The 111,990-nt window shown below is 67.1% G+C and carries 108 protein-coding genes and 1 riboswitch (1 of these 109 cut by a window edge); of the genes, 51 read left to right on the forward strand and 57 right to left on the reverse strand.

What is annotated here, in order from left to right:
- The 6 genes in view from BPET_RS23830 to rsmB are tightly spaced (at most 58 nt apart) and all read right to left on the reverse strand, a layout consistent with a single transcriptional unit that may run on beyond the window.
- Window positions 1-1,103, reverse strand: the 5' portion of a protein-coding gene (locus BPET_RS23830) for a TrkH family potassium uptake protein (RefSeq protein WP_012251532.1). The gene continues 367 nt to the left of window position 1, outside the view; 1,103 of the gene's 1,470 nt are visible here — the first part of the coding sequence; the start codon lies at window positions 1,101-1,103; the stop codon falls past the left edge of the window.
- A gap of 58 nt (window positions 1,104-1,161) precedes the next feature.
- Entirely contained in the window at window positions 1,162-2,541 is a 1,380-nt protein-coding gene (gene trkA / locus BPET_RS23835) for a Trk system potassium transporter TrkA (protein WP_012251533.1), read from the reverse strand.
- Window positions 2,538-3,239: a response regulator gene (locus BPET_RS23840; protein ID WP_012251534.1), complete on the reverse strand. Its 702-nt coding sequence runs from the start codon at window positions 3,237-3,239 to the stop codon at window positions 2,538-2,540. The genes trkA and BPET_RS23840 overlap by 4 nt, the downstream gene beginning before the upstream one ends.
- 11 nt (window positions 3,240-3,250) lie before the next feature.
- On the reverse strand, window positions 3,251-5,572 hold the full coding sequence (locus tag BPET_RS23845; RefSeq protein ID WP_012251535.1) for a sensor histidine kinase: 2,322 nt from the start codon (window positions 5,570-5,572) through the stop codon (window positions 3,251-3,253).
- The gene (locus tag BPET_RS23850; protein WP_012251536.1) at window positions 5,569-6,156 is read right to left on the reverse strand and encodes a DUF4390 domain-containing protein; all 588 of its coding nucleotides are present in this window, start codon (window positions 6,154-6,156) and stop codon (window positions 5,569-5,571) included. The genes BPET_RS23845 and BPET_RS23850 overlap by 4 nt, the downstream gene beginning before the upstream one ends.
- Before the next feature lie 37 nt (window positions 6,157-6,193).
- Window positions 6,194-7,552 (reverse strand): 16S rRNA (cytosine(967)-C(5))-methyltransferase RsmB, encoded by a 1,359-nt coding sequence (gene rsmB / locus BPET_RS23855; RefSeq protein WP_012251537.1) that lies wholly within the window; start codon window positions 7,550-7,552, stop codon window positions 6,194-6,196.
- Window positions 7,553-7,718: 166 nt separating this feature from the next.
- Between rsmB and BPET_RS23860 the strand changes: the two genes are divergently transcribed.
- The 4 genes from BPET_RS23860 (at window position 7,719) to BPET_RS23875 (ending at window position 12,143) form a co-directional block, all read left to right on the forward strand.
- Window positions 7,719-8,345, forward strand: coding sequence for a LysE family translocator (locus BPET_RS23860; protein ID WP_041864419.1), 627 nt, complete (start codon window positions 7,719-7,721; stop codon window positions 8,343-8,345).
- A gap of 75 nt (window positions 8,346-8,420) precedes the next feature.
- Entirely contained in the window at window positions 8,421-9,320 is a 900-nt protein-coding gene (locus BPET_RS23865) for a LysR family transcriptional regulator (RefSeq protein WP_012251539.1), read from the forward strand.
- Between the two features lie 158 nt (window positions 9,321-9,478).
- Window positions 9,479-10,090 (forward strand): glutathione S-transferase family protein, encoded by a 612-nt coding sequence (locus tag BPET_RS23870; protein ID WP_012251540.1) that lies wholly within the window; start codon window positions 9,479-9,481, stop codon window positions 10,088-10,090.
- Between the two features lie 4 nt (window positions 10,091-10,094).
- Window positions 10,095-12,143, forward strand: coding sequence for a 2Fe-2S iron-sulfur cluster-binding protein (locus BPET_RS23875; RefSeq protein ID WP_012251541.1), 2,049 nt, complete (start codon window positions 10,095-10,097; stop codon window positions 12,141-12,143).
- Between the two features lie 35 nt (window positions 12,144-12,178).
- Here BPET_RS23875 and BPET_RS23880 read toward each other — a convergent pair whose 3' ends face one another.
- The 4 genes from BPET_RS23880 to BPET_RS23895 form a co-directional block, all read right to left on the reverse strand.
- On the reverse strand, window positions 12,179-13,513 hold the full coding sequence (locus tag BPET_RS23880; protein ID WP_012251542.1) for an MmgE/PrpD family protein: 1,335 nt from the start codon (window positions 13,511-13,513) through the stop codon (window positions 12,179-12,181).
- Between the two features lie 69 nt (window positions 13,514-13,582).
- A complete protein-coding gene (locus BPET_RS23885; protein WP_012251543.1) occupies window positions 13,583-14,575 on the reverse strand; it encodes a Bug family tripartite tricarboxylate transporter substrate binding protein in 993 nt (330 codons plus the stop codon).
- Window positions 14,576-14,678: 103 nt separating this feature from the next.
- Window positions 14,679-16,784 (reverse strand): acetate--CoA ligase family protein, encoded by a 2,106-nt coding sequence (locus BPET_RS23890; RefSeq protein ID WP_012251544.1) that lies wholly within the window; start codon window positions 16,782-16,784, stop codon window positions 14,679-14,681.
- Window positions 16,781-17,587, reverse strand: coding sequence for an enoyl-CoA hydratase/isomerase family protein (locus tag BPET_RS23895; RefSeq protein ID WP_012251545.1), 807 nt, complete (start codon window positions 17,585-17,587; stop codon window positions 16,781-16,783). Before BPET_RS23895 ends, BPET_RS23890 begins: the two co-directional genes overlap by 4 nt.
- A 126-nt stretch (window positions 17,588-17,713) precedes the next feature.
- On the opposite strand from BPET_RS23895, the gene BPET_RS23900 reads away from it, so the two are divergent.
- Together BPET_RS23900 and rimO are read left to right on the forward strand one after the other, a co-directional pair.
- The gene (locus tag BPET_RS23900) at window positions 17,714-18,532 is read left to right on the forward strand and encodes an IclR family transcriptional regulator (protein ID WP_012251546.1); all 819 of its coding nucleotides are present in this window, start codon (window positions 17,714-17,716) and stop codon (window positions 18,530-18,532) included.
- Window positions 18,533-18,610: 78 nt separating this feature from the next.
- Entirely contained in the window at window positions 18,611-19,936 is a 1,326-nt protein-coding gene (rimO, locus tag BPET_RS23905) for a 30S ribosomal protein S12 methylthiotransferase RimO (protein ID WP_012251547.1), read from the forward strand.
- A gap of 323 nt (window positions 19,937-20,259) precedes the next feature.
- Here rimO and BPET_RS23910 read toward each other — a convergent pair whose 3' ends face one another.
- Window positions 20,260-20,817 carry a ferritin-like domain-containing protein gene (locus tag BPET_RS23910; RefSeq protein ID WP_012251548.1) on the reverse strand — a complete coding sequence of 186 codons (558 nt, stop codon included), beginning with the start codon at window positions 20,815-20,817 and terminating at the stop codon, window positions 20,260-20,262.
- A 208-nt stretch (window positions 20,818-21,025) separates the two neighbouring features.
- Here BPET_RS23910 and BPET_RS23915 point away from each other — a divergent pair, with 208 nt between their 5' ends.
- Genes BPET_RS23915 through BPET_RS23925 form a run of 3 tightly spaced genes read left to right on the forward strand, consistent with a single transcriptional unit; the run spans window position 21,026 to window position 22,863 of the window.
- Entirely contained in the window at window positions 21,026-21,613 is a 588-nt protein-coding gene (locus tag BPET_RS23915; RefSeq protein ID WP_012251549.1) for an LOG family protein, read from the forward strand.
- A gap of 30 nt (window positions 21,614-21,643) precedes the next feature.
- Entirely contained in the window at window positions 21,644-22,234 is a 591-nt protein-coding gene (locus BPET_RS23920) for a hypothetical protein (protein WP_012251550.1), read from the forward strand.
- The gene (locus tag BPET_RS23925; RefSeq protein WP_012251551.1) at window positions 22,231-22,863 is read left to right on the forward strand and encodes an HAD-IA family hydrolase; all 633 of its coding nucleotides are present in this window, start codon (window positions 22,231-22,233) and stop codon (window positions 22,861-22,863) included. The genes BPET_RS23920 and BPET_RS23925 overlap by 4 nt, the downstream gene beginning before the upstream one ends.
- On the opposite strand, the gene fmt is transcribed toward BPET_RS23925, so the two are convergent.
- Window positions 22,850-23,812: a methionyl-tRNA formyltransferase gene (gene fmt, locus BPET_RS23930; RefSeq protein ID WP_012251552.1), complete on the reverse strand. Its 963-nt coding sequence runs from the start codon at window positions 23,810-23,812 to the stop codon at window positions 22,850-22,852. The genes BPET_RS23925 and fmt overlap by 14 nt on opposite strands.
- 5 nt (window positions 23,813-23,817) lie before the next feature.
- The gene (gene def / locus BPET_RS23935; protein WP_012251553.1) at window positions 23,818-24,330 is read right to left on the reverse strand and encodes a peptide deformylase; all 513 of its coding nucleotides are present in this window, start codon (window positions 24,328-24,330) and stop codon (window positions 23,818-23,820) included.
- Window positions 24,331-24,517: 187 nt separating this feature from the next.
- On the opposite strand from def, the gene dprA reads away from it, so the two are divergent.
- From dprA to BPET_RS23950, 3 genes are all read left to right on the forward strand, one after another.
- Window positions 24,518-25,633, forward strand: a complete 1,116-nt coding sequence (dprA, locus tag BPET_RS23940) for a DNA-processing protein DprA (protein ID WP_012251554.1) — start codon at window positions 24,518-24,520, stop codon at window positions 25,631-25,633.
- A 115-nt stretch (window positions 25,634-25,748) separates the two neighbouring features.
- On the forward strand, window positions 25,749-26,657 hold the full coding sequence (locus tag BPET_RS23945) for a hydroxymethylglutaryl-CoA lyase (protein WP_012251555.1): 909 nt from the start codon (window positions 25,749-25,751) through the stop codon (window positions 26,655-26,657).
- Window positions 26,658-26,738: 81 nt separating this feature from the next.
- Window positions 26,739-27,215, forward strand: a complete 477-nt coding sequence (locus BPET_RS23950) for a membrane protein (protein ID WP_012251556.1) — start codon at window positions 26,739-26,741, stop codon at window positions 27,213-27,215.
- A gap of 43 nt (window positions 27,216-27,258) precedes the next feature.
- Here the strand turns inward: BPET_RS23950 and BPET_RS23955 are convergent, their stop codons facing one another.
- On the reverse strand, window positions 27,259-28,500 hold the full coding sequence (locus tag BPET_RS23955) for an aminotransferase-like domain-containing protein (RefSeq protein WP_041864420.1): 1,242 nt from the start codon (window positions 28,498-28,500) through the stop codon (window positions 27,259-27,261).
- Window positions 28,501-28,713: 213 nt separating this feature from the next.
- Here BPET_RS23955 and BPET_RS23960 point away from each other — a divergent pair, with 213 nt between their 5' ends.
- Window positions 28,714-29,436: a YggS family pyridoxal phosphate-dependent enzyme gene (locus BPET_RS23960; protein WP_041863245.1), complete on the forward strand. Its 723-nt coding sequence runs from the start codon at window positions 28,714-28,716 to the stop codon at window positions 29,434-29,436.
- Between the two features lie 73 nt (window positions 29,437-29,509).
- On the opposite strand, the gene BPET_RS23965 is transcribed toward BPET_RS23960, so the two are convergent.
- On the reverse strand, window positions 29,510-30,010 hold the full coding sequence (locus tag BPET_RS23965) for a copper chaperone PCu(A)C (RefSeq protein ID WP_012251559.1): 501 nt from the start codon (window positions 30,008-30,010) through the stop codon (window positions 29,510-29,512).
- Between the two features lie 44 nt (window positions 30,011-30,054).
- Window positions 30,055-30,954, reverse strand: a complete 900-nt coding sequence (locus BPET_RS23970) for a LysR family transcriptional regulator ArgP (RefSeq protein WP_012251560.1) — start codon at window positions 30,952-30,954, stop codon at window positions 30,055-30,057.
- Between the two features lie 119 nt (window positions 30,955-31,073).
- On the opposite strand from BPET_RS23970, the gene BPET_RS23975 reads away from it, so the two are divergent.
- Window positions 31,074-31,709: a LysE/ArgO family amino acid transporter gene (locus BPET_RS23975; protein ID WP_012251561.1), complete on the forward strand. Its 636-nt coding sequence runs from the start codon at window positions 31,074-31,076 to the stop codon at window positions 31,707-31,709.
- A gap of 420 nt (window positions 31,710-32,129) precedes the next feature.
- On the forward strand, window positions 32,130-33,113 hold the full coding sequence (locus BPET_RS23980; RefSeq protein WP_012247065.1) for an IS110 family RNA-guided transposase: 984 nt from the start codon (window positions 32,130-32,132) through the stop codon (window positions 33,111-33,113).
- 520 nt (window positions 33,114-33,633) lie between these two features.
- Here the strand turns inward: BPET_RS23980 and BPET_RS23985 are convergent.
- The 7 genes from BPET_RS23985 to BPET_RS24015 form a co-directional block, all read right to left on the reverse strand.
- Window positions 33,634-34,899 (reverse strand): phenylacetate--CoA ligase family protein, encoded by a 1,266-nt coding sequence (locus BPET_RS23985; protein WP_012251562.1) that lies wholly within the window; start codon window positions 34,897-34,899, stop codon window positions 33,634-33,636.
- A gap of 50 nt (window positions 34,900-34,949) precedes the next feature.
- Entirely contained in the window at window positions 34,950-35,780 is an 831-nt protein-coding gene (locus tag BPET_RS23990) for an ABC transporter ATP-binding protein (RefSeq protein ID WP_012251563.1), read from the reverse strand.
- 55 nt (window positions 35,781-35,835) lie between these two features.
- Window positions 35,836-37,173 carry an ABC transporter substrate-binding protein gene (locus BPET_RS23995; RefSeq protein WP_085970232.1) on the reverse strand — a complete coding sequence of 446 codons (1,338 nt, stop codon included), beginning with the start codon at window positions 37,171-37,173 and terminating at the stop codon, window positions 35,836-35,838.
- Between the two features lie 101 nt (window positions 37,174-37,274).
- Window positions 37,275-38,339: a branched-chain amino acid ABC transporter permease gene (locus BPET_RS24000; RefSeq protein WP_012251565.1), complete on the reverse strand. Its 1,065-nt coding sequence runs from the start codon at window positions 38,337-38,339 to the stop codon at window positions 37,275-37,277.
- A 12-nt stretch (window positions 38,340-38,351) separates the two neighbouring features.
- Window positions 38,352-39,281 carry a branched-chain amino acid ABC transporter permease gene (locus tag BPET_RS24005; protein ID WP_012251566.1) on the reverse strand — a complete coding sequence of 310 codons (930 nt, stop codon included), beginning with the start codon at window positions 39,279-39,281 and terminating at the stop codon, window positions 38,352-38,354.
- Window positions 39,282-39,296: 15 nt separating this feature from the next.
- Entirely contained in the window at window positions 39,297-40,094 is a 798-nt protein-coding gene (locus BPET_RS24010) for an ABC transporter ATP-binding protein (protein WP_012251567.1), read from the reverse strand.
- Window positions 40,095-40,097: 3 nt separating this feature from the next.
- Complete coding sequence (locus BPET_RS24015; RefSeq protein WP_085970233.1) at window positions 40,098-42,116, reverse strand: AMP-dependent synthetase/ligase; 2,019 nt, start codon at window positions 42,114-42,116, stop codon at window positions 40,098-40,100.
- 129 nt (window positions 42,117-42,245) lie between these two features.
- Between BPET_RS24015 and BPET_RS24020 the strand changes: the two genes are divergently transcribed.
- From BPET_RS24020 to BPET_RS24035, 4 genes are all read left to right on the forward strand, one after another.
- Window positions 42,246-42,935 carry a Crp/Fnr family transcriptional regulator gene (locus tag BPET_RS24020; protein ID WP_012251569.1) on the forward strand — a complete coding sequence of 230 codons (690 nt, stop codon included), beginning with the start codon at window positions 42,246-42,248 and terminating at the stop codon, window positions 42,933-42,935.
- A 119-nt stretch (window positions 42,936-43,054) separates the two neighbouring features.
- Window positions 43,055-44,524 (forward strand): polyphosphate:AMP phosphotransferase, encoded by a 1,470-nt coding sequence (gene pap, locus BPET_RS24025; protein WP_012251570.1) that lies wholly within the window; start codon window positions 43,055-43,057, stop codon window positions 44,522-44,524.
- Window positions 44,525-44,542: 18 nt separating this feature from the next.
- Window positions 44,543-45,004 carry a GNAT family N-acetyltransferase gene (locus BPET_RS24030; RefSeq protein WP_012251571.1) on the forward strand — a complete coding sequence of 154 codons (462 nt, stop codon included), beginning with the start codon at window positions 44,543-44,545 and terminating at the stop codon, window positions 45,002-45,004.
- On the forward strand, window positions 45,001-45,465 hold the full coding sequence (locus tag BPET_RS24035; RefSeq protein ID WP_012251572.1) for an HIT family protein: 465 nt from the start codon (window positions 45,001-45,003) through the stop codon (window positions 45,463-45,465). The genes BPET_RS24030 and BPET_RS24035 overlap by 4 nt, the downstream gene beginning before the upstream one ends.
- Window positions 45,466-45,580: 115 nt before the next feature.
- Here the strand turns inward: BPET_RS24035 and BPET_RS24040 are convergent, their stop codons facing one another.
- On the reverse strand, window positions 45,581-46,801 hold the full coding sequence (locus tag BPET_RS24040) for an NnrS family protein (protein ID WP_012251573.1): 1,221 nt from the start codon (window positions 46,799-46,801) through the stop codon (window positions 45,581-45,583).
- Between the two features lie 255 nt (window positions 46,802-47,056).
- On the opposite strand from BPET_RS24040, the gene BPET_RS24045 reads away from it, so the two are divergent.
- Entirely contained in the window at window positions 47,057-48,073 is a 1,017-nt protein-coding gene (locus tag BPET_RS24045) for an amino acid ABC transporter substrate-binding protein (RefSeq protein WP_012251574.1), read from the forward strand.
- Window positions 48,074-48,099: 26 nt separating this feature from the next.
- Here BPET_RS24045 and BPET_RS24050 read toward each other — a convergent pair whose 3' ends face one another.
- Window positions 48,100-48,618: a hypothetical protein gene (locus BPET_RS24050; RefSeq protein WP_012251575.1), complete on the reverse strand. Its 519-nt coding sequence runs from the start codon at window positions 48,616-48,618 to the stop codon at window positions 48,100-48,102.
- 236 nt (window positions 48,619-48,854) lie between these two features.
- Between BPET_RS24050 and BPET_RS24055 the strand changes: the two genes are divergently transcribed.
- The 3 genes from BPET_RS24055 to BPET_RS24065 all read left to right on the forward strand — a co-directional run bounded on the left by BPET_RS24055 (window position 48,855) and on the right by BPET_RS24065 (window position 52,878).
- The gene (locus BPET_RS24055; RefSeq protein ID WP_012251576.1) at window positions 48,855-49,619 is read left to right on the forward strand and encodes a uracil-DNA glycosylase; all 765 of its coding nucleotides are present in this window, start codon (window positions 48,855-48,857) and stop codon (window positions 49,617-49,619) included.
- Between the two features lie 272 nt (window positions 49,620-49,891).
- Entirely contained in the window at window positions 49,892-51,646 is a 1,755-nt protein-coding gene (locus tag BPET_RS24060) for a DEAD/DEAH box helicase (RefSeq protein WP_012251577.1), read from the forward strand.
- Between the two features lie 35 nt (window positions 51,647-51,681).
- The gene (locus BPET_RS24065; RefSeq protein WP_012251578.1) at window positions 51,682-52,878 is read left to right on the forward strand and encodes a class I SAM-dependent methyltransferase; all 1,197 of its coding nucleotides are present in this window, start codon (window positions 51,682-51,684) and stop codon (window positions 52,876-52,878) included.
- 202 nt (window positions 52,879-53,080) lie between these two features.
- Here the strand turns inward: BPET_RS24065 and BPET_RS24070 are convergent, their stop codons facing one another.
- Both BPET_RS24070 and BPET_RS24075 read right to left on the reverse strand, forming a co-directional pair.
- Entirely contained in the window at window positions 53,081-54,187 is a 1,107-nt protein-coding gene (locus BPET_RS24070) for a CCA tRNA nucleotidyltransferase (protein ID WP_012251579.1), read from the reverse strand.
- A complete protein-coding gene (locus BPET_RS24075) occupies window positions 54,184-56,274 on the reverse strand; it encodes a lytic transglycosylase domain-containing protein (protein ID WP_012251580.1) in 2,091 nt (696 codons plus the stop codon). The genes BPET_RS24070 and BPET_RS24075 overlap by 4 nt, the downstream gene beginning before the upstream one ends.
- Before the next feature lie 11 nt (window positions 56,275-56,285).
- On the opposite strand from BPET_RS24075, the gene BPET_RS24080 reads away from it, so the two are divergent.
- The 5 genes from BPET_RS24080 to BPET_RS24100 all read left to right on the forward strand — a co-directional run bounded on the left by BPET_RS24080 (window position 56,286) and on the right by BPET_RS24100 (window position 62,208).
- Window positions 56,286-56,966 (forward strand): 5-formyltetrahydrofolate cyclo-ligase, encoded by a 681-nt coding sequence (locus tag BPET_RS24080; protein ID WP_012251581.1) that lies wholly within the window; start codon window positions 56,286-56,288, stop codon window positions 56,964-56,966.
- Between the two features lie 1,103 nt (window positions 56,967-58,069).
- Entirely contained in the window at window positions 58,070-59,503 is a 1,434-nt protein-coding gene (locus tag BPET_RS24085) for a circularly permuted type 2 ATP-grasp protein (protein WP_012251582.1), read from the forward strand.
- Between the two features lie 2 nt (window positions 59,504-59,505).
- A complete protein-coding gene (locus BPET_RS24090) occupies window positions 59,506-60,447 on the forward strand; it encodes an alpha-E domain-containing protein (protein ID WP_012251583.1) in 942 nt (313 codons plus the stop codon).
- Between the two features lie 17 nt (window positions 60,448-60,464).
- Entirely contained in the window at window positions 60,465-61,265 is an 801-nt protein-coding gene (locus BPET_RS24095) for a transglutaminase family protein (protein ID WP_012251584.1), read from the forward strand.
- 82 nt (window positions 61,266-61,347) lie between these two features.
- On the forward strand, window positions 61,348-62,208 hold the full coding sequence (locus BPET_RS24100) for a proteasome-type protease (RefSeq protein WP_012251585.1): 861 nt from the start codon (window positions 61,348-61,350) through the stop codon (window positions 62,206-62,208).
- 56 nt (window positions 62,209-62,264) lie between these two features.
- Here BPET_RS24100 and metF read toward each other — a convergent pair whose 3' ends face one another.
- The 5 genes from metF to BPET_RS24125 form a co-directional block, all read right to left on the reverse strand.
- On the reverse strand, window positions 62,265-63,110 hold the full coding sequence (gene metF, locus BPET_RS24105; RefSeq protein WP_012251586.1) for a methylenetetrahydrofolate reductase [NAD(P)H]: 846 nt from the start codon (window positions 63,108-63,110) through the stop codon (window positions 62,265-62,267).
- A gap of 12 nt (window positions 63,111-63,122) precedes the next feature.
- Window positions 63,123-63,458, reverse strand: a complete 336-nt coding sequence (locus BPET_RS24110) for a phage holin family protein (protein ID WP_012251587.1) — start codon at window positions 63,456-63,458, stop codon at window positions 63,123-63,125.
- Between the two features lie 79 nt (window positions 63,459-63,537).
- Window positions 63,538-64,956, reverse strand: coding sequence for an adenosylhomocysteinase (gene ahcY, locus BPET_RS24115; protein WP_012251588.1), 1,419 nt, complete (start codon window positions 64,954-64,956; stop codon window positions 63,538-63,540).
- A gap of 100 nt (window positions 64,957-65,056) precedes the next feature.
- A riboswitch (S-adenosyl-L-homocysteine riboswitch) is annotated at window positions 65,057-65,181 on the reverse strand.
- Between the two features lie 137 nt (window positions 65,182-65,318).
- Window positions 65,319-65,951, reverse strand: coding sequence for a response regulator transcription factor (locus BPET_RS24120; protein ID WP_012251589.1), 633 nt, complete (start codon window positions 65,949-65,951; stop codon window positions 65,319-65,321).
- Window positions 65,948-67,981, reverse strand: coding sequence for a sensor histidine kinase (locus BPET_RS24125; RefSeq protein WP_231852638.1), 2,034 nt, complete (start codon window positions 67,979-67,981; stop codon window positions 65,948-65,950). The genes BPET_RS24120 and BPET_RS24125 overlap by 4 nt, the downstream gene beginning before the upstream one ends.
- Window positions 67,982-68,044: 63 nt before the next feature.
- Between BPET_RS24125 and BPET_RS24130 the strand changes: the two genes are divergently transcribed.
- The 3 genes from BPET_RS24130 (at window position 68,045) to BPET_RS24140 (ending at window position 71,358) form a co-directional block, all read left to right on the forward strand.
- Window positions 68,045-69,049 (forward strand): TRAP transporter substrate-binding protein, encoded by a 1,005-nt coding sequence (locus BPET_RS24130; RefSeq protein ID WP_012251591.1) that lies wholly within the window; start codon window positions 68,045-68,047, stop codon window positions 69,047-69,049.
- Between the two features lie 120 nt (window positions 69,050-69,169).
- A complete protein-coding gene (locus tag BPET_RS24135) occupies window positions 69,170-69,739 on the forward strand; it encodes a TRAP transporter small permease (RefSeq protein WP_081483077.1) in 570 nt (189 codons plus the stop codon).
- Window positions 69,736-71,358, forward strand: a complete 1,623-nt coding sequence (locus BPET_RS24140; RefSeq protein ID WP_012251593.1) for a TRAP transporter large permease — start codon at window positions 69,736-69,738, stop codon at window positions 71,356-71,358. The genes BPET_RS24135 and BPET_RS24140 overlap by 4 nt, the downstream gene beginning before the upstream one ends.
- Here BPET_RS24140 and BPET_RS24145 read toward each other — a convergent pair.
- From BPET_RS24145 to BPET_RS24170, 7 genes are all read right to left on the reverse strand, one after another.
- Window positions 71,327-72,379: a glycosyltransferase family 4 protein gene (locus tag BPET_RS24145; RefSeq protein ID WP_012251594.1), complete on the reverse strand. Its 1,053-nt coding sequence runs from the start codon at window positions 72,377-72,379 to the stop codon at window positions 71,327-71,329. The two genes, BPET_RS24140 and BPET_RS24145, sit on opposite strands and share 32 nt — an antisense overlap.
- Window positions 72,380-73,050: 671 nt before the next feature.
- The gene (locus BPET_RS26985) at window positions 73,051-73,200 is read right to left on the reverse strand and encodes a hypothetical protein (RefSeq protein WP_158310101.1); all 150 of its coding nucleotides are present in this window, start codon (window positions 73,198-73,200) and stop codon (window positions 73,051-73,053) included.
- 204 nt (window positions 73,201-73,404) lie between these two features.
- Window positions 73,405-73,620: a DUF1289 domain-containing protein gene (locus tag BPET_RS24150; protein WP_041864425.1), complete on the reverse strand. Its 216-nt coding sequence runs from the start codon at window positions 73,618-73,620 to the stop codon at window positions 73,405-73,407.
- A gap of 119 nt (window positions 73,621-73,739) precedes the next feature.
- Entirely contained in the window at window positions 73,740-74,591 is an 852-nt protein-coding gene (locus tag BPET_RS24155; RefSeq protein ID WP_012251597.1) for an alpha/beta hydrolase, read from the reverse strand.
- A gap of 63 nt (window positions 74,592-74,654) precedes the next feature.
- Entirely contained in the window at window positions 74,655-75,305 is a 651-nt protein-coding gene (gene leuD / locus BPET_RS24160; protein WP_012251598.1) for a 3-isopropylmalate dehydratase small subunit, read from the reverse strand.
- A complete protein-coding gene (gene leuC / locus BPET_RS24165; RefSeq protein WP_012251599.1) occupies window positions 75,302-76,723 on the reverse strand; it encodes a 3-isopropylmalate dehydratase large subunit in 1,422 nt (473 codons plus the stop codon). Before leuC ends, leuD begins: the two co-directional genes overlap by 4 nt.
- Before the next feature lie 27 nt (window positions 76,724-76,750).
- Window positions 76,751-77,734, reverse strand: coding sequence for a Bug family tripartite tricarboxylate transporter substrate binding protein (locus BPET_RS24170; protein WP_012251600.1), 984 nt, complete (start codon window positions 77,732-77,734; stop codon window positions 76,751-76,753).
- A 145-nt stretch (window positions 77,735-77,879) separates the two neighbouring features.
- Between BPET_RS24170 and BPET_RS24175 the strand changes: the two genes are divergently transcribed.
- Window positions 77,880-78,803 carry a LysR family transcriptional regulator gene (locus BPET_RS24175; RefSeq protein WP_012251601.1) on the forward strand — a complete coding sequence of 308 codons (924 nt, stop codon included), beginning with the start codon at window positions 77,880-77,882 and terminating at the stop codon, window positions 78,801-78,803.
- A 49-nt stretch (window positions 78,804-78,852) separates the two neighbouring features.
- Here the strand turns inward: BPET_RS24175 and BPET_RS24180 are convergent, their stop codons facing one another.
- Window positions 78,853-80,019, reverse strand: coding sequence for a CaiB/BaiF CoA transferase family protein (locus BPET_RS24180; protein ID WP_012251602.1), 1,167 nt, complete (start codon window positions 80,017-80,019; stop codon window positions 78,853-78,855).
- A gap of 114 nt (window positions 80,020-80,133) precedes the next feature.
- Window positions 80,134-81,033 (reverse strand): LysR family transcriptional regulator, encoded by a 900-nt coding sequence (locus BPET_RS24185; RefSeq protein ID WP_012251603.1) that lies wholly within the window; start codon window positions 81,031-81,033, stop codon window positions 80,134-80,136.
- A 140-nt stretch (window positions 81,034-81,173) separates the two neighbouring features.
- Here BPET_RS24185 and BPET_RS24190 point away from each other — a divergent pair, with 140 nt between their 5' ends.
- Both BPET_RS24190 and BPET_RS24195 read left to right on the forward strand, forming a co-directional pair.
- Entirely contained in the window at window positions 81,174-82,166 is a 993-nt protein-coding gene (locus tag BPET_RS24190; RefSeq protein WP_012251604.1) for a tripartite tricarboxylate transporter substrate binding protein, read from the forward strand.
- Window positions 82,167-82,182: 16 nt separating this feature from the next.
- Complete coding sequence (locus BPET_RS24195) at window positions 82,183-82,665, forward strand: MaoC family dehydratase (RefSeq protein WP_012251605.1); 483 nt, start codon at window positions 82,183-82,185, stop codon at window positions 82,663-82,665.
- A gap of 72 nt (window positions 82,666-82,737) precedes the next feature.
- Here the strand turns inward: BPET_RS24195 and metK are convergent, their stop codons facing one another.
- Window positions 82,738-83,901, reverse strand: a complete 1,164-nt coding sequence (gene metK, locus BPET_RS24200; protein ID WP_012251606.1) for a methionine adenosyltransferase — start codon at window positions 83,899-83,901, stop codon at window positions 82,738-82,740.
- A 274-nt stretch (window positions 83,902-84,175) separates the two neighbouring features.
- Here metK and BPET_RS24205 point away from each other — a divergent pair, with 274 nt between their 5' ends.
- From BPET_RS24205 to xerC, 5 genes are read left to right on the forward strand one after another with little or no spacing between them, the layout of a single operon-like run.
- Complete coding sequence (locus BPET_RS24205; RefSeq protein WP_041863259.1) at window positions 84,176-85,048, forward strand: lysophospholipid acyltransferase family protein; 873 nt, start codon at window positions 84,176-84,178, stop codon at window positions 85,046-85,048.
- Window positions 85,041-85,931 carry a lysophospholipid acyltransferase family protein gene (locus BPET_RS24210; RefSeq protein WP_012251608.1) on the forward strand — a complete coding sequence of 297 codons (891 nt, stop codon included), beginning with the start codon at window positions 85,041-85,043 and terminating at the stop codon, window positions 85,929-85,931. The genes BPET_RS24205 and BPET_RS24210 overlap by 8 nt, the downstream gene beginning before the upstream one ends.
- A gap of 46 nt (window positions 85,932-85,977) precedes the next feature.
- Window positions 85,978-86,892 carry a diaminopimelate epimerase gene (gene dapF / locus BPET_RS24215; RefSeq protein WP_012251609.1) on the forward strand — a complete coding sequence of 305 codons (915 nt, stop codon included), beginning with the start codon at window positions 85,978-85,980 and terminating at the stop codon, window positions 86,890-86,892.
- A gap of 7 nt (window positions 86,893-86,899) precedes the next feature.
- The gene (locus tag BPET_RS24220; protein ID WP_012251610.1) at window positions 86,900-87,577 is read left to right on the forward strand and encodes a DUF484 family protein; all 678 of its coding nucleotides are present in this window, start codon (window positions 86,900-86,902) and stop codon (window positions 87,575-87,577) included.
- 37 nt (window positions 87,578-87,614) lie between these two features.
- Complete coding sequence (gene xerC, locus BPET_RS24225) at window positions 87,615-88,595, forward strand: tyrosine recombinase XerC (protein WP_012251611.1); 981 nt, start codon at window positions 87,615-87,617, stop codon at window positions 88,593-88,595.
- Window positions 88,596-88,602: 7 nt separating this feature from the next.
- Here the strand turns inward: xerC and BPET_RS24230 are convergent, their stop codons facing one another.
- The 7 genes from BPET_RS24230 to BPET_RS27125 all read right to left on the reverse strand — a co-directional run bounded on the left by BPET_RS24230 (window position 88,603) and on the right by BPET_RS27125 (window position 95,283).
- The gene (locus tag BPET_RS24230; RefSeq protein ID WP_012251612.1) at window positions 88,603-90,657 is read right to left on the reverse strand and encodes a TonB-dependent receptor domain-containing protein; all 2,055 of its coding nucleotides are present in this window, start codon (window positions 90,655-90,657) and stop codon (window positions 88,603-88,605) included.
- Between the two features lie 150 nt (window positions 90,658-90,807).
- On the reverse strand, window positions 90,808-91,830 hold the full coding sequence (locus BPET_RS24235; protein ID WP_012251613.1) for a nickel/cobalt transporter: 1,023 nt from the start codon (window positions 91,828-91,830) through the stop codon (window positions 90,808-90,810).
- Window positions 91,827-92,417, reverse strand: coding sequence for a DUF1007 family protein (locus BPET_RS24240; protein ID WP_231852730.1), 591 nt, complete (start codon window positions 92,415-92,417; stop codon window positions 91,827-91,829). Before BPET_RS24240 ends, BPET_RS24235 begins: the two co-directional genes overlap by 4 nt.
- A gap of 41 nt (window positions 92,418-92,458) precedes the next feature.
- Window positions 92,459-93,487 (reverse strand): metal ABC transporter substrate-binding protein, encoded by a 1,029-nt coding sequence (locus BPET_RS24245; RefSeq protein WP_012251615.1) that lies wholly within the window; start codon window positions 93,485-93,487, stop codon window positions 92,459-92,461.
- 52 nt (window positions 93,488-93,539) lie between these two features.
- Window positions 93,540-94,412, reverse strand: a complete 873-nt coding sequence (locus BPET_RS24250; protein WP_012251616.1) for a metal ABC transporter permease — start codon at window positions 94,410-94,412, stop codon at window positions 93,540-93,542.
- Entirely contained in the window at window positions 94,409-95,137 is a 729-nt protein-coding gene (locus tag BPET_RS24255) for a metal ABC transporter ATP-binding protein (protein ID WP_012251617.1), read from the reverse strand. The genes BPET_RS24250 and BPET_RS24255 overlap by 4 nt, the downstream gene beginning before the upstream one ends.
- On the reverse strand, window positions 95,134-95,283 hold the full coding sequence (locus BPET_RS27125; RefSeq protein WP_173376852.1) for a hypothetical protein: 150 nt from the start codon (window positions 95,281-95,283) through the stop codon (window positions 95,134-95,136). The genes BPET_RS24255 and BPET_RS27125 overlap by 4 nt, the downstream gene beginning before the upstream one ends.
- 155 nt (window positions 95,284-95,438) lie before the next feature.
- Between BPET_RS27125 and BPET_RS24260 the strand changes: the two genes are divergently transcribed.
- From BPET_RS24260 to hslU, 5 genes are all read left to right on the forward strand, one after another.
- Window positions 95,439-95,942: a Fur family transcriptional regulator gene (locus tag BPET_RS24260; RefSeq protein WP_012251618.1), complete on the forward strand. Its 504-nt coding sequence runs from the start codon at window positions 95,439-95,441 to the stop codon at window positions 95,940-95,942.
- A 268-nt stretch (window positions 95,943-96,210) separates the two neighbouring features.
- The gene (locus BPET_RS24265) at window positions 96,211-97,317 is read left to right on the forward strand and encodes a CobW family GTP-binding protein (RefSeq protein ID WP_012251619.1); all 1,107 of its coding nucleotides are present in this window, start codon (window positions 96,211-96,213) and stop codon (window positions 97,315-97,317) included.
- Window positions 97,318-97,373: 56 nt separating this feature from the next.
- Window positions 97,374-97,838 carry an RNA polymerase-binding protein DksA gene (dksA, locus tag BPET_RS24270; protein WP_012251620.1) on the forward strand — a complete coding sequence of 155 codons (465 nt, stop codon included), beginning with the start codon at window positions 97,374-97,376 and terminating at the stop codon, window positions 97,836-97,838.
- Window positions 97,839-98,000: 162 nt separating this feature from the next.
- On the forward strand, window positions 98,001-98,540 hold the full coding sequence (gene hslV, locus BPET_RS24275; RefSeq protein ID WP_012251621.1) for an ATP-dependent protease subunit HslV: 540 nt from the start codon (window positions 98,001-98,003) through the stop codon (window positions 98,538-98,540).
- A 36-nt stretch (window positions 98,541-98,576) separates the two neighbouring features.
- On the forward strand, window positions 98,577-99,911 hold the full coding sequence (gene hslU / locus BPET_RS24280; protein ID WP_012251622.1) for an ATP-dependent protease ATPase subunit HslU: 1,335 nt from the start codon (window positions 98,577-98,579) through the stop codon (window positions 99,909-99,911).
- Between the two features lie 39 nt (window positions 99,912-99,950).
- On the opposite strand, the gene BPET_RS24285 is transcribed toward hslU, so the two are convergent.
- Entirely contained in the window at window positions 99,951-100,274 is a 324-nt protein-coding gene (locus BPET_RS24285) for a copper-binding protein (protein ID WP_012251623.1), read from the reverse strand.
- Window positions 100,275-100,416: 142 nt separating this feature from the next.
- Here BPET_RS24285 and BPET_RS24290 point away from each other — a divergent pair, with 142 nt between their 5' ends.
- Genes BPET_RS24290 through rfbC form a run of 4 tightly spaced genes read left to right on the forward strand, consistent with a single transcriptional unit; the run spans window position 100,417 to window position 103,529 of the window.
- Entirely contained in the window at window positions 100,417-100,983 is a 567-nt protein-coding gene (locus tag BPET_RS24290; protein WP_012251624.1) for a cob(I)yrinic acid a,c-diamide adenosyltransferase, read from the forward strand.
- Window positions 100,984-101,017: 34 nt separating this feature from the next.
- Window positions 101,018-102,079, forward strand: coding sequence for a dTDP-glucose 4,6-dehydratase (gene rfbB, locus BPET_RS24295; RefSeq protein ID WP_012251625.1), 1,062 nt, complete (start codon window positions 101,018-101,020; stop codon window positions 102,077-102,079).
- Window positions 102,076-102,987 carry a dTDP-4-dehydrorhamnose reductase gene (rfbD, locus tag BPET_RS24300; RefSeq protein WP_041863263.1) on the forward strand — a complete coding sequence of 304 codons (912 nt, stop codon included), beginning with the start codon at window positions 102,076-102,078 and terminating at the stop codon, window positions 102,985-102,987. Before rfbB ends, rfbD begins: the two co-directional genes overlap by 4 nt.
- Window positions 102,984-103,529: a dTDP-4-dehydrorhamnose 3,5-epimerase gene (rfbC, locus tag BPET_RS24305; protein WP_012251627.1), complete on the forward strand. Its 546-nt coding sequence runs from the start codon at window positions 102,984-102,986 to the stop codon at window positions 103,527-103,529. Before rfbD ends, rfbC begins: the two co-directional genes overlap by 4 nt.
- A gap of 133 nt (window positions 103,530-103,662) precedes the next feature.
- Here the strand turns inward: rfbC and lipA are convergent, their stop codons facing one another.
- The 6 genes from lipA to BPET_RS24335 all read right to left on the reverse strand — a co-directional run bounded on the left by lipA (window position 103,663) and on the right by BPET_RS24335 (window position 108,661).
- Entirely contained in the window at window positions 103,663-104,661 is a 999-nt protein-coding gene (lipA, locus tag BPET_RS24310) for a lipoyl synthase (RefSeq protein ID WP_012251628.1), read from the reverse strand.
- A gap of 64 nt (window positions 104,662-104,725) precedes the next feature.
- Window positions 104,726-105,367 carry a lipoyl(octanoyl) transferase LipB gene (gene lipB / locus BPET_RS24315; RefSeq protein ID WP_012251629.1) on the reverse strand — a complete coding sequence of 214 codons (642 nt, stop codon included), beginning with the start codon at window positions 105,365-105,367 and terminating at the stop codon, window positions 104,726-104,728.
- Window positions 105,368-105,389: 22 nt separating this feature from the next.
- Window positions 105,390-105,665: a YbeD family protein gene (locus tag BPET_RS24320; RefSeq protein ID WP_012251630.1), complete on the reverse strand. Its 276-nt coding sequence runs from the start codon at window positions 105,663-105,665 to the stop codon at window positions 105,390-105,392.
- Between the two features lie 21 nt (window positions 105,666-105,686).
- Entirely contained in the window at window positions 105,687-106,553 is an 867-nt protein-coding gene (locus BPET_RS24325) for a D-amino acid aminotransferase (RefSeq protein ID WP_012251631.1), read from the reverse strand.
- 58 nt (window positions 106,554-106,611) lie between these two features.
- Window positions 106,612-107,856: a D-alanyl-D-alanine carboxypeptidase family protein gene (locus BPET_RS24330; RefSeq protein WP_012251632.1), complete on the reverse strand. Its 1,245-nt coding sequence runs from the start codon at window positions 107,854-107,856 to the stop codon at window positions 106,612-106,614.
- A gap of 151 nt (window positions 107,857-108,007) precedes the next feature.
- Window positions 108,008-108,661 carry an alpha/beta hydrolase gene (locus BPET_RS24335; RefSeq protein WP_012251633.1) on the reverse strand — a complete coding sequence of 218 codons (654 nt, stop codon included), beginning with the start codon at window positions 108,659-108,661 and terminating at the stop codon, window positions 108,008-108,010.
- Between the two features lie 91 nt (window positions 108,662-108,752).
- Here BPET_RS24335 and BPET_RS24340 point away from each other — a divergent pair, with 91 nt between their 5' ends.
- From BPET_RS24340 to BPET_RS27025, 3 genes are read left to right on the forward strand one after another with little or no spacing between them, the layout of a single operon-like run.
- Window positions 108,753-109,613 carry a biotin--[acetyl-CoA-carboxylase] ligase gene (locus BPET_RS24340; protein ID WP_012251634.1) on the forward strand — a complete coding sequence of 287 codons (861 nt, stop codon included), beginning with the start codon at window positions 108,753-108,755 and terminating at the stop codon, window positions 109,611-109,613.
- Window positions 109,610-110,404: a type III pantothenate kinase gene (locus tag BPET_RS24345; RefSeq protein WP_012251635.1), complete on the forward strand. Its 795-nt coding sequence runs from the start codon at window positions 109,610-109,612 to the stop codon at window positions 110,402-110,404. The genes BPET_RS24340 and BPET_RS24345 overlap by 4 nt, the downstream gene beginning before the upstream one ends.
- Before the next feature lie 16 nt (window positions 110,405-110,420).
- Window positions 110,421-110,567 (forward strand): hypothetical protein, encoded by a 147-nt coding sequence (locus tag BPET_RS27025; RefSeq protein ID WP_162098130.1) that lies wholly within the window; start codon window positions 110,421-110,423, stop codon window positions 110,565-110,567.
- Between the two features lie 116 nt (window positions 110,568-110,683).
- On the opposite strand, the gene BPET_RS24350 is transcribed toward BPET_RS27025, so the two are convergent.
- Window positions 110,684-111,985 (reverse strand): 3-deoxy-D-manno-octulosonic acid transferase, encoded by a 1,302-nt coding sequence (locus BPET_RS24350; RefSeq protein WP_012251637.1) that lies wholly within the window; start codon window positions 111,983-111,985, stop codon window positions 110,684-110,686.
- Window positions 111,986-111,990 lie beyond the last annotated feature (5 nt).

Below are 111,990 nucleotides of genomic sequence, written 5' to 3' on the forward strand. Positions count from 1 at the left end.
TTGACCAGCAGCACCGCACGCACCATTTTGATGCCGCCGCCGGTAGAGCCCGCAGAGGTCACGAAGCCCGACAGCAACAGCATACTCAGTGGCGCCACCAGCGGCCAGGCGGCGTAGTCGACGTTGGCGTAACCCGTGGTCGTGGCCACGGAAATGGTATTGAACATGCCAAAGCGCAGGGCCTGCAACGGATCGGCGTAGACCCCGCGCAGGTACAGATAGCCGGAAATGACCAGCCCCGCCCCCAGCATGATGACCAGGTAGGGAATCGTCTGCGGGCACACCAGGTAGGCCCGCAGACGGCCCTGGCGCAGCGCGCTGAAGTGGGTGGCGAAGTTGATGCCGGCAAGCGTCATGAAGATCATGGCCACCACTTCGACCGACACCGAATTGAAATAGGCGAAGCCTTCGTCGCGCGTGGAAAACCCGCCCAGGCCCATGGTGGTGGCCGTGTGGCACCAGGCGTCGAACCAGCTCAGGCCCACCCCGCGGTAGGCCACCAGGCACAGCAGCGACAGGCCGAAATACACCGCGTACAGGGCCTTGGCGGTGCTGGCGATGCGCGGCGTGAGGCGCTCGTCTTTCATGGGGCCGGGGGTTTCGGCGCGCACCACCTGATGACCGCCCACGCCCAGCAGCGGCAAGATGGCCACGGCCAGCACCAGGATGCCCAGGCCGCCTATCCAGACCAGGGTGGCGCGCCACAGGTTGATGGAAGCCGGCAACTGGTCGAGGTGGACAAGTATGGTGGCCCCGGTGGTGGTAAGCCCCGACATGGCCTCGAAGTAGGCATCGGTGAACGACAGCGGAATGCCGGCCCGGTTGAAGTAGATGAGCAGCGGAATGGCCGCCAGCAGCGGCAGGCTGACCCACACCACCGACACCAGCAGGAAGCCGTCGCGCGCGTGCAGCTCGCAACGCCCCCGGCGGGTGGACAGCCACACGGCCGCGCCGCCGCCAAAGGCCAGCAGGAAACCGTCGAGGAAGGCGGTAAACCCGGCGTCGTCGCCCACATACGCCACCAGCAGCGGCAACAGCATGGTGAGCGCGAAGACGACCATGGTCAGGCCGGCCACGTAAAAGGTCGCCAGCAACCGCCTCATGCGTTTCGCTCAGCTTGGTTGGCCGTCTGGCGCATGGTGGATGGACCCGTCTGCAAATTCAGAAGAAAGACGCCGATACCTGGAACAGCTTCTCGACACGCGGCATCATCTGGCGCGACGGCACGAACACGATGACGTGGTCGTCGGTCTGGATGATCGTGTCGTCGTCGGGCATCAGGATTTCATCGCCGCGGGCCAGCGCGCCGATGCTGGCCCCCTTGGGCAGGCGGATGTCGCCCACCGCGCGCCCCACCACCTTGGAAGTGCTGCGGTCGCCGTGCGCCACGGCCTCGATGGCCTCGGCCACGCCCTGGCGCAAACGGTGCACGGCGGCGATGTCGCCACGGCGCACGTGGCGCAGCAGTTCGCTCATGGTGGCCTGCGACGGCGACACGGCGATGTCGATATGGCTGCCCTGCATCAGTTCGCCATAAGCCTGGCGGTTGATCAGGGCGATGACCTTGCGCGCGCCCATGCGCTTGGCCAGCAGCGACGACATGATGTTGTCTTCGTCGTCGCTGGTCAGGGCCAGCCAGGTGTCCATGTCGCCGATGTTCTCGCGGTCGAGCAGTTCTTCGTCGGTGCCACTGCCGTGCAGCACCAGCACGCTGCTGGGCAGCTCGGCCACCAGGTATTCGCAGCGCTTTTCGTTGCGCTCGATGATGCGCACGCTGTAGTTTTCTTCGGCCAGCTGGCGCGCCAGGCGCAGGCCGATGTTGCCGCCCCCGGCGATCATGACGCGGCGCACGGATTTCTCGGCATCGCGCAGTTGCCGCACCGCGCGGCGCGCGTGGCGCGAATCGACCACCAGCACGACTTCGTCGCCTGGCGCAATGACCGTGCCGCGGCTGGCCTGCAAGGGCCGGCCATCGCGCACGACGTCGACCACGCGGGCGGCCACGTCGGGCCAGACTTCGCGCAACTGCGCCACCGGGTGATGCGCCATGGGGCTGCCGTGCCCGACCCGCACTGTAACCACGCTGATGCGGCCGTCGGCGAATTCGACCACCTGCAGGGCTTCGGGGAATTCGATCAGGCTGTGCAGATAGGTAGTAACGCTGCGCTCGGGGCTGATCAGGGCGTCTATACAGAAGCCTTCTTCGCCCATGAGTTCGGGATGCTCGGCGAAATCGGGCATGCGGATGCGGGCGATGCGGCGCGGCACGTTGAACAGCTGCCGCGCGATCTTGCATCCCACCATGTTGGCCGCATCGGAGGCCGAACAGGCGATGAACAGGTCGGCGTCGGCGGCGCCGGCGGCCTCCAGCACGACGACCTGGGTGCCGTCGCCATGCACCACGCGCAGATCGAAGCGATCCTGCAGGTAGCGCAGATGATCGACGTTGGTGTCGATGACCGTGATGTCGTTTTGCTCCGACACCAGGTTTTCGGCCACGCTGGTTCCCACGCGGCCGGCCCCCATGATGAGGATCTTCATGTGCCTCGCTTGCGCGCGGATTCGATGCCCAGCTGCTTGAGCTTGCGGTACAGGTGGGTGCGCTCGAGGCCGGTGCGCTCGGAAACGCGCGTCATGCTGTGGTTTTCGCGCACCAGGTGGTATTCGAAGTAGATGCGCTCGAATTCGTCGCGCGCTTCGCGCAAGGGCTGGTCGAGGGCAATGGAGCCCAACCTGCCGTTGGACAGCGGGGCGGCTTCGGCCGCGGCCGGCATCGCGGCCAGCGCGGCGGCGGGAGGATCGAGCTCGTCTTCGAGCGGCACCGGCGGCGTGGCAGGCGCCAGCGGTGCGATGGCCGGCGCCGGATGCGGGGCGCGCCCGCGCGCCAGGCCGGCGGCGATGGTCTTGAGCAGGCGCTGCAGCGTGATGGGCTTTTCGAGGAAGTCCATGGCGCCGATGCGCGTGGCCTCGACCGCGGTGTCGATGGTGGCGTGGCCGCTCATCATGATGACGGGCATGTCGAGCAGACCTTGCGAGCCCCATTCCTTCAGCAGGCTGACCCCGTCGGTATCAGGCATCCAGATGTCGAGCAGGACCAGGTCGGGGCGCGTGCGCAGGCGCGCGGCGCGCGCCTCTGCCGCGTTTTCGGCCAATTCGACCGTGTGCCCTTCGTCGTAAAGGATCTCTGACAAAAGTTCGCGAATGCCGACTTCGTCGTCAACCACCAGAATTCTGGCCATAAACCATCCACCTATTGCGTAGCCGCATTATCCTTTTCTTGTGCAGCCGCGTCCATAGCAACAGCCCTGGACGCCAGACGGGTCAGCAATATCGAGACCCGCGCCCCACCCTCTTTGCGGTTAGCAAGATCGATCTTGCCACCGTGCTCTTCGATGATTTTGCGCACAATTGCCAATCCTAACCCAGTCCCGTGCGCCTTGGTGGTGACATACGGCTCAAAGGCCCGCTGCATGACCTTCGACGAGAACCCCTGGCCGCTGTCGGCCACGGTGAAGCGCACCGCGGGCTGCGCGTCTTCGCTGCCGGGGCCGCCGGTCAGACGGGTGGTGACGCGCACGCGCCCCTGGTCGCCCTGCTCGGCGATGGCATCGCGTGCATTCGAGAGCAGGTTGTGGATGACCTGGCGCAGCTGGGTCGGATCGCCTTCGATATTGGGCAGGCCGGGCTCGAGCTCGACATCCAGGTTCAGGGCAGGCGCGCCGTGGCGGGTGGCGGCGGTCTTCTCGCCCGGCTCCCAGCCGTATAGCGACAGCACGTCGGCCACCAGGGCGTTGAAATCGATGGACTGCATCACGGCCGGCGGCGTGCGGGCATATTCGCGGAAGTCGTCCACCATCTGCTTCAACGACCCCACCTGGTTCACGATGGTGTTGGTGGAACGCTCGAGCATCTGCCGGTCTGCCGGTTGCAGGCGGTCGGCCAGCTTCATGGCCAGCCGCTCGGCCGACAGCTGGATGGGCGTGAGCGGATTCTTGATTTCGTGCGCCAGCCGGCGCGCCACTTCGCCCCAGGCCACGGTGCGGTTGGCCGAAATGACTTCGGTAATGTCGTCGAACACCACCAGGTAGCCGTTGCCGCGGCCATCAACGCGCAAATGCGTGCCGCGGGCCAGCAGCGTCAGGGGCTGCGGCGCTTCGGTGGAATCGGCGGCCGGCGCCAGCGTGATCTCGAACTGCTGTTGCCAGTGCAGGCGCTCGGACCCCACCGCCGCGTGCTGGGCAAAGGCCTGGCGCACGATCTGGATGAATTCGAGCATGCCGTCCACGGTTTCCAGCGGACGCCCGATGACCGAGCGCAGGTCGGCTTGCAAGATAGACTGCGCGCCCTGGTTGACGGTGGTGACGCGAAAGCCTTCGTCGAACACCAGTACGCCCGACGACAGGTTCGACAGCACGCTTTCCAGGTACACATTCGAGCGTTCAAGCTGGCGACGATTGCTTTCCACCATGTGGCGCGCCTCGTCGAGCTGGCGCGTCATGGCGTTGAACGAGCGGGTCAGTTGGCCTACTTCGTCGCGCTCGGGCGGCTCGGGCAGGGGCCGGTAATCGCCCACGCCCACCGCCTGCGTGCCCGCCGCCAGCCGCAGCAGCGGCCGCACCAGGCGCTTGGACAGCGACAGCGCCACCGCAATGGCGGCAAATACCGCCAACAGTAGCGACAGGGTCAGAGTAATGCCATACAGCTTGCGCAGGCCCAGCCGCGACAGGGCCAGTTCTTGATAGTCGCGAAAGCCTTGCTGCACGCGGTTGGCGTTGTCGGCGATCTGTTCGGGCACGGGTTGCAGCAGCTGCAGCCAGCGCGGCTCGGACTGCAGCGACGTCAGGCTGTCGAAGCGGGCCGGCGAATTCAACGGAATGACCACGCGCAGCATCAGGCGGTCTTTGCCGCCCGCCACTTTGGACTCGTCGGCCTCGGCGGCCGAGTAGCCGCGCCCCAGCCGCAGCTGGTTCAGCACGGTGGCCGGCGGGATCTCGGGCAGCAGCTGGCCATACTGGTCGGTGGAAAACGCCACCAGGCGGCCGCTGCCGGTGAACACCATGACGTCCTGGACGCCGCTGGACTCGCGCAGCCGCGTCAGGGCCAGCGGAATGTCGCGGTCGGCTGTGTTGTTGAGTTCGGCCGCCATGGCGCGCGCCTTGGCGTCCATGTCGGCCAGCAGCGAGTCGAGCGCCGCGCGGCCCAGGTTCAGGCCGGATTCGAGGGCGCTGTCGACCCGCACGTTGAACCAGGACTCGATCGAGCGCGACATGAACTGCACCGACACGGTGTAGATCAGCGCCCCCGGCACCACGCCGATCAGGGCGAACGCCAGCGCGAAACGGGCCGTCAGGCGCGCGCCGAACTGGCGCCGGCGGATCTGCCGCAGCAGCCGGGTGGTCAGCGCCACCACCCAGACGAACAGGGCCAGCGCGAAGACGCCGTTCAGGACCAGCAGGGTGTCGTAGTAGCGGGCGAAGCGCGAGGCGTTGCCGGTGGACCAGGCCAACAGGCCCAGCAATGCCAGGCCGCTGATCGCGCCGATAATCAGCGCCACGCGCAGCAGGATTCTCATGACGGGTTCCGGGGTTCGGCCAACGAGAACGAGAAGTCGGTCCAGGGCGTGGCCAGCGACCACGAACTGCTGTTGAGCGCGTTGACCTGGAACGGCCGCGCCAGTTGCGAGGTGTCGAGCCGCAGGCGCAGCTGGCCGCTATAAGACACGCCGTAGTCCAGCTCGGAAACATCGGTCAGTTGCCAGCCGTGGATATGGCGCACCAGGTCCATGGCCTGGTCCAGCGAGGCGACCGGAAAAGTGAGTTCGCCCGCGCCGGCGCGCCATTGGCGGGTAAGGGCGTTGTAGACCACGCGCCAGGTCAGGGTGGCGTCGACCACGGTGTCGTCGAACCACCACCAGCGCGAGCGGCTGATGACCACATCGGCCGTGAAATACAGGGGCAACCCGCGCTCGGCCGCGTCGCGCAGCTGGTCGTTGAGCTGGAAGTCGACCTCGGCGTCGATTTCCAGCTTGCCATCGCGGATAACGGGCTCAATGCGAGTGAAGCGCGGTTCATCGGCGTGCGCCTGCCCGTCCGCCCCCAGGGGAAGCAGCAGGAATGCCAGCAGTAGCGCACAACATAAGCGAGAGATCATCGACATTGGTAACCCGGCCGCACCAATAGCTATTCTTGGCGATTCATGCCTGCTTGGCAAACAAGGCGTAGAAAAAGCCATCGTGCTGGGCCTGCGGTGTTGCGCCAACCGCAACAGGCAGCAGTTGGCCAGGCGCCTCCAGGCGCTGAGCATCGGCATGGCGGCGCGCGAAGGCCTCCGCCTGCCGGGCCCCTTCGGCCGGGAATACCGAGCAGGTCACGTACAGCAGCCGCCCGCCCGGCGCCACGGTGCGCCACAGCGCATCGGCAATGCGGGCCTGCAGTGCGGCCGTGCGGGCAACGTCAGGGGCGCGGCGCAGCCAGCGGATATCGGGATGACGGCGCACGATGCCCGAAGCCGTGCAGGGCACGTCGGCCAGCACCGCGTCGAACGGCCGGCCATCCCACCAGGCGTCAAGGTCGGCGGCATCGGCGGCGGCCAGGGCCACGCGGTCAGAGCGCAGCCCCAGGCGGTCCAGGTTCTGCTCTACGCGCGCCAGGCGTGCGGCGTCGGCGTCCAGGGCCAGCAGGTCCAGGTTGGCCAGTTCCAGCAAATGGGCGGTCTTGCCGCCCGGCGCGGCGCAGGCGTCAAGCACACGCTGCCCGTCGCGCGGCGCCAGCAACGGCGCCGCCAGCTGCGCGGCCGCATCCTGCACCGACCACCAACCGGCGGCGAAGCCGGGCAGTTGCGCCACCGGGCGGGCCTCGGCCAGCACCAGGCCGGCCGCGCCGACCGGCTCGGAAGCAATGCCGTCTGCCTGCAAAGCCTGGCGCACCTGCTCGACGCTGGCGCGCCGCGTGTTCACGCGCAGGGTCAAGGGAGGCGGCACATTGGCGGCGGCCAAAATGGCTTGCCACTGGTCGGGATAGGCGGCGCCGAGCTGGTCGACCCACCATGCGGGGTGGTTCCAGCGCGCTTCGGGCAGCTTGGCCACGGCCGCTTCCAGCGCCGCGCGCTCTCGCAGAAAGCGGCGCAAGCTGGCGTTGAGCAGGCCTTTGTAGGCCGCCAGGGCACGCTGGCCGGCCGCGGCCGTTACCGCCTGGTTCACCACGGTGTGCGGCGCGTAGACCGGCATGCCGGCGGGCACGGCGGATGCGTCTTCGCCCTGCGGCGCCCGCAACAGCGACAAGGACACCTGCAGCAGCGCGTCGAACAGCGCGCCGGGCGAGCGCTGCACCAGGCGGCGCCCGATGGCGGCGGCCCAGCCCAGCTGGCGCATGGCATGGAACGACACCGCCTGCGTGGCGGGGCGCAAGGCCGGGGCCACGCCGGCCAGGGCGTCGGTAAGCGAGCGCCCGTCGGCCACGGCGCGCAGCGCGCCAGCGGCGGCCAGCAGCACGGCCGACAGCGCCGGCCGGGCAGGCGCGGCGACAGGGTCCGAAGAAGCAGAAGACGGGGACATGGGCAATACACAATGAAGCAACCCCGCTATGGTAGCCGCTCGACTGGACGAATCCGCCGTGGCGGCTCACACTGGCATGCTCGCGCCGGGCTTGCCGCAGGTTTTCTGCGCTTTTTTGCCCGCCGCGACCCGCCCCAACCCTGAACCGGCCGCCCCACTCGCCGCCATGACGCTTACCACGCTGCTGCTGTTCGCCCTGGCCTCGGGCATCACCATCATCACGCCCGGCCCCACCGTGCTGCTGGCCATGAGCAACGGCTCGCGCCACGGTGTGCGCGCGGCCGGCTGGGGCATGGCCGGCGCCGTCATGGCCGACATGATCCTGGTGGCGGTGGTGGCGTCGGGGCTGGGCGTGCTGCTGGCGGCCTCGGAGGCGGCCTTCCAGGCACTGAAGTGGGCCGGCGCGGCCTACCTGGCCTACCTGGGCTGGCGCCTGCTGCGCACGGACGCGGCCCCGCCCCTGCCGGGCGACGACGCTGCCGGCCGGGGAATACGCACCTTGTTCCTGCGCAGCTTCGCGGTGGCCATCACCAATCCCAAGGCGCTGCTGTTCATGTCGGCCTTCCTGCCGCAGTTCATCGACCCCGGCGCTGCGCTGCTGCCCCAGTACCTGGCGCTGGCCGCCGTGCTGGCGGTGCTGAACCTGGCCGCCATGCTGGCCTACGCGCTGCTCGGCGTCCGCATGATGCGCGCGCTGAACCACGGTGGCCTGCGCTGGCTGAACCGCCTGTGCGGCGGCGCCCTGATCGGCATGGCCGCCACCCTGGCGCTGTACCGGCGCGGCGGGCCGTAGCCGGCCGGGCTGCCCGGCCCATTCGTCGGCCGGCCTGGATATACTGCCGGCACCCCCATCATCCGGAGCGCGCGCGTGGATCGGCTGCACGCCATGAAGACCTTCGTCGCCGTGGTCGAGAGCGGCGGCTTTACGGCCGCGGCGCGCAAACTCGACGTTTCGCTGTCGGTGGTAAGCCGCATCGTCACAGAGCTCGAAGCCCATCTGGGCGTGCGCCTGCTGACACGCACGACGCGGGTGGTCCGGCCCACCGACACGGGCGCCGCGTATTTCGAGAACTGCAAGCGCATCCTGGGCGAAATCGAAGAGGCCGACCTGGCGGCCGCCGGCACGCACGCCGCGCCGCGCGGCAGCCTGGTGGTAACCGCGCCCGTGCTGTTCGGCGCGCGCCACGTCACGCCGATCGTGGTGGAGTACTTGCAGCGCTATCCCGAAGTCGACGTCCACTGCGTGCTGGTCGATCGCAATATCAATTTCATCGACGAAGGGGTGGATGTGGGCATCCGGATCGGCGAACTGCCCAGTTCTACGCTGCAGGCCATTCTGGTAGGCCGCGTGCGGCGCGTCGTGTGCGCCGCGCCCGCCTATTTGCAGCGGCACGGCCTCCCCCGCACCCTCGACGATCTGCAGCGGCACACGTTGATCCAGACCACCGGCGTCAACACGCTGCCGGAATGGCGTTTCATGGAACAGGGCGAGCCCAGGCCGCTGCGCATCGCGCCGCGGCTTGCCACCTCGACCAACGACTCGGCCATTTCCGCCGCCGTCGCCGGGCTGGGCCTGGCGCGCGTACTGTCTTACCAGGTGGCGGCCGAGTTGCACGATGGCAGGCTGCGCGTGGTGCTGGCCGAGTACGAGCCGCCGCCAGTGCCGATCCACGTCATCCACCGCGAAGGCCGGCATGCCATGCGGAAGGTGCGCGCCTTCCTGGACCTGGCCATCGACCGCCTGCGCGCGGACCAGTCACTTAATTGACGGCCCGCCGTCAGGCCTGCCATGCGGCAGTCTGCGCCAATTATTGTGAAAATAAGAATAATGTCTTGCGCAACCGGCTGTTTTTCATGCCTGGCGGCCTGCCTATGATTGTTTCAGCACATCATTACGTGCCAAACCTGCAACCATAGGACGCCGCCATGAAGCTCTACTATCACCCGCTCTCGGGCCATGCGCACCGCGCCCGCCTGTTCTTGTCGCTGATCGGCCAGCCCGTCGAGCTGGTCGAGGTGGACCTGCCCAGGCGCGCCCATAAACAGCCCGAGTTCCTGAAGCTCAATGCCTTCGGCCAAGTGCCGGTGCTGGTGGATGGCGATATTGCTGTGGCCGACTCGAACGCCATCCTGGTCTATCTGAGCAAGAAATTCGGCAAGACCGACTGGCTGCCCGAAACGCCCGCGCAGGCCGCGGCCGTGCAGCGCTGGCTTTCGGTAGCGGCTGGAGACATCGCCTTCGGGCCGGCCGCGGCGCGGATGGTGACTGTATTCGGCGCGCCCCTGGACGCCGAGGCGGCGATTGCCCGCGCCCATGTGGTGCTCAAGCGCATGGACGATGCGCTGGCCGCCGGCCCTTGGATCGCTGGCCCCCAGCCCACTATTGCCGACGTGGCGCTGTACAGCTACACGGCGCGCGCGCCGGAAGGTTGCGTCGACTTGCAGGGCTATACCCACGTGCGGCAATGGCTGGCCCGCGTAGAGGCCCTGCCCGGGTTCGTGGAATTCCAGCGCACCCCCGTCGGCCTGGCAGCCTGACGCCATGCAGCCCTCGCCCTGGCACGCCGGCGAACTCGCCCTGCAATCGCAGGCGGGGGCGCTGGCCAAAATGGATGACGTCGGCCGCCGCTACGTGCGCGACTATATGCCCGATCAGCATCGTGGATTTTTCGCGCAGCTGCCTTTCGTGGCCATCGGCGCCGTGGCACCGGATGGCGCGGTGTGGGCCACGCTGCGCGCAGGCAGCCCCGGCTTCCTGGCCAGCCCCGATCCGCGCCGCATGACGCTGGCCCTGGCCCGCGAGGCCGGCGACCCCGCCGATGCCGGCCTGGAAGACGGCAATGCCATCGGGCTGCTGGGCATCGACCTGGCCACGCGCCGCCGCAACCGCATGAATGGCGTGCTGCGCCACGCCTTGGGCCAGATCGCCTACGTCGACGTGGAACAAAGCTTCGGCAATTGCCCGCGCTATATCCAGCAGCGCAGCGTCGCCTTCACGCGCGATCCCGCCGTGCCGGCAGACATACCGCCGCAGGCGCTGGATGCCCTGGATGACCGCGCCAGGACGCTGATCGCCCGTGCAGACTCGTTCTTCGTGGCCTCGTATGCGGACCTTCCCGACACGACCCGCCAGGTAGATGTGTCGCACCGCGGCGGCAGGCCGGGATTCGTGCGCCTGGACAGTGACGGCGGCATGACCATTCCCGATTTCTCGGGCAATCTGTTCTTCAACACGCTGGGCAACTTCATGGTCAACCCCAGGGCCGGGGTGACCTTTGCCGACTTCGACAGCGGCGAGCTGCTGCAGATGAGCGGCCGCGCCGAAGTTATTGTGGATTCTCCCGACATCGCCGCGTTCCAGGGCGCGGAGCGGCTCTGGCGCTTCTTTCCCGACGTCATTGTGCGCCGCGAGCAGGCCCTGCCGCTGCGCTGGACGCGCGACGACGAGGGCGCTTCGCCCGCCTCGCTGCTGACCGGAAACTGGGACGAAGCCGCCGGGCGCCGGCGCGCTACCGACCTGGCCGAGCATTGGCGCCCGTTCCGCGTGGCGCGCATCGTGGACGAAAGCAGCACCGTGCGGTCATTCCACCTCGAACCCGCCGACGGCGCCGGGCGCATCGTGCACCGCGCCGGCCAGTTCCTGCCCGTCCGCCTGGCGATACCCGGCCGCGCAAAGCCCGTGGTGCGTACCTACACCCTGTCGGTGGCGCCGTCCGACCCGGGCTACCGCATCAGCGTCAAGCGCGATGGCGCGGCCTCGCAACACCTGCACGACCAGGTGAAAGTGGGCGACATGATCGAAGCCCGCGCCCCGGCCGGCGCCTTCACCATGGAACCCGCCGCCGGGCGCCCGGCCGTGCTGCTGGCGGCCGGAATCGGCGTGACGCCCATGCTGGCCATGCTGCGCCACATTGTTTATGAAGGCCGGCGCACCCGGCACATGCGGCCCGCCTGGCTGTTCCATGCGGCGCGCACCCTGCGCGAGCGGGCCTTTTCCGAGGAAATCGCGTCGCTGCAGACGCAGGGCGACGGCGCGATCCGCGTCGTGCGCCTGCTCAGCGACCCGGCCGGGGCACAGGCCGGCAGCGACTACGACGAAGCCGGCCGCATCGATATCGCCGTGCTGCGCAGGCACCTGCCGCTGGACGACTACGATTTCTACCTGTGCGGGCCGGCTTCCTTCATGCAATCGCTGTACGACGCGCTGCGCGCGCTGCGCATAGCTGACGACCGGATTCACGCGGAGTCATTCGGCGGGTCGTCGCTGGTACGGCAGCAGCCGCCCGATGCGCAGCCGCAAGCCCCGTCCCCGCCGCCCGCGGTCGAACCGGCGCCGGTATTCTTCCGGCGGTCCGCCCGGCAGGCGCAATGGAACCCGGGCGACGGCTCGCTGCTGGAGCTGGCCGAAGAGCACGGGCTGTCGCCCGAGTTCGGCTGCCGCAACGGCAGCTGCGGCACCTGCCGCACGCGTATCGTGCAAGGCGCGGTGGCCTATTCCAAGCGTCCGGCATACACGGTGCCGCAAGGCCATGCGCTGATCTGCTGCGCGGCCCCGGCGGCCGACGGGCCGCCCTTGCAACTGGAGCTCTGACAACGGGAAACCTCGACCAACAGTTATATGTCCGGCTACGCCATGCCGCGCAAGTCCGCGCGTTCATCCACACGCCACAGATCAGCCAGGCGTGCCGCCGCCGCGTCCGCCCCCAGAAATGGCGTGGCAAGCTCGATAAACTTGGAGTCCAGCTCGGCGTCGCTCAGGGGATCTTCGGGATCGCCTTTGCGGTTGGCCTGAAAGCAGGTCCGCCGCTCGCCAGAGTTGAATTCAAGCTCGACCCGGGCAGACCGGCTCGCCGGAAAGGCCGCGTCGATATCGGGATCCGCGTGCACATCGATACGGTCGATGAGCGCTTCGATTTCGGGATCGAAGACGCGTGCGTCTTCATAGGCGTTCAGACGCACGCTTCCATGTAGAAAGGCGTGCGCCACCACGTAGCGCAGGCTGAAGCGCGCCTCGTTGGCTGTTGCCGGCTTGCCGTAGCACGCGATGTCCAACGCAGGCCGATAGGTGTGCACCCGTATCCGGCGAACATCCCGGATGTCGAAATGCTCGCCCGCGCGCAACGCCAGCGCGGCATCAATGGCCGCGAACGTATGCCCGCAGCCCACATGATTCTTGAATGTCAGCTTGGTAATGTGAAAGTCCTTGCCCAGCGTTTGGCCAATGCTATCCCACGCGGGACCGTCGCTCATGGCCTGGCCCAAGCCCCCTTTACCGTCCAGCATGTCCACGGCGCCCGTCAGCCCTTGCCGCGCCGCCCTTACCGCCAGCACGCCGGCCTCGGCCGCCCGCGCGGCATGCAGCGGCTTGCACATCGAGTCGCTACGAAACGCTTGTTGCAAGCCGGCCGCGAACGTGGCGGCAATGCCCAACGCGTGGGCAAACTGAGACTGATTCAGGCCATAAGCGGAACCCGCCGCCGCGGCCGCGCCGAACGTACCCACCGTGCCAGTGCTATGCCAGTACCGATAGTGCGCGCGGCCCAGCAACACGCCGATCCGGGTAGACACCTCGTAGCCCGTTACGATGGCCTTCAGCAGGCGCGCCCCGCTCAAGCCCTGTTCCTGGCTAGCGGCAAGCGCCGCCGCGATGGTCGCCGCCCCCGGGTGATACATCGCGTCCCGATAGCTGTCATCCAGTTCGGCGGCGTGCGCGGCGGCGCCATTGATCAGGGCGGCGGACCGCGCCGTCGCCCGCCCTGCGCCTACCAGTTCGGCAGCATCCGATGCCGGTTCATCCAGCAATAGCGAACGGAGTATCGTCACCGCGGCGTCGGACGTGCCGGGATAAGCAGCCGCATACCAATCGATGAGGGCACGCTTGGCGTGCCGCACGACCTCGCCGGGCAGGGATTCCTGCTGAATCTGGTCAGCAAACGCGCTCAGGACTTCTATGGCATGCATATGGCCGCTTCCATGTGACGTTCGAGTTTCTGAAGCGCCGCATGGCCGGAGAATGCGGCGGACTCTTGTTCAGGGGTTATCGGTGATCCCTGCGTCCTTGACGATCTTGCCCCAACGAGCCTCTTCCTGCTTCACGAATTCCCCCAGCGCCTCGGGTGTACCCACAGTCGCGACCAGGCCTTCGAGCTCCAGCGCCTTTTGGAAGTCCGGCCGTTTCGACACTTTCTTGATCGCGGCGTTCAATTGATCAATTACCGCCTTCGGGGTGCCTTGCGGCACGAACACGCCGTACCAGCTATCGACGAAATACTCCGGCTCGCCGGATTCAGCCACCGTGGGCACGCCGGGATAGGCAGGCGAGCGATCCTTGGTCGTTACCGCCAGCGCCCGCAATTGGCCACTCTTTATGTGACCGCTGACGCTGGCCGACGTCGAGAAGATCATGTCGATCTGTCCGCCGATCAGGTCGTTGATTCCGGGGCCTGCGCCCTTGTACGGCACGTGCAGGATGTCCACCTTGCCCAGGCTCTTGAACAGTTCGCCCGCCAGATGCGCAGACGTGCCATTGCCATACGACCCAAACGTCAGCTTGCCCGGATGGGCCTTGGCATACGCGAGAATGTCCTGCACGCTCTTGAACTGGGATTTCGGCGACACCACCAGAACATTAGGAGACTTCCCTATCATCGCTACCGGCGCGAACGCCTGATCCGTGTCGTAGGGCAGCTTCTTGTGTATGGCCGGATTCACCGCGTGCGCGAAGGTCGACATCAACATGGTGTAGCCGTCCGGCGCGCTCTTGGCGACGTTTTCGGTGCCGATAATGGTGCTGGCGCCTGGGCGATTCTCGACCACCACCGATTGGCCAAGTTCATCGGTCAGCTCCCTGGCCAGCTGACGGGCAACAGTATCGGTGCCGCCGCCGGGTGTGAACGGCACCACGATCCGCAATGGCCGATCCGGGAAGGCCGCCCATGCCTGCGGCGCCGCCAGCACACCCGCCGTCAACAGTATGGCGCCGAGCGCCTTGATGCGTCGCGTCGCGACCTGGCTAATCTTCATGAATAGTCTCCTGGTATTTACGGCGCCTATCTGAGTGCGGCGCATGAGAAAAGTGTAGGAGCGGCAAACTCGTTTGCCACCCCATCAATTCCATCCACTGGAATTACGTTGACGCGTCCCGCAAGACCGCGATGCCGTCAGCCGCGTATGCGCCCTGCCCCAGCGGTTTGACGAACAGCGGGTTGATCTCGGCTTCCAGCAGCTGATCTTGCAAGGCCTCGGCCATGCGCGAGAACGCCAGCACGGCCTCGACCAGCGCCGGAACGTCCGTACGCTCCCGTCCGCGATAACCGTTCAGCAGGGGCCACGTTTTCAGGCGCCGCAAGGCCGCCTCGACCTGCTCCGCACTCAACGCCGAGCCATCCTCGGGCAACAGCAGCAAAGTGGCATCGCGGACCAGTTCGGCGACCACGCCGCCCATGCCCAACAAAATGGCGGTGCCCAACGGGTCTTTGTGCAAGCCGACAATCACCTCTGCCGCGCCGGAGATCATTTCCTGGACCAGGTACGCGTCGGGTTCGCTGCCGGTATGCCGCCGCACGTCCTGCGCCATCTGCCGCAGCCGCTGGGCGATGTCTTGCGCCGCAATATTGACCGCAACGCCGCCTACGTCGCTCTTGTGCGTTATTTTTCCGGACAAGAGCTTCAGCACCACGCGCGGCCCCAGCTTCCGCGCGGCCTCGATCGCCTCGGCTTCGTTGCGCACGATGATCTCTCGCACGCCTTGAACGCCAAAGCGGGCGAACAAGGCCTTGGCCTGGGCCTCGTCGAGTGAACCGTATTCGTTGCACGCCGCCGGCGTCTGCGCCGCGCGCGGCCGGGATGCCGTTCCCGCATGCATGTCGCGCGCCTGCACTTTCCACATCGCCGACAACGCCGCGCTGACGCTCTCCGGCGCGTAGAAGGCCGGGATATCGAAACGACTGATCATCTCCGCCGCGGCGGGAGCATGCGGACTGATATAGGCCATCAGGGGTTTGTCGCTCAGCGCGAGCGAATCCCTGAGCGCACCGGCCATCAGCTCCGGCTGCGCCACGGCGGATGACCCCACGATGACGACCAGCGCATCGTACTCGTCGCTCTCCAGCACGATGCGGATTGCGCTGCGCAGCAGGTCTGGCTGCAGGCCAGCCAGCGTCACGTCAATCGGATTTCGGTCTAACGCCGCATGGTCGCCCTTTTGCAGCGCTCGCAGCGCTTCGCCCGTGCGTGCATCCGGCGCGGGCAGCGCGAACCCCGCGACACCCAGGCAGTCCGCGACCAGCGTGCCCGCGCCGCCCGTCGATGTCAGGATCGCCACCCGGCGGCCACGGAGCTTGCGTTCGCCAGCCAAGGCGGCCGGAATATCCAGCAGATCCGAGAAGGCCTGCGCGCGAATGATGCCCGCCTCTTCAAACAGGGCGTCATACATGCCGTCCGCACCCGCCAGCGCCCCGGTGTGCGACGCGGCGGCTTGCGCTCCGGACTCCGAGCGTCCGATCTTGAAGGCCACGATCGGCTTTCCTGCGAGCGCGGCCTTGCGAGCGGCCGCGCGGAATGCCCTGGGGTTGCGGATGGTCTCGACGTAGAGCGCGATCACACGGGTCGCCGGGTCGTCCGCCAGCGCGTCGACAAAGTCGGCCAGGTCCAGGTCGACCTCGTTGCTGGTGGAGATCAGTTTCGAAAAGCCGATGCCCCGCGCCACGGCGCGCGACAGCAACGCGCCCAGGATGCCGCCGCTCTGCGACACCAGGCCAATCGCGCCGCTATGCAACTGATCGACCTCCAATGCACCGCTGGCGGACAAGATGATGCGATCGGTCAGATTGACCAGCCCGATCGTGTTCGGCCCCAGAATGCGCATGCTGCCAGCCGCTTCAAGCAGTTCGCGCTGGCGGCGCGCGCCGCCTTCTCCGGTCTCGGAATAGCCGCTGGCCAGCACGATTGCCGCGCCCGTGCCGATAGCCGCCAGATCACGGACAGCCTGTTGCGTACGCTCTGCGCCGAGCAACACAATCGCCACGTCCGGCGCCTCCGGCAGGGACTGCGCGTCGGGATAGCAACGCAGGCCGTCGATGTCGGAAGCCTTGGGGTTGACCGGGTACACCCGGCCCTGGAATCCATGCTTGCGCAAGTAGCCCACCGGCCGGCCCGACGTCTTGGCCGGATCGGCCGAGGCCCCGACCACGGCCACGCTTTGAGGGCGCAGTAACTTCGCGAGCCCGGTCATTTTTTTTCTCCCTTGGCTTGGGCCATCCTGGCCAGAAACGCCGCCACGGAGTCGCGATGCTCGGTGCTCGTGTAGCAGATACCCTGTGCCTGGCTGCCCATCGCGAACACCTGGTCTGCGGTCAGTTCAGAGCTCTGATCCAGAATCGACTTGCTCAGGGCCAGCGCGGTGGGAGATCCTTGCGACAGATCGGCCGCCCACGCCTGCGCCGCCCGCAGTTCGTCGCCAGCCGGGACCAGGCGATCGGCGATGCCCAGCGCGAGCGCCTCGTCGGCCGCCACCTTGCGGCCGGAATAGATCAGATCCTTGGCGCGCGCCAGGCCTACCCGACGAGGCAAGAAATACATGCCGCCCCCATCCGGGATCAGGCCACGCGCGATGTAGCTCCAGGTAAAGGTCGCGTTTTCGGACGCGACGATGAAATCGCAGCTCAGCGCGGTGTCCGCGCCCAGCCCGGCGGCCGCGCCATTTACTGCCGCAATCGTCGGCTTGGGCATGTGGAACAACAGGCCGACCGCATGGTGCACTCGCTGCTGACGGAACCAGCCATTGAAAGCCACCTCGCCCGCGGGCGCATCCATGCGTCGCTGCATGCCCGAAATATCCCCGCCGGCACAGAACCCTTTTCCTGCTCCAGTCAGAACCAGCGCCCTGATGGCGCGATCCTGGGCAACGGATTCCAGGGCATGGATCAGCTCGGCGCGCATCGGGTCGCTGATCGCGTTGCGCTTTTCCGGCCGATTCAACGTCAGCGTCGCCACGCCCTGATCAGATTGAAGTTTGATGAATTCGTAGTCCGCCATCTCTAAGCTCCGTCATATCGAAAGGCCAGTTGCTCCGGTTGCAGGTTTTTTCTTGGCTGGCATTAACGACACAGTAGGCGTTACAGTGGCGGAAAACACGCTCCTATTTCCACAGAATGGAATTACATGGCAGCCTCCGCGAAGCCTGCAGCCCGCCCTGAAGCCCACCGCCGTTTCGATGGCGTCAGCCAGAACCGATCGCTGGAACGCGGCCTGGAGATACTGCGCGCGTTCCGCCCCGGCACCGATTTGTTGGGAAACGGCGAACTGGCGGAACGCACGGGGTTGTCGGCCGCAACGGTCAGCCGGCTGACGCAGACGTTGGTAACCAGCGGTTTCCTTGAGCATGATCGCGCAGCGCGTGCGTACCGGCTGGCCGCGCCCGTGTTAAGCCTGGGACACGCCATGCGCGCCGCCTCGCCCGTGCTCAAGGCGGCCGCGCCGCTGATGCAGGACTTGTCCATCAAGCTCAAGGTCAACGTCGGCCTGGCCGCCCCGGACCGGGCCGAAATGATTTATCTGGAGTCTTTCCGGTACAACCGCAAGGCTACGCTGCGGTCCATCGTCGCGGGCCAACGTGTTCCCATCGAACTGACATCGCTGGGACGCGCTTACCTGGCCACCTTGAACGCGGAGATTCGCGACGCGCTGTTAAGCGCGATCAGGCGCGGCTACCGCAGCGCCGCCTGGGAACCCATCGGCGCCGCTGTCGACAAAGCCATCGCCAAAGTCGCGGCCGACGATTACTGTGCCGCCTCGTGGCAGCCCGGTGTGGTCGCGTTGTCCACGCCCCTGATGCTGCGCGGCGGGCAGGCCTTGGCGCTGAATCTCAGCCTGACTACCGACGAGTCCGCTGCGCCAATCGCCCGGCGACATGCCAAGGACCTGCTGACGCTAAAGGAACGAATTACCCATGAGATCGAGCGCAGGGATGACGACGGCTGATTCCACCCGGCCCTTCGCTACCTAAGTAACTGTAAACTATAGGTTTTATTCTCAACGTTTCAACGGTCGGATTCCCAGATGGCAACGAGTAAGCCCGCAAGCATAGCTATGATTTCCTTGGGCTGTCCCAAGGCCCTGGTCGACTCCGAACGCATCCTCACCCAACTGCGGACCGAAGGCTATCAGGTCACGCCCAGCTACGACGACGCCGACGTGGTGGTCGTCAACACCTGCGGCTTCATCGACAGCGCCAAGGCCGAATCGCTCGAAGCCATTGGCGAAGCCATCGCCGAGAACGGCAAGGTAATCGTCACCGGCTGCATGGGCGTCGAAGAGTCGGTAATCCGCGAAATACACCCCAGCGTGCTGGCCGTGACCGGCCCGCAGCAGTACGAGCAGGTCGTGCTCGAAGTGCACCGGGCCGCGCCGCCGAAGGCCGACCATAACCCCTATGTCGACCTGGTGCCGCCGCAGGGCGTGAAGCTGACGCCGCGCCACTATGCCTACCTGAAGATTTCCGAGGGCTGCAACCACCGCTGCAGCTTCTGCATCATTCCGTCCATGCGCGGCGACCTGGTCAGCCGGCCGGTGGGCGACGTGCTGAGCGAGGCCGAACGGCTGGTCAAGGCAGGCGTGAAAGAACTGCTGGTAATTTCGCAAGACACCAGCGCCTATGGGGTCGACCTGAAATACCGCAGCGGCTTCTGGAACGGACGCCCCATCAAGACGCGCATGACCGAGCTCTGTGCGGCCTTGTCCGAACTGGGCGTCTGGACGCGCCTGCACTACGTGTACCCGTACCCGCACGTCGACGAGGTGATCCCGCTGATGGCGCAGGGCAAGGTGCTGCCCTACCTGGATATCCCCTTCCAGCACGCCAGCCCGCGCATCCTGAAGGCCATGAAGCGCCCGGCCTTCGAAGATAAGACCCTGGCGCGCATCAAGCGCTGGCGCGAAGAATGCCCCGACCTCACCCTGCGCTCCACGTTCATCGTGGGCTTCCCGGGCGAAACCGAGGCCGACTTCCAGTACCTGCTCGACTGGATGAGCGAAGCGCAGCTCGACCGCGTAGGCTGTTTCCAGTATTCGCCGGTAAACGGCGCGCCCGCCAACGAACTGGACGGCGCCGTGCCCGATGAGGTCAAGCAAGAGCGCTGGGACCGCTTCATGGCGCACCAGCAGGCCATCTCGGCCGCCCGCCTGCAAACCCGCGTGGGCCGCGAGATCGACGTGCTGATCGACGAAGTGAACGCCGACGGCGCGGTGGGCCGATCCAGCGCCGACGCGCCCGAAATCGACGGCTGCGTGTATGTCGGCAACGCCGCCACGCTGCGGCCAGGGGACATGGCGCGCGTGCGCATCACCGCCGCCGACGAATACGACCTGCACGGCGACGCAGTCTAGCCCCCCTTTCACGCGCCAGCCGACAGACTGCCCAAACCAGCGCCCCAGCGCCTTTCACCAACCCGAGTCCCGCGCCGTCCGGCCAGGCGGCGCGGGCGCGTTGGGCGGCGGGGCAGCCTGCGCAGCAGGCCGAGGGCGCCTGCATGCGCCCGAGCCCGACGCACGGGCGCCAGCGCCGCCTGGCCGGACGGCGCGGGGCGCCCCAAGAAAGAACGGACGCAACAACGGTAGGCGCAACCAAGACCGGACCGAACCGAACCGAACGCCAAAACCAACCGCCCACTCGTCCGCCCCGGGAGTCGCCCTCCGCTCACGCCCGCACGTCAACTCCTCGCCAGGAAATCCGACAAATCATCGGCGTGCTCTTCCTCCACGGCCAGAATCTCTTCCAGCAGCCGGCGCGTCGTGGGGTCTTTATCGCCCACGTAGTCGACCATCTGGCGATAACTGTCGATGGCGATGCGCTCGGCGATCAGGTTTTCCTTGATCATCTCGGTCAGCGTATTGGCTTCGACATACTCCGAGTGGCTGCGCTCCAGCAGCCCCACCGGAGACAGATTGGGCTCGCCACCCAGTTGCACAATGCGCTCGGCAATGCGGTCGGCGTGGCTGAGCTCCTCGGCGGCGTGCTCGGCGAACTCGGCCGCCACGGGCTCGGCATTCAACCCGCGCGCCATGAAATAGTGGCGCTTGTAGCGCAGCACACAGACCACTTCTGTAGCCAGGGCTTCATTCAGCAGCTTCAGCACGGCCTCGCGGTCGGCCCGGTAGCCCTCGGTGACCGCGCCGGACTCGATATCCTGGCGCGCCCGGGCGCGTATCGCGGCCACGTCCATGTCGAACGACCCCTGGCGGGACTGGGATTCAGATGTTTGCGGCATATTGTTGGCTCCTTCGTTTATGTGGCGCGGGGCAACACAAACAACGCCCCCGGGCGCCTGCCAACCCAGTGTATCGACGCTGCCGTGCCCAGGCTGTGTCTAAACATTGCCTGGTCTATCTGGGGTGCGTCCCCAAGTTGCGTAAACTAGTTACTGAATCCCAGCCAAAATTCGCTGCAACTTTGTAACTGGCTCTTATCTGCCGACCATGAAACTGAAGAACATATGTGTTTATTGCGGCTCCAATGGCGGCCGCATTCCTGCCTACGCCGACGGCGCGCGCGAACTGGCCCGTGAACTGGTGCGCCGCGATATAGGCCTGGTGTACGGCGGGGCCAGCGTGGGCATCATGGGCATCGTGGCCGATGCCGTCATGGCCGAGGGCGGCCGCGTCATCGGCATTATTCCCGAGCCGCTGATGCGCAAAGAACTGGGCCATTCCGGCCTGACCGAACTGCACGTGGTGCAGTCCATGCACGAACGCAAGACCATGATGGCCGAACGCGCCGACGGCTTCGTGGCGCTGCCCGGCGGCGCGGGCACGCTGGAAGAAATTTTCGAGACCTGGACCTGGGCCCAGCTGGGCATGCACGAAAAACCGTGCGGCCTGCTGAACATCGCCGGCTACTACGACCAGCTGGCCGGGTTCCTGGATCATGCCGTGCAGGAGTCGTTCATGCGCGCCGAGCATCGCGCCATGCTGGTCGTGGAAAGCCAGCCCGCCGCGCTGCTGGACCGCTACGCCGCCTACCAGCCGCCCACCGTGTCCAAATGGATCGACCCCGGCGAACATTGAACTGAACCTCGTCTATCGGGTATTTCCGCCATGCCAACAGCTACGGTCACCCCAGCCAGTACGGCGTCCTTGATGCGCGACTACCTGCGCGCCAAGGACGAAAACCGCCCCCTGTATATGGCGCGCGCCTTCGCCGCCGACGCAGTGCTGAAGATGACGCTGCGCACCCAGGCCATCGCCTTCCCGCCCGAAGCGCGCGGCCGCGAGGCCATTACCGACGCCCTGGTGCGCACCTTCGGCCAGACCTACGAAAACGTCTTCACGTTCTACCTGGCCCATCCGGGCGCAGACGCGGTGCTGCCCGATTACACCTGTGACTGGTTCGTGGGCATGACCGAGAAGGCCACCGGCCAGGTGCGCGTGGGCTGCGGCAGCTACGACTGGGAGTTCCAGCCTTCGCCCCACCTGGCGCGCCGGCTGACGATCACCATCGAGACCATGCTCAGCCTGCCGCCCGACACGGCGCCTGCAGTGTTTGCCTGGCTGACCGCGCTGCCCTACCCCTGGACTGACGCACAGCGCCTGGTGAACAGCGCGCCTCCCATCGAGGCGCTGGCCCCGGTCATGCATTGGGTGCGCCGCGCCGATCGCGACGCTTATCCGGTGGACGGCACCGCTTGAAATACGATCTGGCGGCATTCGATTTCGACGGCACGCTGGCCGACACCCTGCCCTGGTTCGAATCCATTCTGGACAGCGTGGCCGACAAGTACGGCTTTCGCAAGGCCGATGCGGCCGAGCGCGCCCGGCTGCGCCATCACAGTGCGCACGACATCCTGAAGATACTGGGCATTCCCATGTGGAAAATGCCGGCCATCATGACGCACGTGCGCCAGCTGATGCGCGAAGTCGACCCGAGCGTGCGGCTGTTCGACGGCATGGCCGAGGCCCTGACCCAGGTGCGCGCCAGCGGCCTGCGGCTGGCCGTGGTGAGCTCGAACTCGGCCGCCAACGTGCGGCGGGTGCTGGGGCCGCAGGCCGCCGAATGGTTCGACGATTTCGAGTGCGGCACCGACATGTTCGGCAAGGCGGCCAAGCTGAAGCGGCTGCTGGCGCGACACCAGGTGGCGCCGCAGCGCTGCGTGCTGGTGGGCGATGAAATGCGCGACATCGACGCCGCGCGCAAAGCCGGCGTGCGCGCGGCCGCCGTGGCGTGGGGCTACAACCATGTGGATGCGTTGCGCACCCACAATCCGGACGACATCATCCTGGCCGTGGCCGACCTGCCGGCCGTCCTTACTCGCTCTTGAGCGGGTGCGCGGGCGGCTGCCAGCCTCGCACGAATACGTCCACGGGCTGGCGCTTGCCGCCGGCCTTCTGCAATTCGAGCAGGCGCAGCACGCCCGATCCCGTGGCGATGTCGATGCCCTCGGGGCCTGCGCGCAACACGCTGCCGGGCGCCTGGGCGGCCGATGCGTCCAACGCCTGCGCGCGCCATACCTTGACCGGTTCATCCAGCCCCGGCAGGCGCAGCGTGGCGCCCGGCACGGGGTTGAACGCGCGCACGCGCCGGGCCAGCAGCGCGGCGGGCTGGGCGCAATCGAGCGCGGCTTGCGCCTTGTCCAGCTTGGCGGCATAGGTAACGCCATCTGCCGGCTGGGGCCGGGCCGGCAGGTTGCCGGCCTGCAAGGCCGCCAGCGCCTGCACAATAGCCTGCCCGCCGGCGGCGGCCAGCGCATCGTGCAATTGCGCGGCGGTATCGGCGGCGCCGATGGGCACGCGGTGTTCGAGCAGCATGTCGCCCGTATCCAGGCCTTCGTCCATCTGCATGATGGTCACCCCGGTCTGGGTGTCGCCGGCTTCAATGGCGCGCTGGATGGGCGCTGCGCCGCGCCAGCGCGGCAGCAGGCTGGCATGAATGTTCAGGCAGCCGCGCGGCGGCAGCGCCAGGGTCCAGGCCGGCAGGATCAAGCCGTAGGCCGCCACCACCATGACTTCGGGCGCGGCCTGGCGCAGTTGCGCCTGGGCCTGCGCGGCGTCATCGGGGTAGCGCCCGTCCAGCCGCAGGCTGCGAGGCTGCGCCACCTCGATGCCGGCCGCCAGGGCAGCCTGCTTGACGGGGCTGGGCGTCAGCTTCAGGCCGCGGCCGGCGGGCCGGTCGGGCTGGGTCAACACCAGGGGAATATCGTGGCCGGCAGCCAGCAGGGCGTCGAGCGCGACGCGGGCGAATTCCGGCGTTCCGGCAAAAACCAGGCGCATGGGGATCAGGCCCGCAGCGCTTCGCGCTCGGCTTTCTTCAGCTTGGTCTTGATGCGGTTCTGCTTCAGGCTGGACAAGTACTCGACGAACACCTTGCCGTCGAGGTGGTCGAGTTCGTGCTGCACGCACACTGCCAGCAAGCCCTCGGCCTCGGCTTCATAGGGATTGCCGTCAGCGTCCAGCGCCCGGTAGCGGATGCGCGCGGCGCGTTCGACCTCATCGTAAATACCGGGCACCGACAGGCAGCCTTCTTCGTAGGTCTGCCGCTCGTCGCTTTTCCAGGTGATTTCGGGGTTGATCAGCACGCGCAGTTCGTTGCCTTCTTCGGAAACGTCGATGACGACCACGCGCTCGTGCACGTCGACCTGCGTAGCGGCCAGGCCGACGCCCGGCGCGTCGTACATGGTGTCGGCCATGTCGCGCACCAGTTTGCGGATGCGGTCATCCACTACCGCGACCGGCTTGGCCTTCTTGTGCAGGCGCGGATCGGGATAGTGCAGGATGGAAAGCAAAGCCATGGCGAGCAAAAAAGTAATCTAGATTGACTTAATCATAATTCATCAGAAGCTTGATTTCTAATAGTTTTCGGCTAATACGGCCATTACCGAGCGGCTCCGCAAGGCGCTTTTTTGGTCGCGCCGCGGCGCGCGGCCGTGCAGCGGCCATGCGAAACTAGCGAACCTTCGCAAGGCCCGCTGTCTCAACATGCCGCTTACGCATTCCCATGCCGAACTGTCCGCCTGGCTGCGCCTGTCGCTAGAGCCGGGCCTGGGCCCGGCCAGCGTCTATCCGCTGCTGTCGGCGCTGGGCCTGCCCGAACAGATCTACGCCCTGGGCGCCCCCGCCCTGGCCCGCCACGTGCCGCAAGACCTGGCGCGCCAACTGGCCGCGCCTGCCGGTTCCGACATGCAGGCGCAGATCGACCAGGCCCTGCAATGGGTCGAGCAGCCCGGCCACCATATATTGACCCTGGCCGACCCGGCCTATCCGCAAAGCCTGCTCACCATCGCCGATCCGCCCATCCTGCTGTATGTGAACGGCGATCCGGCGCGCCTGAACCTGCCGGCGCTGGCGGTGGTAGGCGCGCGCAGCGCCACGCCGGGCGGCTGTGACAACGCGCGCGCGTTCGCGCGCCACCTGGCCGGCCACGGCTGGTGCGTAGTCAGCGGCCTGGCGCTGGGCATCGACGCGGCCGCGCACGAAGGCGCACTGCTGGCCGGCCCCGCGGGCGCGGGCACCATCGCCGTCATGGGCACCGGCATCGACCGCGTCTATCCGGCCAGCCACCGCGAACTCGCCCATCGCATCGCCGCGCACGGCGCCCTGATATCCGAGCTGCCTATGGGCATGGGGGCGCGGCCGCATCATTTTCCGCGCCGCAACCGCCTGGTGGCCGGACTGGCGCGAGGCGTGCTGGTGGTCGAGGCCGCGCGCCAGAGCGGTTCGCTGATCACGGCCCGGCTGGCCGGCGAAAGCGGCCGCGAGGTCTTCGCCATTCCGGGTTCGATTCATTCGCCCCTGTCACGCGGCTGTCATGCCCTGATCCGTCAGGGCGCCAAGCTGGTCGAAACCGCCCAGGACATCACCGACGAACTCGGCGGCGGCGCGCCCGTCGCCAGCCGCGAAACGCCGTCCGCCCGCGCGGCGGCGCAGCCCGATACCCCCCTGCTGCGTGCCCTGGGACACGATCCGCTGCATCTGGACGCCCTGCAGGCGCGCACCGGCCTGGATGTCGCGACGCTGAACGCGCAGTTGCTCGAACTGGAACTGGCCGGGCGCGTGGCCCGGCTGGACGGCGGGCGGTTCCAGCGCCTGAAGTAGCCGCCGGGGCAGTAGCGGCCTGGCGGCGGCGAAGCCGCCGGGCGGGACTACTATTATGATTATCGACATCCGTGCGCGCGCCCCGGCGCGGCGCCCATCAACTACAGGAAGAGACATGCCGCTGCCCTCCCGCGTCAAGATCGTCGAGGTGTCGCCCCGCGACGGCCTTCAAAACGAAAAAGAACTGATATCCACCGATATCAAGGTAGAGCTGGTCGACCGCCTGACCGCCGCCGGCTTTCCCAACATCGAGGCCACCTCGTTCGTGTCGCCCAAATGGGTGCCGCAGATGGCCGATGCCACCGACGTCATGGCGCGCATCCAGCGCAAGCCCGGCGTCATTTATTCGGTGCTGACCCCCAACATGAAGGGCCTGGAGGGCGCGCTGGCGGCCAAGGCCGACGAAGTCGTGATCTTCGGCGCGGCCAGCGAGGCGTTTTCGCAGAAGAACATCAACTGTTCCATCGCCGAATCAATCACCCGCTTCGAGCCCGTAGCCGAGGCGGCGCGCGCCGCGGGCGTGCGGCTGCGCGGCAGCATCAGCTGCGCGCTGGGCTGCCCGTACCAGGGCGAAGTGCCCATCGAGGCGGTGGTAGACGTGGCGCGCCGCTACGTGGCGTTGGGCTGCGACGAGATCGACGTCGCCGACACCATAGGCGTGGGCACGCCGCAGCGCGTGCGCGACGTCATGACCGCCGTGACCCAGGTGGTCGATCCGGGCCGGGTGTCGGGGCACTTCCATGACACCTACGGCCAGGCCCTGGCCAACATCCTGGCCGCGCTGGAAACCGGCATCAGCATCTTCCATACCTCGGTGGCCGGCCTGGGCGGCTGCCCGTACGCCAAAGGCGCCACCGGCAACGTAGCCACCGAAGACGTGCTGTACATGCTGCGCGGCCTGGGCATAAATACCGGCATCGACTTCGACGCCGTGGTCGACATCGGCCAATGGATGTCGGCCCACCTGAATCGCAAGGGCGGCAGCCGGGCAGGCAACGCCGTGGCGGCCAAGCGCGCCGCCTGAGCGCGGAAAGCCACGTAGAATGCGCGCCAGGCAGGACCATCCGGTCTCTGCCCGAGCCGCGCCACCGGGAACCCGTCCGCCATGAATTCGATCTTCAACCCCCCTTCCACGGACGAGCGCGAAGCGTTGCTGCGCGAAATCGGCCCGCTGCCGCTGTCGGGCCAGGCCTGGCCCGACTGGGTGCGCATCCTGGCCTGGATCATCCTGGCCATCATCGGGGTACAGATCGTGTCTTCGGCCATCCGCCTGCCGCCCGGCCAGGTCAGCGGGGTGCTGACCGCCATCGTGGTGCTGTGCTTCCTGGGGCTGGTGCTGGTGTCGTGGCACATGCAGAAATCCATCACCACCATCGACGAAACAGGCCTGCGCCAAACCTGGATCACCCGGCGCGAAGTCGCCTGGCACGAAATCCAGTTCGCCAAGTTCGTGCCGCTGATGTTCTCGAAGCGACTGGTGGTGTTCACGCAGCGCGGCCGCCCGGTGGTGTTCCAGGGCGGCACCCGCGAATTGCAGATCGCCTTCGCAAAAATTTCGCTGCTGTACCGGCGCAAGCGCTAGCGCGCCGAAAGCTCGCCCACCCGCCGGCCAGACCCGGCGGGCGTCAGGCCGCCAACGACACCGACACCGGCGCGTTGGCCTCGCAAGCATCCAGCGCACGGGCCAGGCGCTCGACGCCCTGGGTGATCAGGCCTTCGTTCATGGTGGCGAACGACATGCGCATGGCGTTCAGGTCGGCTTGCTGCGGATCGGCGTAGAACGCCTTGCCGGGCACGTACACAATGCCTTGTTCGATGGCGTAGGGCAGCAGCCGGGTGGCATCGGCCTCGCCGTTCAGGCGCACCCAGAAGAACATGCCGCCTTCAGGCTTGCGGAACGCGACGCGGCCGTCGAGATACTTATGCAGCGCCTGCGCCAACGCATCGCAGCGCGCCCCGTAGGCGGCGCGGATACGCGGCACGTGCTGCTGGTAGCGGCCGTTGGCCAGGTACTGCGCCACCACCTCCTGTATCCAGGCCGACGACGCCATGTCGTCGGCCGCCTTGGCGCCCACGCAGCGGCGGCGCACTTCGGCCGGAGCCACCAGCCAGCCGATGCGCAGCGCGGGCGCCATCGTCTTGGACATGGTCGAGATATACACGGCCCAGTGGCGCGCTTCGCCCTCGGCCAGCGCGGCGATGGGCGGCACCTGTTCGCCGGAGAAGCGCAGTTCGCCGTAGGGATCGTCTTCGACGATCAGGAAGCGGTGCTTGACGGCCAGTTCGAGCAGGCGCAGGCGGCGCTGCCGGCTGATGGTGGCGCCGCACGGGTTCGAGAATGACGCCACCACGCAGACGATCTTGGGCTTGAGCCGCGCAGCCATTTCATCGAGCGCATCGACGTCGATGCCTTCCGGGCCGGACGCCACCGGATGCACCGTGGCTCCGGTATAGCGCAACGCCTGCACCGAATTGGGAAAAGCCGGGCTTTCGATGAAAGCGTGGTCGCCGGGCTGCAGCATGACCCGGCTGATCAGCGCCAGCGCCTGCTGCGAACCGCCCGTGACGGCCAGCTCGGTGTCGGGATCGCGTGCCAGCCCGCGTTCGGCGGTCAGGCGGGCCAGTTCGGCGCGCAGGCTGGCCTGTCCGTCGATGTTGGAATACTGCAGGCAAGCGCCCAGCCGCGCCAGCACCTGGTTCGACGCGGTGGTCAGGCCATCGATGTCGAACAGTTCCTGGGCGGGATAGCCGCCAGCCATGGATATGCTGCCCGGCCGCATGGCGTACGACATAAGGGAACGGATGGGCGAAGCGGCGGGAGTCTGGAAGGGAGTGGCGAACGCGTAGCTGGGTGCGGCGGAAGACATGATGAAAGGCGAGGCCGGCAAGAAGGGAGAGGCGGGAGGGAGCATCGGCGCGGCGCCTGGCCGCGTGATGGCATAGAACCTTGAAATATAAGCAAATGCCAGTTGATTCTATGCTTGCCCCCAGGGGCGGTCAACGCGCGGACGGCCGTTGCGGCCAGCCGTGCCCGCGGCTGGCGATTATGATTGCGTTTTTGTATGGATTCCCCCACAAGCATGAGCTCCGACGACTCCATGGCGGCGCGCGTGGCCCGGGTGCGGCAGCGTATGGACGCGGCCTGCGCGCGGGCCGGCCGCGCCCCGGAAAGCGTGACGCTGCTGCCGGTCAGCAAGACGTTCGGGCCCGAGGCGGTGCGCGAGGCGGCCGCGCTGGGCCTGCGCCGGTTCGGCGAAAACAAGACCCAGGAAATCCGCCAGAAGGCTGGCCCGCTGGCCGACCTGGACATCCAATGGGTCATGATCGGCCACTTGCAGACCAACAAGGCCAAAGACGCCGCGCGCCATGCCGCCGAAGTGCAGTCGCTCGACCGCCTGGACCTGGCTTACGCGCTGCAGCGCCGGCTGCAAGCCGAGGGGCGGGCCATCGACGTGCTGGTGCAGGTAAAGACCTCGCCCGAGCCCAGCAAGCATGGGCTGGACATGCAGGCCGTGTCCAGCTTCCTGCGCATCGTGGCGGGCGACTGCCCGGCGCTGCGGGTGCAGGGGTTGATGACGCTGGCGGTGCAATCCGATGACACCGCAGCCGTGCGGGCGTGCTTTCGCGCGCTGCGTGAACTGCGCGACCGGCTGCGCGACGAAAACATTCCCGATGTGCGGCTGGACCGGTTGTCGATGGGCATGAGCGGCGATTTCGAAATCGCCATTGAAGAAGGCGCCACCGAGGTTCGGGTGGGCAGCGCCATTTTCGGGACGCGAACTTACTTGCAGGCGCCGTTGTAAGTAGCGTTGCAGGTATCGTTGTAAGCGCCCGCCGGATGCCCGGCGAGCGCCAGCGCCTGGGGCAATGCGCCCGTCAGTGCTTCATGTCCATGCCATGCTGCATGCCGTGCTGCATGCCCGGATTGTGGCCAATGGGCTTGACCTTGAACTTCACGGCCACTTCGCCGGCTTTTTCGAACTTCAGCGTGGCCGGCACTTCGGCGCCTTCGGTGAAGGGCTGCTTCAGTTTCAGGAACATCACGTGGTAGCCGCCCGGCGCCAGCTTGACCTCGCCGTCGGCCGGCACGGGAATGCCGTCGGGCAGATGGCGCATGCGCGCCACGCCGTTTTCGGTTTGCACGGTATGCAGCTCGACCCGCTCCGCCGCGCTCGAGGTCACGGACACCAGCCGGTCGGCCGTCTTGGCGTCGTTGTCGATTTCCATGTAGCCGGCGCCGTTGGCCTGGCCGGGCGCCGTGGCGCGGACCCACAGGTCGTCGATCTCGACCTGGCCGGCCTTGTAGTCGTTGGCCCAGGCGGACGTGGCGGCGCACAGGCCCAGGGTAGCTGCCAGCGCCCATTGACGGATTTTCATGAGGACACCTCCGATGCTGCCGGCCCGCAATCGCGCCCGGCGGGTTAACGCCGCCGGACCAGGGCGCCGGCGGCCGCCAGGACCGACTGGGTCAAGGCTTCCATAGCCTGCGAGTTTACTCGCCAGTGCTGCCAGTAAAGCGGCACGTCTTCGGCCGCGCGGGCGCGCAGCGGCACCAGCCGGCCAGAATCGAGCTCCTGCTTGATCAGCGGCAAGGGGTTCATCGTCCAGCCCAGGCCGTCCAGCGTGGCCTGCACAAAAGCGCGCGAGGAAGGCAGCCACCATACCGGCGGCTGCCACGGCGCATCGCCCATGACCTTGCGTGCGAACCGCGCCTGCAACGCGTCTTTGCGGTTGAACACCAGCACCGGCGCGCTGGCCAGCGTGCGCGCGTTGACCCCTTGGGCGAAATGGCGGGCATGGAATTCGGGCGTGCAGCTGGCCACATAACGCATGCTGCCCAGCGCATGAATGCGGCAGCCCTGCACCGGATCGGCCAGCGCCGTCACCGCGCCCAGCACCGAGCCATTGCGCAGCAGCGTGGCCGTATGGTCCTGGTCTTCGGACTGTAAATCCAGGGTGGCGCGGCTGCGCGCGGCGAACAGCCGGGCGGCATCCATGAACCAGGTTTCCAGGCTGTCGTGGTTGACCGCCACCGCCAGGCTGGCATGCGGCAGCGTGTCGCCTTCCAGGCCCAGGCGGTCAAGCGCGTCGTGCTCCAGCAGCGCGGTCTGTTCGGCCAGTTGCACCAGCACCTGGCCATCCGGCGTGGCGGCGGCCGGCACCGTGCGCTGCACCAGCAGCCGGCCCATGCGGGCCTCCAACGTCTTGACCCGCTGCGACACCGCCGACGGCGTTACGTTCAGCGCCGCCGCGGCGCGTTCGAAGCTGCCTTCGCGCACCACCGCCGCCAGCGCCCGCAGGTTGCCATGGTCGATTTTCATGTCTTTAGAATTGCTTAATCAGGTTAAATAAAATTAGCTGTATTTCATTACTCAGGCAAGCCAGAATACGTACCTGGCCGCGGCGATTTGCCGCGGCGCCGTTTTTTCCGGACCCCACGATGTACACGCTTGCCTCGCTTCCCGCCCTGTTCACCGCCTGGGCCAGTGGCACCGCCACGGGCCTGGGGCTGTTCGCCGTCGTCGGCGCGCAAAGCGCGTTCATCCTGCGGCAGGGTTTGATGCGCGCGCACTTGCTAAGCATCCTGGCCCTGTGTGCGGCCATCGACGCGGTGTTCATCTTCGCCAGCGTGTGGGGGCTGCAAGCGGTAGCCAGCTGGTTCCCGTGGCTCACACGCGCCATCCTGTGGTTCGGCGTGGCGTTCCTGAGCTGGTACGCGGTGCAGTCGGCGCGGCGCGCGCTGTGGGCTCGGGGCGGCCTGCAGGCCGCGCAGCACGCCGTCCCATCGCGCCGCGCGGCGCTGCTGGGCGCGGCCGGCTTCACCTTGCTGAACCCGCATTTCTGGCTGGACATCATGGTGGTCGGGTCGCTGGCGCACGGCTTCGACGATGCGCGCCTGGCCTTCGCCGCCGGCGCGGTAACCGCCAGCGTGCTATGGCTGGCCGTGCTGGGCATAGGCTCGCGCCTGTTCGCCCCCCGCTTCGCCGACCCGCGCGCCTGGCGCGTACTGGACGGCACCATCGCCATCGTAATGGCCGCCCTGGCAATCCGCCTGGCCTGCAACGGCCTGGCTTGAAGCAGCAGTCAGGTGGCAGGCCCGGCAAGAGAGACGGCCAGGCGTCAGACTTCCCGAGAAACCACCAGGTGTCGGGCTCCGCAGGTGCCCGACACCGAAGCTGGCAACCGGCGTCTCAATCAAACGGTGCCCGACACCGAAGCGGGCAACCGGCGTCTCAATCGAACGGTGTCTGACACCCTTCGGGAGTCAGACACCTTGTATCTTGAGCGCGGTAGTGATTAGCTATCGCTACTAGCGGATCCGGTGAGTTTGTTCTGACACGGAAAGCCTGGACTTTGTGACGCAGATTAGGCCCCGGATTCGCGCCTCTGAGAGCCGACTGGATGCTGGACGGTAGCCTAGGGCATAGTGACCCTGCATGAACAAGGCAAGTGGGCGCAGTGGGCTTGGGGGCCATTTTACTAGGAGTCCAAGTCGATGTTTTTTCTGGGAATTGACGTCTCAAAGGCCAAGCTCAACTGCGCGCTGGTCGGCGCCGAGGGCGATAAGCGCAAGACCAAGGTGGTGGCTAATACGGTGGCCGGGATTCAGGCGCTGTTAGGCTGGTGCGCCAAGCAAGGCGCGCAGCCCGAGCAGTTGCACGTGGTGCTCGAGCCGACCGGGCCGTACCACGAGCAGGCGGGCACCGCGTTGCATGAGGCGGGGGCCACGGTCTCGATGATCAATCCGGCGCAGGCGCGCGATTTTGCCGGTGCGCTGGCGGTGCGCACCAAGAACGATGAGCTCGACAGCTACGTGCTGGCCCGCTATGGCCAGGCGCTGTGCCCGCCGGCCTGGCAGCCGGCGCCGCTGCACGCGCGGCAACTGCGCGCGCTGCTGGCCCGGCACGAGGCGCTGGCCAAGGATCTGCAGCGTGAGCTCAACCGGCAGGAGAAGGCCCAGTTCGGCCAGTCGCCCGAGCCGGTCACCGGCTCGATCGACAAAAGCGTGGCGTTCCTGACCGAGCAGATCAAGCGTCTGGAGCGCGCGATCAACGACCATATCGACCGCCATCCCGACCTGAAAGAGGACCGGGACCTGCTGACCAGCATCCCGGCGGTCGGCCCACAGACCGGCAACGCGTTGCTGTCGATCATGCATAACCGGCGCATTGAATCGCCGCAGGCGTTGGCGGCCTATCTGGGCCTGGTGCCCGTACAGCGCCAGTCCGGCACCAGCCTGAACGGCCGGCCTCGGCTGTCCAAGACCGGGCCGGCTCGGGTGCGGGCCACCCTGTACATGGCCGCGGTCGTGGCTGTGCGCCATAACCCCCACATACAGGCGCTCTATGCCCGCCTGCTGGCCGCCGGCAAGAGCAAGATGGCTGCTCTCGGCGCCGCCATGCGCAAGCTCGCTCACTTATGCTTCGGCGTGCTTAAAAACCGCACCCCTTATCGCAGCGATTACGCGTTACCCGCTTGACTGCCAAGACGGTATCTTCATACCAAATGACCTTGCCATCGTTGTGGAACAGGAGTCAGACCCACCAAGAAACCACCAGGTGTCGGGCTCCGCAGGTGCCCGACACCGAAGCTGGCAACTGGCGTCTCAATCGAACGGTGTCTGACACCGAACCGGGCAACTGGCGTCTCAATCGAACGGTGTCTGACACCCTTCGGGAGTCAGACACCTGCATACCAAATGATCTTGCCGTCGTTGTGGAACAGGAGTCAGATCCACCAAGAACCCACCAGGTGTCGGGCTCCGCAGGTGCCCGACACCGAAGCGGGCAACCGGCGTCTCAACAGAACGCTGCCTGACACCGAACCGGGCAACTGGCGTCTCAATCGAACGGTGTCTGACACCGAACTTGGCAACCAGCGTCTCAATAGAACGGTACCTGACACCGAACCGGGCAACCGGCGCCCTGATCGAACGGTGTCTGACACCCTTCGGGAGTCAGACACCTGGACGACCCTGAGCCACTCTGGGCGCCGGAAATCTACTCGTACGAGCGCACGTCGTCGATGACTTTGCCGTCGTTGGGCAGGCTGCCTGTGTCGGCCCACTGCACGTCGGCGCGCAGCTTGGTGATGTCGCGCACCGATTCGGCGATGCGCGCGGCCAGGGCGTCGGAATGGTCAGCGGCCTCGACCTGCAATACCATGCGGTCAGTGCCGGTCTGGCCGCTGACCACCAGGCGCGCCCGGCCAATTTCAGGATGCCGCGCCAGCACTTCGGCCACCTGTGAGGGGTGCACGAACATGCCGCGCACCTTGGTGGTCTGGTCGGCGCGGCCCATCCAGCCCTTGATGCGGATATTGGTGCGACCGCATGGCGACGCGCCCGGCATGATGGCCGACAGGTCGCCGGTGCCGAAGCGCACCAGCGGGTAGTCCGGGTTCAGCGTGGTGACCACCACTTCGCCAACCTCGCCATCGGGCACCGGCGTGCCGGTGCCCGGCCGTACGATTTCCACGATGATGTCCTCGCCCACCACCAGGCCCTCGCGCGCATCGGTTTCAAAGGCGATCATGCCCAGGTCGGCGCTGCCGTAGGCCTGGTAGCCATCGATGCCGCGCTCGGCCAGCCAGTCGCGCAGCGAAGGCGGGAACGCCTCGCCCGAGACCAGCGCGCGGCGCAGCGACGGCAGCTGCACGCCGAGTTCATCCGCCTTTTCCAGGATGATCTTCAGGAAGCTGGGCGTGCCCGTATAGCCGCTGGGCGCGAGGTCGGCAATGGCGCGCACCTGCTGCTCGGTCTGCCCGGTGCCGCCCGGGAACACAGTGCAACCCACCGCGTGAGCCGCCGTCTCCATCATGGAGCCCGCCGGCGTGAAATGGTACGAAAAGCAGTTGTAGGCCAACTCGCCGGGCCGGAAACCGGCCGCATACAAGGCACGCGCAAAGCGCCAGTAGTCGGCGCGCGCGCTTTCGGGTTCGTAGATGGGGCCGGGCGAGGCAAACACGCGCAGGGCCTGGCCCCAACCGATGGTCGAGAATCCGCCGAAGGCCTTGGCGGCGCCCGCCGGGCCGGCGCCGGCGCGGCTGCGCTGCTGGCGCTCCAGCAGTTCGTGCTTGCGCAACACCGGCAGGCCGGCCAGCGCCTGGCGTGAGACCACACTGCGCGGATCAACGCCGCGCAACTGCTCGGCGATGGCCGCGGCGCCCGCCATGGCGCGTTCGACGGCGCCGGGCAGCGCCGCCATCAGGTCGCGTTCGCGCTGCTCGGGCGCGCGGGTTTCCAGTGCATCAAAAAACGCAGGCATGAGATCGCACTCTTCGGGATACCGGGTGGGCGGAATAAAGGCCGTGGAAATCAGGCCAGCCAGCGCTTGCGGCGCCGGTAGAACTTGTTGTCGCGAAAGCTCTTGCGTTCGCCGCTGGAAATGCCCAGGTAGAACTCCTTGACGTCTTCGTTGCGCCCCAGGTCGGCCGCCGCGCCGTCCATCATGACGCGGCCGTTTTCCAGGATGTAGCCGTAGTCGGCGTAGCGCAGCGCAATATTGGTGTTCTGCTCGGCCAGCAGGAAGCTGACCCGCTCGCGCTGGTTCAGGTCGCGCACGATCTCGAAAATTTCCTCGACAATCTGCGGCGCCAGCCCCATCGACGGTTCGTCGAGCAGGATCATGTTGGGGTTGGCCATCAGCGCGCGGCCGATGGCGGTCATTTGCTGCTCGCCACCCGACGTATAGCCGGCCTGGCTGGCACGCCGCTGCTTCAGGCGCGGGAAATACTGGTACACGCGCTCAAGCGCCTCGGCCGTGTCGGCGCGGTTCAGATCGCGGGTGTAGGCGCCGGTCAGCAGGTTTTCTTCGATGGTCAGGTGGGCGAAGCAATGGCGGCCTTCCATGACCTGCACCACGCCGCGCCGCACCAGTTCGGCCGGCGACAGCCGCTCGATGCGCTCGCCGCGATACTCGATATAACCCTTGGTGACGTCGCCGCGCTCGCCCTTGAGCAGGTTCGACACCGCGCGCAGCGTAGTCGTCTTGCCGGCCCCGTTGGCGCCCAGCAGCGCCACGATGCGGCCTTCGGGCACTTGCAGCGACACTCCTTTCAGCACCAGGATGACGTGGTTGTAGATGACCTCGATGCCGTTCACGTCGAGCAGCATCTTGTCGGGTTGGACAGCGGTGGCAGCGGTCATGGCGGTTCCTGCACGGATGGCCGCCGGCGCGCGGAGCGCCAGCGGCCGGTTCACATCAGCCTTCGCACTTGCGGGGCGTGATGTTCTTCTCTTTGGCGTACTTGGCCGCGGCTTCTTTCACCAGCGGACGGGTTACCGATTTATCCGACTGGTACCAGTCGGACACCACCTTGAACTCCTTGCCGTCCCACTGGGCAATGCGCGCCCAGTCGTCGCCCATGTGGTTGTCGCACGAGGTCTTGACCGGGCGCATGATGTCGCCAAAGCCCAGCTCGTTCAGGCGTTCTTGCGTGATGTTCAGGTTCTCGAAGCCCCAGCGCACCTGTTCCGGCGTCATGTGCTTGCCTTTGCCGTATTTTTCCTGCGCGGTGCGAATGGCCTCGACCTGCAGCATCGAGATCATCATGCCGCGAGTGTGCGCAATGGTGCCCACCGTGGTGTTGCCCGAGGCGTCGCTGCCCTGGCCCTTGTCGTACACGTACTTCTTCAGATCGTCATAGACCTTGCCGTGCGCCGCGCTGTTGTGAATGGTGATCACGTTGTAGCCCTTGGCGACCGTGCCCAGGTCCTTGACGTCGCCTTCCGAGCCGGCCCACCAGATCGCGTACATCTTGTCCCGCGGGTAGCCGCTGGCCTGGGCCTGGCGGATGGCGGTGGGCGTCATGATGCCGGCGCTCCACAGCAGCACGTAGCTGGGCCGCGACTGGCGGATCTGCAGCCAGGTGGATTTCTGCTCCACGCCGGGCGCGGTCACCGGATACAGCAGCAACTCGAAACCGGCCTGCTCGGCGCGTTTCTGCAGCAGCGGGATCGGCTCCTTGCCATAGGGCGAATCATGGTAGACCAGGGCGATCTTCTTGCCCTTGAGCTTGTCCATGCCGCCTTCTTTTTTGGCGATGTCCTGGATCATCACGTCAGCGGCGGTCCAGTAGGTGCCCAGCAGCGGGAAATTCCACTCGAACACGCTGCCATCCACTGATTGCGACAAGCCATAGCCCATGGTCTCCACCGACACGCCATCGGCCGTGGCCTTGTCGGTAACCGCGAAGGTGATGCCGGTGGACTGCGTATCGAAGCCCGATGCGCCGCCGCCCTTGCCCTTCAGGCGCTCATAGCATTCCACGCCGCGGTCGGTGGCGTAGGCGGTTTCGCATTCCTCGTACGTGATCTTCACGCCGTTGACGCCACCATCGCGCGCGTTGACCAGTTTCAGGTAGTCGAGCTTGCCGTCGGCCCACGGTATGCCCAGCGGCGCGAACGAGCCGGTGCGATACACCAAGAGCGGAACGAATTGCTCTTCGGCCGCCAGCGCCGGCGTGGCGGCCGAGGCCAGGGCGCCGGTGGCGGCCACAATGGCCGCTGCCCACTTCAGGTTAAGACGCTTCATCTCCATTTACCTCCTGCTTGGTGTGATAGACACCGGGATTGGCCCGGTCTGGAGCCGGGTAGACGAAATGGCCGCCGTGCCGCTCGTGCCGGCATGGCGGCCGGAAATCAATGCGGGAAAGGCCAGATGCGCAGTTTCTCTTTGCCGATGCTCCATAGGCGGGCCAGCCCGTGCGGCTCGGCGATCAGGAAGAACACGATCAGCGCCCCGAACACCATGTGCTCGATGTGCGCCGCGGTGTCCACCGACAGCGACAGCCCCAGCCAGTGCGGCACGTTGGTCAGCGCCACCGGCACCAGCACGATGAACGCCGCGCCGAAGAAGCCGCCCATGATGGACCCCAGCCCGCCGATGATCACCATGAACAGCAACTGGAACGAGCGCGCCAGGTCGAAGGCCAGGGGTTCCCAAGAACCCAGGTGGATATAGCCCCACAGCGCGCCGGCCACGCCGACGATGAACGAACTGACCGCGAACGCGGTGAGCTTGGCGTACATGGGCCGGATGCCGATCACGGCGGCGGCCACGTCCATGTCGCGGATGGCCATCCATTGCCGGCCGATCGCGCCGCGCACCAGGTTCTTGGCCAGCAGCGCGAACACCACCACGAACACCAGCACGAACAGGTAGCGCTGCAGCGAGGTATCGATCGGCAGGCCGAACGCCGTGAGCGGCGGCACCGACACGCTGCCCGACGGGGAATAGTTGGTGAAGAAGGCGATGCGCAGGAACGCCCAGTCGACGAAGAATTGCGCGGCCAGCGTGGCCACGGCCAGGTACAGGCCGCGAATGCGCAGGCTGGGTATGCCGAACAGCACTCCCACCAGGGTGGCGAAACAGCCGCCCAGCAGAATTTGCACCACTAGCGGCATACCCGGAAAGCGCACGCCGAAATTCCACGCCGCATAGGCGCCCACCGCCATGAACGCGCCCGTACCCAGCGAGATCTGGCCGCAATAGCCCACCAGAATATTCAGGCCCACGGCGGCCAGCGACAGGATCAGGAACGGAATCAGGATGGCGCGCAGCAGGTAGTCGCTGGCCAGCAGCGGCACCGCCACAAAGGCCACGGCCAGCAGCAAGCCGATGAAGATGCGGTCCTGGCGGATCGGGAAGATCTGCTGGTCGGCGCGATAGCCGGTCTTGAACTGGCCGTTTTCGCGATAGAACATGGTCAGGCTCCCTCAGACCCGGTCGATGATTTTCTCGCCGAACAGCCCTTGCGGGCGGAACAGCAGGAACACGAGCGCCAACACGTAGGCGAACCAGATTTCGATGCCGCCGCCCACCAGCGAGCCCAGATAGACTTCGGACAGCTTCTCGCCCACGCCGATGATCAACCCGCCCAGGATGGCGCCCGGCACCGAGGTAAGCCCGCCCAGGATCACCACCGGCAAGGCCCGCAGCGCGGCAGTGGACAGGGTGAACTGCACGCCGAACTTCGACCCCCAGATGATGCCGGCCACCAGGGCCACCAACCCCGCCACGCTCCAGACAATGACCCAGATGCGGTTGAGCGGAATGCCGATGGATTGCGCGGCCTGGTGATCGTCGGCCACCGCGCGCAGCGCCCGCCCGGTACTGGTGTACTGGAAGAACAGCGCCAGCGCGGCGACCAGCAGCGCCGCCACCAGGGCGGCGGTCAGGTCTTCAAGGTTGATAAGCACCCCGCCCTCGAACAACGATTCCAGGATGAAGGCCGGGTCTTTGGGCATGCCCACGTCGATGCTGTAGACCGAGCTGCCGAAGGCGATCTGCCCCAGGCCGTCAAGGAAGTAGCTGATGCCCAAGGTGGCCATCAGCAGCGTGGTGACTTCCTGGTTGACCAGGTGGCGCAGCACGTAGCGCTCTACCGCCACGGCCAGCAGGAACATCAGCACCGCGCTGACGATGAACGCCAGCACATTGGCCAGCAGCAGGCTTTCGAACCCCAGCCAGGCCGGCAGCCATTCGGAAAACCGCGCCATCGACAGCGCCGCCACCAGCACCATGGCGCCCTGGGCGAAGTTGAACACGCCCGACGCCTTGAAGATCAGCACGAAGCCCAGGCCGACCAGGGCATACAGCATGCCGCTCATCAGGCCGCCAAACAGGGTTTCCAGGAAAAATCCCATGTCTCTTCCGCCTTGTTAATGCGAAACGCCCAGATAGGCCTCGATGACGGCCTCGTTGGCGCGCACCTCGTCGGGCTTGCCATCGCCGATCTTCTTGCCGTAATCCAGCACCACTACGCGATCGGAGATGTCCATCACCACGCCCATGTCGTGCTCGATCAACACGATGGTGGTGCCGAACTCGTCGTTCACGTCCAGGATGAACCGGCTCATGTCCTGCTTTTCTTCGATGTTCATGCCGGCCATGGGCTCATCGAGCAGCAGCAGGCGCGGCTCCATGGCCAGCGCGCGACCAAGGTCGACGCGCTTTTGCAGGCCGTAGGGCAGGCGTCCCACGGGCGTCTTGCGATGGGCCTGGATTTCCAGGAAGTCGATGATGTTCTCGACGAACTCGCGATGGCGGATCTCTTCGCGCTCGGCCGGCCCCCAGCGCAGGGCCTGCGACAGCAGCCCGCATTTCATGCGCAGGTTGCGGCCGGTCATGATGTTGTCGAGCACGCTCATGCCCTTGAACAGGGCCAGGTTCTGGAAGGTGCGCGCGATGCCCATTTCGGCGGCGCGGCGCGGGTTCATGCGGGTGTAGCGGTTGCCATCGAATTCGATGCCGCCCTGCTGCGGCGTATATACGCCGTTGATAACGTTGAGCATCGAGCTTTTGCCGGCGCCGTTGGGGCCGATAATGGCGCGAATCTCGTGCTCGCGCACATTGAACGAAATATCGGTCAGCGCCTTCACCCCGCCAAACGACAGGGAGATGTTCTGCAGGTCGAGCATGACCTTGCCGATGCGCTGGTCGCGGTCTGGGGAAGTCATGTTCTACGCGGCCCGGGCAGTAATAGGGGGAAAGGTCTTGACCGGCCGGATTTTCAAGTCGGCGGATATCTTGCCGATACGGCCATCCTCGAACTTCACCTCGGTCTCGATATATTGCGATGCCTGGCCGGAAAACAGCGCGTCGATCAGCACGCCGTATTTCTGGGCGATGAAGGCGCGGCGCACCTTGCGGGTGCGGGTCAGTTCGTCGTCGTCCGGGTCCAGTTCTTTATGCAGGATCAGGAAGCGCGCGATCTGCGACGCCGACAGCTTGGGATCGCTGGCCAGGTCGGCGTTGATCTGTTCGATGCACTCGCCCACCAGCTGGTAGACCTCGTCTTTGCCGGCCAGGTCGGTATAGCCGGCATAGGGCAGGCCGCGGCGCTCGGCCCAGTTGCCCACGGCTTCCAGGTCGATATTGATGAACGCGCACACCTGGTCGCGCCCGTCGCCGAAGGCCACGGCCTCTTTGATGTGCGGAAAGAACTTCAGCTTGTTTTCAAGGTATTTGGGCGCGAACAGGCTGCCGTCGGCCAGCTTGCCGACATCTTTGGCGCGGTCGATGATCTTGAGCTGGCCGTCGGTATCCAGGTAGCCCGCATCGCCCGTGTGGAACCAGCCGTCGGCATCGCGCGCTTCGACCGTGGCCTCGGGGTTGCGGTAATACTCTTTGAACAGGCCCGGGCTCTTGACCAGAATTTCGCCGTTGTCGGCCACGCGGATTTCCACGCCACTAACGGGCGGCCCCACAGTGTCGTCGCGCACCTGGCCATCGGGCTGCACGCACACGAACACTGAGGTTTCAGTAGAGCCGTATAGCTGCTTCAGGTTGATGCCAATAGACCGGTAGAACACGAACAGGTCGGGGCCGATGGCTTCGCCCGCCGTGTAAGCCACCCGCACCCGGCTCATGCCCAGCGCGTTGCGCAGCGGGCCGTAGACCAGCAGGTTGCCCAGCGCATAGCGCAGGCGGTCCCAGGCGCTGACCGGCTCGCCGTCGAGGATACGCACGCCCACCCGGCGCGCCAGGTTCATGCAGGCGCGGAACATCAGGCGCTTGAGGCGGCCGGCGTCTTCCATGCGGATCATCACATGCGTGAGCAGGCCTTCCAGCACGCGCGGCGGCGCGAAATAGTAGGTAGGCCCGATATCGCGCATGTCGATCGACACCGTATCGGGCGATTCGGGGTGGTTCACGGTGAAGCCGCTGACCAGCAACTGCGTGTACGAGAACATGTTCTGGCCGATCCAGGCCGGCGGCAGGTAAGCCAGCACGTCTTCCTGGTCGGTCAGACGCTCCATTTGGGCAATGGCCTGGGCGCGGTCGATCAGGGCGTGATGGGTGAGCACCACGCCCTTGGGCTTGCCGGTGGTGCCCGACGTATAAAACATGGCGGCGGCATCGTGCGGCTGCACGGCGGCCACGGCCTGCTCGAAGAATCCGGGGTGGGCCTGGGCATGCTCGCGGCCGGCGGCTTCGAGCTGCTCGTACGAACGCAACATGGAATCGGCGTAATGGCGCATGCCGCGCGGGTCGTCGTACACCACGTGGGCCAGGGCCGGACACTGGGCGCGCACCTCCAGCATCTTGTCGACCTGCTCTTGGTCCTCGACCACGGCAACGGTAATGGCGGCGTCTTGCAGCACGTACACCATTTCCTGGGCCACGGCGTCCTGGTACAGAGGCACGGGAATCGCCCCCAGCGCCTGCGCGGCCATCATGGCGATATACAGGCGCGGGCGGTTTTCGCCGATAACGGCGACGTGCATGCCCGGCCCGATGCCCAGAACGGCCAGGCCATGCGCGGCCAGCCTGACATGGTGCGCGACTTCGCTCCAGGTCAGGGTTTGCCAGATGCCCAGGTCTTTCTCGCGTATCGCGGGCCGCGTCCCGCGTACGCTGGCATGCTGCAGCAGCAAGCCAGGAAAGGTGCCGGGCGTGGCCGGCGGAACGCCGGTTGCAGGCTGTGCGTGCGCCACGTTGTCTCCTCCGGTTCGGGGGCCGCCCCGTATGGCGCTCATGCTGGCGGCATGAACACCGGGGCGACCTTGACCAGCTCATTTTCGATATACGGCAACCTTAAGGTATAAGGTTGGGTTGCGACCGACTGTCATGATTGCGACATTCCAGGAACATTTAGGGTATTCCCGATGCAGCTAGCCGATTCCCTGCACCTTGCCGCGGCCTGGTTCCGCGTCTTGACCGACGAGCAGCAAGCGCGCGTCGAGCGGGATATCGCCGTGCAACCGGCGCAGGCTGGCACGATCATAGAGCGCAAAGGCGAACTCGCACAGGCTTGGATCGGAGTGCTGGCCGGGCTGGTGAAGGTGTCGGTGGGCAACGCCGAAGGCAAGGTCGCATCGCTGACGGGTGTGCCGGCCGGCGGCTGGATCGGCGAGGGGTCGCTGCTCAAGCGCGAAGTACGCAAATATGACGTGGTCGCGCTGCGCGACTCCATGGTGGCGCGGCTGCCGGCCGCCACCTTCGACTGGCTGCTGGACACCAGCATCCCCTTCAACCGCTATCTGCTGCACCAGTTGAACGAACGCGTGGCGCAGTTCATCGGCAAGGCCGAATACGACCGCCTGCTCGACCCGGACGCGCGCGTGGCGCGTTGCCTGGCGGAACTGTTCAACCCGCTGCTGTACCCCGGCATGGGGATGCGGCTGGCGATCACCCAGGAAGAAGTCGGCTACCTGGCGCGGGTATCGCGCCAGCGGGCCAACCAGGCGCTGGGCAAGCTGGAAGAAGCGGGACTGCTGCGGGTGGAGTACGGGGCAGTCCGAGTGCTCGACCTGGATGGGCTCAAGCGCTACGGGGCGGACATTTCCGGCGACTGACCGGCCGTGCCTTTGGCGGGCGCGATGGTTTTTTTGGTGCGTCGCCGCGGTTTCACCAGGCTTGCGCCTGCCGCGAATATCCCGCACCATCCCTTCATCGCCCGGAACCGCGACCCCTCATGTTCGACGAAGCGCAGTCCGACCCGACACTATCCAAGGACGCCTACCAGACCCTGGAAGCGCGCCTGCGCGTGGCGCTGCTCAAGGCGCAGTACAGCAGGCTGGAACGCGCCGACCGCGCCCTGCTGGTAGTCGTGGCCGGCATCGACGGGGCCGGCAAGGGGGCCGCCATCAACCTGCTCAACGAATGGATGGACCCGCGCCATATCAAGACCATGGCGTTCGGGCCGCCCGAGGCAGACGAACTCGAACGGCCGCCCATGTGGCGCTACTGGAACGCGCTGCCGGCCAAGGGGCGCACCGGCATCGTGTTTGGCTCCTGGTACGTGCCGCTACTGCGCGAGGCCGCCCGCAAGAAGCCGCGCCAGCGGCGCATTGAAGCGCATGCCGAGGCCATACGCCGCTTCGAGGCGGTGCTGGCCGCCGAGGGCGTGCAGATCGTCAAGCTGTGGTACCACCTGTCGGCGCAGGCCCAGGCCGACCGCACCCGCCGCCTGCTAAGCAGCCCCGAAACGGCCTGGCAGGTAACGCCAGCCGACCGCAAGGTGCAAAAGAAGTACCACCGCCTGTGCGACGCGGGCCGCGTGGCCATCAGCCTGACCGACGATGCGCATGCGCCCTGGACCATCATCCCAAGCGCCGACGAACGCCTGCGCGCGGTGCGCGGCAGCGAAGCCGTGCTGGCGGCGCTGCGCCGGCGCAGCGCGCCGCGGGTGGCGGCCTGGCTCGCGGGGCCGCCACCCAAACCGGCGCGCCCGGCCCTGCGGCTCGACCAGATCGACTACCGGGCGCGGCTAGACAAAGACAACTACGAATCCGCGCTCGGCCTGCTGCAGGGGCGGCTGGCCGAGGCGGCGCGCTCGGACGCCTTCCGCCAGCGCAGCCTGGTGCTGGTATTCGAGGGGCAGGATGCGGCCGGCAAGGGCGGAACCATCCGCCGCGTCACCCACGCCCTGGACGCCCGGCAATACGACATCAACCCCATCAGCGTGCCGGCGCCATACGAATTGGCGCGGCCCTATCTGTGGCGCTTCTGGCGCCGGCTGCCGCGACTGGGGCGTATCGCAATCTTCGACCGCTCCTGGTACGGCCGGGTGCTGGTCGAGCGCGTCGAGGGCCTGGCCCGGCCGGCCGAATGGCGGCGGGCCTATGCCGAGATCAACGACTTCGAGCACCAGCTGACCAGCCACGGCATCATTGTGTTGAAGTTCTGGCTGGCCCTCACGCCGGACGTGCAGCTCGAACGCTTCCGGCAGCGCCAGCAGTCGCCTTTCAAGCATTTCAAGATCACCGACGACGACTGGCGCAACCGCAAGAAATGGCGCGAATACGCCGCCGCCACCAACGCCATGCTGGCGCACACCGACTCCGCCCCGGCGCCCTGGCACGTGGTGCCGTCCAACGACAAGCGCTATGCGCGTGTGCAGGTGTTGCGGCACATCGTCGACACGCTTGAAAACTCTCTCTGACCCCTGTCGTTCACATCCATGAAAACCGCAGCGAAATCCCCCGCCGACATACGCCCCGTCACCGCCGCCAACTTCGACGCCTGGCTGCCTTTGTGGAAGGGCTACCAGACCTTTTATAACGTCGACATCTCCGACGCCGTCACCCGCACCACCTGGGAACGCTTCCTGGATCCGGCCGAGCCCATGCACGCCGCGCTGGCCTACGACAACGGCCGCGCGGTGGGCATGGTGCACTGGGTGCTGCACCGGTCGTGCTGGACGGCGGGTGACTACTGCTACCTGCAAGACCTGTTCGTGGCGCCCGACGTGCGCGGCGGCGGCCACGGCCGCGCCCTGATCGAACACGTGTACGCCCAGGCACGCGCCGTGAACGCCGCCCGCGTGTACTGGCTGACCCACGAAACCAACCATACCGCCATGCAGCTTTACGACCGTATCGCCGACCGTTCCGGCTTCATCCAGTACCGGAAGACCCTGTGAGCGCGCGCGACCCCGATTGCCCGCTGTGCCGCGAAGACGGCGGCGCCCTGCTGTGGCGCGGCGCGCACCTGCGCGTCGTCGAAGTGGCCGATGCAGACTACCCTGGCTTCACCCGCGTCATCTGGAATGGCCACCTGCCGGAAATGACCAGCCTGTCCACGCACGGGCGCGATCTGCTGATGCGCGCCGTGTACACCGTGGAGCAGGTGCAGCGCGACGTTCTGGCGCCCGACAAAATCAACCTGGCCTCGCTGGGCAACATGGTGCCGCACCTGCACTGGCACGTCATCCCGCGCTTTCGGGGCGATCGGCATTTTCCCGACGCCATCTGGGCGACTCCGCGCGAGGCCGCCGGCACAGAGCCGCCCGACTGGCAGGCACGCAATGAACGCCTGCAACAACTGCTGCCGCGCTATCGCAACCGGCTGGTCGAAGCCATGAACGCGCTGCTGTGGCATTGAGCGGCCGGGTCTGACACCCGCTGCACGGCAAGACAGCTGGCGCCACCTGGCCCGGGCGCCGGATGACAAATTCAACGATGCGCTGTGTGGCCGGCCCCATGGCCGGCAGTCGCATTCAGCCTGGCTTGCCGTCGACCCGCGGACGCGCCAGCCGCGGCGCGTAGGTCAGCGCGTACAGCGCGAAGCCGATGACCCAGCACAGCGCCGCGCCATACACCCAGTGCAGGTAGCCGGCCGGCCACGCCAACGGCCCGGCCACGCGCAGCAAGGCAGCCGCCACGATCAGCCAGTAAGCGACGACTTCGGCGCGCCCGGCCACCAGCCGCCGGCCAGTGTGGCCCAGCGCGGTACGCGTGATCATGGCGATGATGGCCGTGCCCACGACACCCACGGCGAAAGCATGCTCGGCGACTCCGGGCATTACCCAGCCCAGCGCGCCGGCCGCCAGCAGCAGGAAACCCGCCGGCAACCAGGCATAGGCCAGATGCAGAATCCACAAAATGGGCCGGTTGCCCACGGCGTAGCCGCGCCAGCCCGCCACCCGCACGCCAAGCAGCACGCCGGCCAGCGCCGCCAACGGAGCCGTCAGCCAGGCCGGCGCCTCCAGCACCCAGGCCAGCAGCGCGGCGATGGTGGCCGCCACGATGGGCTTGCCAAGGCGGGGGTTCGATTTCAGGCGAAAGCCGGGCACGGCGTTGGTGGTGAACATGGGCAGCACGCGCGCGCCGATCACCGTGACGAACAGCACCGGCAGCGCCAGCCCGGCCACACAGGCGCGCAGCGCCAGCGCCGCGTCGCCCTGCCACGCGAAGAAGTGATACGCCAGGTTGATGGCCCCATATACCCACAGGGCCAGCGCAATGGGATAGTTGCGGCGATTGCCCGCGCGCGCCAGCACGCGCGTGAACGCCAGCGCCGCCAAGGGCAGGAACAGGCCGTCGAGCAAGGCCGCCAGCGGCGGCGAAGCCGCCCACATGGCCAGCCGGCCCGCTACCCACAAGGCGGTAAAGGCCGCCAGCGCCCCGCCCGCGGGCGTGTCCACGCCGGTCCAGGCGCGCCCGGCCGTAAACAGGAAACCCACCACGATCACGGCTGCGAAGCCGAACACCATTTCGTGGGCATGCCACACCAGCGCCAGGCCCAGGGAGCCCGCCGGCGGCGGCAGCACCCCGGCCAGTTGTCCGGCCCAGATGGCCACCGCCAGGGCGGCAAACACCGCGCCGCCCAGGTAAAACGGACGGAACCCCAGCGCGAACAGCGCCCAGCCCGAGGGCGGCTGCTGTCGCGGTTCGGTGGGCCGGTGCAGGGAAGACGGAGAAATGGGGATTTGAACCATGGCGTATCGGGCAAGAGAGAAAACACCGCACACGAGCACGGTCGCGAACGAGTCTACCCGCGCCGCGCAACAGTTTTGGCCTTGAGGCCCACCCTTGCAGCTTATTGCATTTCTTCTTGAGTATTCGCAATAACCACTGTCGCGTATATCGTACAAACGTCCGGTTATTTTGCGCCCCCCCGCAAGCTGGCTAATCTGTCGGGGTTTCGCCACGGGCCGGCATTGCCGCTGGCCCACACCTATTGGAAGCACACCATGAAGATTGCAAGAAGCTTGATCGGCGCCACCCTGCTGCTGGGCGCCATGGCCGGCGCGCAGGCCGCCACGCTGGACGTCGTGCAAAAGCGCGGCGAGCTGCGCTGCGGCACCACCACGGGTTTTGCCGGGTTCTCGGCGCCCGACGCGCAGGGCGTGTGGCGCGGCCTGGACGTGGATCTTTGCCGCGCCGTGGCGGCCGCCGTGTTCGGCGACGCCAACAAGATCAAGATCGTGCCGCTCAATTCGCAGCAACGCTTCACCGCGCTGCAGTCAGGCGAAATCGACGTGCTGACGCGCAACACCACGGTCACGCAGCAGCGCGACACGGCGCTGGGCATCATCCACGCCGGCATCAACTTCTATGACGGCCAGGGGTTCCTGGTGCCCAAGTCGCTGGGCGTGCAAAGCGCCACGGAACTCAACGGCGCCACCATCTGCCTGCAGACCGGCACATCCAACGAAAACACGCTGGCCGACTGGGCGCGCGCGCACAATGTCAGCTACAAGCCCGTGGTGATCGAGACCTTCAACGAAGTGGTCAACGCCTTTGCCTCGGGCCGCTGCGACGTGTTCAGCACCGACGCCTCGGGCCTGGCGTCGATTCGCATCTCGAAGCTGCAGAACCCGGACGACTACCTGGTGCTGCCCGAGATCATCTCGAAAGAACCGCTGGGGCCTTTCGTGCGGCAAGGCGACGACGCCTGGCTGAATGTCGTGCACTGGTCACTGTCGGCCATGATCGAAGCCGAGGAATACGGCATTACGTCGGCCAATGTCGACCAGCAGCTGCAAAGCGCCAATCCCAACATCCGTCGCATGCTGGGCGTTACGCCGGGCGCGGGCGCCAACATGGGTCTGGACGAAAAATGGGCCTACAACATCATCAAGCAGGTGGGCAATTACGGCGAGAGTTTCGAGCGCAACGTCGGCGCCGGCAGCCCGCTGAAAATCAAGCGCGGGCTGAACGCACAATGGACCCAGGGCGGCCTGATGTACGCCTTGCCGATCCGCTGAGGTTGCGCCTGACGGCCCTGCCCATGTCAGTTGATGCTATACCCCCGCCCCTTGAAGCACGCACCCATGGCGCGGGTGTATGACTGCGTGGAAACGGCGGTGGTGTATTCGCTGATGCCGGCGGGGTCGAAACCGCTCTGGTTGATGGCCCAGCGACGGCATTCCGCGCGGTCGCGCGCCTGCTGGGCATCGCTTTGCCCCTTGGCGGGATACGCGATGACGTCCAGGCTGGACGAGGCCACCTGCGGCGCGGCATAGGTTACGGCCGGCGCCACATAGGTGACGGGCGGCGCGGCATAGACCGGCGCCGCGTACTGCACGGGCGGGTAGTACACCGGCGGCGCCACGTATGACACGCCGCTGTAGTAGCGGGGACCGCTGCTGAGCGCCAACGCCACGCCCGCGCCCAGCAGGGCGGCGCCCCCAACCCACCAGCCGGAATAGTAATTGCCATGGTAGTGGCGATAGCCATGGGCCGAGGCCTGCCCGCTGAAGGCGGTCAGGGTGGCGGCGGCCACGGCCGCACACCAGAATCGGGACTTCATAGTGTCTTTCCTGAAAATCGCCACCGGCGGCGCCACGCGTGCAGCGCAGGGCACCCCTGGGCCGGGTAGCTACGAGTAACTTTACTCCCGCGCGGCAGACCTGTCGCGCGGCCCGCGGACAGCGCATGTAACAGAGACTTCACGCCGTTTCAGGCGCGCGCGCCGGGCCTGCCAAGGCCCCCTACCATAAGGAACCGGCAACAGGGGCGTGGCGCCCGATATGCAAAAATCCGGCCATGCCACACGACAACCGCCTGCAGACAAACACCCTGGCCGCACAGGCCGCCGAGTTGCCGCCCGCCTGGCAGGCGGCGCTGCAAGCGCCGGCCGTGGCCCGGGCGCTGGCCGGCGTCATCGCTCATATAGAGCAGCGGCTCGCCGAGGGTGCCGTGGTATACCCGGCCACCCCGTTCCGGGCGCTGCAGGGGCTGTCGCCCGCCGACGTGCGCGTGGTGATCCTGGGCCAGGACCCCTATCATGGCCCAGGCCAGGCCCAGGGCTTGGCCTTTTCGGTACCCGACGACTGCAAGCGGCCGCCCAGCCTGCGCAACATCTTCAGCCAGATCGCCCAGGAATTCACCGGCGCGCCGCTGCCGCGCGGCAACGACCTGACGCGCTGGACGCGCCAGGGGGTGCTGCTGCTGAATACCTCGCTCACCGTGGAAGACGGCCAGCCCGCGTCGCACGCCAGGCGCGGCTGGGAAACCGTGACAGACGCGTTGATCAGCCTGGTGGCCCGCGACTCCACCCCCAAGGCCTTTTTGCTGTGGGGCGCGCATGCGCAAGCCAAACAAGTGTTGCTGCCCGACCACAGTGGCCACCTGGTGCTGAAGGCCAACCATCCCTCGCCGCTGTCCGCGCGGCGCCCGCCGGCGCCCTTCCTGGGCTGCGGCCACTTCGCCCGGGTCAATGCCTGGCTGGCCGAACAAGGCAAAACCCCTATTGACTGGATCACCGAAGAAAACGAAGGGGATGTACGTCAAGGGGAATTCGGGTTATGATCGCGGCACTGCACAAATTTGTTCCGGCATAAATCCGCGCCTTAGTTAGTTACATACGCGGCCGCTTACGCAGTTTGTCGGGTCTGCTGCCCGACCCCATGCCGGATACCATCGATTCCTGACCTCCTTTCCTTTCGCCTCGCGTTTCTCTGACGCGCCGCGCGCACGGTTGATCCGGTCGGCCCGATGCTCCATCAACCGTCGCCCGGATCCGGCCGCTCATCCTTCGGCTTGCCTGGCACATATGCCGCCTTGCGCGGCAAGGACAAGCAATGTCTTTCGAAACCCTGGGTCTCGCGCCCACCCTGCTGTCGGCCCTTCAAGCAGCCGGTTTTTCCGCCCCTACCCCGGTCCAGGCCGCCGCCATTCCGCAGGCCCTGGCCGGCCATGACCTGATGGTGTCGTCGCAAACGGGCAGCGGCAAGACCGCCGCCTTCATGCTGCCGGCGCTCAACCGCATTGCCGGCCAGCCTGGCAACAAGGGCGTGGGCGTGCAGGTGCTGGTGCTGACCCCCACCCGTGAGCTGGCCCTGCAGGTCACGGAAGCCACGGGATCGTACGGCCGCAACCTGCCGGGCCTGCGCACCGCCACCGTGGTGGGCGGCATGCCCTACGGCGCGCAATTGAAGGCGCTGTCGCGCCGCGTCGACGTGCTGGTGGCCACCCCCGGCCGCCTGATCGACCACCTGAAGGCCGGTCGCGTCAAACTGAACACCGTGCACACCCTGGTGCTTGACGAAGCCGACCGCATGCTGGACATGGGCTTCATCGAAGACATCGAAACCATCATCGAGCGCCTGCCCCAAGAGCGCCAGACGCTGCTGTTCTCGGCCACGCTGGACGGCACCGTGGCCAAGCTGGCCGCGCGCATGATGCGTGAACCGCAACGCATCGAAATGGCGGGCCAGAAAGAAAAGCACACCAACATCACGCAAAGCCTGCTGTACGCCGACGACGCCAGCCACAAGATGCAACTGCTGGATCACGTCCTGCGCGACGCCAAGCTGGACCAGGCCATCGTGTTCACCGCCACCAAGCGCGGCGCCGACGATCTGGCCGACCGCCTGGCCGACCAGGGTTTCGCGGCCGCCGCCCTGCATGGCGACATGAACCAGCGCCAGCGCACCCGCACGCTGACCCAGCTGCAGCGCGGCCAGCTGCGCATCCTGGTGGCCACCGACGTGGCGGCGCGCGGCATCGACGTGCAAGGCATCAGCCACGCGGTCAACTTCGACCTGCCCATGCAAGCCGAAGACTACGTGCACCGTATCGGCCGCACGGGCCGCGCCGGCCGCGACGGCCAGGCCTACACGCTGGCCACGCACGCCGAGCGCCACAAGGTGCGCCGCATTGAACACTACATCGGCCAGTCCATCACGCCCGAAACCATTGCCGGCCTGGAGCCCAAGCGCACGCCGCGCCCGTTCACGGGGGGCCCCGGCCGCGGCGGCAAGCCGTTCGGCAAGCGTCCCGGCGGCTTCGGCGGCGATCGGCCGCAGTTCCGCGAAGGGCGCGGCTTCCGGGCCGATGCACAGCGCGAAGGCGGCGGCTGGCGCGGCTACGAATCCAAGCCGCGCGACGGCGCTCCCCGCGGCGAATTCCAGCCGCGCGAGGGCGGTTTCCGCAGCGAATTCAAGCCGCGTGAAAACAGCTGGCGCGGCCGCGACGAACGGCCGGCCCGTCCGGCTGGCGAGCACGATTTCCGCCCGGCCCGCGCCTTTGGCGACCGTCCCCAGCACGGCGACTGGCGCGCCGAGCGTGATGCGCGCCCCACGGCCGGCTACGAGCCGCGCCCGCAGCGCGACGGCGGCCGGCGTGGCGAATTCCAACCGCGCGGCGAGTTCAAGCCGCGTGGCGAGTTCCAGCAACGTGGTGAATTCCAGCCCCGCGCCGCGCGCGCCGACGGTGACTTCCGCGGCGCCGAGCGCCGGCCCGGCGGTTTCCGGCCGACGTCCAAGCCGTTCGCGCAGCGCGCCGGCGGCCCGGCCAAGCACTACGGCAAGCCCGGCGGCTCGCGCCGCGGCTGAACCAGCGGCGCAGGCGGCATGGGACAATAGCGCCCATGCAACGCCCCGCCGCCTCGCTTCCCTCCCTCGACCCCGATAGCGCGCGCCACAGCGCGCGCATGGCCGCGCACCTGCGCCAGGCCATCGCCGAGCGCGATGGCTGGCTGCCATTCGACCAATGGATGGCCCAGGCCCTGTATGCCCCCGGCCTGGGCTATTACGCCGCCGGCAACGTCAAGCTGGCCAGCGCCGAAGCCGCGCGTACGCCCGACGGCCTGCCCGTCGCGCCGGGCGACTTTGTTACTGCTCCCGAACTGACTCCGCTGTTCGGCCACACCGTGGCGCGGCAGGCGGCCGACATCCTGGCCGCCACCGGCACCGACACCGTGCTGGAGTTCGGCGCCGGCACCGGCGCGTTGGCCGACAGCGTGCTGGCGGCCCTGGACGCGCAAGGCATCAGCGCGCAATACCGCATCATCGAAGTGTCGGCCGACCTGCGGGCGCGCCAGCAGGCGCGCCTGGCCGGATATGGCGCCCGCGTGCAGTGGCTGGATGCCTTGCCCGAGCGCTTCGCGGGCTGCGTACTGGCCAACGAAGTGCTCGACGCAATGCCGGTGTCGTTGTTCCGCTGGAACGACGACGGCGTGCTGCTTGAGCGCGGCGTGGCGCTGGATGCCGCGGGCCAATTCATCTGGCAAGACCGCGCGGCCGGCGAGCCGCTGGCCCGCGCGGTGGCCGCGCGCATGCCGCCCCTGCCCGGCTACGTGTCCGAAATCAATTTGCAGGCCGAAGCCTGGATGCAGGCCATGGGCGGCTGGCTGGAACGCGGCGCCGCGCTGCTGTTCGACTACGGGTTCCCTCGCGGCGAGTACTACCATCCGCAGCGCGCGGGCGGCACGCTGATGTGCCACCTGCGCCATCACGCCCACGCCGATCCGCTGGCCGCGCCGGGCGTGCAAGACATTACCGCCCACGTCGATTTCACCGCCATGGCCGACGCCGCGCAGGGTGCGGGGCTGCAAGTGCTGGGCTACACATCGCAGGCGCGGTTCCTGATGAACGCCGGGCTGGCCGAACTGCTGGCCCGCCATGACCCCGCCGACGCGCGCAACTACGCGCAGGTGGTGGCTCCAGTGCAAAAGCTGCTCAGCGAGGCCGAAATGGGGGAATTATTCAAGGTGCTGGCCGTGGGGCGCGACATGCCCGCGCCGCTGCGCGGCTTCACGCGCGGAAACCGGCTGCCGTCGCTGTAGGCTGGGTGCAAGCCGGCGGCCGGGCCGTTATTTGCAGGTGTCTGACTCGGTCGCCTAACCAGGTGTCAGGCTCCCGAAAGTTGCCTGACACCGCACTGCTGAGGCAGCCTGCCCACACCACGGTGTCAGGCACCCTGCAGAGCCAGACACCTGCCAACATCTGCGCCGCCTGAACCCTGCGGGGCTTGCAGCAACACTGTCGCTACAACGCCGCCAGCGCGTCCAGGCGGGCCTGCTGCAGCGCTGGCTTGATGCGGGCGGGGTCGCCGGCGCACTGGCGGGCGATGGCGCCCGCGTCTACGCCGCGCACCGCATCCACGCGGCGCTGCCAGGCAGGCTGGTCGACTGCAACCACCACCGCCGCCGCCTGCAGCAGCGCGGCGTAGCGATCCGGCTTGCGCAGGGCGTCGCAAGATTCCATCAACGCCAGCTGGGCTGGCGGGTCGGCGGCGCCCGCCTGATCCACCACGCGCGGCAACAGGCGCGCCTGGTCGGCGCATTCCGTCGGCACGCGCAGGCGGCGGCTCAGGGCATCGCGTTCCGGAGCAAGCCGGCACAACAAGGCATAGCGGCCCGGCAACGGCAACCCGGCGGCGGCCGCGCGGTCCAGGTCGGCGCTGACGATGTCGATGTCTTGCAGTTGCGGCATGACTCGCGCCAAGGCCCCCGATTGCGCCAGCACGTCGAGCATGCGCGAGGGCGTGGCCGCCATCAGCCCGCGCGACAGTTCTTTCCAGACCCGCTCGGGCACCAGCGCATCGACTTCGCCGTTCTCGACCATGCGACGGCACAGGGCGAGGGTGTCCGGGGCCACGGTGAAGTCACCGAAACGCGCCGCGAAGCGGCCCAACCGCAGGATGCGCACCGGGTCCTCGGCAAATGCCTCGCCCACATGCCGCAACACGCGGGCGCGAACGTCGGCCGCGCCGTTCAGCGGGTCCAGCAACTGCCCTTGCGGCGTGCGCGCAATGGCATTCACGGTAAGGTCGCGCCGCAGCAGGTCTTGTTCCAGCGTGACGTCGGCGCCGGTATAGAACGTAAAGCCCTTGTAGCCCCGGCCCGACTTGCGCTCGGTGCGCGCCAGGGCGTATTCCTCTTTGGTGCGCGGATGCAGGAACACCGGGAAATCGCCCCCCACGGGAATGAAGCCGCGGCGCGCCATGTCTTCGGGCGTGGCGCCCACCACGACCCAGTCGCGGTCGCCCGCGGGCTGCCCTAGCAGCGCGTCGCGCACCGCGCCGCCCACGATATACACCTGCAGGCCGTCGCAGTCGGGATCGTGGGCCGTGGTCGGCTCGGGCGCGCTCACGGCAGCTCTGCGGTGCGCACCGACGGCGGCTCAATCTGCCCAAGCCGCGCCTTCAGCGACTGCGGCTGCCCAGAGAACATGGCGGCATAGTAGGTGGCGTTGGACATCACGTGCTTGACGTACAGGCGGGTTTCAGTGAACGGGATGGTCTCGGCGAAAATCGCGCCTTCGACCGGATGCGACAGGGTCGCGCGCCAGTTGCGCGGCCGCCCCGGCCCGGCGTTGTAGCCGGCGCTGGCCAGCACCTGCGAGCCGTCCAGGCCGGTAAGCACGATGTTCAGGTAATTGGTGCCCAGGATGGTGTTGGTGTCGAAATCGTTGACGCTGGATGGCGAAAAATCGGCCATGCCGATCTTGCGCGCCACCCACTTGGCGGTGGCCGGCATCAGCTGCATCAGGCCCGAGGCGCCCACGTGCGAGCGCGCGTCGGTCACGAAGCGCGACTCCTGGCGGATCAGGCCGTACACCCACGCGGGGTCGAGCGAGATCGCATTGGCCTGGGCGGTGACGCGGCCCTCGAAGGGGGCAATGTAGCGCTGCGAAAAATCCACGATGCTTTCGGTGCGCTCCGAGGTGTTGACGACACGATCGTAGATGTCTTCGGCGCGCGCCAGTTCTGCGGCTGCCAGCAATTGGCGGTCGGACATGCCGCGCAGCGCGAAATTCCATTCGCCCACAGCCTCGGAACGCCAGCCCAGCCGGAACAAATGCACGGCGCGCTGCAGGCCGGCGTTGGCGCGGGCTTCGTTCATTTCCTGGTCGGTCACCGGGGCGGGGCGCGGCGGCACGGTGATCCGGCGGCCCAGCTCTTCGGCCGCCAACTGCCCATAGAAGTTGTATTCGCTGGCGATGCTGGCATAGGCCTCGCGCGCCTGCGCGTCGTGTCCGCGCGCGGCAAGGCCGCGCGCCTTCCAGTAGACCCACACTTCTTCGGCCTGCTGGGCCTTGGGCATGCGCTCGATGGCGGCGATGACCCAGCGCCAGTCGATCTTGGGCCGACGCAGGGCGGAACGCACGCGCCAGGCCCCGTTGTAGTCGGTAAGCTCGATCAGGCCGGCCTCGCGGTACCAGTCGTCGGCCCGGCTGTCGAGGTTCAGGGCGGCGATGAGCGCGTACTGGCTGCGCACCCAGGCCAGGTCCGACTTGGGCAGGCTGTTGGCCCACTGGCGGCGCAGGTATGAATCGGCAACATCGAGATCTTCACGGGCCAGCCGGGCCAACGCCACGGTAGCCAGCTCTTTTTCGTTGCGGCCCACCAGCTTGTGGTCGCGCCGCGTCAGCCACTTCATGGGGCTTTTCAGCAGAGCGTCGAAGGCTTTCTGGTCGCTCGGCTCGAAGATGTAACTGGCAAACTGGCGCGCGTCGCCCGTGCGGTTGGTTTCGATGGCGGCGCGCAGCTGCGGCTGGATGTCGTTCCAGCCCAGGACGCCGTCGGCCACCAGTTGGTCGTACAGATTCCAGCAATATTTACCGGGCGAAAAGACCTCCAGCGCCTGCCGGGCGGTGGCCCGCTGGCCGGTCATGTGGCGCGCTTCGAGCATGGCGCACTGGATTTGCGGGCTGGCGCCGGGCAGGTCGCCGAGTTCGCGCACGGTTTCGAAGTCGCCGCTGCGCGCGGCGGCGAGAATCCAGCTGCCACGCAGGCGTTCGGCCAGATAGGTGCCGGCGTAATCTTGCAGAAAACGCGCCGCCTCGGCTTTGGGCAACACGTTGCCTGGCGGATTCGCCAACTGGTAGCGCAAGAGCCAATACTGCGGATAATTACCCAACAGGTCGCCGCGCGCCTGCGGCGCCAGCATGCCCAGCACCGACCACTGCTTGCGCTCATTGGCCTCGCGCGCCGCCACCACTGCCTGCAAGGCGGGCGTCTGCGGCATGGGCGGCAAGCCGGCCAGCTTGACCGGCGGTACCGAAATCACGGGCCGCGCGTTTTCGGCCGGCGCCGCCAGCGCTACCTGCTGCGGCTGCTGGGCATCCACCGACGTGCAAGCCGCCGTAAACAACGCCAGCATGGGCAGCCAGCGGCGCCTGCGTGGCTCGGCCTGCGCCGATTTCTGATAACGTCCCGATTCAAGCCACTGACGCATTGCCGACCCGCATGAACATTCCAAATTCCGCACAGAATAACGCAGTCGCGCTACGCGCGCGATTGCGACAAGCCCGCGCTGCACTGCCCGAGGCGCAGCGCAGCCGTGGCGGCCTGCTTATGCGCGGCCGCTTGTACACTTGGCTGAACGCCGCGCGCGAGCAGGCCGCCAAGCGCGGCCACCGCGCCCCGGCCTCGGTGGCGGCCTTCTGGCCGCTGGAGCACGAGCCCGATTTGCGCCCCCTGCTCGAACAATGGGCGCAGGCCGGCATTGCCGTGGCCCTGCCCGCCATCCGCGAAGCCGCCGCGCCGCTCGAATTCCGCGCCTGGGCGCCCGGCGATGCGCTGAGTCCCGGCCCTTATAACGTGCAGGAGCCCATGGCTGACCGCCCCGCGCTGCGCCCCGACGTCATCCTGGTGCCCACGCTGGGCTATACCCTGCAGGCGGACCGCCTGGGCTATGGCGGCGGCTATTACGACCGCACGCTGGCCGCCCTGCGCCAGTCGGGCCACGATTTCACCGCCATCGGCATCTCCTGGAACGAAGGCCTGATCGACACCGAGTACCAGCCGGCCGAGCATGACGTGCAGCTCGACGCGGTGCTCACGCCCGACGGCTGGGTGCCCCAGCCGCCCCTGCTCGGACCCGGCGCGCCATCGGGCAGCACGATCGGATCGTACATATTGCGCTGAAGCGCGCCTTGGGCGGTGCCGCCTAGAGGCATCCCTACTACCTGCTTCGCAGCCCTTCTCGTCAGGTGTCTGGTCAGGTGTCTGGCCAGGTGTCTCGTCAGGAGTCAGGCCAGGTGTCTGGCTCCGCAGGTGCCTGACACCGCACCATAGCGGCAGCCGTGGCACCCCACGGTGTCTGACACCTTCGGAGTCAGACACCTGTTCTGAGGCAGCCAGGCTCATCCCTCGAGTATCAGGCATCTGAATGCCTGACCGGCACGGGTCTGGCCAGGTGTCTGACTCCGCAGGTGCCTGACACCGCACTATAGCGGCAGCCGTGGCACCCCACGGTGTCTGACACCTTCGGAGTCAGACACCTGTTCTGAGGCAGCCAGGCTCATCCCTCGAGTATCAGGCATCTGAATGCCTGACCGGCACGGGTCTCGCCAGGTGTCTGACTCCGCAGGTGCCTGACACCGCACTATAGCGACAGCCGTGGCACCCCACGGTGTCTGACACCTTCGGAGTCAGACACCTGTTCTGAGGCAGCCAGGCTCATCCCTCGAGTATCAGGCATCTGAATGCCTGGCCAACACGGGTCTCGCCAGGTGTCTGGCTCCGCAGGTGCCTGACACCGCACTATAGCGGCAGCCGGGGCACCCCACGGTGTCTGACACCTTCGGAGTCAGACACCTGTTCTGAGGCAGCCAGGCTCATCCCTCGAGTATCAGGCATCTGAATGCCTGGCCAGCACGGGTCTGGCCAGGTGTCTGGCTCCGCAGGTGTCTGGCTCCGCAGGTGCCTGACACCGCACCATAGCGGCAGCCGTGGCACCCCACGGTGTCTGACACCTTCGGAGTCAGACACCTGGGACGGCCTGGGATGGGCCGACACACTGCGCTGAAGCGCGCCTTGGGCGGTGCCGCCTAGGGGCATCCCTGCTACCTGCTTCGCAGCCCTTCTGCTACAACGGTTTCAGGCCCGGGCGGGCAATGTTTGCGCCCGCCCGGGCTGGCACAGGGGCTGCCTGAAGACTGTACGGCGCATGCAGCCCGCGCCCCCGCTTCGGGCCGCAGGCTCCATCCGGATCACGCGGCAGGCCCGGATCGTACACAGGAGGAGCCATGCAGCATCCCCAGCCTGCGCCCACCGCGGCGTATGACGAAATGCTTGACGCCCATGGCGAGGTGCGGCCGCATTACCAGGCGTTCTCGCAATGGCTGTCGCAGCAATCCGCCGACGCGATGGCGGCGCGGCAAATTGAGGCCGACCTGAGCTTCCGGCGTGTCGGCATCACCTTCTCGGTGGCTGGCGACGAGGCCGGCACCGAACGACTGATTCCCTTCGACCTCATCCCGCGCATCATTCCCGCCGACGAATGGCAGCGCCTGGACGCTGGCTTGAAGCAGCGCGTGCGCGCGCTGAACCTGTTCATCCACGACATCTACCATGGCCATGACATCGTGCGGGCCGGCGTGGTGCCGGCCGAACAGGTTTTCCTGAATGCGCAATACCGTCCCGAGATGCAGGATGTAGACGTGGCCGAAGACATCTACTGCCACATCGCCGGGGTGGACATCGTACGGGCGGGCGCCGGTGAGTTCTACGTGCTGGAAGACAACCTGCGCGTGCCTTCGGGCGTGTCGTACATGCTGGAAAACCGCAAGATGTCGATGCGGCTGATGTCCGAGGCGTTCGGCCGCGTCAACGTCAGGCCGGTGGCGCACTATCCCGACCTGCTGCTGGATAATCTGCGCGAAGTGGCGCCGCGCAGCACCGACGACCCCACCGTGGTGGTGCTGACGCCGGGCATGTACAACTCGGCATATTTCGAACACGCCTTCCTGGCCCAGCAGATGGGCGTGGAGCTGGTCGAGGGCCAGGATTTGTTCGTCGAGCAGAACAACGTATACATGCGCACCACCCGGGGCCCGCGCCGGGTCGACGTGATCTACCGCCGCGTCGACGACGACTTCCTGGACCCGCTCAGCTTTCGCGCCGATTCTGCCCTGGGCGTGCCCGGACTGCTGTCGGTGTACCGGGCCGGGCGCGTCACCCTGGCCAATGCCATCGGCACCGGCATCGCCGACGACAAATCCACGTACCAGTACGTGCCCGACATGATCCGCTTCTACCTGCAGGAAGAGCCCATTCTGGCCAATGTGCCCACGTGGCGCTGCTCGCGGCCCGACGAGCTGTCGCACGTGCTGGCCCACATGCACGAGCTGGTGGTGAAGGAAGTGCACGGCGCGGGCGGCTACGGCATGCTGGTGGGGCCGTCGTCGACGCGCGCGCAGATCGAGGCCTTCAAAGAGCGCGTGCGCAGCCGGCCGGCCAACTACATCGCCCAGCCCACGCTGGCGCTGTCGACCGTGCCGACCTATGTCGAGTCGGGCGTGGCGCCGCGCCACGTCGACCTGCGGCCCTATGTGCTGTGCGGCAAGGAAATCCGCACCGTGCCGGGAGGCCTGTGCCGGGTGGCGCTGATCGAAGGCTCGCTGGTGGTCAACAGCAGCCAGGGCGGCGGCACCAAAGACACCTGGGTACTGGGAGACTGATCATGCTGAGCCGTACCGCCGACAACCTGTTCTGGATGTGCCGCTACATCGAGCGGGCCGAAAACACCGCGCGCATGCTGGACGTGAACCTGCAGATGTCGCTGATGCCCCAGGACGCCGCCACGCGCGATGGCCTGTGGCGCGCCGTGCTGCACATATCCGAACTGCAGCATGGCTACGACGCGCGCTACCCCGCCGTTACGCCGCTCGACGTGCTGCACTACATGGTGCGCGAGCCCGCCAACCCGTCGTCCATCTACGCCTGCCTGCGTGCTGCCCGCGAAAACGCCCGCGCCGTGCGCGGCAGCCTGACCACCGAAGTCTGGGAAACCTACAACGCCACCTGGCTGGAGCTGCAACGGCACTTGCAAGACCAACTGCCCGAACGCAGTCCCGGCAAGTTCTTCGAATGGGTGAAATTCCGCGCCCACCTGGCGCGCGGCGTCACCATCGGCACCATGCTCGAAGACGAGGCCCTGCACTTCCTGCGGTTGGGCATGCACCTGGAACGCGCCGACAACACGGCGCGCCTGCTCGACGTGAAGTTCCACGAAACCGATGTCGACACGGCGGCGCGCGCCAGCGAGTTCTACCGCTGGGCGGCGCTGCTGAGCTCGGTGTCGGGCCTGGAAATTTATCGCAAGGTGTACCGCGACGTGATCACGCCCGACCGCGTGGCCGAACTGTTGATCCTGCGGCCCGACATGCCGCGCTCGCTGCTGGCCTCCGTGCAGGCGCTGACAGGCGACCTGGAGCGCGTGTCGAACCAGCGCTCGGCCGAAACCGAAAGGCGCGCCGGGCTGTTGCACGCCGAACTGCGCTACGGCCGCGTCGAAGACATTCTGCGCGGCGGCCTGCACCGCTACCTGGAACGCTTCCTGGACCGCATCAACGACCTGGGCAACCGCATCAGCCAGGACTTCCTGGTGCCGCTGGCCGCTTGAAGTCCCCGGAGACCCGCATGAAGCATCTCATCAGGCACGTCACGCAATACCGCTATACGACGCCGGTTGGCTACAGTATCCAGACCCTGCGCCTGACCCCGCGCCAGGACGAGCACCAGCGCACGCTGCGCTGGCGCATCGACGCGCCCGGCCCGTTGGAACAGCAGGTGGACGCCTATGGCAACATCACGCACATGCTCACCCTGACGCGGCCGCACGACAGCATCGAGCTGTGCGTCACCGGCCAGGTCGACATCGCCCCTCTGCTCGACGGCCGGCTGCGCGCCGAAGACAACCGCCTGCCGGTGCATGCCTATTGCGTGCAGACGCCGCTGACCCAGGCCGACGAGGTCATTCTCGATTTCGCCCGCGCCACCTTGCCCGACGGCCTGCGCACCCCGGCCGACGCGCTGGCGCTGGCTGGCGCCATCTGCGACCGCGTGGCCTACGAACCGGGCACCACTGACGTAACCACGGCCGCCAGCCAGGTGCTGGCCCTGGGCCATGGCGTGTGCCAGGACCACGCCCACCTGTTTCTGGCCTGCGTGCGCGGCCTGGGCGTGCCCGCCCGCTACGTCAGCGGCTACCTGTACACTGAAGCCGAACACGCCGCCAGCCATGCCTGGGCCGACGTCTGGCTGCCCGACGGCTGGACCAGCATCGACATCACCAACCGCCAGTTCGCATCGGACTGCCATTGCCGGCTGGCCGTGGCGCGCGACTACGATTCGGCCTCGCCAGTGCGCGGCGTGCGCCACGGAGGGGGCGAAGAGTCAATGACGGTATCAGTGCACGTGCAGGCCGCCGCTCAGCAATAAATAGGGCCAGGTCAGGCCGCGCACGCCGGCAAACCGGGCCGACTACCCCTACAATACGCCAGCCGTTTTTCACCCTACGACCATGACTTACTGTGTTGCCGCCTGCCTGGACGCGGGCCTGGTTTTCCTGTCCGACTCGCGCACCAACGCGGGCGTCGACCAGGTCAGCGTTGCCCGCAAGCTCAATGTGTTCGAACAGCCTGGCGACCGCGTCATGGTGCTGCTCACCTCGGGCAACCTGGCCATCAGCCAGGCCGTGGTGAACCTGCTGGCCCAGCTCGACAGCGACAGCCCCGATTCGCTGTGGTCCGCGCCCGACATGTACGAGGCCGCGCGCCGCGTCGGCGAGGCCGTGCGCCGCGTGCACGACCGCGACGCCGAGGCCCTGAGCGAGCATGGCGTCGACTTCAATATCAACCTGATTTTCGGCGGACAGATCGGCGCCGAGCGCGGCCGGCTGTTCCAGATTTATTCGGCCGGCAATTTCATCGAATCGAGTCCCGACGTGCCCTACGTGCAGATCGGCGAAGCCAAGTACGGCAAACCCATCCTCGACCGCGTCCTGCGCCCCGATACCTCGCTGGACGAAGCCGCGAAATGCGCGCTGATTTCCATGGATTCGACCCTGCGCTCGAATATTTCGGTGGGCCTGCCGCTGGACATGCTGGTGTACGAGAGCGGCGCGCTGCGCGTGACGCACTTCGCCCACATCGACGAAGACAATGAGTACTTCCGCATGATCCGCAAGACCTGGGGCGAACGGCTGCGCCAGGTGTTCGGCGAAATTGCCGACCCCAGCTGGACACAAGCCCAGTCCACGGGCTCGCTGGCCGCCGCCGGCCGGCTGCACCAGCCGCATCGGCTGACGCCGGGCGGCGGCGCCGCCGACCCCGCGCCGCTGCAAGTGCTGGCGCAAGACCCGGGCGGCACGCAGGCCAGCTGAATGGTCAGCGCGCCTGACTCCCACAGGGTGTCAGGCATTGCCGCCCACGCGCCGGGCTAGCCCAGATCGAGCTCGCGCCAGATCGCCAGCGGCGCCTCGGCGTGATTCAGCGTATAGAAATGCAGCCCCGGCGCGCCATTGTCGAGCAGGGTCTGGCACAGCGCGCCCACCACGTCGACACCAAATGCGCGGATGGAAGCCTTGTCGTCGCCGAACTCGGCCAGCCGCAGCCGAATCCAGCGCGGGATCTCGGCGCCGCACATTTCCGAAAACCGCACCAATTGCGAATGGTTGGTAATGGGCATGATGCCCGGCACGATGGGGATGGACACCCCCTTTGCCTGGGCGCGGTCGACAAAATCGAAATAAGCGTCGGCGTTGAAGAAATACTGGGTGATAGCCGCGTCGGCGCCGGCGTTGACCTTGGCCACGAAGTGGTTCAGGTCGGCCGCCGGGCTGGCGGCCTGCGGGTGCATTTCGGGGTAGGCCGCGACTTCGATGTGGAACGCGTCGCCCGTTTCGGCGCGGATGAACGCCACCAGGTCGGCCGCGTAACGCAGTTCACCGGCATCGCCGCCCATGCCCGAAGGCAGGTCGCCGCGCAACGCCACCAGGCGCCGCACGCCCTGCTCGCGATAGGCCGACAGGATATCGCGCAGGTTTTCGCGCGTGGCGCCGATGCACGACAGGTGCGGGGCGGCATCGCAGCCCAGGTTCTGCAGCATGCGCACTGTGTCGGCCGTACCGGCGCGGGTAGAACCGCCCGCGCCGAACGTGACGCTGACGTAGCGCGGCTGGATGGCCAGCATCTGCTTGGCCGCGCGCACCAGCCGTTCTTGGGCGGCGATGTCGCGCGGGGGAAAGAACTCCAGGCTCAGGGCGGGAGTGGAAGTTGCGGTCATCGGTAGGAAGAATCAGGGAATCAGGCGCGAAAGCAGGCCGGAAATAATGCTGTACAGAATGGCGCCCGCCACGGCCCACCAGAACCCGCCGACCTGGAAGCCGCGCAGGATCGAGCCGGCCAGCCAGAACAACAGCGCATTGAGCACGATAAGGAAGAGCCCCAGCGTGACAATGGTGATGGGCAGCGTCAGCAGCACCAGCACCGGCTTGACCAGCATGTTCAGCAGGCCCAGCACCAACGCGGCGATCAGCGCCGAACCGAAACTGGCCACGGTGATACCGGGCAGCAGGTAGGCCACGGCCAGCAGGGCCACGGCATTCAAGATCCAGACGAGTATCAGGGTCATTGCGATCTCCGGTAAGGTGCCAGCGGGCTGGCGAGGGCGGCCGCGCATCGCGCGCGGCCGCTCTTATTGTGCTACAGGATCAGTAGCGGTAGTGATCAGGCTTGTACGGGCCTTCGACGGGCACATTGATGTAGTCGGCCTGGTCCTGGCGCAGCGAGGTCAGCTTGGCGCCCAGCTTCTTCAGGTGCAGGCGCGCCACTTTCTCGTCCAGGTGCTTGGGCAGCACATAGACCTGGCCACGCGTGTAGGCCTCGTTGCGGGTGTACAGCTCGATCTGCGCGATGGTCTGGTTGGCGAACGACGAGGACATCACGAACGACGGGTGGCCGGTGGCGCAACCCAGGTTCACCAGCCGGCCCTTGGCCAGCAGGATGATGCGCTTGCCGTCGGGGAACACCACGTGGTCGACCTGCGGCTTGATTTCTTCCCACTGGCAGTCGTCCAGCGCGGCCACGTCGATTTCGTTGTCGAAGTGGCCGATGTTGCACACGATGGCCTGGTCTTTCATGGCCTGCATGTGTTCGCGGGTAATGACGTGGTAATTGCCGGTGGCCGTGACGAAGATGTCGGCATGGGGCGCGGCTTCTTCCATGGTGACGACCTTGTAGCCTTCCATGGCGGCCTGCAGCGCGCAGATCGGATCGATTTCAGTGACCCATACCTGAGCGCGCAGCGCGGCCAGCGCCTGGGCGCAACCCTTGCCCACGTCGCCGTAGCCGGCCACCACGGCGATCTTGCCGGCCACCATCACGTCGGTGGCGCGTTTGATGCCGTCGACCAGCGATTCGCGGCAGCCGTACAGGTTGTCGAACTTGGACTTCGTGACCGAATCGTTGACGTTGATGGCGGCGAAGGCCAGTTCGCCCTTCTGCGCCATCTGGTACAGGCGATGCACGCCGGTGGTGGTTTCTTCGGTAACGCCGCGAATTTGCGCCAGGCGGGTCGAGTACCACTTGGGGTCGCGCGCCAGCGTGGCCTTGATGGCGGCAAACAGCACGCGCTCTTCTTCGCTGCCCGGCTTGGCCAGCACCGAGGCATCTTGCTCGGCGCGCGCGCCCAGGTGCAGCAGCAGCGTGGCATCGCCGCCGTCGTCGAGGATCATGTTGGCGTGGCGGCCTTCGGGCCATTCGAAGATGCGATGCGTGTACTGCCAGTATTCTTCAAGGGTTTCGCCCTTGACCGCGAACACCGGGGTGCCCGTGGCGGCAATGGCCGCGGCGGCGTGGTCTTGCGTCGAGAAAATATTGCACGAGGCCCAGCGCACTTCGGCACCCAGCGCCACCAGCGTCTCGATCAGCACGCCGGTCTGGATGGTCATGTGCAGGCTGCCGGCAATGCGCGCGCCCTTGAGCGGCTGGCTGGCCGCGAACTCTTCGCGGATGGCCATCAGGCCCGGCATCTCGGTTTCGGCAATGGCCAGCTCGCGGCGGCCCCAGGCGGCCAGCGACATATCGGCAACGTGGTAATCGGCAACGGCTTGGTCGGATACGGCGTTCATGGTGTGTGCTCCGGTAGAAAAAACAACGGCGATGCGCGTCGCGGACGGCCGTACGGAACACCCGGAATGAAATGGGGCCCGCCTTTATCGCCCGCTGCGACAAAGGTGAGCGCCGTTGCTGGGCGCCGCCGCGGCGGCGCCTGGTGAGATTCCTGAGCCTGGCAACCCGCCGGCCGACCCGCATGTGGGGGACAAGCCAGGGTCGTCGCAGCGCTCCTCAGGACTGACACGAATTGTACCGGGTGGCGCGAAGCATGCAAGGCCAGTCAGGCGCGCGTCAGAGGTGGCGCCAGCCGAGTTCGGCAAATTCATCGCCAGCCAGACCAAGAAGCGGCATGACATCCTGAAGGGCGGCTGAGGAGTCAGGCCCCCGGGGGCGCGGGCTCCGGCCCGCCCTGCTGCGCCCACAGCTGCGCCAGCCCGACCGCGCTCTTGACTTCAAGCTTGGCGAACAGCCGGGCGCGGTGCACTTCCACGGTGCGCACGCTGATATTCAGGGCGTCGGCGATTTCGCGGTTGGTGCGGCCGGCCACGATGTGGCTGGCAATGTCGCGCTCGCGCGGCGTCAACACGTCGAGCGCGGCCGCGGCCAGGCCGGGCGCGGCGCTGGCCGCGTCCACGTGCGCCAGGCTTTCGAGCACCCGATCCACCAGCTGGTTGCCGGAATAGGGTTTTTCCAGGAAATAATAGGCGCCACCGCGCAAAGCCTCGACCGCCATGGGAATGTCGCCATGGCCGGTCAGGAAAATGACGGCGTGGTGCGATGCCAGGCCGCGCTCTTTCAGGGTTTCGAACAATTCCAGGCCGCTCATGCCGGCCATGCGCACGTCGAGCAGCAGGCAGGCGGGCTCGCGCGCCAGGCCGTCCGCATCCCATGCCTGCAGGAACTCGCCGGCCCCGGCATAGCTGTCCAGGCTGAGCCCGCGCGAGCGGAACAAGGCGCCCAGCGCATCGCGCACGACTTCGTCGTCATCGACCAGGTAGATTTTTCTCATGGTTGCGCCTCTTGCTTGCAGGCCGGCAGATCGAAATAGAAGCGCGCGCCTACGTCCAGCGCCTCGTAGCGCAGGTGCGAGCGCATGCGCTCGAGCGCCGAGCGGCACACGGCCAGCCCCATGCCCATGCCCTGCGGCTTGGTGGTGAAAAACGGCGCCTCAAGCGCCTGGCGGGCGTCATCGATCAGGCCGTGGCCCCAGTCGCGCACGGCCACCCGCTGGCGGCCAGCGCATTCGTCCGGCAAGGCCTCCACGGAAATCAGCACGCGTCGCGCGGCCGGCGGCAGGTGCGCCATGGCCTCGAACGCATTGCGAGTCAGGTTCAACAAGACCTGCTCCAGCAATACGCGGTCGGCCAGCACCGGCGGCAGGCCGGCCGCGGCCTGCACCTGCACCGCCTCGCCGCTGCGGGTAGTTTGCAGCCGCACCAGCGGCAGCAGTTCTTCCACGACCTCGGCCAGCGCCACGGGCGCCAGCGCCGGATCGGCCTTGCGCACGAAGTCGTGCACCCGGCCGATGATCTGGCCGGCCCGTTCGGACTGAATGCGCGCCTTGGACACCAATGCATGCACGTCGCCGTCTACGTCGCGGGCGGCGGCGGCGTCGCGGTCGGCGTAATCCAGCAGGTTGGAAGCCGCCGAACAATAACTGTTGATGGCGGCCAGCGGCTGGTTCAGTTCGTGGGCCAGGGCCGAGGCCATTTCGCCCATGGTCATCAGGCGCGCCATGTGGTTCATGCGCTCGTCTTGCAGGCGCTGAAATTCCTGCGCCCGCTTTTGCTCGGTGATGTCCATGATGGAAGCCATCCAGCCCGTCTGGCGGCCGTTGCCGTCAAGCAGCGGCGCCTCGCTGACCAGCACCGTCAGGCGTGAGCCGTCGCGGCGCAGGTACACCGACTCGTACGCCTCCGACGACAGGGTGCGGGCCAGCAACTGCTCATGGCGGCGGCGCGACTGCTCGGCGTTTTCGGGCGCCCAGTAGGGCATGGGCGGCAGCCGGCCGATCAGCTCGTCGGCCTGGTAGCCCACCATTTCACAGAAGGCCGGGTTGGCGTAGATGATGCGCCCGTCCAGGTCGCGCGCGCGCAGGCCCGACATCAGGGAATTTTCCATCGCCTGGCGCAGCGCCTGCTGCTCGCGCAGGGCCGCTTCGGCGCGGGTGCGCCGCATCAGGTCGCGCCACAGGGCCCACACGCACCAGGCCAGCAACAACGACAGGCCCACCACCGCACCGGTCAGGATGTTGGGCACCACGCGCGGCACGCCGCGGGTGCTGTTGGCGTTCAGGAAAAACTGCTCCCCGGCAATGTCGGTTTCCATGCGGTGCGTATACACGCCGCGCCCCTTCACGCCGGGGTCGCGCACCGCCAGCACCACGCCATTGAGATTGGTGAGGGTCACTTCGTTGTCATGCGCGAACCACCAGGGCAGCGTGTCGCTGAGCAGCTGCGGCAGTGACAACAGCGCCACCAGGGCGTTGCCGGGTTCATCGCTTTGCGCCGGCACCGCCAGCAGCAACGTGCCCGGCTCGGGCGCGCCGGGCCACAGCATGGCCGAGGGCCGGCCAAGCCGCAGGCTGCGGTCGAGCACTTCCTGCCACAGCGCCGCCTGGCCGGCCGCCCCGGCCGGCGCGCGCGGAAAGCAGCGGCGCAGCTGGCGCGCCGTATCAACCCGGCACAGCAGCCGCACTTCCGGGCTGCGCTGCAGCAGCTCGGCGGCGCGCCGCTCGAACACGTAGGCATCGCCGGGCGTGTCGATGTCGAGGTCGCGCGACAGCACCTGGATCGACTCGATCATGCGATGGGCCTCGAAGCTCAACGCCTGTTCGGCCCAGAGCGTGTCCGAGATCATCTGCTCTTCGCGCCGCTCGTGTTCCAGCGCGCGCGACAGCACCAGCGCCACCACCGCGCCGGCCACGATCAGCAGGATCGCCGCCAGCGGCAGGCCGACGCGCCAGTGCTGGCGCGCCTGGCGGCGCCAGCGCGAAAAATGTGGGAAGTACGTATTGTCAGCGTCAGACGGGTCCAACATACTCGCCATCCAATAAAGGCCTCGAGGCCTGAACAAGCCAAGACTTTACACAAGGAGACCCCCATGCGGATGCGATTTCTCATCGCCGGCCTGTGCCTGACCACTGCCGGCATCACGGGCACGGCGCTGGCCGCCGAAGAGCCCATCATCATCAAGTTCAGCCACGTGGTGGCCACCGACACCCCCAAGGGCAAGGCGGCGGAAGAGTTCAAGAAACTGGCTGAAGAACGCACCCATGGCCGCGTCAAGGTCGAGGTTTACCCCAACAGCCAGCTGTACAAAGACAAAGAAGAGCTCGAAGCCCTGCAGCTGGGCTCAGTGCAGATGCTGGCGCCGTCGCTGGCCAAGTTCGGCCCGCTGGGCGTACGCGAATTCGAAGTCTTCGACCTGCCCTACCTGTTCGACAGCTACGACGACCTGCACAAGGTCACCGCGGGCCCGGTGGGCAAGCAACTGATGGCCAAGCTCGATTCCAAGGGCATCATCGGCCTGGCGTTCTGGGACAACGGCTTCAAGGTCATGACCGACAACAAGCCGCTGCGCGAGCCGGCCGACTTCCGCGGCCAGAAAATGCGCATCCAGTCGTCCAAGGTGCTGGATGCCCAGTTCCGCGCGCTGGGCGCCATTCCTCAAGTAATGGCGTTCTCCGAGGTCTACCAGGCCCTGCAAACCGGCGTGGTCGACGGCACCGAGAACACGCCGTCCAACGTCTACACGCAGCGCATGAACGAAGTGCAGAAGTACCTGACGCTGTCGAACCACGGCTACATCGGCTACGCGGTGATCGTGAACAAGAAGTTCTGGGAAGGCCTGCCCGCCGACATCCGCACCACGCTCGAAGGCGCCATGCGCGATGCCACCACCTACGGCAACGAAATCGCCAAGAAAGAAAACGACGACGCCCTTGAAAAAATCAAGGCGGCCGGCAAGACCGAGTTCATCACCCTGACGCCCGAACAAAAGGCCGACTGGAAAAAAGCCCTGTCGAAGGTTCACAAGCAACAGGAAAGCCGCATCGGCAAAGACCTGATCCAGGCCATCTACCAAGCCACCGGCAACACGATGTAATCCGCATGCCGCGGCCGGTTCAGGCCGCGGCGGCCCGGCCGCTTCGCGGCCCCTATATTCCTCTCGCGCCGCGCGCCGTTCCGGCTTTGCCCGGCCGCCGCCATGCGCCCCCTTGCCATGATGAAACTGCTCGATCACCTGGAAGAATGGCTGATCAGCTTCCTGATGGGAGCTGCCACGCTGATCGTCTTCCTGGCGGTGCTGCACCGCTACGCCTCCGGCGTCAACCTGCCGGCCCTGCAAGACTGGCTGCTGTCCATGGATGTCAGCTGGGCCCAGGAACTGTGCATCTATATGTTCGTGTGGATGGCCAAGTTCGGCGCCGCTTACGGCGTGCGCACCGGCATCCACGTCGGCGTCGATGTCATGATCAACCGCTTGCGGCCGGAAACGCGCAAGGTGTACATCGTGGTGGGCCTGCTGGCGGGCGCATTGTTCACCGGCGTGGTCGGCACGCTGGGCGCCCAGTTCGTGTGGGCCCTGTCGCAAACCACCCAGGTCTCGCCCGACCTGGAGCTGCCGCGCTGGATTGTGTTCCTGTGCGTGCCGCTGGGCTCGTACCTGATGTGCTTCCGCTTCCTGCAGGTGTGCGCGCATTTCCTGAAGCACGGCGATCTGCCCAAGCATGATCATTCGCAGGTTGAAGGCCTGGACGAACCCGATACCCACGCACCCGGAGCCCAAGCATGAGCGCCACCTCGCCCCTGTTGGTGCCCGCCCAGGGCAACCCGCGCACCACGCGCCTTATCTTCATCATCCTGGCCCTGGTGCTGGGCGGGTTACTGTTCGCATTCGGCAAGACCGCCTTCATTTTCTGCCTGCTGATCGTGCTGCTGCTCACCGGCATGCCCGTGTCGATCGCGCTGGGCCTGACGGTGCTGACGTACCTGTTCACCATGACCGACGTGCCCACGCAGTCGGTCGCCATGAAGCTGTTCACGGGCATCGAGAATTTCGAGATCATGGCGATCCCGTTCTTCATCCTGGCGGGCGGCTTCCTTACCCACGGCGGCGTGGCGCGCCGCATGATCAACTTCGCCACCAGCATTGTCGGCCACCTGCACGGCGGCCTGGGGCTGGCCGGGGTGCTGGCCTGCGCGCTGTTCGCCGCGATTTCGGGCTCCAGCCCCGCCACGGTAATGGCCATCGGCTCGATCATCCTGCCCGCCATGGTGCGCCAGGGCTTCCCCAACCGCTTCGGCGCCGGCATCATCACCACCTCGGGCTCGCTCGGCATCCTGATTCCGCCGTCGATCGTTATGGTGCTGTATTCGGTATCCACCAACACCTCGGTGGGCGACCTGTTCATCGCGGGCGTCGTGCCCGGCATCTTGCTGGCGCTGCTGCTGGGCTTTGTCACCTGGTTCATTGCCCGGCGCAACAACTATCCGCGCTTTCGCGAGTTCGAGCAGCATGGCACGGCGGCGGCCAGCGCCCACGCGCTGTGGGGCCTGCTGCTGTGCGTGCTGTTCACCACGGTGCCCGCCGCGGTGCTGATCGGGCTGCTGTACGCCGTGTTGTCGTACGCCGCGCCCGACGTCGCCGACGGCATCGGCCTGTTCGGCGTGATCATCTCGCTGGTATGGCTGTATGTGGCCTATCGGCTGGGCCGCGGCTTCAAGCACCCGGTGCTGCTGCGTTTCGAGGCACAGCGCGTCTGGAGCACCTACTGGGAAAGCGTGTGGGGCCTGCTGCTGATCGTGGTGGTCATGGGCGGAATTTATGCGGGCGTGTTCACCCCCACCGAAGCCGCCGCCATGAGCGCCGTGTACGCGTTCTTCGTGTCGGTGTTCGTGTACCGCGACATGCCCCTGAAGAAGATTCCCAAGGTGCTGCTGGACTCGGCCAGCATGAGCGCGATGCTGCTGTACATCATCACCAACGCGGTACTGTTCTCGTTCCTGATGACGTCCGAGAACATTCCGCAGCTGATGGCCAACTGGATCCTGGCGCAAGGGCTGGGGCCGATCGCCTTCCTGCTGGTGGTCAACGTGCTGCTGCTGCTGGCCGGCAACGTGATGGAGCCGTCTTCCATCGTGCTGATCATGGCGCCGATTCTCTTTCCGGTGGCTCAGAAGCTGGGCATCGACCCGATCCACTTCGGCATTCTCATCGTGATCAACATGGAAGTGGGCATGTGCCACCCGCCGGTGGGCCTGAACCTCTATGTGGCCAGCGGCATCACGCGTATGGGCATCACCGAGCTGACCGTGGCCGTGGCCCCCTGGCTGCTGTCGATGATCGGCTTCATGCTGCTGATCACCTACGTGCCCGAAATCACGCTGTGGTTGCCGAACCTGCTGCGATAGGCCAGTCGGCCGCCCTGGCCGGTGTCAGCGGCACCAGGGCGGCCAGCAGGTCCTGCGCAATTTTTTCCCAGGTGCGCTTGAGCGCGCCTTCGCGCACGCCGGCGCGGTCCAGCTGCAGCGCCTGGCGGCAGGCCAAGCCCAGGTCGTCGTTGACGAAGCCGGTGGCGCCTGCCTCGATCACAGCCAGCGGTGCCTCGGTATGGAACGCCGCCACCGGCGTGCCGCAAGCCATGGCTTCCAGCATCACCAGCCCGAACGTATCGGTCAGGCTGGGAAACACGAACACATCGGCGGCCGAATAATAGGCCGGCAGCTCGTCGTCGGCCTGCATCCCGGCAAAGTGCGCGCGGGGATAAGCCGCGCGCAGGCGCCCCTCGTCCGGCCCCGCGCCCACCACCACCTTGCTGCCGTGCAAGTCCAGCGACAGGAAGGCGTCCAGGTTTTTCTCGCGGGCCACGCGCCCCACGCAGAGGAAGATGGGCCGCGGCAGGTGGGCAAGCGCGTCGCGCGGACCCGGGCGGAAGTGCGCGGCGTCGACCCCGCGCGACCATACCCGCAGGTTCGCCAGCCCGCGCGCCGCCACGATGTCGCGCACAGTGGGCGTGGGCACCAGCACGCGGGCCGAGGGCCGATGAAACCAGCGCATGTATCGCCACGGCAGCGACGCCGGTATGCCCATGCGGGCCTGCAGGTAATCGGGAAACAGCGTGTGGAACGAGGTCGTGAAGCGCCAGCCCCGGCGTAAAGCCATGCGGCGGGCCGCCAGGCCCAGCGGCCCTTCGGTGGCGATATGCAGGGCGTCGGGCACCGTGTCGCGCAACACCTTGCGCAATTGCCGGCCGGGCGTCAGGCACAGCCGCAAATCCGGCTCGGACGGCGCCGGCACGGTGCGCGCGCCATTCGGGCTGACCACGATCAGCTCATGGCCCCATAGCGTCAGCAGGCGCTGCATCGTGGTCCAGGTGCGAACCACCCCATTGACCTGCGGCGGCCAGGCGTCGGTGACAAGCACGATGCGCATGCGGGTTCTCCGGAACGGAAAGCGTGGACAACAGCCGGATTTAGCCTGGGCAATATGACCGGACCGAGACAGAAATGTGTCAAAGGCGAGACAGAGGCGTGCCGGGTTATAGCCAGGGTATTGCGAGGGAATTGCCGGGATATTGCGAGGGAATTGCCAGGATGTTGCCAGGTGTCAGGCTCCCGCAGGGTGCCTGACACCGTACAGCTGAGACATCGGCGGCACACATCGGTGTCAGGCACCCCTGCGGGGAGCCTGACACCTGAAAATTGCGACGATCCCAGGCGTCTACATCAAAGCACTCGATGGGATGGAAACGCCCGATTCAACCCTTGATGGAATGAAAGCGCCCGCTTCAACCCTTACGCCGCGGATACCCTTGCGTCGCGGATACCCTTGCGCCGCAGAAACCCCTGCGACCGGATGCGCTGCCAGACGACCTGTTTTTCTTCGTCGGTCATGAACACCAAGTGCCGCCAGGTGTCAGGCTCCCGCAGGGTGCCTGACACCGCACGGCTGAGACATCGGCGGCACACATCGGTGTCAGGCACCCCTGCGGGGAGCCTGACACCTGAAAATCGCGCCGATCCCAGGCGTCTACGTCAAAGCACTCGATGGGATGGAAACGCCCGCTTCAACCCTTGATGGAATGAAAGCACCCGCTTCAACCCTTACGCCGTGGATACCCTTGCGCCGTGGATACCCTTGCGCCGCGGATACCCTTGCGCCGCGGATACCCCTGCGTCGCGGATACCCTTGCGCCGCAGAAACCCCTGCGCCCGGATGCGCTGCCAGACGATCTGTTTTTCTTCGTCGGTCATGAACACCAAGTGCCGCCAGGTGTCAGGCTCCCGCCAGGGTGCCTGACACCGTACGGCTGAGACATCGGCGGCACACATCGGTGTCAGGCACCCCTGTGGGGAGCCTGACACCTGAAAATTGCGACGATCCCAGGCGTCTACATCAAAGCACTCGATGGGATGGAAACGCCCGATTCAACCCTTGATGGAATGAAAACACCCGCTTCAACCCTTACGTCGCGGATACCCCTGCGACCGGATGCGCTGCCAGACGACCTGTTTTTCTTCGTCGGTCATGAACACCCAGTTGGAGACTTCCATCGCGGTGCGGCCGCAGCCGCGGCAGATTTCGTCGAACAGGGTCGAGCAGACCGCCACGCAGGGCGAATCGGTGGCGGTAAAGGCTTGTTGCGACGCGTCGGCGCAGAGGGAATCGGGCATGCTGCTGCCCTTGGGCGGTGTGTTGCTGCTCATGCGGCGCAGCTTACCACCCCCCGTACGTCCCCTTTTTGATGGCCCTGCTGGCGTAGCGGATAGTTCCGCCCGCGCCCGGGCGGGCATCAGTGAAACAACGCGGCCGCCTCTTCCAGCACCTGTTCGGGCACCTCTTCGGCCAGGTAGTGCGCGCCCGGCAGGGCCCGGCCCGACACGTCGTCGGCCACCGCGCGCCATAAGCCGAGCACGTCGAAATTGCGGCCCACGGCGCCGCGCTCGCCCCAGAATACGCGCAACGGCTGGCGCAGCCGCTCGCCCGCCAACCGGCCGGCGCGGTCATGCTCCAGATCGATGGTGGCCGAGGCGCGGTAATCCTCGCAGATGCCGGTGGCCCAGCCGGGCAAGCCGGCGCAGCGCTCATATTCGGCCAACGCCCGCGGCGCGAACAGCGCCAGCCCGCCGGGCCGGCCGCCCATCACCGAACGCGCATAGAACGCCGGGTCGCGTCCGATCATGGTTTCGGGCAGCGGCGCCGGCTGGGTCAGCCAGAACCAGTGGTAATAGGCTTGCGCAAAGGCGCGCGTGGTGCCTTCGTACATATCGAGCGTGGGTGCGATGTCCAGCAGCATCAGGCGCGCGACGCGCCGCGCGTGATCCAGCGCGAGGCGATGCGCCACCCGCGCGCCGCGGTCGTGGGCCAGCACGTCGAAGGTGTCGAAGCCCAACGCGGTCATCAGCTCGGCCATGTCGCGCGCCATTTCGCGCTTGGAATGCGCCGAGTGGTCTGCCGAGGCCGGCGGCTTGCCGCTATCGCCGTAGCCGCGCAGGTCGGCAGCCACGCAGGTGTGGCGGCGCGTAAGCGCCGGCCATACGCGGTGCCAGATGACGTGCGTCTGCGGATGGCCATGCAGCAACAGCAGAGGCGGCCCCGAACCCTGGACGCGGGCGGCGATGTCGACGCCATTGACCCGGAACATCCGCAGCGGCAAATCGAATAGCGTATCGGTCAAAATGCACTCCCGTGAATGAGGCGGCCGGGGTCAGCTCGCGGCGTCCAGCCGGGCCCGCACGCGCTGTGCGACATCGCGCATCCAGGGATGCCGGCGCCAGTGTCCGGCCTCGTAGCGGGCGATGTCGTCCAGTTGCCGCAGCGTAGCGCCCACCATGTCCTGCCCGTGGGCGAACATGTCGCGGTGCCGGGCCGACAGTTCGAACGATGACACCCAGCCATTGGCGGCGCTTACCGTGCCGGCCAGCAGATCGATCTCGACCCGATGGCTGGCGGTATTGGACACCCGCTGCAGCAGCTCGTCTACCTGCGCGGCCGGCAAAGTTACCAGCAACAGGCCATTATTCAAGGCGTTGAAGAAGAAGATCTCGCCGAAGCTGGGCGCGATGACCGCGCGAATGCCGAACTGCTGCAGCCCCCACACAGCATGCTCGCGGCTCGACCCGCAACCGAAGTTCGGGCCTGCCACCAGTACGCATGCCCCGGCATAGGCTGGCTGGTTCAGCACGAAATCGGCGCGCGGGCGGCCGGCTTCGTCGAAGCGCAGGTCGTACAGCAGGCCACGGTCGAGCCCGGCTTTGTCGACGATGCGCAGGAACTGCTTGGGCATGATCTGGTCGGTGTCCAGATTGCTGTAGGGCAATGGCGCGGCAATGCCGGCGATGACGGAAGACGGTTTCATGCGGCCTGCTCCAGTGCTCGTGCATCAACGATGCGGCCAGCCAGCGCGGCCGCGGCGGCCATGGCCGGACTCATCAAGTGCGTGCGGCCGCCGCGTCCCTGGCGGCCTTCGAAATTGCGATTGGTGGTGGAAGCGCAGCGCTCGCCTGGGCGCAACACATCGTCGTTCATGGCCAGGCACATGGAACAGCCCGGCTGGCGCCATTCGAAACCCGCCTCGATCAACTGGGCGGCGATGCCCTCGGCCTCGGCCTGGGCGCGCACGGCGCCCGAGCCAGGCACGACCATGGCGCGCACGCCGGGCGCGACTTTGCGGCCGCGCACCAGCCCGGCCACCACGCGCAGGTCTTCGATGCGGCCGTTGGTGCACGAGCCGATGAAAACGCGGTCGATCGGCACGCCGGCAATGGGCGTGCCGGGCGCCAGGCCGATGTAGTCAATCGCCTTGCGCAACGCGATGCGCGCCAGGGCGTCGGGCTCGGCCTCGGGGTCGGGCACCGCGCCGCCGACCGGCACGGCCTGGTCCGGACTAGTGCCCCAGGTAACGAATGGCGCGATCGAGGCCGCGTCGAACACATGCTCGGCCTCGAAGCGCGCATCGTCGTCGGAATACAGCGTGCGCCAATGGGCGCGCGCGAGTTCCAGATCGGCGCCACCCAGGTGCGGCGCGCGCGCCTCGACATAGCGGCGCGTCGTATCGTCGGGCGCGATCAGCGCGGCGCGCGCGCCCGCCTCGACGGTCATGTTGCACAGGGTCATGCGCGCTTCGGCCGACAGGTCTTCAATTGCCTGTCCGCAGTATTCGACCGCGAAGCCGCGCGCGCCCTGGGCGCCCAGGCGGTGCACCAGGTAGATCACCAGATCCTTGGCCGACACCCCGGCGGGCAGGCGGCCGTCGACACGCACCCGCATGTTGCGCGCCACCCGGTACACCAGCGTCTGCGTGGCCAGGATGTGCTCGACCTCGGACGTGCCGATGCCGAAGCCCAGCGCCCCCAGCGCGCCGTAAGTGGTGGTGTGGCTGTCGCCGCACAGCACCACCATGCCAGGCAGGATCATGCCGTGTTCGGGCGCCACCACGTGCTCGATACCCTGCAGTGGATCGGTAGTGTCGAATAGCGCAATGCCCTGCTCATCGCAGTTGCGCTTCAGGTTGCGCGCCTGCAGCGACGAGGCCGGCTCCTGGATCACGCGCGCCGCGGCGGGCACGGAATGGGTGGGAATCACGTGATCCACCACCGCCATCTGCTGGCCGGGCCGCAGCACGCGGCGGCCGCGCGCGGCCAAACCACTGAATGCCTGCGGACTGGTGTACTCGTTCATGATGTGCAGGTCGACGTAAAGCAGCACGTGCTCGGCATCGATGCGGGCCACTTCGTGGCTGGCCACCAGTTTGTCGTATAGCGTCATGCCGGGCATGATCGAATTTCCTTGGAAAAAACGGCCTCAGTTGGGCTGGATGCCGGCGGCCTTGATGATGCCGGCCCAGCGCGTCATTTCGGCGGCCACCATCTGGTCGGTCTGGACTGGCGTGGATATCAGGGCGTCGAACCCTTCGCGCTTCATGCGGTCGGCCACCTCGGGCGAGCGCAGCGCGTCGCCCAGCCTGGCATTAAGCGTGTCCACCACGGCCTGCGGCGTGCCTGCCGGCGCGCTGATCACGAACCAGGTGTTGAATTCGTAATCGGGCAGCCCCGACTCGGCGATAGTGGGCACGTTGGGCAGCAAGGGGGAGCGCGTCTTGCCGGTAACGCCCAGCGGCTTGAGCTTGCCGCTGTCCACTTGCGGCTTGGCCGCCGACAGCACCGGAAAGCTCATCTGCACCTGCCCGCCGATAGTGTCCAGCATGGCCGGGCCGCCGCCCTTGTAGGGCACGTGCAGGATCTGCGTGCCCGACACCGACTTGAACAATTCGGCCGCCATGTGAAAGGTGCTGCCCATGCCGGCCGATCCGAAACTCACTTCGTTGGCGGGCCGCGCGCGCACATATGCCAGCAGTTCGGCCACGCTGTTGACGGGCAGGCTGTTGGTGACCGTCAGCACGTGCTGCGACGTCGCCACGGTACCGACCGAACGCAGATCTTTCAGCGTGTCGAACGGCATGGTCTTGAACAGCGACGGATTGATCGCCAGCGACATGGTGTTGATGGACAGCGTGTAGCCGTCGGGCTGGGCGCGTGCCACGGCGGCCATGCCGATGTTGCCCGATGCCCCCGCGCGGTTCTCGATCACCACGCTCTGGCCCAATTGCCTGGCCCAGGCATCGGCGATCAGGCGCGCGGTGATGTCCACGCTGCCGCCGGGCGCGAACGGCGCCACCAGCGTAATGGCCCGCTGTGGAAAATCCTGCGCCAGGGAGGGCGCGGCGGCGCCACAGCCGGCGGCCAGGGTAGCCAACAACACGGCGCGTCGGTATCGGGACGGGATCATCGGTCAGTCTCCTCTTGGTCTGGGCGCGCGTCGCGGCCCGTGTGTAATGTTGTGCGGCCAGTGTATAGGCCTGTTTTGTTCTTATAATTAATTAGCCTGTAAAGCTTTATTCAATTGAATTTAATAATCTAAGCGAGGCCCCGCCATGGATGGCATGTCAGACCTGGCTTTCTTCTCGCTGCTGGTCAAGCACGGCAACCTGTCGGCCGCCGCGCGCGAACTTGGGCTCACGCCGCCCGCGGTCAGTACCCGGCTGGCAAACCTGGAGCGGCGGCTGGGCGTGCGGCTGCTGAACCGCACCACGCGGCGCGTCAACGTCACGCAGGAAGGCGAGCTTTACCTGGCCGAAGGCGGCCGCATCCTGGCCGACCTGGAAGCGCTGGAACGCAGCGTCGCCAGCGCGCGCGCGCAGCCGCGCGGGCTATTGCGCCTGAACGCCACGTTCGGATTCGGCCGCGCCCACATCGTGCCGGCGGTGTCCGATTTCACCCGGCAATTCCCCGAAGTGGAAGTGCAGATGCAACTGACCGACAGGCCGGTCAACCTGTTGGACGAAGGGTTCGACGTGGCCGTGCGCTTCGGCGAAATACCCGACGCGCGCCTGACTGCCCGCAAAATCGCCTCGAACCGCCGCCTGCTGTGCGCATCGCCGCAGTACCTGCGCGCCCACGGCGAGCCGCGCACGCCGGGCGAACTGCAGCGCCACCGCTGCATCGTGGTGCGCGAGAACGACGTGGCCTACGGCACGTGGCACCTGCGGGCCGGACAACGCGTCGAAACCGTCAAGGTACGCGGGCCGCTCAGTTCCAACGACGGTCAAAGCGCCCTGGAATGGGCGCTGGATGGCCACGGTATCGTGATGCGCTCGGAATGGGAAACCGCAGCGTATTTACGATCTGGGCGCCTGCGGCACGTGCTGCCCGACTGGAGCACGCCGCCGGCCGACATTCACGCCCTGTATCCCGAACGCCTGAACCTGCCGGCCAAGACCGTGGCGTTCGTGGATTTCCTGGTGCAGCGCTTTGCCCGCCATGTGCGGCCGCCGGGCAGCGGCGAGTGTGCTTGGTAGGGCCACGGCGACTCGCACCGACAGGCACTATGACAAATACTGCGGTGGCCTACCGGGTCCCCGTGATCTCGTCCAGCCCGAGTTCGCGCAAGATCGCCTCAGTGTGCTGACCGATCGAGGGCACCGGTCCCATGGCGGCTTCGAGGCCGCACAGCGTCGCCGGTGGCAACAGTGCCTGAACAGGCCCTACGGGCGTGTCCACGTCGCGCCAGCGTCCGCGTGCGCGAAATTGCGGATGTTCCCAAACGTCGTGCATGGAATTCAGGGGAGCATTGGCAATTTCCCCTTTATCAAGACGCGCCAACACCTGCTCGCGCGTCAACCCGGAAAAACACGCTTCAATCAGGGTATCCAGGGCCGCCCGATTCGCCACGCGCTGCAGGTTGGTGGAAAAACGGGCGTCGGCGGCCACCATGGCGTCCTCCAGGACGTCGGCACAGAATCTCTGCCATTCGCGGTCGTTCTGCAGGCCAAAAATAATGCTCTTGCCATCCCCCGCCCGATATTGGCCATACGGAGCAATGGCAGGGTGCGCCACGCCGTTGCGGGCCGGAGGCGTGCCGCCGTAATGCGCGAAGTTCAGCGCGTACGACATCCATTCAGTCAACGCCTCCAGCATGGTGACTTCCACGCGCAGGCCGACGCCCGTGCGGGCCCGTTGGAGCAAGGCGGCAAGAATGCCTGAATAGGCATACATACCGGCCGAGATATCGGCAATGGATATCCCGGTGCGCGAGGGGCATTCTTGCGTGCCAGTCACGGAGATCAGCCCCGACGCCGCCTGGATGAGCAGATCGTAGGCTTTCTTTTCACGATAAGGGCCATCGTCGCCGTAGCCGGAAATATCGCAGACGATCAATTGTGGAAACTGCGCATGCAGGGCGTCGAAATCCAACTCCATGCGCCGCGCCGCGCCAGGTGCCAGGTTTTGGATGAAGACATCAGCCTTGGCGATAAGCCTGTGCAGGACTTCCCGCGCAGCCGGATCTTTCAGGTCGAGAGCCAGGCTTTCTTTGCCGCGATTGGCCCAAACGAAAAACGATGACATCCCGCGCACCGTGGCGTCGTACCCTCGCGCGAAATCGCCTACTTCCGGGCGTTCTATTTTTATGACGCGCGCGCCCAGATCGGCAAGCTGCCGGCTGGCGAATGGCGCGGCGATAGCATGTTCGAGTGCGACGACAGTCACGCCGTCCAGAGGAAGCGAAGCAAGCATATTGTCCTGGGAAAAAACGCCGCGACAGGCACGGGCGGCGGAAGAAAAATTATAGGAACGGGGTTTTCATCGCCGCCAGTCGAGAATTTTTAACCGGCCTTCCAAATTCTCTAATCAGCCGCCAGGCGCGGGGGCAAGCTCGGCCACATAGTTGACGAAATCGCGTGCATAGGTGGGCAGCGCTTTCAGGCTGCGCATCACGACGCGCTGCTCGCGCACGGCCCAGGATTCCTCAAGCTCGACCGCTTCGACCATGCCTTTTTCAAGGGCTGCCGTCGCCACCGAGCGCGGCACCAGCGAAATGCCAGCGCCCTCTTGAACACAGCGCAACACGGCATCGAAGTTGGGCGCATGCACGCGTACTCGCGGCTTGAGGCCCAGTTGCTCAGCCATTTGTTGCAAAAACAAGAAATTGCTGCTGCGGCGCCCAATGGCGACCAGATCGTGGACCAACGCGGCCTCAAGAGAAATTTTGCGATGCAGGCCGAGCGGGTGGCGCGGGGGAATGATGAACAGTAGTTCATCTTTGCCATAGGTAATGAACTCGAGCCCCCGCATCTCGATGGATCCGGCAACCAGGCCAATGTCAGCGCGATCATCCAGCACTGCCTTGACGGTTTCTTCGCTAAGTTGCTCGTCCAGATCGACATTCACGTTGGGGTAAGCCGCCAGAAAGCGGCTCAAGGCGACTGGCAGGCTACTCATAGTGCTGCTGTTAGCGAACACCCGCAGATGACCTTCGATGCCATCGGTGTGGCGACGCATTTCGCCTTGCAGGCGGTCGACGTTGCTGAGAATGGTCTGGGCATGGCGCAGCACGGTCATACCCGCGGGCGTCAGGGACATGCCCTTGGATGTACGTTCGAACAAAGGCACGCCCATTGCCTGCTCCAGGTTCTTCAGCCGATAGCTCGCCGACGGTGCGGTCAAGTGCATGTCGGAGGCGCCGCCACTCAGGCTTCGCGCCTGGGCAATCGCCAGGAAGACGCGCAAATCAGTCAGTTCGTAGCGCATGTGTGGTCCGAAAAATGTGGGAACTGCCGCAACGCGAGCGGCATATTAGAAGGTTTCTAACATCGCTAAGAAACGTTCGACTGGCCGGACGCTAGCGCCTTACCTATAGTTTGCCGCACCCCGAACAATGGAGACAACAGATGACCAGCAAACTCTCGCGGCGCGTCCTGGCGCGCGTCGCCCTCATGGCGGGCTGCACACTTATTGCGTCCGGGCCGACCGCTGAAGCGGCTTCCAACTTTCCGGACCGGCCTGTCAAACTGGTCGTGCCCTATGCGGCCGGCGGGCCGACCGATACCTTCGCCCGCGCGCTGGCCGAAAGTTGGAGCCGGCAGCTGAACGCGACCATCATCGTCGAAAATCGCACCGGCGCCGGAACGGTGGTGGGAACGGAAGCCGTCGCCAAAGCCTCCCCGGACGGCTACACGCTGCTGTTCACCACCGTTGCCCATGCTGTCAACCCCAGCATCCACGCCAAGCTGCCGTACCGAACCGTCGAAGATTTCGCGCCGGTGGGACTGGCAGCCAAGGCGCCTCTGGTGCTTGTGGTGAACCAGGACGTTCCAGCCAAGTCTCTGCCCGAGTTTCTTGCCTATCTGAAATCCAACCCCGGAAAGGTGAATTTTGGCTCGGCCGGCGTCGGCAGCGCGCCCCATCTGGGAGCAGAACTGATTAACTACATGGCGGGCACCCAGGCTTTGCACGTGCCGTATCGTGGCAGCGCTCCTGCCATGGCGGATGTCATCGGCGGCCACGTCCAATTCATGCTCGACAGCGCGCCCACCGGCCTGGCGCAGGTCCGCGCCGGCACCGTACGCCTGCTGGCAACTTCAATGGCGCAGCGTCTGCCGCAAACACCCGAGACGCCCGCCATCGCCGAACAAATTCCCGGCTACGAGGCGTACACCTGGAACGGCGTGTTTGTGCCAATGGGCACGCCCGGCCCGGTGATCGACACACTCAATGCCACGCTACGTGCGGCGCTTCACGACGAATCGCTCAAACGCAGTGCCTACGATATGGGATTGGTTCTGGAAAGCGACCCCCAGCCTGCCTCCTTGGCAAAGTTCCTGGACAGCGAGCTGAAAAAATGGGGGCAAGTCGCTAAAGCGGCGCATATGTCGGCGAACTGACAAGGAGTTTTCTTTCATGGCAATCATGCAACCCATGTGCGAGCAGCGGTATCTCGAAGATTTTCGCATCGGAGAGAGATTCATTCTGCCTTCACGCACCATGACAGACGCACTATTCGCGGCGTTTCAGGCGGCTAGCGGCGACAATCATCCGATTCACTACGATGTGGAATACTGCCGCTCTCGCGGTATGCCTCATATGTTGGCGCACGGGTTCCAGGTGGCCATCCAGACGGCGGCCGGCGCCGGCTTGTTTCCCCACATGGTCGAAGAATCCTTGAAAGCGTTCCTCGAGCAAAGCAGCCGCTTCCTGCAGCCCGTCTTTGCGGGCGACACGCTCTACAGCACGCTGACCGTGTCAGAGATCATTCCTAATCGCACGACGGGCGTCCTGGTCATGGCTACGGAGGTCCGCAACCAGCGAGATATTGTGGTCATGGATGGCTGGCAAAAGTACCTGTTGCGCAAGCGCAGCGCTCTGCGTGACACCGCCTCCTGAGCCAGAAAAACTTCGGCCATCAAAAAACCCCGCCACGAGGGCGGGGTTGCATAGGCCGGGGCGTGCGCCGCCTCAGGCGCTTTTCTTCAGCTCCAGCGCCTTGTCGGTGGCTTCCCACGAGAACTCGGGTTCGGCGCGGCCGAAATGCCCGTAGGCCGCCGTCTTGGCGTAGATGGGACGCAGCAGGTCGAGCATGTTGACGATGCCCTTGGGACGCAGGTCGAAGTGCTCGCGCACCAGCTTGGCGATCTGCTCGTCGGGAATGACGCCCGTGCCTTCGGTGTACACCGTGATGTTGATGGGTTCGGCCACGCCGATGGCGTAGCTGACCTGCACCTGGCACTGGCGCGCCAGGCCGGCGGCCACGACGTTCTTGGCCACGTAGCGCGCCGCATAGGCGGCCGAGCGGTCGACCTTGGACGGGTCTTTGCCCGAGAAGGCGCCGCCGCCGTGCGGGCACGCGCCGCCGTAGGTGTCGACGATGATCTTGCGGCCGGTGAGGCCGCAGTCGCCCTGCGGGCCGCCGATGACAAAGCGGCCGGTGGGGTTCACCAGGAACTTGGTGCGCGGCGTGATCAGGCCTTCGGGGAAGCTGGGCTTGATGATGTCTTCGATGACGGCTTCGTGGATGGCCGACTGCGAGATCTCGGGCGCGTGCTGGGTCGACAGCACCACGGTGTCGACCTCGACCGGACGGCCGTCGACATAGCGGAACGTGACCTGCGACTTGGCGTCGGGGCGCAGCCACGGCAGGCGGCCGTCTTTGCGCAGCTCGCTCTGGCGCTGCACCAGGCGGTGCGCGTACCAGATGGGCGCCGGCATCAGGTCGGGGGTTTCGTCGCACGCGTAGCCGAACATCAGGCCCTGGTCGCCCGCGCCCTGGTTCAGGTAGTCTTCGGACTTGCGGTCGACGCCCTGGGCGATGTCGGGCGATTGCTTGTCGTACGCCACCAGCACCGCGCAACCCTTGTAGTCGATGCCATAATCGGTGTTGTCGTAGCCGATGCGGCGAATAGTGTCGCGTGCCACCTGGATGTAGTCGACATTGGCGGTGGTGGTGATTTCACCGGCCAGCACGACCAGGCCGGTGTTGCACAGCGTCTCGGCCGCCACCCGGGCGTTGGGGTCTTGCGTGAAGATGGCGTCGAGGATGGCGTCGGAGATCTGGTCGGCGACCTTGTCCGGATGCCCTTCCGAGACGGATTCGGAAGTGAAGAGAAAATCGTTGTTGGCCACGGATGCGTCCTTACGAAACCGGCTGGGCCGGCACACAGGTTTAACGAGGCGCGTAGCGCCCCGGATCTGGACCTGCCTGCGACGATCTGGGCGCGACGCTTTAGCGGATTTTGCCTGAAGCGCGCGCTGCGCCCCGGGCGTCGCCCCGCAAGTTGTCGGTTAACTCGGCGACTGGCACCATTTTAGGCGAAAATGCCCGCTTCATGCTGCCCAGCCTGAATCTATAGATATAAGGTGCACGCCTGGCGTGCCGCCCCCCTGCCTTCGCCCACGCATGCTGCTAGCCCTGTTCCGCGCCCTTGCCCTGCTTCCCCTGCCGCTGCTGCACGCCACCGGGCGCCTGCTGGGCCTGCTGGTATATGCCTGCCCGGGCCGCTACCGGCGGCGGCTGCGGGCCAACGCGGCCCAGGCGGGCTATTCTGACGCCGCCTTCGCGCGGCGCGCTGCCGCCGAAACCGGCGCCATGATCCTGGAAATGCCCAAGGTGTGGTTCCGCAATGCCGAGAGCCTGGCCAGCACGGGGTCGGATGACCTCGCCGTGGTCGATGCCGCCCGCGCCGAAGGCCGCGGCATTCTGTTCCTGACGCCTCACCTGGGTTGCTTCGAGATTTCCGCGCGCTACATAGCGGCGCGCAATATTCCGCTGACCGTCATGTTCCGCCCGCCGCGCATCGCCGCGCTGGCGCCCCTGTTGGACACCGCGCGCAATACCTCGGGCGTGAAGGCGGTGCCGGCCAACCTTAACGGGGTGCGCGAATTCGTGCGCGCGCTGCGCCGCGGCGAATCGGTGGGCCTGCTGCCCGACCAAGCGCCCGGCGAAGGCGACGGCGTATGGGCGCCCTTCTTCGGTCGCATGGCCTACACCGTCACGCTGCCCGGCAGGCTGGCGACGCAGGCGGGGGTTCCGGTCATCCTGGTGGCGGGCGAGCGCCTGCCGCGCGGGCGCGGCTGGCGGGTGCATTTCATGCGCGTGCCCGGGCCCTTGCCGGCCGACCCGCAAGCCCAGGCGGCGCTCTTTAACGCCACCATGGAACAACTGATCCGCCGCATTCCACATCAGTATCTGTGGAGCTACAACCGCTACAAGATTCCGCGCGGCGCGCCGCCCGCGCCGCCTGTACCTTCCGACACCCCTGCCCATGACTGACTTCAAGACGCGCGCCCTGGCCTCGCTGTTTGCCTGGTTCGGCCGCATGCGCCCGGCTACGCGCCAGCGCATCGGCGCCGCCCTGGGCTGGCTGACCCCGAGACTGGCCCGCTCGCGCGCGCGCATCGTGCGCCTGAACCTGCGGCTGTGCTTTCCCGACCAGCCCGAGCATGTGCGCGAACAATGGCTGCGCGAACACTTTCGCGCCCTGGCGCAGACCATCATCGATCGCGGCGTGCTGTGGTACGGCAGCCCCGACGCCATCCGCGACCTGGTCACCCAGAACGGCGCCGACCGCATCAACGCCCTGATCGCCCAGGGCCGCCCCGTGCTCCTGCTGGCGCCCCATTTCGTGGCGCTCGACGCGGCGGCCACCCGGCTGACCATGGAAGTGCCCAGCAGCGCCACCATGTACACACCGCAAAGCGACCCGGCGGTCGATGCCATCGTGCGCGACGGGCGGGCACGCTTTAACGAGGTCTTCCTGGTCAGCCGCAAAGACGGCGTACGCGAACTCATCCGCCACCTGCGGGCGCCGCGTCCGGTGTACTACCTGCCCGACATGGACTTCGGGCGCAGCGGCGCGGTGTTCGTGCCGTTTTTCGGCGTGCAGGCGGCCACGCTGCTTGCCACCGCCCAGTTGGCCCGCAAATGGGATGCCGCCGTGCTGCCCGTCATCGACTTCTGGGATCCGGCCAGCGGCCGGTACCACGTCGAGGTGTTGCCTCCCCTGGAAGACTTTCCCGGCGAGGGTTCGCTGGAAGACGCCACTGCCCGCCTGAACCGCGAAATCGAGGCCTGGGTGCGGCGCTGCCCCAGCCAGTATTACTGGGTGCACCGGCGCTTCAAGACCCGCCCGCTGGGCGAGGCCAAGTTCTATTGAAGCCGGCGGCGGGGCAACCCGCCGCAACCGCCACCGCCGCGCCGTAATGGGCGATAATCGACCGATGATCTGGAACTTCACCAAAATGCATGGCGCGGGCAACGACTTCGTCGTGCTCGACGGCGTGCGCCAAGCCATCGACATCACGCCCGAGCGCGCGCGCGCCCTGGCCGACCGGCATTTCGGCATCGGCGCCGACCAGATCCTGCTGGTCGAGCCCCCCACGCACCCCGAGGCCGACTTCCGCTACCGCATCTTCAACGCCGACGGCTCCGAGGTCGAACACTGCGGCAACGGCGCGCGCTGCTTCGTGCGTTTCGTGCACGAGCAGCGGCTGTCCAGCCGCAATCCGCTACGCGCCGAAATCGCCACCGGCATCCTGGTGCTGGACGAAGGCGACGACGAACAAGTCACCGTCGACATGGGCGTCACCCGCTTCGACCCTGCCGCCTTGCCGTTCGACACCGCGGGCCTGGCTTCGGCCGCCCAGGGCAGCGACACCCTCTGGCAGCTTGACCTGCCCGACGCGCCCCCCGGCCTGCCGCGCAGCGTACAGGTGTCGGCCGTGGCCATCTCCAACCCCCACGCCGTACAGCAGGTCGACGACGTCGATGCCGCGCCGGTGGCCGCCATCGGCCCGCTGATCGAACGCCATCCGCGTTTCGCGCGGCGCGTGAACGCCGGCTTCATGCAAGTGCTCGACCGCCATTCCATCCGCCTGCGCGTGTACGAACGCGGCGCCGGCGAAACCCTGGCCTGCGGCACCGGCGCCTGCGCCGCGGTGGCGGCCGGCATCCGGCGCGGCCTGCTCGATTCGCCCGTGCGCGTGCACACACGCGGCGGCACGCTCACTGTCGACTGGAACGGTGAGCACCTGCGCATGACCGGCCCGGCCACGTCCGTCTTCACGGGCCAGGTCGACATCGACAAACTGGTTTTCTCCATGGCCCTCGGCCGCTAAGCCTCTCATGACCGATACCGCTTTCACCGCCCAGGACGTCGCGGATTTCCTGCAGAACAACCCCGATTTCTTCGACCAGCACGCCGAAGTGTTCGCCACCCTGCAGGTGCCGCATCCCCACGGCGCGCGCGCCATCTCACTGGGCGAACGGCAGATTCTCACCCTGCGCGAGCGCAACCGCGAACTCGAATGGCGCCTGAACGAGCTGGCCCACCATGCCGACTCCAACGAGGCCATCGGCGAGCGTGTATCGCAATGGTGCTGCCGCCTGCTGGGCGAAGCCGAGCCCCAGCACCTGCCTGGCGAAATCGCCCTGGGCCTGGCCGAGCAGTTCGACCTGAACCACGTCGCGCTGCGCCTGTGGAACCTGCCGGGCCAGCCTCCCTCGGGCTACGGCGAGCCGGTCTCGGCCGACGTACGCGCCTTCGCCGACAGCCTGAAGGCCCCCTATTGCGGCCCCGACACCGAATTCGAGGCGGCCGGCTGGCTCGACGCCAAGCCGCGCTCGCTGGCCCTGGTGCCGCTACGGCTGGACCCCGACCAGCCCAGCGTCGGGCTGCTGGTGCTGGGTTCCGACGACCCCGAGCGCTTCACCCCCGAAATGGGCACTGTGTTTCTCGAGGCCATCGGCCGCCTGGCTTCGGCCACGCTGCGCCGGCTGGCCACGCCCGCCGCCCAGGGCTAGAAACCGCGGCGGCTCACGGCCAGCAGCAGTTCATCCCATGAGCCACGCCGAGCCCGCGCCGCCCGATACCCTGCCGCAGCCACTAGATGCCTGGCTGCAACATCTGCGGGCGCATCGGCGCTACTCGCCGCACACCCTCGACGCCTACCGGCGCGACCTGCGCCAGCTGGCCGTGCTGGCGCAGGCAGCGGGCCTGCCGCTCGAACAACTAGCCAACGGACACATTCGCCAGTTCGTGGCGCGGCTGCACGCGCAAGGGCTGGGGCCGCGCAGCCTGGCGCGCACGCTGGCGGCCTGGCGCGGTTTTTATCAATGGTGGGCGCCCGGTGCGGGCCTAGCCGGCAACCCGGTGGCCGGGGTACGCGCCCCCAAAGCCGCGCGCGGCCTGCCCAAGGCGCTGTCGGTCGAGCAGGCGCAGGCGCTGCTCGACCACGCCACCAGCCGGCTCGCCACCGATCCGGCCGGCCTGCGCGACCGCGCCATGTTCGAGCTGCTGTACTCCAGCGGCCTGCGGCTGTCCGAACTGGTGGGGCTAGACATTCGCTACGAACGCTCGGCCGATTACGAATCGCGCAGCTGGCTGAACCTGGACGATGCCGAAGTGGTGGTGCTGGGCAAGGGCGGCAAGCGCCGCGCGGTGCCGGTGGGCCAGGCCGCGCTGACTGCCTTGCGGCGCTGGATCGACGCGCGCCCGCAACTGGCCGCGGCCGCGGCGTCCGCCGGCGATGCCGCGGCGCTGTTCGTGGGCGCGCGCGGCCGGCGCATCGCGCCGCGCGTCGTACAGCTGCAGCTGGCCAGGCTGGCCCAGGCCGCCGGCCTGCCGGCCCACGTGCACCCCCACGTCCTGCGCCACAGCTTCGCCAGCCATGTACTGCAGTCGGCGCAAGACCTGCGGGCTGTGCAGGAAATGCTGGGCCACGCCAACATCTCGACCACGCAGATCTACACCCGGCTCGACTTCCAGCACCTGGCCAAGGCCTACGACCAGGCGCACCCGCGCGCCGGACGCAAGTCGTAGCCGGCGCTCAGTACGTCACGCGCACGCCCAGCAGCACGCTGCGGCCAGGCAACGGCGCCACTTTCGAAATGAACGACGCGTGGTTGTAGGCCAGCTTGTCCAGCAAGTTGGTGCCGCGCAAATACACTTCGTAGGCAGCGTCCGCGCCCAGCCCGCCGCGATAGCTGACCACGGCGTTGACCATGTCGTAGCCCGGGGTGCTGGACTCGTACGAGGCGATGTCGTTCTGGCGAAACACGTGGGCATACTCGACGCCGCCCGACCATTGGCGCCACTTGGCGTCGGCGCGCACGCCCAGTCGCGCGGCGGGGATGCGCGGCAGGTTGCCACCGCCGCCCGTGAGCTTGCCACGAACATAGTCGCCGAACACGGCGGCCGAGAACACCTTGGTGAACTGGTGGCGCACTTCGCCTTCAAGCCCGGTGAACTCCGCGTCGCGCTGCGTGTACTCGATCAGGCGGAAATCCTCGAACTGATCCAGCGTATTGGCATAGATGTAGTTCTTCACCCGGTTGTGGAACGCGCTCAGGCTGAAGGTAGTGTCGCCCTCGTGCTTGCGCAGCGTCAGGTCGATGTTGCGCGAAGTTTCCTTGCCCAGGTCGGGGTTGCCGATTTCATACGTATTGGTGGCCAGGTGCACGCCGTCGGCATACAGTTCCTGGGCCGAGGGCAGGCGCTGCGAGCGCGACAACGACAGCGCAACCGAGTACTGGGGCGCGAAGTTCCAGATTGCCGAGGCAGACAGCGACGTGCCCGACTGGCTCGAACGCGGGTGGTCGCCCTCGGGTGAGATGCGTTGCCAGTCCTGGCGCGCGCCGACCTCGAAGCGCCAGTCGCCCAGTTTGTATTCTTCCAGCAAGAAGATGCCGGTGGAACGGGTGTCGCTGCGCGGCAAAAAGGCTTCTTCGCCGTCGGCGCTGAAGTCGCTGTAGGCATTCTGTATGCCCACCACGCCACGCCAGCCGTACAGCGGCTTGTGTTCGAGCTCCAGGCGCGCGTCGTAGCCGCGGTTCTTGAACGTGGTGCCCACTTCGCCGCCCTCGATTTCCTGGTGCTGATAGTCGGTCAGCCCGCCGCGGAAACGGATTTTCTCGAACCCCGCGAAGGGCTCGGCATATTCCGCGCGCAGGTCGACGCGATTGCTGCGCAACTTCACGTATGGCGGATCTTCCTCTCCGTGCTCATGATCGTGATCGTGGTCATGGTCGTGATCATGGCCGCCGCAATGCAGGTGCGTGCCGTGGGGGTGGCACCCTTCGTATTCGTGGTTGTGCCCAGGCAGCCCGTATTTGCTTTCCAGGTAGGTATAGGCCACGCCCACATAGCCGCGCGGCGTGATCCACGACAGGCCCACCGTGCCTTGCGACGACCTGCTGTACGAGCCTTCCAGTTCGCCGCCTGGCCAGTCGGGCACGTTGTAGTCGTCCGACCGGCGCTTCAGGCCCTCGACCCGCACGGCGAATTCGCCCGTGCCCGCCGTAATGCCCACGGCGCCCGCGCGCTCGCCGGTGCCGGTGGCGCCGCGCACCTCGGCTTCGGCTTCCACGCCCTTTTCCGGCACCGCCGTGGGAATCTTGCGGTCCAGCACATTGACCACGCCGCCAATCGCCCCGCCGCCGTACAGCAGCGTGGCGGGGCCGCGCAGCACTTCGATGCGGTCCGCCAGCAGCGGCTCGGTGGTGACGGCATGGTCGGGCGAAATATTCGACGCGTCCATAAGCTCCGAGCCATCGGACAACACCTTCACGCGCGGCGCGGTCTGGCCCCGGATCACCGGCCGGCTGGCGCCGCCGCCAAAGGTGTCCGAATGAATGCCGGGCAGGCCGTCGAGCGTATTGCCCAAGGTGTCGTGCCGGCGCTCGATCAGCGCGTCGCCGCTCAGCACCAGGGCCGGCAGCGCCATGCTGTCGGGGTCCAGGCCCAAGGGATTGGCCGATACGGTGATCGGCGCCAGCGTGGGCGCCTGCTGGGTCTGTTGTGCTTGCTGCGCCTGTTGCGCTTGAGCGGTAGCGGCCAGCCCCAGCGACATTGCCACGGCCAGCGGTAGCGGTTTGATCTGCATTTCCCGTCCCATGAATGTTATATCATTCCATAACTTTAGAAATGATATAACATATCAATTCAAGACGCACCTCGATACACCGAAAACCAGGCGCCTGCCTCCAGGCACGGCCTTTCAGCGCCGCCGCGCCCCACGGCAACGGCATGCGGCTCAGGCGGCTGCGGTGGCCGCGGCCAGTCGTCCGCCCAACAGCACCAGCCCCAGCAGCAGAATGCCCAGCGCCCCGGCGGCTTCCAGCAGGGTGCGCAGGCGCCCTGCCCACTGGGCCGACAGCCCGGCGCCGAAGCGCGTGGCGGCACTGCCGGCCAGCACCGCCACGACGGCAAGCGCGGCCACGGTCAGGCCAGTGCCCAGCCCCATCGCCAAGGCTGCGGCGATGCCTGCCGCGAAAACCCCCTGCGACAGCGCGAACACCAGCACGACCAGCGCGCCGCTGCACGGACGCAGGCCCATGGCCAGAATGGCCGAAAGCGCCTTGCGCCATTCCAGCGGGCCGGCAACTTGTTCGGCGGCCGGGGCATGCGCATGGCCGCAACCGCAGCCGGCATCATGGTGTGCATGGGCGTGACTGTGCCTGTGTATCTGCACCTGGACCTCGGCCTGGACCTGCTCATGCTCATGCGCCGGGCCGGCGCGATGCAGCCAGGTCCGCACGGCCTTCTGCCACACCAGCCATGCCCCCAGCGCCACTATCAACGCATACGAGGCCGTTTCCAGCCAGCGGGTGGCTTGGTTCATGGCCGAAGCGGTGGCGTTGAGCAGCCAGGCCAGCACCGTCACCAGCGCAATCGCCACCAGCGCCTGCAGCAGCGCCGACAACAGGGCAAGCAGCGCGCCATTGCGCGCCGTCTGGCGGTTGGCCAGTACATACGAGGCAATGACCGCCTTGCCGTGGCCCGGGCCCAGCGCATGAAACACGCCATACGCGAACGACAAGCCCAGCAACCCCCAGACCGCCGCGCCGCCTGCCTGCCAGGCGCGCACGGCGCCGGTCAACTGGCGGTAGAAATGCGTCTGCCAGGCCGACACCTGGCCGAACAACGCTGCCAGCCAGTCCGGGCCAGCCATGCCGCCGCCGCTTTCGGGCACGCCGAACGGATGCGCGCCCTGCGCCCCGGCCGCTAGGGGCAGCAACAACAACAGCAACGGCAGCGAGCGGCGCGGGAACGTCATGGGCACGCCACCTCGATGCGGTGGGTCAGCCCTTTGGTAATGGCGAACAACTCTTCGGGCAAGGCATCGGGATCGGCGGGGATGGCAGCCAGTTGCTGCATGGTCTGCCAGTCCAGCGCGCGCGGCGGCTGGTACGCCCAGGCGCACCCCGCGGGTGCGCCAGCCAGCGCTACGGCGCCCGGCGCATCGAAGGCATAGGCCACGAAATAAGTGGGATCGTAGATATCGACCCGCAGCCCCTGCTTGCCCGGCGCCACCGGCTGTGCGAGCGGCAGCGTGAACGACAGGCTCAGGCGCTGGTCTTGCGGACTCCAGCGCACGGCGGCATCGCGCGGCGCGGCGAAGGCCAGAGCCTGGCCGTCTATGGTCAGGCGCGTGAAATAGTGCGACACCGGCTCCCCCAGCGCGCGCATCCAGTCGCGCGCCATGCCCTGCAGGGTTGCGGCCGGCAAGCCGCCGTCAGGGCCTTTTTCCAGGCCCTGGGTGGTGTAGGCGCCAAACATCTCGTCGAACTGCCAGTCTTGCTCGATGGCAGCCACGCGGCCCTGTCCGTCGAACGCAATGCGCACGCGGGCGTCGATCCACATGTGCGGATGCGCCCGCGCCGCCGGCGCGGCGCAGGCCATGATTATTGCGGCAGCAAGGCAGCAGAGAGCTGGCGCGCGTTCCATTCGAACATTCCCAGATAGGTGGCGGCCGGCTTTCCGGAAGGCGCCAGTGCATCGGAATAAAGCGTACCGCCCACCCTGGCGCCGGTTTCGCGCGCGATCTGCCGCACCAGCGCCGGACTGGTGATGTTCTCGACGAACACCGCCGGCACCCGCTCGCGCTTGACCTGCTCGACAATGCGCGCCATGTCGGCGGCCGATGGTTCGGCATCGGTCGAGAACCCGGCCACGGCAATGAAGCGCACGCCATAGGCGTCGCCGAAATAGCCGAACGCGTCGTGCGAGGTCACCACCTGCCGGCGCGCCGCGGGAATCGCTGCAAAGGTTGCACGGATCCGGGCGTCCAGGGCCTCGATGCGGGCAATATAGGCCTGGGCCCGCTCACGATAGGCCTCAGCGTGCTCCGGATCAGCGGCGGCCAGGCCCGCGCCGATATTGCGGGCGTACACCGCGCCATTGGTCAGGCTTTGCCAGGCATGCGGGTCCAGGTCGCCGTGATGGTGGCGATGCCCGGTTCCGTGGCCGTGCGCATGCCCGTCGGCGTCGCCGTGGCCATGCTCATGGCCGGCATCGTGGTCATGGTCGTCGCCGTGATCGTGTTCGTGTTCCGCGTCGGCCAGCTTACGCGGCGCGATGCCCTGCGAGGCCACCACGGCACGCCCGGCGAAGCCTGACGCCTTCACCAGCCGCGGCAGCCAGGTCTCGAAGCTCAGGCCGTTCTCGATCAGCACAGCTGCGCCGGCCAGTTGCCGCGCGGCCTGTGGCGTGGGCTCGTATTCGTGCGCATCGCCGTCAGGCCCCACCAGCGTAGTCACAGCGACGTCGGGTCCGCCGATCTCGCGCACCATATCGCCCAGCACCGAGAACGTGGCCACCACGCGCAGGGGTTCGGCGGCGCGCGCCATCGCTGGCGCGGACGCGCAAGCGGTACCCAGGGCCAGCATCATCAGTATGCGACGCCGCGATTGCGCGGCGAAAAATCCATGCATGGTCGTTCTCCTTATTGCCTTGCTGACACCCACCTGCACGTTCCCCCGGCTTTCACGGCGCGCCCCGGCCATGCCTGGCCAGGCTATGCCACAGCCCGCCCTGCGGGCCACACACGACAGAGGCCAGGTACACCGCGCCGGCCGCTAGGATGATGGCGGGCGAAGCCGGCAGGTTGTAGTGATACGACACCAACAGGCCGCCCACGCCGGCAGCCACGCCCAGTGCCGCCGCCAGCGCGATCTGGGCCGCCACCGACACCGCCCAGAAGCGCGCCGCCGCGGCCGGCAGCATCATCATGCCCACCACCATCAGGGTGCCCAGCACCTGGAAGCCCGCCACCAGGTTCACCACCACCAGCACCAGGAAGGCCATGTGCGCCAGCGAGCCGCCCCCGCCGCTGGCGCGCAGAAAGCCCGGGTCCAGGCATTCCATGGCCAGCAGCCGGTACAGCGCGGCCATTGCCAGCAGCGTGACACTGGCCGCGCCGGTAACCAGCAGCAGGGCCGCGTCGTCCAGGCCCAGCACCGTGCCGAACAGCACGTGCAGCAAATCCATGTTCGAGCCGCGCACCGACACCATCAACACGCCCAGGCCCAGCGATATCAGGTAGAACGCCGCAAAACTGGCGTCTTCGCGCAGCGGCGTCAGGCGCGCCACCAGGCCGGACAGCAGCGCCACCGCCAGTCCGGTAGCCAGGCCGCCCAGCAGCATGGCGCCCAGCGACAGGCCGGACAGCAGGAACCCCGCCGCCACGCCCGGCAGAATCGCGTGTGACATGGCATCGCCCATGAGGCTCATGCGCCGCAATACCAGGAAGACACCCAGAGGGGCCGCCCCCAGCGCGGCAGCCGACGTGCCCGCCAACGCGCGGCGCATGAAACCGTAGTCGCCGAACGGTGCGACCGCCCAATCCAGCGGACTCATATCCGCTCCTGCTGCGCGCCGCGCGCGGCGGCCAGGTTGGCCGGCGTCAGCACTTCGGCCGTCGGACCCCAGGCCACCTGGCGGCCGGCCAGCAACAGGGTCTGACCGAAGTGTCGGCGCACCAGCGCCAGGTCGTGCAGAACGGCGATCACCGTGCGCCCCTCCCGGTGCCAGCCGCACAACAGCTCCATCAGGATATTGGCGGTGTGGCTGTCCACGGCCGTCAACGGCTCGTCCAGCAGCAGCACCGGCGCGTCCTGCAGCAGCAGGCGGGCAAACAGCGCGCGCTGCATCTGCCCACCCGACAGCGCGCCGACCAGCCGGCCCGCCTCATCCGCCAGTCCGACCGCTTCGAGCGCCTGCCAGGCGCGGGCGGTTTCGGCGGCGCCGAAGCGCCGCCACGGCCCCACCCGGCGCCATGCGCCCATGGCCACCATGTCCAGCACCGTGATGGGAAACGCGCGGTCCACTTCGGCCGCCTGCGGCAGCCAGGCCAGCCGGCTGCGCCCGGCGCCGGCAATGCGCACGCTGCCGGACAGGGGCCGCAGCAGCCCCATGAGCCCCTTGATCAGCGTCGACTTGCCCGCTCCATTCGGCCCGGCCACCGCCGTCATCGAGCCGCGCGCGAAACTGCCCGACACGCCGTGCACCGCCACGCGGCCGCGCCAGCCAAAGGCCACGCCGCGCAAGTCAATCGCGGGAGCGGCGCCCTGCAGGCTGTTCATGCCGGCGTCCACCAGTCCAGCGCCCAGCCGGTCAGGACCCACAGGGCCAGCGCGGCCAGCAGGGCAATGCCCAGCCGCGCCCCGGCCGAGGCGCGCAAGGCTGAACGCCCGGGCCGGGCAATCATCGCCGAAACAATATGAGACATGCGGGTAGAACCAAGAGGGTGCGCCATCCGCAACAGACGGCGTTTCAAGATAGATATGTTATATCATAACAAATACTGCCTGGCGCCGCCTCGCCCCGCCGGCCGCGTTTTCTGATACCTTCGCGGAATCGCCCTCGCCGGCCGTCCAGATCCCGATGTCCACTTCGCCCCGCTCATCCCGCCCCGATCCCGTGGGCGACCAGCTCACTATCGCCGAATCGCTGTGTGCGCAGCGCGGTCGCCGGCTGACGCCCATCCGCCGCAAGGTGCTGGAACTGCTGTTGCGGCACGGACGCAGCCTGAAAGCCTACGAATTGCTCGACGCCATGCGCGCCGAGCACCCGGGCGCGGCGCCGCCCACGGTGTACCGCGCGCTCGATTTCCTGATGGACGAAGGCCTGATCCACCGGCTGGACGCGGTCAATGCCTGGACCGCCTGCCACGACGCGGCCGGCGCCCCCCACGACCTGCTGGTCGTATGCACCGGCTGCGGCGCCGTTGCCGAAGTCAGCGATCCGGCCATGAGCCGCCAACTGGCCGAGCGGGTAGCCCGCACCGGCTTCGCGCTGGCCACCCACGAAACCGAAATCCGCGCGCTGTGCCCGCAGTGCCAGCAGAAGTACCCCGCCGCAGACCCACACCACGGCCATTCCCACTAAAAAAGGGCCCCCGGCCCCCCCGGGGCCGCGGCGTTGGTCGCCGCGGCGTATCTTGATATGCCGCAATCCATCCCCATATAACTGTATCTATCGGATTACAGCGGCGTTTTTCCAGCTTCTTCGGAAAACCCTGCTGGGGTAGGTCCGGGGTTTGCCCCCCCGCCCCGACTGTGCTGTAATCCTGCGTCCGGCCGCGACAGTGGCCGCCTGTAGTCCACGCCCGAGCGGCGCCCCGTGCGCCCCCCGGCATTCAGCTTGCCGCCTTGCCATGAATACCCAGCGCAGTTTGGACAAAATGGTTCCCGTCACCATCCTCACCGGCTTTCTCGGTGCGGGCAAGACCACCCTGCTCAAGCGCATCCTCACCGAGTTCCACGGTCGCCGCGTCGCGGTCATCGAAAACGAATTCGGGCCGGAAAGCATCGACAACGATCTGCTGGTGCAAGACAGCCAGGAAGAAATCATCGAGCTCAGCAACGGCTGCGTCTGCTGCACAGTGCGCGGCGACCTGATGCGCACCCTGTCCGACCTGCGCGCCAAGCGCGAGGCCGGCCAGCTGAACTTCGAACGCGTCATCCTCGAAACCACCGGCATGGCCAATCCTGGTCCGGTGTGCCAGACCTTCTTCATGGACGACGAGATCGCCGAATACTACCGCCTGGACGCGGTCGTCACGGTGGTCGACGCCAAGCACGGCATGGCCACGCTCGACGCCCAGGAAGAAGCCCAGAAACAGGTCGGCTTCGCCGACCGCATCCTGGTCTCGAAAAAAGACCTGGTCAACGAAGCCGACTACGAAGCGCTGCGCGCCCGCCTGGTGCGCATCAACCCGCGCGCGCCCATTTCGCCGGTGAACTTCGGTGACGCCGACCTGAAGTCCATCATCGACATCAGCGGCTTCAACCTGAATTCCATCCTCGACATCGACCCGGACTTCCTGGCCGACGAGCACCCCGACGCGGCGCACAGCCACGCCCACGGTCACGATCACGATCACGACCATGATCACGACCACGAAGGCGAATGCGGGGATCACTGCCATCACGAACATCACCATCATCATCACCACCACGACGACGAAATCGGCGCGTTCGTCTTCCGCTCCAACAAGCCGTTCGATCCCGCGCGGCTGGAAGAATTCCTGGGCGGCGTGGTGCAGGTTTATGGTCCCGACCTGATGCGCTACAAAGGCATCCTGTACATGAAAGGCATCAATCGCCGCATGCTGTTCCAGGGCGTGCACATGATGATGGGTGCCGAACCCGGCAAGCCGTGGACCGCGGCCGAGAAACCGTCCACCAAAATGGTGTTCATCGGACGCAAGCTGCCCCAGGAAATTTTCACCCGGGGCTTGGAGCAGTGCCTGGCGGGCTGACGCCGCAATCCAGACGCGCACGTCGCGCCAGGATCGATTCATAGTGGAGTGTTTTCATGGCTACCAAGGCAGCAACCAAAAAATCAAGCAAGTCGACGAGTGATACGGCGATTGATCTGCCCAGCGAAGAAGAATTGCTGGCCATGCCCGAATCGGACTACATGAACGAACGCCAGCTGGCGTTCTTCAAGGAACGGCTCAAGCAACTCGAACAAGACATCCTGGCCAACGCCGGCGAAACCACCGAGCACCTGCGCGAAACGCAATTCGTGCCCGATCCCGCCGACCGCGCCACCATCGAAGAAGAGCATGCACTCGAACTGCGTACCCGCGACCGCGAGCGCAAGCTGCTGAAAAAAGTGCAACAGTCCATTGCCCGCATCGACAGCGGCGAATATGGCTGGTGCGAAGAAACCGGCGAGCCCATCGGCATTCCCCGCCTGCTGGCCCGCCCCACCGCCACGCTGTCGCTCGAAGCGCAGGAACGGCGTGAAATGCGCCAGAAGCTTTACGGCGACTGATTCCGTCCCCGCTTTTGTTCGCCTTACCAGGGCCGCGCCGGATTTCCGCAGCGGCCCTTTTTATTTGCCCCGCCCGGAGCATAATGAACGACGCGGGCCGCCACGATGCGGCTTGAAATCCGGCGCTTCGCCCTCAGCTAGGGGCTTCAAAGGAAGGAACGCATGGAACAATTTCACGCCACCACCATCGTCTGCGTGCGCCGCGGCAACAAGGTTGCGCTGGGCGGCGACGGCCAGGTCACCCTGGGCAACATCGTCATCAAGGGCACGGCCCGCAAAATTCGCCGCCTGTACCACGACAAGATTCTGGCCGGCTTCGCCGGCGCCACCGCCGACGCCTTCACCCTGCAAGAGCGCTTCGAGGCCAAGCTGGAAAAGCACCAGGGCCACCTGATGCGCGCCGCCGTCGAACTGACGCGCGACTGGCGCACCGACCGCGTGCTGCGCCGCCTGGAGGCCATGCTGATCGTGGCCGACGCCGAGCACACCCTGGTGCTTACCGGCAACGGCGACGTGCTCGAACCCGAACACGGCCTGGCCGCCATCGGTTCGGGCGGCGCCTACGCCCAGTCGGCCGCGCTGGCGCTGCTGCGCAACACCGAGCTGTCGCCGCAAGACATCGTCAAGCAATCGCTGGAAATTGCCGGCGACATCTGCATCTACACCAACCAGAACCACGTCATCGAAACGCTGGGCGAGTAAGCGGCCGCCAGGCCGGCCGCAGCAAGGATTCCGCACATGTCAGCATCCACCATGACCCCCGGAGAAATCGTCTCCGAGCTCGACAAATACATCATCGGCCAGAACCGCGCCAAGCGCGCGGTGGCCGTAGCGCTGCGCAACCGCTGGCGCCGCCAGCAGGTCGAAGAACCGCTGCGCCATGAAATCCACCCCAAGAATATCCTGATGATCGGACCCACCGGCGTGGGCAAGACCGAAATCGCCCGGCGTCTGGCCAAGCTGGCCAACGCGCCCTTCATCAAGATCGAAGCCACCAAGTTCACCGAAGTGGGCTACGTGGGGCGCGACGTCGACACCATCATCCGCGACCTGACCGAATACTCCATCAAGCAGACGCGCGAACTCGAAATGCGCCGTGTGCGCACCCAGGCCGAAGACGCCGCCGAAGACCGTATCCTCGACGCCCTGGTGCCGCCGTCGCGCGGCACGTCAGGCGAACCCGAGCGCGGCGAAGACAGCAACGCCCGCCAGACCTTCCGCAAGCGGCTGCGCGAAGGCAAGTGCGACGACCTGGAAATCGAGATCGAAATCGCCCAGCCCGTGCCGCAGATGGACGTCATGACTCCGCCCGGCATGGAAGAAATGGCCGAGCAGCTGCGCGGCATGTTCGCCGGCCTGGCGCGCGATAAGAAAAAACCCAAGAAAATGAAGGTGAAAGAAGCCTTCAAGCTGATCGTCGAAGAAGAAGCCGCCAAGCGCATCAACGAAGACGACCTGCGCACCGCCGCCATCGCCAACGTCGAACAGAACGGCATCGTGTTCCTCGACGAAATCGACAAGATCGCCGCGCGCCAGGAAAGCGGCGGCGCCGACGTATCGCGCCAGGGCGTGCAGCGCGACCTGCTGCCGCTGGTGGAAGGCACCACGGTCAACACCCGTTACGGCATGGTGCGCACGGATCACATCCTGTTCATAGCCTCGGGCGCGTTCCACCTGTCGCGGCCGTCCGACCTGATTCCCGAGCTGCAAGGGCGCTTTCCCATCCGCGTCGAGCTCGAATCCCTGACGGCGCAAGACTTCGTGCGCATCCTGTCCGACACCGACGCGTCGCTGATCAAGCAATACTCGGCGCTGCTGGGCACCGAAGATGTGCAGCTCGACTTCAAGCCCGACGGCATCGAACGCCTGGCCGAGCTGGCGTTCTCCGTGAACGAGCGCACCGAAAACATCGGCGCGCGGCGCCTGTACACGGTCATGGAAAAACTGCTGGAAGAACTGTCGTTCGACGCCACCGCCAGCAGCGGCAAGACCATCACCATCGACGCCGCGTACGTCGATGCGCAGCTCTCCGAAGCGGCCTCCAGCCAGGACCTCGCGCGCTACGTGCTGTAGCAGCCCGGGCGCCGGCGGTGGGCAGTTTCTCGCGCGGCGCTACTTGGTGATTTCGGTCACCACATAACGCCCGTCGCGGCGGGTGGCCGTGAAGCGAACCTTGTCGCCCGGCTTGATGCCGGCCAGCAAGGCCGGGTCGGCGCGGTATACCAGCGTCATGGCGGGCAGGTCCAGGGCCGAGATCTTGTCGTGCTTGATGGTGACCTTGCCGCCGGCCGCGTCGACCCGCCGCACTTCACCGCTGGCGGTGGCGGTGGCGGACGCTTCCTGGCTGGCCGCCCAGGCCTGCGCGGGCAGGCCGGCGCCGCCGGCCAGGACGGCCGCCGCCAGCAAACCGGCCACGACTTTGTGCACATGCTGCATTGCGTTGCTCCTGGTGGGCGCGGCGCCCGGCAATGCCGGCGCCGCGCGTACACGCACAGGATAGCGCGTTCGCGGCGGCCCGCGCTGGCACTACACTAAGGCTTTGTTTCTTCACGCAACCACCGATCCTGGGCATTCGCGCATGGGCAACCGACTTTCCGCCGTGGCCACCCGCACCGGCGACGATGGCACCACCGGCCTGGGCGACGGCACCCGCACAGGCAAAGACACGCCGCGCATCGCCGCGCTGGGCGACGTAGACGAACTGAATAGCGTCATCGGCCTGCTGCGCACCGAAGCCCTGCCCGACGCCGTGCAGGCCGACCTGGGCGTCATCCAGAACGATCTGTTTGACCTGGGAGCCGAGCTGTGCATTCCTGGCCATGCCGCGCTGGATGCCAGCCAGCTGGCCTTCCTGGACGAGCGCCTGGCCCACTACAACGGCGGCCTGGCGCCGCTGCGCGAGTTCATCCTGCCGGGCGGCTGCCGCGCCGCGGCGCTGGCCCACCTGGCGCGCACGGTGGCCCGCCGGGCCGAGCGTTCGGTCGTGGCGCTGGGCCGGGCCGATCAGGTCAACGCCCCGGTACGCCAATACCTGAATCGCCTGTCCGACCTGATGTTCGTGCTGGCCCGCCACCTGAACGGCGCGCACGGCGCGGGCGACGTCTTCTGGACCAGCCGGCACTCGCGGGTGCAACCCCAGGAGTAGCGGGCGCCATGAGCTGCCAGCCACAGCATATTCCATGAGCATCCTCGTCACCGGCGGCGCCGGCTTCATCGGTTCGAACTTCGTGCTGGCCTGGCTGGGCGGCAGCGACGAACCCGTCATCAACCTGGACAAGCTGACCTACGCCGGCCATGCCGGCAACCTGGACAGCCTGCAGGGCGACGCCCGCCATCAACTGGTGCACGGCGACATCGCCGACAACGCCCTGGTGGCCGCGCTGCTGCAGGCCCACCAGCCCCGCGCGGTGCTGAACTTCGCCGCCGAATCGCACGTCGACCGCGCTATCCGCGGGCCCGATGCCTTCATCCACACCAACGTCACGGGCACCTTCCAGCTGCTCGAAGCCGTGCGCGCCTATTGGCAGGCGCTGGGCGAACCCGCGCGCACGGGCTTTCGCTACCTGCAGGTATCCACCGACGAGGTCTACGGCTCGCTCGGCCCGCAGGACCCGCCATTCGCCGAAGGCGACCCGTACCGGCCCAACAACCCCTACTCGGCCAGCAAGGCCGCTGGCGACCATCTGGTGCGCGCGTATTGGCATACCTATGGCCTGCCGGTGCTGACCACCCATTGCCCCAACAACTACGGCCCGCGCCAGTTCCCTGAAAAACTGATTCCGCTGTTGATCCACCACGCCCTGGCGGGCCGGCCGCTGCCGCTGTATGGCGACGGTTCGCATGTGCGCGACTGGCTGCACGTGGACGACCATTGCGCCGGCCTGAGGCGCGTGCTTGAAGCCGGGGAGCCTGGCCAGGTCTACCACGTCGGCGCGGGCCAGGAACGCAGCAACCTGCAGGTGGCCCAGGCCGTGTGCGCGCTGCTCGACGCCTGGCGGCCGCGCGCCGACGGGCGCGCCCACGGCGAGCAGATCACCTTCGTGCAAGACCGCCCCGGCCATGACCGGCGCTATGCCATCGACGCGGGCAAAATTCGGCGCCAACTGGGCTGGCAGCCGGCCCACGCTTTCGACGCCGGCCTGCGCGCGACCGTGCAGTGGTACCTGGATCATCCTGAATGGGTGGCCAGCGTGGCGGGCGGCGCGTACCGCCACTGGCTGCAGACGCAGTACGCGCCATGAAGATCCTTTTGCTGGGCGCCACGGGCCAGATCGGCAATGCCCTGCGACGCACCCTGCTGCCGTTGGGCAGCATCACCGCGCCCAGCCGGGCGCAGGCCGACCTGGCCAACCTCGACGGCCTGCGGGCGCTGTTGCAGGCGCAGGTGCCTGACCTGATCGTCAATGCGGCGGCCTGCACCGCCGTCGACCAGGCAGAGAACGACCCGGCCCCGGCGCGGCGCGTCAACGCCGAAGCCGTCGCCGTGCTGGCGGCGCACGCGCGCAAAAGCGGGGCGCTGCTGGTGCACTACTCGACCGATTACGTATTCGACGGCGCTAAGCAGACGCCCTACCTGGAAACCGACGCCCCCCATCCGCTGAACGAATACGGCCGCTCGAAGCTGGCCGGCGAGCAGGCCATTGCCGCCAGCGGCTGCCGCGCCCTGGTACTGCGCACCAGCTGGGTCTACGCCGCGCACGGCCGGAATTTCGTCAAGACGGTGCTGCAACTGGCACAGCAGCGCGACGAACTGCGTGTGGTGGCGGACCAGTTCGGCGCGCCCACGTCGGCCGAATTGGTGGCCGACGTTACGGCTCTGGCGCTGGCCGCCCATCGCCGGCAACAGTTGCCCGACGGCCTGTACCATCTTTGCGCGGCCGGCACCGCCAGCTGGCACGAGCTTGCCTGCCACAGTGTGCGGCGCGCGCGCCGGCAAGGTATGGCGCTGCGCCTGCGGCCCGAGCACATCCATGCCATCGGCGCCGACGACTATCCCTTGCCCGCGCCCCGGCCACGCAACTCGCGGCTGGACACGCAGCGGCTGGCTGGCGCGCTCGGGCTGGAATTGCCCGATTGGACCCTGCACCTGGACCGCGCCATCGACTGTCTGGCCCGGCGCGCGCCGGGCGCCTTGCCGGATACGCCATGAAGATCACGCCCCTGTCCATTCCCGACGTCTTGCTGATCGAGCCCGAGGTACACGCCGATGCGCGCGGCTATTTCTTCGAAAGCTACAACGCCGCACGCCTGCAGGCGGCGTTGGGGCGCGCGCCCATGTTCGTGCAGGACAATCAATCGCGCTCGCTGCGACACGTCGTGCGCGGGCTGCACTACCAGATCCGCCAGCCGCAGGCCAAGCTGGTGCGCGTGGTGGCGGGTGAAGTCTTCGATGTGGCGGTCGACCTGCGCCGCGCATCGCCCACCTTCGGCCAGTGGGCCGGCGCCGTGCTGTCGGCTGAAAACAAATGCCAGCTCTGGGTGCCCGAAGGGTTCGCGCACGGTTTCATGGCGCTGTCGGATGTGGCCGAGACACTGTACAAGGCCAGCGATTACTACGCACCTGCCCACGAACGCTGCGTGCGCTGGGACGACCCGGATATCGGCATCGCCTGGCCGGCGCGGGATGATGTGATCGTGTCCGAAAAAGACCGGCGCGGCGTCGCGCTGCGCGACGCGGATACCTACGCTTAAGACGCCAGACGCCAGCGCCACTGAGCGCGAGATCGCGCAAGAGGTCAGGCTCGACAGGTGGCTGGCCCCGCTATGTGCCGCGGCCGGCCGAATTGCAGGTGCCCGGCGCCTGCGGAGCCAGGCACCTGAGGCTTCAGTTCACGCCCGCGGCGTGCGCCTGCTGGTCGGCATGGTATGACGAGCGCACCATGGCGCCCACGGCGGCGTGCGAGAAGCCCATGGCGTAGGCTTCGCGCTCGAACATCGCGAACGTGTCGGGATGCACGTAGCGCAGCACCGGCAGATGGTGCTCGGACGGCTGCAGGTACTGGCCGATAGTAAGCATGTCGACGCCATGCTCGCGCAGGTCGCGCATGACTTGCAGGATTTCTTCGTCGGTTTCGCCCAGGCCCAGCATCAGGCCCGACTTGGTGGGCACTTCGGGGTGCAGCTGCTTGAACTCGGCCAGCAGCTTCAGCGAATGCGCATAGTCGGACCCCGGGCGCGCCTGCTTGTACAGGCGCGGCACGGTTTCCAGGTTGTGGTTCATGACGTCGGGCGGCCCGGCGTTCAGGATGGCCAGCGCGCGTTCCAGGCGGCCGCGGAAGTCGGGCACCAGCACCTCGATGCGCGTGCTGGGCGACAGCGCGCGGATGCGCGAGATGCAGTCAACGAAGTGCGCCGCGCCGCCGTCGCGCAGGTCGTCGCGGTCGACCGAGGTGATGACCACGTACGACAGCTTCAGGGCGGCAATGGTGCGGGCCAGGTTTTCGGGCTCGCTGGCATCGAGCGGGTCGGGGCGGCCGTGGCCCACGTCGCAGAACGGGCAGCGGCGAGTGCACTTGTCGCCCATGATCATGAATGTGGCCGTGCCCTTGCCGAAGCATTCGCCGATGTTGGGGCACGAGGCCTCTTCACAGACGGTGTGCAGGCTGTGCTCGCGCAGAATGCGCTTGATGTCGTAGAAGCGCGAGCCCGGCGCGGCAGCCTTCACGCGGATCCATTCGGGTTTTTTCAGGCGCTCGGCCGGCACGATCTTGATGGGGATGCGCGCGGTCTTGGCCTGCGACTTCTGCTTCTGCGTGGCGTCGTAGGGAGCCGGCGCGGCCGCTTGCGGATCGTTCGAGGAAAGGGAGGGCTCGAGCGTGGACATTCGTCACCTTCGTGATGACCGCGCCCGCGAAACCCGGCGGCACGGTCCGGGAGAAAAGGGCATTTTAGCGCGTTGCGCCGGCGGGCTCCGGCATAGCGGCCAACAGGCGCTCGGCCAGACGCTGGCCGACATCGACCAGATCGCGCCGCACGCCGCATGCAGCCATGTCTACAGTAACCAGGCCTTCATAGCCGCACGGGTTGATGCCCAGGAATGGCGACAGGTCCATGTCGACGTTCAGCGCCACCCCGTGGTAGGCATAGCCATTGCGGATTTTGATGCCCAGCGCGGCGATCTTGGCCAGTTCGCCGGCCGGGCCGAGGGGCACGTAGACCCCGGGCGCGCCGGGCTTGCGGCAGGCGCCCGGCACGCCGAAATCGTCCAGCGTGCCGATGGCCGCGTCTTCGAGCAGGCGCACGTATTCGCGCACGAACAGGCCCGCGCGGCGCAGGTCGAACAAGGTATAGGCCACCACCTGCCCCGGCCCGTGATAGGTAACCTGGCCCCCGCGATCGCACATGACCACGGGAATGGCCCCGGGGTTCAGCAGGTGTTCGGGCTTGCCGGCCTGGCCCAGCGTGTACACCGGCGCGTGCTCGCACAGCCAGACCTCGTCGGGCGTGGCCGCGCCGCGCCCGGCCGTGAAGGCCCGCATGTCTTGCCATACCGGCGCGTAGTCGGCCGGCCGGGTCAGCCACTTGATCATGGCATGTGCCTGGCTGGCCGCCCTACAGGACGATGGACACCATGGGGTGCCCGTGCAGCGCGCGATACAGGTTGTCGAGCTGCTCGCGCGAGGTGGCGCGCACGGTGAAGGTCAGGCCGATGTAGTTGCCGCCCTTGCTGGGCCGCATTTCGACCGTGGCCGGATCGAAGCGCGGATCGAACTGCAGCACCACGTCGGTCATGGTTTGAGCGAAATCGGGGTGCTGCTTGCCCATGACCTTGATGGGGAAGTCAGACGGGTACTCGATCAGCGATTCTTCGGGCGGGATGGGGCGCATGAGAAAACTGGCCGCGTAGGCCTACAGGGCGGCGATACGGGCATCATACCCCGCCCGCAGCCGTGCATAAACGGGGCCGGGCTTGCCGTTGCCGACCGGCTTGCCGTCGTAGCTCGTGGCGGGCAGGACTTCCTTGGTGGCCGAGGTCACCAGCAGCTCGTCGGCCGCGGCCACTTCCTCGCGCGACAGACGGCGCGCCTCGAAAGCGATGCCGGCCTCGGCCGCCAGCTCGCCCATCAGGCCGTAGCGGATGCCTTCGAGAATGAGGTTGTTCTTGGGCGGGGCCAGCAGCTTGCCGCCCGACACCACCCAGATATTGCTGGAGGAGCCTTCGGTCAGGAAGCCGTCGCGGAACTGCGCGACTTCGTCGGCGCCCGCTTCAACCGCCTGCTGGCGGGCCAGCACATTGCCCAGCAGCGACACCGACTTGATCTCGCAATGCAGCCAGCGCTCGTCGGGAATGCTGATCAGGCTGACGCCCTGCTCGCGCTGCGCCGCCGAAGGCGGGTTGAACACGGTGGCCATGCCGAACACGGTGGGGCGGATGGCTTCTTTGGGAAACGCGTGATCGCGCTTGTACACGCCGCGCGTCACCTGCAAATAGACGATGCAGGTGGCCGTGGCCGAACGGCGCGCCAGCTCGCCGATGAGCTCGACCCATTCGGCGCGCGCCATGGGCTGGGCGATGCTCAGCGCCTTCAGACTGCGGTCGAGGCGGTCGAGGTGCTCGGTCATGCGAAACGGCTTGCCGTTGTACACCGGCACGACCTCGTAAATGCCGTCGCCGAAAATGAAACCCCGGTCCAGCACCGAGATCTTGGCCTGGTCGGCCCGCGTGAATTCACCGTTGAGATACACCTGGCTGTCGCCCGGCATGCCCGGAATCATGGATGGCTCCTGAGTGCGAAAGGGGCGGCGGCGCCGCCCCGGAAGATAAGTATGTACGTTATTGCAGCTTGCGCTTGACCATGTCGACCAGCCGGCCGAAGAAGCCGGCCCGTTCGACGTCGTCTTGCACCACCAGCGGTTCGGTGCGCAGCACCTTGCCGTCGAGCGTGAGCTGCAGCGTGCCGACCTGCTGGCCCTTGGACAGCGGGGCCACCAGCGGATCGGTGTGCTGCGCCACCGGCTTGATGTCGCCCGCCTTGCCGCGCGGCACGGTCAGCGACACAGGATGGGGCGGCCCCAGCTTGACGGTTTCGACCGTGCCTTCCCAGACGCGCACGTCCAGCCCGGGCTGGCTCTTGCCGTACAGCTGCACCGTGTCGAAGTTCTGGAAGCTCCAGTTCAGCAGCTTCAGGCTTTCTTCGGCGCGGGTGGCTTCGCTGTCGGCGCCGGCCAGCACGGTAAGCACGCGGCGGTCGCCGCGCAGCGCGGTCGACACCAGGCAGTAGCCGGCCGCATCAGTATGGCCGGTTTTCATGCCGTCGACCGAGGGGTCGGCCCACAACAGGCGATTGCGGTTGGGCTGCGTGATCTTGTTGTAGGTGAATTCTTTCTGCTTGTAGTAGTGGTAGTAGTCGGGGTGGTCGTTGATGAGCGCGGCCGACAACACCGCCAGGTCGGCCACGGTGGTGACGTGTTGCGGGTCGGGCAATCCGGTGGCGTTCATGAAATGCGTGCGCTTCAGGCCCAGGCGCTCGGCTTCCTGGTTCATCAGCGCGGCAAAGGCGGATTCGCTGCCGCCCACGGCCTCGGCCAGCGCCACCGAGGCGTCGTTGCCCGATTGCACGATCATGCCCTGAATGAGCTCGTCGACCGTGACCGGCTTGCGGGGCTCGATGAACATGCGCGAACCGCCGGTGCGCCACGCGTGTTCCGACACCGGCACCTGCTGTTCGAGGGTGATGCGCTTTTCTTTCAGCGCATTGAACACCACGTAGGCGGTCATGATCTTGGTGAGCGAGGCCGGCTCGATCTGCATGTCGGGATTGGCCGCCGCCAGCACCTGGCCGCTGCTGGCATCGATGGTGATCCAGGCGCGCGCCGCGATGGTGGGCGCGGGCACCGACGACAATTCCGCCACCGGCGTCGTGTCCGCCGCCGCGGGCGCGGTGCCGGCCGTCGGCGCTGCCGGCTGCTGCTGCGCCCAGGCAGGCGCGGATGCCGCCATCAACGCCGACAACACGGCGCCGGCCAACGCGCGGCGGGAAAACGCAACAGAAGACGGAAGGGAACGATTGTTTTTCATCGGCAAGAGTAGTCCACGATCAAGAGCAGCCCAGACGGGGCGAAAGCTGCATCATTATAGGCAGGGGGTAGGACTGCGCGGCGGAGATAAATGTTCCGCCCAACGCCCGACAGGTAACGCGATGCTACCCGGGGCACGGAGCCTGCCGCGGTTAATCCAGCGCCACTTTCAGGCGCGCCTGCACCAGCGCGCGCAGCACCAGCAGCTTGCCATGGAAGAAATGCGAGGCGCCCGGCACCACCACCACCGGCACGTCGCGCGGGCGCGCCCAGTCGAGCGTTTCGGACAATGGCACCACCTCGTCCTGTTCGCCGTGCACCATCAGCGTATCGGCCGGCACCTCGATCTCGCGTTCCTGGAAGCGCTGTACCGCGGCTCCCATCAGCATCAGTGCCACGGGCAAGGCCGCATCGCCGGCTTCGGCCAGGCCGGCATAGGTTTGCGCGGCCACCGCGGTGCCGAACGAAAAGCCCCCCAGCACCCAGGGCGCGCCGGCCAGTTCGGGATACCGCTCGCGCATTTGCGCCACCAGCGCCAGCATGTCGCGGGTTTCGCCGCGCGCCTTGTCGAATTCGCCCTCTGACTTGCCCACGCCGCGGAGATCCGGGCGCACCGCGACCAGGCCATGCTGCACGCATGCGCGCGCGACGGTGGTGACGACCTTGTTGTCGCGCGCGCCGCCCTGCAGGGAATGCGGGTGCAGCACCAGCGCCCAGCCGCGCGGCGGGTCGGCCGGCCAGTCGACGGCGCAATCGATAAGGCCGGCTTCGCCGGTAAAGGACAGGGTTTCGGTATGTGCAGGCATGGACGAACGCAAAACAGGAACACGCAATCCTGCATGTTACCAATCAACCCCGCCGTGACCCGCCGCGGCGCGGTGCCCTACAATCGCCGCCATGCTTACTGATGTCCGCCACACCGACCTGCCCGCGCCCGATGCGCTGGCGCGCGAGCTGTCCGCGCGGCTCGATGGCTTCCAGTCCATCGGCTGGACGGCCAGCACCGGGTCCACCAACGCCGACCTGCTGGCGCGCGCGCGCGCCAGCGGCGGGTCGTGGCTGCTGGGCACGCACCTGCAGCAAGCCGGCCGGGGCCGGGCCGGGCGCCCCTGGCAGAACCGTTCGGGGGCGGCCTTGATGTTCTCGTGCGCCTTTCCCGTGCGCATGCCCGCCAACCGCCTGCCTGCCCTGTCGCCACTGGCCGGCCTGGCCGCCTGCGAGGCGCTGCGCTCGCTGGCGGGCGGCGCCGCCGGGCTAGGCGTCAAGTGGCCCAACGACGTGCAGTGGCACGATGCCAAGCTGGCCGGCGTGCTGGTCGAATCCGCCCGCGATCCGGCCGTGCCCGGCGGCTACATCGTGGTCATCGGCATGGGCGTGAACCTGCGCGATGCCGACACCCTGTCGCGGGCGCTGGACCGCGCGGTAGCCGATTGGACCTGCGTGGTCGAACAGGCCGGCTGCGCGCCGGTCAGCGCCGCCGACATCGTCTGCGCCGCCGCCACCGCGTGGCGCGACGCGGTGCGCGACCTCGAAGCGCATGGCTTCGCGCCCTTTCGCGCGCGCTTTCACGCGGTGGACGCCCTGGCCGGCCGCGCAGTCAACGTCGTAGACCAAGGCGCGGTGCTGTTCAGCGGCACGGCAAACGGACTTGACGAACAAGGCCGCCTGCTCGTGCAAACCGGCGGCGGGCTGACGCCCGTGTCGGTGGGTGAAATCTCGATCCGGCCGGCGGCCGGCCTGCCCGAGAGCCGCGCATGATCTTGCTGATCGACTCCGGCAACAGCCGCCTGAAGGTCGGCTGGCTGGATAACGGCGCGCGCGAACCCGCGGCCGTGGCTTTCGACAATCTCGACCCGCACGCCCTGGGAGACTGGCTGGGCACCCTGTCGCGCAAGCCGACGCTGGCGCTGGGGGTGAACGTGGCCGGCGCCGAACGCGGCGAAGGCATCCGTGCCGCCCTGGCGGGCCACGGCTGTCCGGTGCACTGGATCACCTCGCGCCCGCAGTTGCTGGGGCTGCGCAACGGCTACACCCAGCCGGCCCAGTTGGGAGCCGACCGCCTGGTTTCGCTGCTGGGTGTGCGCAGCCGCCTGGCGCAAACGCACCCGCCGTTCGTGCTGGCCTCGTTCGGCACGGCCACCACCATCGATACCGTGGGGCCCGACAACGCTTTTGCCGGCGGCCTGATTCTGCCCGGGCCGGCGCTAATGCGTAGCTCGCTGGCGCGCGGCACCGCCAACCTGCCCCTGGCCGACGGGCCGGTGGTCGATTTTCCGGTCGACACCCACCAGGCCATCGCCTCGGGCATCGCCGCCGCCCAGGCCGGCGCCGTCGTGCGCCAGTGGCTGGCGGCCTGCCGGCATTACGGATGCGCCGCCGATATTTATGTGGCCGGCGGCGGCTGGCCCGAGGTACAACAAGAAACCGAGCGGCTGTTGGCCCAGGCCGCCGCCATCGCGGGCGCACCGCCCCTGCCCGCCTACCTGGACCGCCCGGTGCTGGACGGCCTGGCGCTGCTGGCCGCGCAACCCGACCCGCAATCCCTGTGAGCGTGCTGCGATGCGAGTGCTCTTCGTACTGATCATGCTGGCCAACCTGTGGGTCTATGCCCTGGGCCAGGGCTGGCTGGGCAGCCGCCCCGACGACGCCGGCCGCGACATGGCCGCGCTCAAGCAAGAGCTCAACGCCGACAAAGTGAAGATCGAACGGTAGCCGCGGCCGGACGCCTGCAACCAACCTGAAGCGCCAGGTGCCTGACACCAAAGTGTGCCCCGGCCGTTTCAAGAAACCGGTGTCAGGCACCGGGCGGCGCCTGGAACCTGCGCAGGCTAGGTCTCAAGCCATTCTTCAAGCGCCTGCAGGGTGCGCTCGGTAGCTCCCGCATGGCTGGCCGACCAGTTCCGCGCCGCGCGGCCCATGGCCTGGCGACGCTCGTCGTCGTCCAGCAGCGCCAGGGCGGCGTCCAGCGCGGCAGGCGCATCGGCGGCGCGCAGCACGGCCCCCGCCGCCACGGCGTCTTGCGCCGCCTGCTTGAAATTGAAAGTATGCGGCCCCACCACCACCGGCACGCCGGCAGCGCAGGCTTCGATCAGGTTTTGCCCGCCCAACGGCGCGAAACTGCCCGCCACAATGGCCACGTCGGCGGCGGCGCAGTAGAAGGCCATTTCGCCGAGCGTGTCGCCTAGCACCACGTCGACGTCGCCAGCCACCGGCGGCAGCGCCTCGGCCGGCGCGCCAGCGCGGGAACGCCGCACGCACGACAACCCGGCTTCACGCAACCGCGCCTCGGCCTCGTCGAAACGCTGCGGATGCCGGGGGATCAGCACATACAGCACGGGCCGGCCGCCGCCTGCACGGGCCCGCATGGCCTGCGCAAACATCGCATCTTCGCCCTCGCGCGTGCTGGCCACCGCCACCACGGGCCTCCCCAGCGCCTGCCGCCAGGCTCGGCCTGCCTGCACCTGCCCGGCGGGCAAGGCCAAATCGAACTTCAGGTTGCCGGTTACCCGCACATGGCGCGCGCCGGCCTGCTCCAGGCGCCGGGCGTCTTCCGGCGTCTGGGCGAGCACGGCATCCAGGCCTGCCAGCGCATCGCGCAGGGCCTGGCCCATCCAGCCAGCCTGGCGCAGCGACGACGCGGAAAACCGCGCGCTGACCAACGCCATTTGCACCCCTTGCCGGCGCGCCTGCGCCAGCAGGTTGGGCCATACTTCGCGCTCGATAAGCAGCCCGCAGCGCGGCGTGTAGCGCTGCAGAAAGCCATAGACGGCGCCGGGAAAATCGTAAGGCAGCCAGGTCTGGCGCAACTGGCCGGCCGCGATGGCGGCCGCGAACAAGCGCGCGCCCTCGGCCCGGCCAGTGGCGGTGGTGTGGGTCAGCAGTACGGGCAGACCCCGATCCAGCAGCGCCTGCACCAGCGGCTGGGCGGCGCGGGTTTCGCCCAGACTGACCGCATGCACCCACACCGGCGACCGGGCAAACGGCGCGGGTCCGGCCGGATCGGGCCGCCCGAAGCGCGCCCCCGAGAAAATGCCCCATTCGCCGCCGGCGCGCCTGGCGCGCCGCGCCATCCACAGCCACACCAGCGGGGCAGCCGCGCGCAATGCCAGGGTGTACGCGCCGCGCCGCATGTCAG

This window comes from Bordetella petrii (genome assembly GCF_000067205.1).
GTDB classification, from domain to species: Bacteria; Pseudomonadota; Gammaproteobacteria; order Burkholderiales; family Burkholderiaceae_B; genus Bordetella_A; species Bordetella_A petrii.

Coding starts and splice junctions, on each gene's coding strand:
- BPET_RS23840 (WP_012251534.1), bottom strand. CDS start 3,239: ATGGCCAGAATTCTGGTGGTTGACGACGAAGTCGGCATTCGCGAACTT.
- BPET_RS23890 (WP_012251544.1), bottom strand. CDS start 16,784: ATGACCGGGCTCGCGAAGTTACTGCGCCCTCAAAGCGTGGCCGTGGTC.
- BPET_RS24005 (WP_012251566.1), bottom strand. CDS start 39,281: ATGGGATTTTTCCTGGAAACCCTGTTTGGCGGCCTGATGAGCGGCATG.
- BPET_RS24130 (WP_012251591.1), top strand. CDS start 68,045: ATGCGGATGCGATTTCTCATCGCCGGCCTGTGCCTGACCACTGCCGGC.
- BPET_RS24125 (WP_231852638.1), bottom strand. CDS start 67,981: ATGTTGGACCCGTCTGACGCTGACAATACGTACTTCCCACATTTTTCG.
- lipA (WP_012251628.1), bottom strand. CDS start 104,661: ATGTCCACGCTCGAGCCCTCCCTTTCCTCGAACGATCCGCAAGCGGCC.
- BPET_RS24185 (WP_012251603.1), bottom strand. CDS start 81,033: ATGCGCTACGAACTGACTGATTTGCGCGTCTTCCTGGCGATTGCCCAG.
- rfbD (WP_041863263.1), top strand. CDS start 102,076: ATGAAGATCCTTTTGCTGGGCGCCACGGGCCAGATCGGCAATGCCCTG.
- BPET_RS23845 (WP_012251535.1), bottom strand. CDS start 5,572: ATGAGAATCCTGCTGCGCGTGGCGCTGATTATCGGCGCGATCAGCGGC.
- BPET_RS24175 (WP_012251601.1), top strand. CDS start 77,880: ATGGATGGCATGTCAGACCTGGCTTTCTTCTCGCTGCTGGTCAAGCAC.
- xerC (WP_012251611.1), top strand. CDS start 87,615: ATGAGCCACGCCGAGCCCGCGCCGCCCGATACCCTGCCGCAGCCACTA.
- rfbB (WP_012251625.1), top strand. CDS start 101,018: ATGAGCATCCTCGTCACCGGCGGCGCCGGCTTCATCGGTTCGAACTTC.
- BPET_RS23955 (WP_041864420.1), bottom strand. CDS start 28,500: ATGTCTTCCGCCGCACCCAGCTACGCGTTCGCCACTCCCTTCCAGACT.
- BPET_RS23950 (WP_012251556.1), top strand. CDS start 26,739: ATGAATTCGATCTTCAACCCCCCTTCCACGGACGAGCGCGAAGCGTTG.
- BPET_RS24135 (WP_081483077.1), top strand. CDS start 69,170: ATGAAACTGCTCGATCACCTGGAAGAATGGCTGATCAGCTTCCTGATG.
- BPET_RS24095 (WP_012251584.1), top strand. CDS start 60,465: ATGAAGCATCTCATCAGGCACGTCACGCAATACCGCTATACGACGCCG.
- BPET_RS24100 (WP_012251585.1), top strand. CDS start 61,348: ATGACTTACTGTGTTGCCGCCTGCCTGGACGCGGGCCTGGTTTTCCTG.
- hslV (WP_012251621.1), top strand. CDS start 98,001: ATGGAACAATTTCACGCCACCACCATCGTCTGCGTGCGCCGCGGCAAC.
- BPET_RS24180 (WP_012251602.1), bottom strand. CDS start 80,019: ATGCTTGCTTCGCTTCCTCTGGACGGCGTGACTGTCGTCGCACTCGAA.
- BPET_RS23945 (WP_012251555.1), top strand. CDS start 25,749: ATGCCGCTGCCCTCCCGCGTCAAGATCGTCGAGGTGTCGCCCCGCGAC.
- BPET_RS23860 (WP_041864419.1), top strand. CDS start 7,719: ATGACGCTTACCACGCTGCTGCTGTTCGCCCTGGCCTCGGGCATCACC.
- BPET_RS24350 (WP_012251637.1), bottom strand. CDS start 111,985: ATGCGGCGCGGCGCGTACACCCTGGCATTGCGCGCGGCTGCCCCGCTG.
- BPET_RS23880 (WP_012251542.1), bottom strand. CDS start 13,513: ATGCATGCCATAGAAGTCCTGAGCGCGTTTGCTGACCAGATTCAGCAG.
- pap (WP_012251570.1), top strand. CDS start 43,055: ATGTTCGACGAAGCGCAGTCCGACCCGACACTATCCAAGGACGCCTAC.
- BPET_RS24205 (WP_041863259.1), top strand. CDS start 84,176: ATGCTGCTAGCCCTGTTCCGCGCCCTTGCCCTGCTTCCCCTGCCGCTG.
- BPET_RS24220 (WP_012251610.1), top strand. CDS start 86,900: ATGACCGATACCGCTTTCACCGCCCAGGACGTCGCGGATTTCCTGCAG.
- BPET_RS23965 (WP_012251559.1), bottom strand. CDS start 30,010: ATGAAAATCCGTCAATGGGCGCTGGCAGCTACCCTGGGCCTGTGCGCC.
- BPET_RS24030 (WP_012251571.1), top strand. CDS start 44,543: ATGAAAACCGCAGCGAAATCCCCCGCCGACATACGCCCCGTCACCGCC.
- BPET_RS24230 (WP_012251612.1), bottom strand. CDS start 90,657: ATGCAGATCAAACCGCTACCGCTGGCCGTGGCAATGTCGCTGGGGCTG.
- BPET_RS24110 (WP_012251587.1), bottom strand. CDS start 63,458: ATGACCCTGATACTCGTCTGGATCTTGAATGCCGTGGCCCTGCTGGCC.
- BPET_RS24090 (WP_012251583.1), top strand. CDS start 59,506: ATGCTGAGCCGTACCGCCGACAACCTGTTCTGGATGTGCCGCTACATC.
- fmt (WP_012251552.1), bottom strand. CDS start 23,812: ATGCGCCTGGTTTTTGCCGGAACGCCGGAATTCGCCCGCGTCGCGCTC.
- BPET_RS24120 (WP_012251589.1), bottom strand. CDS start 65,951: ATGAGAAAAATCTACCTGGTCGATGACGACGAAGTCGTGCGCGATGCG.
- leuC (WP_012251599.1), bottom strand. CDS start 76,723: ATGCCCGGCATGACGCTATACGACAAACTGGTGGCCAGCCACGAAGTG.
- BPET_RS23990 (WP_012251563.1), bottom strand. CDS start 35,780: ATGACCGCTGCCACCGCTGTCCAACCCGACAAGATGCTGCTCGACGTG.
- rfbC (WP_012251627.1), top strand. CDS start 102,984: ATGAAGATCACGCCCCTGTCCATTCCCGACGTCTTGCTGATCGAGCCC.
- BPET_RS24080 (WP_012251581.1), top strand. CDS start 56,286: ATGAACATTCCAAATTCCGCACAGAATAACGCAGTCGCGCTACGCGCG.
- BPET_RS23960 (WP_041863245.1), top strand. CDS start 28,714: ATGAGCTCCGACGACTCCATGGCGGCGCGCGTGGCCCGGGTGCGGCAG.
- BPET_RS24075 (WP_012251580.1), bottom strand. CDS start 56,274: ATGCGTCAGTGGCTTGAATCGGGACGTTATCAGAAATCGGCGCAGGCC.
- rsmB (WP_012251537.1), bottom strand. CDS start 7,552: ATGTCCCCGTCTTCTGCTTCTTCGGACCCTGTCGCCGCGCCTGCCCGG.
- def (WP_012251553.1), bottom strand. CDS start 24,330: ATGGCTTTGCTTTCCATCCTGCACTATCCCGATCCGCGCCTGCACAAG.
- BPET_RS24245 (WP_012251615.1), bottom strand. CDS start 93,487: ATGCATGGATTTTTCGCCGCGCAATCGCGGCGTCGCATACTGATGATG.
- BPET_RS24345 (WP_012251635.1), top strand. CDS start 109,610: ATGATCTTGCTGATCGACTCCGGCAACAGCCGCCTGAAGGTCGGCTGG.
- dksA (WP_012251620.1), top strand. CDS start 97,374: ATGGCTACCAAGGCAGCAACCAAAAAATCAAGCAAGTCGACGAGTGAT.
- BPET_RS24335 (WP_012251633.1), bottom strand. CDS start 108,661: ATGCCTGCACATACCGAAACCCTGTCCTTTACCGGCGAAGCCGGCCTT.
- lipB (WP_012251629.1), bottom strand. CDS start 105,367: ATGATCAAGTGGCTGACCCGGCCGGCCGACTACGCGCCGGTATGGCAA.
- BPET_RS24265 (WP_012251619.1), top strand. CDS start 96,211: ATGAATACCCAGCGCAGTTTGGACAAAATGGTTCCCGTCACCATCCTC.
- BPET_RS24260 (WP_012251618.1), top strand. CDS start 95,439: ATGTCCACTTCGCCCCGCTCATCCCGCCCCGATCCCGTGGGCGACCAG.
- BPET_RS24210 (WP_012251608.1), top strand. CDS start 85,041: ATGACTGACTTCAAGACGCGCGCCCTGGCCTCGCTGTTTGCCTGGTTC.
- BPET_RS24325 (WP_012251631.1), bottom strand. CDS start 106,553: ATGATTCCGGGCATGCCGGGCGACAGCCAGGTGTATCTCAACGGTGAA.
- BPET_RS23910 (WP_012251548.1), bottom strand. CDS start 20,817: ATGCCGCAAACATCTGAATCCCAGTCCCGCCAGGGGTCGTTCGACATG.
- BPET_RS23850 (WP_012251536.1), bottom strand. CDS start 6,156: ATGTCGATGATCTCTCGCTTATGTTGTGCGCTACTGCTGGCATTCCTG.
- BPET_RS23920 (WP_012251550.1), top strand. CDS start 21,644: ATGCCAACAGCTACGGTCACCCCAGCCAGTACGGCGTCCTTGATGCGC.
- leuD (WP_012251598.1), bottom strand. CDS start 75,305: ATGAAACCGTCTTCCGTCATCGCCGGCATTGCCGCGCCATTGCCCTAC.
- BPET_RS24170 (WP_012251600.1), bottom strand. CDS start 77,734: ATGATCCCGTCCCGATACCGACGCGCCGTGTTGTTGGCTACCCTGGCC.
- BPET_RS24145 (WP_012251594.1), bottom strand. CDS start 72,379: ATGCGCATCGTGCTTGTCACCGACGCCTGGCCGCCGCAGGTCAATGGG.
- BPET_RS24255 (WP_012251617.1), bottom strand. CDS start 95,137: ATGAACAGCCTGCAGGGCGCCGCTCCCGCGATTGACTTGCGCGGCGTG.
- BPET_RS24285 (WP_012251623.1), bottom strand. CDS start 100,274: ATGCAGCATGTGCACAAAGTCGTGGCCGGTTTGCTGGCGGCGGCCGTC.
- BPET_RS24235 (WP_012251613.1), bottom strand. CDS start 91,830: ATGACGTTCCCGCGCCGCTCGCTGCCGTTGCTGTTGTTGTTGCTGCCC.
- BPET_RS26985 (WP_158310101.1), bottom strand. CDS start 73,200: ATGACCGACGAAGAAAAACAGATCGTCTGGCAGCGCATCCGGGCGCAG.
- BPET_RS24065 (WP_012251578.1), top strand. CDS start 51,682: ATGCAACGCCCCGCCGCCTCGCTTCCCTCCCTCGACCCCGATAGCGCG.
- BPET_RS24155 (WP_012251597.1), bottom strand. CDS start 74,591: ATGTTCCGGGTCAATGGCGTCGACATCGCCGCCCGCGTCCAGGGTTCG.
- BPET_RS24000 (WP_012251565.1), bottom strand. CDS start 38,339: ATGTTCTATCGCGAAAACGGCCAGTTCAAGACCGGCTATCGCGCCGAC.
- BPET_RS23985 (WP_012251562.1), bottom strand. CDS start 34,899: ATGCCTGCGTTTTTTGATGCACTGGAAACCCGCGCGCCCGAGCAGCGC.
- BPET_RS23995 (WP_085970232.1), bottom strand. CDS start 37,173: ATGGAGATGAAGCGTCTTAACCTGAAGTGGGCAGCGGCCATTGTGGCC.
- BPET_RS23895 (WP_012251545.1), bottom strand. CDS start 17,587: ATGGCGGACTACGAATTCATCAAACTTCAATCTGATCAGGGCGTGGCG.
- BPET_RS24020 (WP_012251569.1), top strand. CDS start 42,246: ATGCAGCTAGCCGATTCCCTGCACCTTGCCGCGGCCTGGTTCCGCGTC.
- rimO (WP_012251547.1), top strand. CDS start 18,611: ATGGCAACGAGTAAGCCCGCAAGCATAGCTATGATTTCCTTGGGCTGT.
- BPET_RS27125 (WP_173376852.1), bottom strand. CDS start 95,283: ATGTCTCATATTGTTTCGGCGATGATTGCCCGGCCCGGGCGTTCAGCC.
- metF (WP_012251586.1), bottom strand. CDS start 63,110: ATGACCGCAACTTCCACTCCCGCCCTGAGCCTGGAGTTCTTTCCCCCG.
- BPET_RS24055 (WP_012251576.1), top strand. CDS start 48,855: ATGCCACACGACAACCGCCTGCAGACAAACACCCTGGCCGCACAGGCC.
- BPET_RS23980 (WP_012247065.1), top strand. CDS start 32,130: ATGTTTTTTCTGGGAATTGACGTCTCAAAGGCCAAGCTCAACTGCGCG.
- BPET_RS24240 (WP_231852730.1), bottom strand. CDS start 92,417: ATGTGGATCGACGCCCGCGTGCGCATTGCGTTCGACGGACAGGGCCGC.
- BPET_RS24010 (WP_012251567.1), bottom strand. CDS start 40,094: ATGACTTCCCCAGACCGCGACCAGCGCATCGGCAAGGTCATGCTCGAC.
- BPET_RS24140 (WP_012251593.1), top strand. CDS start 69,736: ATGAGCGCCACCTCGCCCCTGTTGGTGCCCGCCCAGGGCAACCCGCGC.
- BPET_RS24330 (WP_012251632.1), bottom strand. CDS start 107,856: ATGAAAAACAATCGTTCCCTTCCGTCTTCTGTTGCGTTTTCCCGCCGC.
- BPET_RS23975 (WP_012251561.1), top strand. CDS start 31,074: ATGTACACGCTTGCCTCGCTTCCCGCCCTGTTCACCGCCTGGGCCAGT.
- BPET_RS24290 (WP_012251624.1), top strand. CDS start 100,417: ATGGGCAACCGACTTTCCGCCGTGGCCACCCGCACCGGCGACGATGGC.
- BPET_RS23885 (WP_012251543.1), bottom strand. CDS start 14,575: ATGAAGATTAGCCAGGTCGCGACGCGACGCATCAAGGCGCTCGGCGCC.
- BPET_RS24190 (WP_012251604.1), top strand. CDS start 81,174: ATGACCAGCAAACTCTCGCGGCGCGTCCTGGCGCGCGTCGCCCTCATG.
- BPET_RS24150 (WP_041864425.1), bottom strand. CDS start 73,620: ATGCCCGATTCCCTCTGCGCCGACGCGTCGCAACAAGCCTTTACCGCC.
- BPET_RS24340 (WP_012251634.1), top strand. CDS start 108,753: ATGCTTACTGATGTCCGCCACACCGACCTGCCCGCGCCCGATGCGCTG.
- hslU (WP_012251622.1), top strand. CDS start 98,577: ATGTCAGCATCCACCATGACCCCCGGAGAAATCGTCTCCGAGCTCGAC.
- BPET_RS24015 (WP_085970233.1), bottom strand. CDS start 42,116: ATGAGCGCCATACGGGGCGGCCCCCGAACCGGAGGAGACAACGTGGCG.
- BPET_RS23915 (WP_012251549.1), top strand. CDS start 21,026: ATGAAACTGAAGAACATATGTGTTTATTGCGGCTCCAATGGCGGCCGC.
- BPET_RS23875 (WP_012251541.1), top strand. CDS start 10,095: ATGCAGCCCTCGCCCTGGCACGCCGGCGAACTCGCCCTGCAATCGCAG.
- BPET_RS23870 (WP_012251540.1), top strand. CDS start 9,479: ATGAAGCTCTACTATCACCCGCTCTCGGGCCATGCGCACCGCGCCCGC.
- BPET_RS24320 (WP_012251630.1), bottom strand. CDS start 105,665: ATGCGCCCCATCCCGCCCGAAGAATCGCTGATCGAGTACCCGTCTGAC.
- trkA (WP_012251533.1), bottom strand. CDS start 2,541: ATGAAGATCCTCATCATGGGGGCCGGCCGCGTGGGAACCAGCGTGGCC.
- BPET_RS24250 (WP_012251616.1), bottom strand. CDS start 94,412: ATGAGTCCGCTGGATTGGGCGGTCGCACCGTTCGGCGACTACGGTTTC.
- dapF (WP_012251609.1), top strand. CDS start 85,978: ATGGGCGATAATCGACCGATGATCTGGAACTTCACCAAAATGCATGGC.
- BPET_RS24085 (WP_012251582.1), top strand. CDS start 58,070: ATGCAGCATCCCCAGCCTGCGCCCACCGCGGCGTATGACGAAATGCTT.
- ahcY (WP_012251588.1), bottom strand. CDS start 64,956: ATGAACGCCGTATCCGACCAAGCCGTTGCCGATTACCACGTTGCCGAT.
- BPET_RS24045 (WP_012251574.1), top strand. CDS start 47,057: ATGAAGATTGCAAGAAGCTTGATCGGCGCCACCCTGCTGCTGGGCGCC.
- BPET_RS23970 (WP_012251560.1), bottom strand. CDS start 30,954: ATGAAAATCGACCATGGCAACCTGCGGGCGCTGGCGGCGGTGGTGCGC.
- BPET_RS24195 (WP_012251605.1), top strand. CDS start 82,183: ATGGCAATCATGCAACCCATGTGCGAGCAGCGGTATCTCGAAGATTTT.
- BPET_RS24050 (WP_012251575.1), bottom strand. CDS start 48,618: ATGAAGTCCCGATTCTGGTGTGCGGCCGTGGCCGCCGCCACCCTGACC.
- BPET_RS24040 (WP_012251573.1), bottom strand. CDS start 46,801: ATGGTTCAAATCCCCATTTCTCCGTCTTCCCTGCACCGGCCCACCGAA.
- dprA (WP_012251554.1), top strand. CDS start 24,518: ATGCCGCTTACGCATTCCCATGCCGAACTGTCCGCCTGGCTGCGCCTG.
- BPET_RS23900 (WP_012251546.1), top strand. CDS start 17,714: ATGGCAGCCTCCGCGAAGCCTGCAGCCCGCCCTGAAGCCCACCGCCGT.
- BPET_RS24060 (WP_012251577.1), top strand. CDS start 49,892: ATGTCTTTCGAAACCCTGGGTCTCGCGCCCACCCTGCTGTCGGCCCTT.